Here is a 99410-nt window from a genome sequence, read left to right on the forward strand (position 1 = left end):
CGGGAACCGTGCCCGGGCAGTTCCTGGCCACCGGAGTGCGCGGTGTCCTGGTGCGGCGCCGGCGTGGTCTCGGGAGTGCCGCGGACCGGGCTCGGGACCGGGGTGTCCGCAGGGGAGCCGGGGTGGACCGGGCTCGGCAGCTCCTTGCCCCAGGACGTCGGTGTCGGGAGGGAGCTGAGCAGTTCGTTGTTGTGGAGGACGTGGCCGCGCAGGTCGGCGGCGAGGTCGTTGAACCCGGTGCCGCTCCACTCCCTGGTGAAGGTGCGCTCGCCGCCGGTGATGGTGACGGAGACGGCGTTGTCGTCCACCTTGTGGGTGACGGTGACGGTCATCTCGTCCGCGTAGCCGGGCCGGCCCACGGTGAACGTCTTCACGTTCGGGCCGTCATCGCCCTCCCGTACGATCGCGTCGCCGAGGCCCTCCCAGCGGCGCATCGCGTCCTGCCCGAAGGCGCGGCCGAAGTCCTCGAACGCCTCGCCCGAGGGCAGCCCGGACCACTTCTCGTTGATCAGGTTGTCGAGCTGGCCCTCCGGGATCTGCTCGGCACGCACCGGCACGATCGTGATGCCGTCCTCGACCCGGGCGGGGCCGGTCCGCACCAGCCGGGTCGGCGAGAGGGTGACCTCGCGCTGATCCTGGTTGAGGGCGATGGCGTCGTCGGCGGACTTCTCGTACCCCGGCGGATAGGCCATGGAGAACTTGCCGTGGTCGGCCGGAACGTCGATCTCGAAGACGACCCGGTTGCTGTTGACGCCGTTCTTCGCCCATTCCGCCTGGAAGGTGAAGTCGTTGGAGGTCGAGGCGGGCAGCCGCTCCACGAACACGTCGGCCTGGGCGGCCCGCGGGTCCATGGACACGCCCCGCCACACCGTCATGCGCTGGTTGGGACCCTCGAACATCAGCTCGCCGGCGACCTTGTTGAACTGCTTGACCTTGCCGGCCAGGCCGCCTTCCAGGGCGCTCGGGTTGACGAAGCCGCCGTAGCCCTTCTTCGAGGTGAAGGCGCCGCCGATGACGCCCTGCATGAACAGCTTGACGTCGTTGTCGGCAGCGGCCCTGGCCATGTGGCCGCGGGTCGCGCGGGCGGCGGAGTCCCAGCTGTCCGCGGCCGGCCCGGTGAGGCCTTCGGGGCGCGGGGGCAGCGGGACGTCCGGGGCGGAGTGCAGCAGTTCGCCGGTGGACCGGCTGTACACGTGGCTGCCGGTGGCGGAGGCGACGACGATCTCGTCCTCACCGCCCAGTTTCGCCGGCCAGGTTCCGGCGCCGTCGGACACCGAGTCCACGGACTTGCCCGCGACCTTGACGCTCACCCCGCCGAACGGGCCGTCGCCGAACCGCACAGTCTCCTCGGCGAGGCGAAGGCCGCCGAGCCGCTTGAAGGTCCAGCTGTGCACCACGGCCCCGCCGGCGACGTCCAGCTGCCGTACGACGAAGCCCGTGCCCAGCTTCTCCACGGTGAACAGGCCCGACTCTACGGCGCCGCCGTGGAGTTCGGGGGTCCCACCGCGCGGCGCCTTGACCGCGAGCTCGTGGTTGCCCGGGACCTTGACGACGTTCGGCTCCTTGAGCAGGTCGTCGAAGGCGGCGGTGGTGTCGGCGGTGTGCGCGCCCGGTGCGGGAGAAGAATGACCCGGCAGCGGGGTGTGGGTCCCGGGCGGGGTGGGCGCGATGTGGGCCGGCAGGGTCTCGGGGACGTGTGCCGAGGTGCCGTTCGCCGATCCGGCCAGGCCCTTGTCGGCGTCCGTGTGGGCGGGCGTGCCGGCGAAGGCGGGACTGTCGGTGGGCCGGGCGCTGCGGCCGGTGTCGACGAGGTCGAGGGCGGCGCTGTTGCCGTGCCCGCCCGGGTGTCCGGAGCCGCCGGGGGAGAGGGGCGCCGGGTCGTGCGGGGCACCGTTGCCGGTGAACCGGTCGGGGGTGCCGGCGTTCCCTGGGCCGGTCGTGAGCCGGTCCGGAGTCGTGACGGTCGCCGGGTTCGTGGTGAGCCGCTCCGGGCCGGCCGGGGGCGTGGTCGGCGAGTTGGGCAGCAGCTGCTGCGGGCTGCCGGGGTGCGGGGAGCCGGGGCTCTGGACCAGTTCGTCCAGGTGCAGTCGGGTCTGGTTGGCCGACAGGGCGCTGGTGGTGCGGTCCGCCAGCGCGTTGCCGGTACCGGGGGCCACCGCGGTGTTCGGCGTGCCGTGGCGGCTGCCCGCGAGCAGGTCGAAGGCCGAGTTCCCGGTTTCGAGGTTGCCGGGTCCGCCGTGCCCGAGCCCGGCCGGGGACGGGTGGGTCACGGTGGCGGGGCCGGTGAGCAGGCTGTTGGGGGCGGTCACGTCGTGCGGGGCGCCGGGCGTCGGGGCCGAGTTCGGCGCGGTGTGCGACACGCTGGTGCCGGGGGTGCCGGTCAGGGTCGTGTGGGCGGTGCCGACGCCGGGTGTGCCGGGCGCGTGGACGGTACCGACGCCGGGGTTGCCGGTGAGCGCGGAGTGCAGGGTGCCCGCGGACGGGTTCGCGGTGGACAGATCGCCGAGGGTGGCGGTGACCGGCGGCGGGGTGGCGTGGGTGCCGGTGAGGACGGTCGTACCCGGTGCGTGGGTGGCGTTGTGCGCGCCGCCCGGCAGCAGTACGTCGGCGCTGGACGTCAGGTTCGCCGGCGTCGCGTGCAGCCCGGTGAGCGTGGTGTGGGCACCGCCGGTGACGCCCGTGACCGGGGTGTTGGTGAGTCCCTGCGTGGCGCCGGGGACGCCGGCCGACGCGGGCACGTGCAGGCCGGAGGCGGTGGTGACGGTTGGTGTGACGGCGCTCACACCGACCTCCGAACGGCCGCCCAGCGCACCGAAGTTCTCCACGTGGACGTTGCCGAGCTGCACATGGGGCATGTCGACCAGGGCGTCCACCGTACGTGCCGCGTGCACACCGAAGTTGCCGCGGTGGGCGATGGCCCCCACGTCCCCCAGGTTCAGGGACGGCGGCCGCAGGGTGGAGGTGACGTCCAGATGGGTGCTGGGCAGGTTGAGGTCGAGGTTGCGGATGCTGCTCTGACCCGGACCCGCCCCGAAACGTACTTCGTTGAGCTGGATGCGCGGCATGTCGACCAGGGCGTCGACGGTACGCGGGTCGACCGGGACCGAGCTGACCGTGCGGCCGATGCTGCTGGTGATCGGGGCGCCGAAGACGTGCTGGCCGAGCACGCCGCGGTCGAAGAGGCTGATCCGCAGGGCGCGCGCGAAGCCGTACTCGCCGATCTCGGCCGCGTCCACCGGCAGGAAGATCCGCAGCCACTTGGTGCCGCCGAACTCCTGACCCACCCAGGTCTTGGTGGCCTGCCAGCCCTTGGAGAAGGTCGCGGGCAGCCCGCGTACGAACCCGGGGATCCCCTTGATGCCCTGCACGATCGTCAGGCCGGCCGAGTTGACCCCACGGCCGATGACACCGGGCAGGTTGTGGATGCCGTCCAGCACCCACAGGCCGCCCTTGTAGACCCAGGTGCTGCCCAGCTTGACCAGGTCCCTGAGGCCGAGCAGCAGGGTGGTGGGACGGAAGCCGTTGGTGAACAGGTTCCGCAGGGCCTGGAACGTGCCGCGGGCGATGTTGGCGAAGCCCTTGGCGAAGGCGGTCGTACCGACGCCCTTGATGATCTGGAAGATCGGCAGCGCCTTGGTGGTGGGCGCCAGGATGCCGAGCCCGGCGAGGAAGAGGTCCAGGAAGCTGGCGTCACCGTTGGCGAAGTCGACGATCGTCTTGATGAAGAGCGTCAGGTTCACGCCGAGGGCGAGCAGCGCGATCGGGCCGCCGAAGATCAGCGCGGGCACGATCAGGATGATCGCCAGCCACTGGAACGCCTCCCAGAACAGCTGGCACTTGGAGATCGGCAGCTGGATGTTGGAGACGCCGGAGATGCTGCCCGCCGCCGCCGAGGCGCCCTCGCCGTGCTCGGTGCCGGCCTGCCGGGCCGTGGAGGCGTAGGTCTCGCGGTCCGGGTCGTCCTCGGACAGGCCACGGCCCGAGTTGAGGGCGCCGTCCGCGCGTGACTGGAGGTCGACGAGCTTGTCCGCCCAGGTGGTGAGTGCCGTCGCCGCGCTCTCGAAGGACTGCGCCACGTCCTCGATGTGCCCGCGCAGCCGGTCGTTGACCTTGGCGCGCAGGGCGTTGGCGGCCTCACCGACGAAGACGCTGTCGCCGGCGGTGTTCATGACCGCGTCGATGGCCGTGCTGATGCGGCGGGCCTCCGAGCCCAGGTTGTTCAGCTCGGTGGACAGCGTCCGGATCTGGTCGGGGTCACCGGGTGTGGGGTCGCTGTCGAGCCCGATCGCGTTCCAGTCGGTCGGGCGTGGCATACGGGTTCCTCCCGGAAGCTGCGGGGCTCGGGGCGGTCACTCCCCAACTGACCACGCCACAGCACCCGCCGTGGTTCACGTGATCTGGGTTACACCCGCCGTCGGCGGTGAACCGGCGGGACGCGTGCGGCGTGGTCCAACTGACCGGAGTCTCGACTGGGAGGCCCTCGCATGGCCGATAGCCTGAAAATCGAATACAACGTCCTCAACGACGCCAAACGGGACCTGGAGAGCCTGGCCGGAGACATCGGCCCGCTGCTCGACAACAGTCTCTTCTCCCAGGTGGGGCAGCGGGACTACGACGGGTACACCTCCAGCGACGCCTTCACCATCCTCGGGGACCAGACCCTCGCCGACGCCGTCGCGGGCTTCTACGACAACGCCAGCAGCACCATGAGCCACGCGGACAAGGGCCTCAAGGAGCTGGCCGGCGCCTTCGGGTCGGTGGGCGAGGCGTTCCTGTCCTTCGACTCGGAACTGGCCCAGGGCATGGGCATCACCGGCAGCAACCTGGGTCTGCAGAACTACTTCCGGGACAAGGACCTGTGGGACTACAAGCAGTCCCACCTCGACCAGTGCGTGCCCGGCCCGGACGGCACGATGCCGGACTTCTGCTCCGCCACCGACCCGGGCGACCCGCCGCTGGACCAGACGATCAACACCGAGCGGGGCAGCGTCCACACGCACCTCACGCTCGACGACCAGCATCATGTGATCAAGGAGGAGTCCACCGTCACCTACGACGGCAAGACGTACACCTCGGTCACCAACTACTCGAGCGACGGCAACCACTACACCACGGACACCTCCTACCCGGACGGCTCCACCGTCCACTCGGAGACCAACCTCAACTCCGACGGCAGCGGCACGATGGTCACCACCGGCAGTGACGGCGACCGCACGGAGTACACCCGTGGGCCCAAGGACGCCAACGGCAACCAGCCGGACTGGCAGCAGGTCGGCGGCAACACGGACGACGACGGCGGTTCGGGCGGCGGCGGTTCCGGCGGTGGCGGCTCGGGCCACGGCTCGGGCGGCGGCACCCGGCCCGTCATGTAGCCCGACCACCCCCCTCAGAGAACGACCCCTTCGAGAGCGACAGGAACGAAATGGCCAGCTACAACGGCATCAACCTCGACTACCACAAGATCGAGGAGGTCGTGAGCCTGCTGCACGACGCCCACGAGAACCTCCTGCCGGTCCTCAGCAACCTGCGCAACCGGGTCAACACCCTGGTCGACGACGGCATGGTGTTCCAGCAGTCCAGCGAGGTCATCCGGACGACCTACAACAACTTCGACACCAGCCTGCTGGCCGCCGTGAAGGGCATCAACGACTTCTCGGAGATGTTCAACGGGATCAAGGAGAACGCGATCCAGTTCGACCAGGGCATCAGCAGCAGCCTGCAGAACAACTCGTAGCTCCCGCACGGAGACGTACGCAGAGGGCCTCCCCGGAATCTCCGGGGAGGCCCTCTGCCTGTGCTCGCCGGTGCCGGTCAGGTGCGCAGCGGCGTCAGCGGCACCTGGACGGCCAGCAGGGTGCCGCCGGGGCCGGCCGTCCAGGCCCGTCCCGGATGCGTGGCCGCCCGCACCACGCTGGGCAGCAGGCGCAGCCCGACCAGGTCACCCTCGGACAGGTTCTTCGGCGCGAGCAGCAGACCGCTGCGGGCCCGCCGGGCGGCCAGCGTCCAGCCGCTCATGCCGCTCTGGAAGCCCTCCGCCGAGGCCGCGTAGACCAGGCCGAGACCCTGGTCGCGGCCGGAGACGGCGAGGTCCTTGAGGAGCTTGTCGGCCGCCGAGTTGGTGAGCAGGTCGGCGTCGTCGATCATCACCACCTTCGGTCCGGGCAGCGCGTCCAGCGCCGCCCGCACGGTGTCGGCCGAGGGGTCGCTCTCGGTGAGCACCGTGGCGGTGGCATGCCGGTCCAGGGCGCGCAGCGGCGACTCACGCGGGGTGAGCACCACCAGCGAGGTGCCGCCGGCCAGCAGCGACACGGCGATCGACGCGAGGGTGTTGCTGCGCCCGGACCCGGCCGGGCCGAACACCCCGAACGCCGAGGCGGTGCCGGCCAGGTCCGTGCCGACCGCGCCGCCGTCGTCGCCGCCGACGCCGAGCAGACCCCACAGCGGCCGCCGCCGGTCCGCCTGCACCTTCTTGTAGGCCTCGGCGAACTCCACCGAGCGCGGCAGCACGGCCACCTGGAACGGCCGCCGCGCCTCGGGCACCTGGGCGTCCCGCTTGCGGGCGTTCTCGCCGATCGAGCGCAGCGCCTCCGCCTGCTCCGTGCCGCCGCCGGTGGCCAGCAGCGCCACCTGGGTCTCGGTGCCGCTGAGGACGTGCCAGCCACGGCCGGGCGGGATGTCGGCCGGGATCTTGTTCGGCATCATGCCGACGGCCTGGTAGTCGCTGCGGTCGCCCTGGCGGAGCAGCAGCTTGTGGTCGTTGTGCGCGGCCATCCGCCCGCCCAGCAGCGAACGTTCCGAGGTGGCGACGACGTGGATACCGGCGGCGGCACCCTCGCGCATCAGCCGGACCACCTCCTGGAGCAGCTGACCGTGGTCGTGCTCGTCGAGGAGGATCTGCAGGGAGTCCCAGCCGTCGATCAACAGCATGATGTGGGCCGGCCGTTCGGCCTTCGGCAGCAGCCGGCGCAGCTCCGCGATACCGGTCGCGCTGTGCGTCTGGGCCAGGTCCTGCCGTTCGGTCAGTTCCCGGTTCAGCCGGCGCAGCATCCGGCCGAGGCGCTCCAGGTCGTGCCGGGAGACCACCCCGCCGCAGTGCGGGAGCGCGCCGACCGCGGTGAGGCCGCCGCCGCCCGCGTCGATGCCGTACAGGTGCACGTCGGCGCTGCTCGCCACCCGGGCCGCCGAACCGGCGATGGTGCGCAGCACCTGGGTACGTCCGGAGCGCGGCGCGCCGATGATGTACAGGTGCCCGAAGGTGGTGAGGTCGGCGACGGCGACCCGGCGCTGCTGGAGCTGCGGGACGTCCTCCAGGGCGTAGGGGACGACCAGGCGGCCGTCGCGGGTGGCGCCGAGCTCGTCCAGGTCGTCCAGGACCAGCTGGCGCTGGAGCGGCGGGAGCCAGGGGCTGGGCTGCTGGGTGAAGTCGTCGAGCAGGTCGGCCGCGGAGCGGACCTCCTCGACGAGGACCTGGAGGTCGGTCGGCGCCGGGCCCTGCGGGGCCGAGGCCGACACCGTCCGGGTCTCCGCGGGGAGTCCGGCGGGCCGGCCGAGGGCGTCCCAGCCGATGTCCAGCGACCGCACGGGCTTGCGCGGACCGGCCTCCGCCTCGGTGGCCGCCGCGGCCGCGTTCTCCCGGGGGCGTTCGGCACCCACCCAGGCGGTCTGGAACGGATCCGCCTGCCGCGGTCCGCGCCGCACCAGGGCCCGGCCGGGCGTCGCCGAGGAGATGTCGACGGCGTCCTTGACGTCGATGATGTCCTGGCTCTCGGTCTGGTCGGTGACCCGCAGCGCGATCCGCAGGTTGGTGTTGGCGCGGATGTCGCCGGTGACCACACCGGCCGGACGCTGCGTGGCCAGGATCAGGTGGATGCCGAGCGAGCGGCCCCGCTGGGCGATGCTGATCAGGCCGGGGACGAAGTCGGGGACCTCGCGGACCAGGGTGGCGAACTCGTCGATGACCAGCAGCAGCCGGGGCAGCGGCGCCAGCGAGGGATCGGCGGCCCGCTTGGCCCGGTACTCCGGGTGGTCCTTGGCGTCGGCCGCGGCCAGCACCTGCTCCCGGCGCCGGAGTTCGGCGGCCAGCGACTCCAGGGCACGCTCCACGAGGTGCGCGTCGAGGTCGGTGACCATGCCGAGGGTGTGCGGCAGGTTGGCGCACTCCTTGAAGGCGCTGCCGCCCTTGTAGTCGACCAGCACGAAGGTGAGTTCGTCGGGCCGGTTGGCGGCGGCCAGCGAGGCCACGAACGTCTGCAGCAGCTCCGACTTGCCGGAACCGGTCGTACCGGCGACCAGGCCGTGCGGACCGTCCTGCACGAGGTCCAGGGAGAGCGGCCCGTCGAAGCCGGTGCCGATGAGGAACGAGGTGCTCGCGGGCTGGCGCTGCCAGCGCTCCAGCAGACCCTCGGCGTTGGGCGGTTCCTGGTCCAGCAGATCCAGGAGGCGGACCCGCTGGGGGAGTCCGGCGTCGTGCTCGGGGCTGACGTCCCGGATCGGGGCCAGCGACCGGGCCAGCTGCTCGCACCACTCGGGGGAGACCCGGTCGGCACGGACGGCGGGCAGGTCGGGCGCGCCGGGACGCTTCACGGTCAGCCGGCCGTCGGCGGCGAGCACCACACCGGTGCTCTCCTCGGGCAGCAGCCGCTCCTGCTCGTCCAGGCAGACGCTGAAGATCCGCACCCGCGGGCCCTCGGTGAGCACCTGGACCATGCCGGGCACGTCCCGCAGCCGCCGGGCGCCGTCCGCGATCACCAGCACGTCGGGGTCGGTGAAGACCACGTCACGGTCGTTGCCGGCCTGCCGGCGGCGTGCCTGCACCTGCGAGACCAGCTCGCTCATCCGGGCCGCGGTGGACTCGGGGTCGTTGCCGATCAGTACCATCGGGCCGCCGGCCGTGCCGGGCTTGAGATGCGGCAGCCAGCGCGTCCACGCCCAGTCCGTCACCCGGTCCGGCTCGGTCAGGATGACGATCCGCAGGTCGCGCGGGCTGTGCAGCACACCCGCCTGCGCCACCAGCCAGCGGGCCAGCGGCTGCACCTCGGCCGCCGGACCGGCGACGCCGACCACACCGTGCGCGGTGATGTCCACGCCGATCGGCGTGTCGGGGATGTTCCAGCGGATCGAGCGGTGGTTCTCGTCCCGTGCCGGGTCCTCCAGCTCCCGTACCGACGGCTGGTCGACCGTGCCCAGGCGCAGCACCAGGTGGTCGGGGTCGCGGCGGCGCCGCTCCCACAGCCGGCCGCCCGGGCCGGTCGCGATGAGGGCGACGGCCGCCGGGTCCGGACCGGTCTTGTCACGGACCCGCCGCTCGCCGACGACCGCGTCCCGGACCTGCCTCTCCATGACGTCACGGCGCTGTTCGTAGGCCCGCTCGGACTCCAGGAACTGCTTGCGGGCCGCACGCCGGCCGGTCGCCCAGTTCGACAGCATCATCATCGGGCTGAGGAACAGGAACACCAGGAAGTAGTACGACTTGAAGATGCTGACCATGAACAGGCCGAGGACGATCGGGGAGATCATCATCACGGTCGGGAACGGCCGTTTCTGCGGCGGTGACGGCGGCTGCGGCAGCCGGACCCGCTCGGCGTCCAGGTGCGGGGCGATCCGGGGTGGCCGGTTGTAGTCCACGCCGTACCCGTCGGCGGACGGGGTCACGGCCGCGTCCGCCTCGACAGGCGCGCTCATCCGCAGCAGCACCGGACCGACCGTCAGATCCTCACCGGCCGGCCAGGGCACCGGGCCCGGCCCCGCCGCGCGCTCCCGCGGCGGCTGGGGGCGCGGCCTGCGCAGCTGGGTGATGGCGTCGTCGGGCGGCGGCGAGGCGAGCCGGGCCCGGACGGTCGCCTCGGGCTCGTCGTCGATGCGGAGCCAGGCGGCCGAGCCGTCCGCGCCGACCGTCACCCACAGCCCGCGCTCGGGCACCCCGGTGCCGGCGTCGAGGCGCAGGGCGCACAGCGGGTCGGTGCCGATCTCGTGGCTGCCGGGCCCGAGCCGCCAGGTGCGCCCCGCTCCCGGCCCGGAGACGATGTGCACCTCGGCGAGGACACCGTCCTGTTCGCCGTCGTCGTGCACCCGGACCAGGTCGGCCGGGCGGGCCGGGCCGCCGAGCCCGAGCAGCCCGCCGTCGCGGATGCCGCTGCCGGAGACCCGGGCGGCGGGGTCGAGCCGGTGGCCGTCGGCGTAGAGGTTGCGGGCCTGCGGGGCGCCGGCCGTGGCCCAGTCGGCGCCGCCGGCGGCGGCCTCGTCCTGGGTCAGGGCGGCGGCGAGATCGCCGACGGTCGCGTTCGAGGGCAGCCGGACCTGGTGGTCGCGGCGCTGTCCGTCCGTGGCGTCCACGGTGGTGATGGTGAGGTTCACGGCTCCCAGCCGGGCGGTCGTTCGTGCGGAATCAGGGGACGGGTACGGCGGTTACGGCGCCGGTGGCGAGCTCGCGGAGACACCGGCCGCACCGGAGGTGCTCGGTTCCGCGAAGTCGTCGTCGCTCTCGGCCGCCGGGGCCGGAACGGGCACCGGCGCGGGCTCGGGTCCGGCGACCGGCCGGGTGGCCGAGACGCCGGTGGGCTCGGCCACCGGCAGCGCGCCGGCGTCGAGGCCGGGCTCGTCCGGCAGCAGGTCGGGGTCGGGGTCGGAGGAGGCGTCGTGCGGCCGCACGACCTCGTCGCCCGGGCGGTCGGGGCACGGCGGCAGCGCGGTCAGGGTCCGGGCCACCGCCCGGGACAGCGGCAGTACGTCGACCCGGGCGGCGGCGGGCGCACCGTGCACCGTGAGGGTCGAGTCGGGCGCGATCTCCAGCAGCCGGGTCCGGCCCCGGGCCACCCCGAGGCTCAGCAGCCGCACACCGGAGGGCAGCGGCCGCTCCAGCGGGTCGGCGCACACCGCCACCTCGATGCCGGGCTGTCCGACGGTCGCGGTGGCCGTCGCCCCCGGATGCCGGGGGTGCACCCCGCCGGCGATGGCGACCCGGCCGTCGGGCAGCCGGGCGTCCGCCTGGGCGGCGAGCGCCTGGAGCACGGCGCGTGCGGTACGGGCGGCGCGCGGCGGCCCGTACACGGACAGCGCGGGCGGTCCGGAGCGCACGTCGAGGAGGACCGCGTGCCCCATGTCGTGCCCCACGCACACCAGCAGCGGTGCGGCCGGGGCGTCGGCGTCGTCCGTCAGATCGCTGCGGTCGATCCACCACAGCCGCGGGTCGCTCTCGTCGGCCGCCCACGGCTCCGGCGGCTCGCGCAGCGCGTCGCCGTCCGCCGCGACCAGCACGGCCATCCACTCGGGCCCGGCCAGCACGCCGTAGGGACGGACCCCGGGGCGGACGCCCGCGGCCATGGCCGCGGCCCGCTCGGCGTCGGCCCACACGGCCGGCTCGCGCAGCAGCCGGACCAGCAGCCGCAGCCCGCGCCGGTAGCGCAGTTCGGTGCGGACCGGACCGGTGAACGCCCGCACGGTGAGGGCGGTCTCCCGCCGGAGGCGGCGCCACAGGGCCTTCCAGCCGCCGCCGCGCCGCACCAGCCAGCTGGTGACGGCGAGGACGAGGACCAGCAGGCCGACCAGGCCGAGCAGGGTGGTGATGGTGTCGGAGGTCATCGCGTCTCTCTCCGGAGTTTCTCTGCTCCGGCCGGGTGGCAGCCGTGGGATTCGAGGGTGGTGCGCAGGGCGCGGACGCCGTGGTGGGTACGGGATTTGACCGTGCCCGGCGGCAGCCCGAGCTGGCGGGCCACGTCGTCGCCTGCCTGGCCCAGCAGATGGACCCGGGCGACGGCCTCGCGGTGGGCGGGGTTGAGGGTGCGCAGCGCGGAGACCAGCATCCGGCGGTCACCGACCTGTTCGGCGTGGTCCGGCACGTGCGCGGGTACGGCGCTGCCGAAGTCCGTCGCGAAGATCCCCACCGGCACGGTCCGGTCCCGGCGCCGGGCGTCGACCACGAGATTGCGGGCGACCCGGAACAGCCACATGCGGATGGGCCGGTCGCGCCAGTCCAGCTGGCCGGCCGACTGCCAGGCCCGCAACAGGGTTTCCTGGACGACGTCCTCCGCGCCGTGGGGGTCGCGCCCCATCATGCCGGTCACGTAGCGGCGCAGGCTGTCGCGCTCCGCGAGCAGGAGGCCGAGTGTCCGGTCCGCGCCGTCGGCGCGGTCATGGTCGATGAGGCTCAATGCCTCCGCCTTCCGGTGTCGGGTGTTGCTGTTGTGCTGTCGTGCGGTGTTGCTCTGTGTCACTGTGAAACGCCTCAGGCACGAACGCTAGCGCGAAAAACTGAACTTCCCGAAGCCACCATTGCTGCGAACTTCAACAACTTGGTCACAGGCAATCGGGTATAGGTGGACGGAAGGTGTCGTTCGGCAGGATCTTCGTGGGCGGGCGTCCGGAGCTGGGCCCCGCCTTGGTTACTGTTCCGGTGTCCCGCTCGTTCCGGGCGTTCCGAGAACTTCACGAGACCTTCAGGAGACGACGTGCCGCCCCTTCGCAAACCCCGGCCCTCGGCGGAACGGCCCGGCAGTCCGGCGGGACGTTTCAGTGACACCTTCGCCCATCGCCCCGCCATGCCCCGCCGCGGGCTGGTGCCGGGGGTACGGGTGTGGGCCACCGTCGGCGCGGCGGCCGGACTGACCGTCGTCGCGGCCCTGGCCGTACCGCTGCTCAGCCGCGTCGACCTCTTCCCGGACCCGGACACCACACCGGCCGCGGCGGTGGCGCCGGGGGAGCCGACAACGCTGTCCGGCACGTCGGAGTCGCCGTCCCCGTCCTCGTCGTCGACGCCGTCCCCCAACCCCTCCCACAAGCCCGCCAGGACGGATCCGGGCGCCGGCTCCGGGTCCGGCGGCGGCACGGGTGCCGGCACCGGCTCGACCGGGCAGCAGTCCGGCGGCGGATCCGTCGGCTCCGGCTCGGACCCGAACCCCGGCACGACCTCGGGGTCCACCTCGTCCGGTTCGAAGCCGGGCGGCACCAAGTCGTCGTCCTCGGGCGGGAAGACCTCCTCCGGCGGCTCCTCCTCCGGCGGGGGCACCAAGACGACCACCGTCCCCGGGGTGGCGCTGATCGGCAACGCGTCCGGCCGCTGTGTGGATGTCACCAACGCGGGCGGGGACGGCACCCGGCTGGAGATCCTGGACTGCTCGGGAGCGGCCAAGCAGAAGTGGGTCTTCCAGTCGGACGGCACCATCCGCTCGCTCAACCTGTGCATGGACCTGGCCTGGGGCAACACCTCGAACGGCACCGCCATCCAGGTCGCCAAGTGCAGCGGGAACCGCGCCCAGCTGTTCTACCTCAGCACGGCCGGGGACCTGGTCAGCTCCCTGGCCGACAAGTGCGTGGACGTCGTCGACAAGGGCACGGGCAACGGAACCAAGCTCCAGCTGTGGACCTGCGCCGGCACTTCCAACCAGAAGTGGCACAAGGGCTGAGCCGCCCGTCCCCTCATCCGTCGGCCGCGCCCGGTCACGCTCTGCGCCGGACTGGGCGGTGCCGTCCTGAGTGCCGACGCCGTCGCCCGACGGCGGCCTCGCCGGGCGTCACCGGTCGCTACCGCTGAGCACGCACCGCTCCGCGGCGGGCACCCAGTACCAGTCCGAGGGTGCCAACCGTGGACGGTGACGCCGAGCCGCGCAGCACGTCCGTGCCGGGCGCGAGGACGGCGTCGGCGGTGAGCAGTTCGATCTCGATCAGCGTGCCGACGAGCGGGCGGTGGGCGGCCGGGATCAGTTCGAGCAGTTCCCGGGCCGACCGCAGGTCGGCCCGGGCGGTCTCGACCTCGTGTGCCACGAGCGAGCGCAGACCGGGCGAGGCCTGGCCCGCCGCGAGGTCCTCGGCCGTGACGGAGAAACGCTTCAGGGTCTCCTCCGGGATGCCCGGTCGGCCCTCCCGCAGGTCCTCGGCGAGGTCGTTGACGAAGTCCAGCCGCTGGCTGCCGTCGATGAGCCTGCGGCAGCCGGCCAGGAACCGTCCGCCGGGATCGGTCTCGGGGCCCAGCAGCGCGCCTATCAGCAGGAAGGCCGGCATCGAGTAGGCGTCGAGATAGTCCTGGTAGTCGGCCTCGGCCGCGAAACCGGTGAACTCCAGCTCGGTGGCGGCGGTGTCGAGATAGGCCGCCACGACCTGCCGGTGCCGGGGGTGGGCGGTGACCGTGTGCAGGAGGGCACGGACCAGGGGATCGTCACTGGTCCCCGTCTCCAGCCCCGCACGCACCCGCCGCTCCCAGTCGGCCCAGGCCCGCGCCCGGCCCGCCTCGGGACCGCTGTCCAGCAGGTCGTCCCCGTGGTGCATCACGGCCGTCGCGGCCACCACATGGGGCTGCACGGCGGGCGGAAGCAGCATCCTGCAGGCCAGGTAGGCGCTCCGGCGGTACCGGCGGACCGTACGCCGTTGGGCGCTGTAGTCGCGCCGCAGCTCGGGATCCCGGATCCCGGCCGCGGTCAGGCTCTGATTCCACGCGCTCACGAGAAGATCGTAGAGGCAGCCGCGGAGAGCGGAGCCCGACCGTGCGTCGGCGCTCAGGAAAGGGACGTGAGGAAGTCGACGAGCGCCGCGTTCACCTCGTGGGGGCGCTCCTGCTGGGTCCAGTGGCCGCAGCCCGCCAGTTCGACGGGCTCACGCACCAGGCTGGGCATCAGGGCGGGGAGCCGCTCGATGAGTTCGGGCGTGCCGGGGAAGGCCGGGACCACGTCACGGTCGCCGTAGACGTACAGCGCGGGCGAGGTGACCCTGGCACCCTGCCAGGGCGCCGTCAGTTCCCAGTTGCGGTCGAGGTTGCGGTACCAGTTGAGCGCCCCGGTGAAACCCTGGGAGAAGCTCTCGGTGAGGGCGTCCAGGTCCTGCTCGGTGAACCACTCGGGCAGCCGCTCGGGATCCGGCATGTCGGCGAGCCAGCCGCGCCCGGGGTCCACCAGGGGCTGCCCGGCCGAACCGCCGTCACCGGAGGCCGAGAAGAAGAACTTCCGCAGCGTGGTGCGCGTGTCGCGGGCGAACTCGGCGTCCGCGACACCCGGCCGGTTGAAGTAGTTCCAGTAGAAGCGGCCGCCGAACATCTCGTCCATGGCCCGCAGCGGCGGCCTGGTCCCCCGGAACGGCGGCGGCACGCTCAGCCCGGCCACCCCGCGCACCAGATCCGGGCGGAACAGCGCGGTGTGCCAGGCCACCGGCGCACCCCAGTCGTGCCCGACGACGAACGCCTGCCGCGCACCCAACTCCCCGATCAGTCCGACGACATCGCCGACCAGGTGGAAGATGCTGTACGCGTCGACGTCCTCGGGGTGGTCGCTGCTCCCGTACCCCCGCTGGTCCGGGGCGACCACGTGGAAGCCGGCCGCGGCCAGCGGGCCGAACTGGTGCTGCCAGGAGTGCCATGACTCGGGGAAGCCGTGCAGCAGCACGACCAGCGGGCCGGAACCCTCTTCGGCGATGTGCAGCCGGATTCCGTTCACGTCGATCATTCGATGCTGGACCATGCGCACGAGCGTACGCGCAGCGATCTTCGGCCACCGTGATCCGGTTCGGTGATCCGGTGGCCGGCGGGCGTTCAGGTCGCTCTGCCGGGGGCCATGGCGGTGGTGTCGAAGGCGTGTGTGATCTCCGGTTCGGTGCCGGGCAGCAGCAGGGACCGGGCCCTCGTCTCGAAACGGCGGTCGGTCTCGGTCAGCCGGGTGTGGTGCTGGGCGAGGTGCTCCGCCCAGGAGCCGATGAGGTAGTTCTCGATGAAGCGGCCGGCTGCGTTGCCGTCCTCGTAGAGGCCCCAGGTGAGTGCCCCGGTGCGGCGCCGGGAGCGGGCCACGTCCGCCATGGCCGCGGTGAAGGCGGCGCGGTCGGCGGGGGCGACGTGGTAGACCACGGAGACGAGGACCGGTCCGTCGGCCGGGCCGGGCTCGTGGACCAGGGGTGGGACGGGCCAGTGGTCGGACGGGGTCGGGTCGATGCGGGCGGCGTCGTACAGCGGCCACAGCCGGACGCTCGCCGCGGCGAGCAGCAGCAGCGCCGCCGCGATCAGCAGGGCGGTGGTCAGCCCGAGCCACTGGGCGAGCGCGCCCCACAGCGGTGCGGCCAGCGCCTGCCCGCCCTGGAAGACCAGGAGGTAGACGGCCAGGCCCCGGGCCCGCACCCAGCCGGGCAGCCGGGTCTGGGTGGCGGCGTTGAGAGTGGACAGGACCCCGATCCAGGCCAGCCCGGCGGGCAGCAGGGCGAGCGCCACGACCCAGCTGACGTGGACGGTGGCCAGGACGGCCAGCACCACCGCGAACGCGGCGGCTCCGGCGGCGAGCGTGCCGTTGGCACCGAGCAGCCTGCGCATCCGGGGCAGCAGGAAGGCCCCGCTGACCGCGCCCACGCCCACGGCGGCCAGGAGCAGGCCGTAACCGCCGGAGCCCAGGCCGAGTGAGTCGCCGGCGACCAGCGGCAGCAGCGACCACACGGCGGCCGCGCCGGGGATGAACAGGGCGGTGCGCAGCAGGACACGACGGATGCCGGGAGCGTTCCACACGTAACGGCGGGCCGCGTACAGGGCGGTGAGGAACCGTTCGCGTTCGGCGGGCGGGACAGGCTTGGCCGGCGGCCGTTTCCACAGCAGCAGGACGATCACGATGCCGAGGAACGAGACCGCGTTGAAGGCGAATGTCCAGCCCGCGCCCGCCGCCGCGACCAGCACACCGCCGACGGCCGGCCCGATGGCCCGGGCCAGGTTCATGTTGACCGCGCCCAGCGCGGACGCCTCCGCCAGCTGGCCGCGCGCGACCAGTTCCGGCTGGATCGCCTGCCAGGCCGGCCCCATCAGGGCGGTGCCACAGCCGAGCAGGAACGTCAGGGCGAGCAGCGGTCCGGGGGACAGCGTGCCGGCGAAGGCCAGCACGGCGAGGACGGTGGCCACCGCGCACATCGCCAGCTGGGCGACCACCAGCAGCCGGCGCCGGTCGAAGCGGTCGGCGAGCACCCCGGAGGGCAGCGCCAGCAGGACGACCGGCAGGCTGGAGGCGGTCTGGACGAGGGTGACCAGGGTGGCCCCGTGACCGAGGAGCAGCCACTGGGCGCCCACGGTCTGCATCCAGGTGCCCACGTTCGACACGAACTGCGCGACCCACAGGGCCCGGAAGACCGGCAGGGCCAGGGGAGCCCAGGACGACTCCGACCCGGAGGAACCGCCGCCGGGGCGGGGTTTCGTGCTCACTGCCATGTCACCGCTCCGCGAGAGTTGGTCCCGGTCGCCCGGCCCACGCGCGCCGCCACCGGACCGGAACGGCGTAAGCCTGTCAGAAGCCGCTCCGCGGATCATCCGTCGGATGACCGGGAACTCACCAGGCCGTCGCACGGCATCGGCATGACGCATGAATTGACCTCGACCGATCGTTGCGGAAGATTGACGTTCATGGAGCTGCGGCATCTGAGGTACTTCCTGGCGGTGGCCGAGACCCACAACTTCACCCAGGCCGCGGCGCGTTGTTACGTGGCGCAGTCGGCGCTGAGCCAGCAGGTCGCCCGGTTGGAGAAGGACGTCGGCGCCCCGCTGTTCAGCCGCACGAGCCGGTCGGTACGGCTGACCGCCGCCGGCGAACTGCTGGAGCCGCTGGCCCGGCGCATCCTCGCCGACGTCGACAACGCCCAGGCGGCCCTCGACGCGCTGGCGGGGCTGCGCCGGGGCCGGCTGCGGCTCGGCCTGGTGCAGACGATGGCCGTTCCCTTCGACATGGTGGAGGTACTGGCCGACTACCGGGTCCGCCATCCGGGCGTGGACCTGCGTGTGTCCAACGCGCCCAGCTCCCGGATGGCCGATGCCGTCCTGGCCGGCACCCTCGACCTCGCGGTGGTCGGACTCGACGCGCGGCAGGCGCCGCAGGGGCTGGACCACCGGACGCTGGGCAGCGCCCCGCTGGTCGTCGTCGTACCGCGCGAGCACGCACTCGCGGACCGGGACGCCGTCGATCTCGCCGAGCTGCCGGACAGCCACCCGCTGATCCAGTTCAGCCGGGGCAGCGGCCTGCGCCGCCAGGTCGAGGCGGCCTTCACACGGGCGGGAGCCGAAGCGGGCCTGCACTTCGAGGTGGGCCAGATCCGCGACATGATCCGGCTGGCCGCGCGCGGAGTGGGCGTCACGGTCGTGCCCCGGTCCGCGGTCGTCGGTCCCGGTTCCGTGGTGGGCTTCGACACCGCCGATGACCTGCCCCACGGCGCGCGGATGCTCCGCCTGACCGATGCCGAGGCCGTGCACCACATCTGTGTCGTGTACGACGGCACGCGCCTGGCACCGGCAGCCGAGGCCTTTCTCGACGTCCTCGACCGTCATGGCGGCGATCGATCGGCCTGAGCGATCGCTGCGCCCGGATCCATATGTTGGACAGGGGAGCCGGGGCGGCCGGAAGCTGGAATGGAGGCGGCGCACGAGGTGCGGTCTCCTTCCAGTCCCGAAGGGGCAGCCATGTCGATCAGGAATGCCGTCCACCCCGTGTTCCGCGAAGCTCGGGCGACCGTGCTGCCCAACCCGGCGGACCGCCATGGCCCCCTGCCTCCGCTGATGCTCGCCCTGACGGTCGTCACCGGCCTCGTGGACTCCTTCAGCTACCTGGTGCTCGGCCATGTCTTCGTCGCCAACATGACCGGCAACGTGGTCTTCGCCGGGTTCGCGATCGCGGGCGCCGCGGGCTTCTCTCTGGCCGCCTCGCTGGCAGCGCTGGCCGCCTTCGGCGTGGGCGCCCTGCTGGGCGGCCGGATCGCGCGCCGGGCCCGCGCCCACCGCGGCCGCGTCCTGCATCTGACGCTCGTCGTGGAGACGGTCCTGTTCCTGGCGGCCTACGTCCTCGCCCGGTACGGCGCTCCCCTGGACGACACCGCGACCCGCTACCAGCTGATCGGGCTGCTCGGCCTCGCGATGGGCATCCAGAACGCCACCGCCCGCGCTCTGGCCGTACCCGACCTCACCACCACCGTCCTGACCCTGACCATCACCGGCATGGCCTCCGACAGCAGGGCCGCGGGAGGCAGCGGGGGCAGGACCGGCCGGCGTGCCCTCGCGGTGCTGGCGATGTTCGGCGGCGCCCTCGTCGGCGCCTTCGCGGTCCGCCACGGCAGCCCCGCCCTGCCGCTGCTGCTCGCCACCGTGCTCCTCGCGGGCAGCGCGCTCGACGCGTTCGCCCTGACCCGCTCGGACGCCCGCTGGACCGCCCCGCTGTGACCTGCGCCGCCGACGGCAGCCCCCGTCCCGGCCGTGCGGGAAGCGTCCGGCCGGCCGTCGGCCGGGGACCCGGTGCGCTCGTGGGGCATCCGCCGTCCCGCGGTGGGTACCCGGAGCCGATGTACATGACTCATGAACGACTGGCCGCCGCCGGTTCGGCGGCGGGGATGATCGTGATCGTCGTCTGCGGTCTGCTCGTCGCGGCCGCGCTGGTGGGGGCGGTCCGGCTCGGTATCGGGGTACGGCGGCGGGAGTCCGCGCCGCCCCGGCGCTCCGACCACCCCACCCTGCCGCGCACCGGACCGGTGCGCGAGGAGCGCGAGATGCGCGAGCCGAACGAGGTGCCGCAGGCCGGGAGCGACGGTGACCGTCTCACCCCCCACCAGCTCGGCAACGCGCCCAGCAAGCCCAGTGAGGACCAGTCCCGCCGCCGCTGGTAGCCCTTCGTCCGCGGCTGCTTCCGGACGGCCGACGACCCCGGTCCCGGGACCGGGGTCGTACGACTGCGCTCGGGGGTCTCGGCCGAATCCTCAGAGAGGTGAGCCGGGATCGCCGGGGCGGATGCGGCCGCGCCAGGCACCGCTCTCGCCGCCGTGCTGCTCGATGTAGTCCTTGAAGCGCCCGAGGTCCCCGTCGACGCGGCGGTCGATCAGCCCGAGCGCGTCGGCACCCTTCTCCGCCATACCGCTCGGCTCGATGTCCATCGTGAGCTCGACCCGGGTGTGCGTCTCGTCCAGCGGCTCGAAGCGGACCGATCCACGCTGCCGGGTGTCGCCCTCGATCGCCCGCCAGGTGATCCGGTCGTCCGGCAGCTGGTCGACGATCTCGGTGTCGAACTCGCGCCGCACCCCGCCGATCCTGGTGGTCCAGTGGGTGTGCCGGTCGTCGAGCTGCCTGACCTCCTCGACCCCCTCCATGAAGTTCGGGAAGTCCTCGAACTGGGTCCACTGGTTGTAGGCCGTGTGGACCGGGACGGCGACGTCGACGGCTTTCCTGACCGTGCTCATCTGTTCCTCCTCGTCGGACGGCTCATCACCGGGATGCTGTCGGGGTCCCGACTCGCGCTCCCGTGGCCGCCGGGTACCCGGTCCCACCGGGCACACCCGTCTTCGCGGGCCTGGGCTCGGCCCGGTGGCGGTCCGGTGGCGTGCCGGACCCCGCCTCCCCGTGACGGGCCTCTGTGAAAGTCGTCGTCTCCGGCGCGTCCGGCATGGTCGGACAAGGCGGCCTGCGCCGTCGCGGACCGGCGGACCGGTCTGGACGCCTGCTTCTACTGCCTCGGTGTCTCCTGCGCGGGCATGAGCGAGGCCGACTGCACCCGCGTCACCGACGACTTCACCCTCGCGGCCGCCCGCGCGCCGGTCGCCGCCGGCCCCGGACCGACCTTGACCTGTGTCTCGGGCGAGGGCACCGACAGCACCGAACCGGGCCCACCATGTGGGCACGGGCGAAGGGACGCACCGAGAACGCGCTGCCGGCGATGGAGATGAACGCGTACATGTTCCGCCGGGCTGCGTCCAGCCCCGCCACGGAGCGGTCTCCCGGACCCGCTCGTACCGCGTCATGCACTCCCTCACGTCCTGGCTCCGCCCGCCGCTGCACCGCCTCGTACCCGCCCATACGACGGCCACCGGCCACCTCGCCCGCGCCGGCGTGGCCGAAAAGCCGGATCCTGTCCAGCCAGCACGTCGACCGCCTGGGCGCCTGACGGTCACCGGCCCGGCGGGAGCCGACGAGCCGGTGGAACCAAGGGGCCGTAAACCCGGTGGACGGACCGGGCTCCGGTGCGTAGCGTCCGTGGGGCCGTGACGTCGTGCGAGGAGGTGAGACCCATGAACGCTGTAGCAGAGTGGGTGCTCCCCCTCCCCGTCACGGTCGGGCGATCGACGTAGGTGTCGCCGGGAGCGCCTGTACGAGAAGGCCCTTCCGAAAGGCAACCACCCATGCAGTCTCTCCGTTTCACCGCCGGGACGACGTCGGAGGGCGTCGTCGAACGCGACTTCACCCTGGGCGAGATCCCCGGGGTGCTCTGGTCACCCGAGTCCGGCCCCGGTCGCGCACCCCTGGTGCTGATGGGCCACGGCGGCGGCACCCACAAGAAGTGGCCCGCGATGACGGGCCGGGCCCGCCTCCTGGTGACCGGCTGCGGCTTCCACGTCGCCTGTATCGACTCACCCGGTCACGGTGACCGGCCGCGCACCGCCCACGACGAGCGGGAGATCGCCGAGTTGTACCGGGCGAGGGCGGCGGGCGAGCCGGAGGGTCCCGTCGTCGTCCGCTACAACGCCCACCTCGCCGAACGCGCCGTGCCCGAGTGGCAGGCGACCCTCGACGCCCTCCAGGAGCTTGCGGAGATCGGCGCCGGGGGACCGGTCGGCTACTACGGCCTGAACATGGGCACCGCGATCGGGGTGCCGTTGACGGCGGCCGAACCCAGGATCACCGCCGCGGTCTTCGGCCTGCACTGGCCCGACGCCCTGGCCGAACCGGCCCGGCGGATCACCGTCCCGGTCGAGTTCGCGCTCCAGTGGGACGACGAGCACATCCCGCGTGCGGCCGGGCTGGCGCTGTTCGACGCCTTCGCCTCGAAGGAGAAGACGTTGCACGTCAACACGGGCCGGCACAAGGAACTGCCCAGGTTCGAGGCCGACAGCGCGGTCCGATTCTTCGCGCGGCATCTGCTCCCGGCCCCCGTGCCGCCGGCCCTGACCTGACGGACCGCCGGTGCCCGGCCGTCCCTGCCGTACCCGTGACCACCGGTCGGCCGCACGGCCCGGGCGCCGGCACCGCCTGCCCCGAAACCCTTTCTTCACGCCTTGACTTAACCTCAGGGACATTGCTTGGATCTCAACTCGGCGTCTTCTGTGGTCCGTTGGTGACGCAGCGGTCACGCGCCTGCGGTTCGGCACGGCAACACCCCCCGACCCACCAGAGTCCAGGAGCAGCTGTGAGACGTACGCTCACCACGATCGCCGCCGTGGCTGTCATGACACTGCCACTCATCGGTGCTGGCCCGACCGCGCGGGCCGGGCACGGCCAGGTCGTGACCGGTACCTACGCCTCCGACGGCGTGCGGGCCTGGCGCCCGCTGCCCGTCGTCAGGACGGGCACGGACACCGGCGGTCCCGTCGACGCCACCGTGGTCGCCGACCCCAGCGCGCTGCGGCAGGAGTACACGGGCATCGGCTTCTCCCTGGACGAGACGAGCGTCTCCAACCTGTGGAAGCTCACCCCCGGCGAACGTGCCAGAGCCGTCCGGCTCCTTGTCGACCCCGAGCACGGCGCCGGACTCGACCGTTTCCGGCTGACCATCGGCAGCCCCGACCTCATCGAGCACCTGCCGTTCTGGTCGGAGGACGACCTGCCCGCCGGAGTCACCGAGGACTTCGGCCTGAAGCACTTCTCCATCCGGCGCGACCTCGACCTGCACATCGTCGACACCATCAAGCTCATCCAGCGCTACAACCCCCGTGCCACGTTCTTCGCGTCGGCGTGGAGCGCGCCGGCCTGGATGAAGACGAACAACCGGTTCCTCGGCGAGGTCGCCCTCAAGCCGGGGAGCAGCACGGACTACTACCAGGCCGGCAAGTTGCGGGACGACTGCATCGAGGTGTTCGCCCGGTACTACGTCAAGTTCGTTCAGGCGTACGCCCGTCAGGGCATCCGCGTCGACGCGCTGACCCTGCTGAACGAGCCCGGCATGGACGTCGTCTACCCGGCGATGGACATCAGCGTCGCGCAGCAGCAGAAGCTCGCACTGGCGATCAAGCGTGAGCTCCGCGACGCCCGTCTGGGCACCCGGCTCTATGTGCACGACTTCAACTTCTGGGACTGGCGCGACCCCAACAGCACGGCGACGAAGAACTACCACCGCATCTTCGACGACGCACCGGACGGCTCGGTGACCGGCGCCCAGGTCCGCAGGGCGGCGGACGCCATCGCCTTCCACCCCTACTGGGGCGACCCGACCGTCATGCGCGACGCCTACGAGCAGACCGGGAAGCCGGTCCAGCTCACCGAGACGAGCGACCTGTCGCCCTCGACCGTCCTCGACGACTTCCGCCTCGACGCCGGTTCCTACATCCTGTGGGCCCAGACCACCGACCAGGACGGCGGCACCCTGCACTGGACGCCGTCGCGGGACAACGACATCGACTGGGACCAGGTCGCGGCCACCACCAAGTGGCCCGACCGGCTGGTGACGGTGAACACCGCCACCAAGCGGTTCACCGTCCGCGACGAGCTCTACCGGCTGGGCCAGTTCGCGAAGTACCTGGCACCCGGAGACGTACGCCTGGAGTCCAGCGCGGCCGCCGACGGCGTCAGCAACGTGGTCTACCGGACCCGCGACGGCGGCTACGTGGCGGTCCTCGGCAACGGCGCCGGGTCCGACCGCCGGGTCCGGGTGGCCGTCGGCGACCAGACGTTCGTCGTGACCGTACCTGCGGGCTCCTTCGCCACCTACCGGTGGCAGGGCAAGGCCCGCACGGACTCCCGCGACCACGCCCCGGTGCTCGCGCCCGCCGCCGACGTGGTCGCCGACCAGTACGGCACCGCCCAGGTGCCGCTGAAGGCCACCGACCGGGACGGCGACCGGCTCTCCTACTACGCGACCGAACTGCCCGACGGCGTCACCCTCGACCCCGGAACCGGCCTGGTCACCATCCGTCCGACGGCCACCGGTGAGCGGGACCTGACCTTCTACGTCACCGACGGCCGGGCGCACGACCAGGTGACCTTCCACCTGACCGTCCGCCCGCACGCGGCCCCCGTGGGCGAGCCGATCGAGGCCGAGGGCTACACGGACCAGCACGGCTGGCCCGCCGACGGCGCCAACTTCATCGAGAGCAACCCGGCCGCCAGCGGCGGCAGGAACGTGGGCTGGACCGCCGCCGGCAACTGGCTGACGTACCGCGTCGAGGTGGCGCGGGCCGGTTCGTACGATCTCGAACTGCGCGTCGCCAACGGCACGGGCACCAGCGCCGCGAACGCCGTGTCCTTCCGCGACGACAACGGCACCACCCTGGCGACGGCGTCCGTGCCGCCCACGGGCGGCTGGGCGAGCTACCGGTCGGTGCACGTACCCGTCGCCCTCCGGGCCGGGGAGCAGACGGTCACCGTGTACTGCGAGACCGGCGGCTTCAACCTCGACTACCTGCGCCTGAGCGCCTCCTGACGGCGCTCACGACAGCCCCGTCCCCGGCGCCGGGCCGGCCGTGTGCCCCCGGCCCGGGGTACGGCCGACCCCACGCCGCGGCCACCGGCCCGCCGGATGGCCGCGACCGGTCCCGCCCACGAAGCTGACAGGAGTCGCCGAACAACCACAGCCCCGGAGGGCCGCCTTGCTCACTCGCCGCGCCGCTGTCCTGTCGGCCGTCGCCGCCGTCCCCCCGTCCGCCGTCGGCACGCGCGCGGCGTCCTCGGCGACGCCACGCAGAGCCGTGCCGGCCCGGCTGGGACTGCCCGCGCCCAGTGGTCCGCACCCGGTGGGGACGGTCTCCCTGCACCTCGTCGACACCTCACGTGCCGATCCCTGGGTCACCACCCGGCCGTACCGGGAACTGATGATGGGCATCCGCTACCCGGCACGTGCCGTCCGTGGGCACCCGAGGGCGCCGCAGATGCTCCCCGGGGAGGCCGCGGGGTTCGCCGCCGTCAACAACCTCGCCCAGGTGCCCGGCGACAAGGTCGACCGGGCCGCCACCCGCACCCATGCGCACGGGGGCGCCCCGGCCGTCCAGTTCCCCGGCGGCCGGGTCGAACGCACCGTGCTGCGGGCCGAGTTCGACAAGGCGTACCCGGACCCGGTCCGCATCAGGGCCCTGCTCAGGAAGACGACGGCCGTCCGGGTCGCCGACACCCGTTTCCTGTTCGACGCGCTCCCCGAGGAAGCGCGCAGCCTGCCGGACCGGCACCGGCTCGGCACCGGCTCGGCATGTTCGGCCACTCGGCCGGCTGAGTACCGCGTGCCGTCCGCCCGGACCGATGACTCACCGCACTCCTCGCACTGCTCTCGGTCCCGGGCGGCGGGGGGCCCGGGGGCCCGGGGCGCACGGTCCGGGCGGACGATCCGCCTCCGGGGGTTGCAGCGCCTGCGGGACCGGCGTCCACTGGAAGTGTCCGATGGTGAAACACGAGCGCCTAGGGCTGCGGCATGGACCGGGGGCCCCGTCTGGACCTGTTTCTCCTGGCCAGAGCCTCGGTCTGTGCGGTCCGTCGTCGTGTCCCGGCGTTCGACGCGGAGGTGAACCAGGTGAAAGCCGTTGTGTACGAGAAGCCCTTCAGCGTCGCTGTCAGGGACGTCGACGATCCACGCATCGAGCATCCGAACGACGTGCTGGTACGTGTCACGTCGACCGCCATCTGCGGGTCCGACCTGCACATGTACGAGGGCCGTACGGCCGCTGAGTCGGGCATCGTCTTCGGACACGAGAACCTCGGCATAGTCGAGGAGATCGGCAGCGGCGTGACCTCGTTGTCCCAGGGCGACCGAGTGGTCATGCCGTTCAACGTCGCCTGCGGATTCTGCAAGAACTGCCTGGCCGGCAAGACCGGCTTCTGCCTCACGGTCAATCCGGGCTTCGCCGGCGGAGCCTACGGCTATGTGGCCATGGGCCCCTACGAGGGCGGGCAGGCGGAGCTGCTGCGGGTGCCGTTCGCCGACTTCAACTGTCTGAAGCTGCCGCCGGGCGAGGAGTTCGAGACCGACTTCGTCCTGCTCGCCGACATCTTCCCGACCGGCTACCACGGCTGTGAGCTGGCCAAGGTGATCCCCGGCGAGAGCGTGGCCGTCTTCGGTGCCGGCCCGGTCGGCCTCATGGCCGCGTACTCCGCGCTGCTGCGCGGCGCCGCCAAGGTGTTCTCGGTCGACCGGGTGCCCGAGCGGCTCGCCAAGGCCGAGGAGATCGGGGCGATACCGATCGACTTCTCCAAGGGCGACCCGGTCGAGCAGATCAAGGAACAGACCGGAGGTGAGGGCACCGACAAGGGCGTCGACGCCGTCGGCTACCAGGCCCAGTCGCCCGACGCCAGCCACGAGGAACCCGCCGTCGTCCTCAACACCCTCGTCGAGACGGTACGGCCGACCGGCATGCTCGGCATACCGGGCCTGTACGTCCCGTCCGACCCGGGCGGACCCGACGAGCACGCCAGGCACGGCCAGCTGCTGGTCTCCATCGGCAGGATGTTCGAAAAGGGCCAGCAGATGGGCACCGGGCAGTGCAACGTCAAGCAGTACAACCGCCAGCTGCGCGACCTGATCATCGCGGGGCGGGCCAAGCCCAGCTTCGTGGTCTCCCACGAACTGCCGCTGGAGGACGCCCCGGGCGCGTACCAGAAGTTCGACCAGCGGATCGAGGGCTACACCAAGGTGGTCCTGCATCCCGGTCACGCCCTCGCGGCGTAGCACCGCCCCGCGGGGGTTCCCGGCGGGACAGGACCCACTCCCAGGCGCGGCGGGCCGGCTCCCGTGACCGGCCCGCCGCGCACCACGCCGCGTCGGCCCGGTGGCCGGGACGACGCGGTGTCCCGCATCCTCCACGGCCGTCATGCAGTGCCGACGCGTCGGCCGTGGTGGTGCCCGAGGTGATCGGCACCGACGGCGATGTGGCCGTGACCCGGGCGGGCGGCCTCGGCGAAGCGCGCAACACGGTGTGCCGGGCCCGCCTCACCCGAAGCCGAAGCCGAAGCCGAACCCGGACACGGTCACGGGCACCGGAACGTGAACGGGAAAGGGCCGCCGGGCCACATCGGCCCGGCGGCCCGCACCGTCGCGGCGCCGCTAGCCGCGGCGCCCGGCGGCCTGGTACTCGTCGTCCTCCGCCGCGGGAGAGGAGCCGGTGTCCGATCCCGGCTCCGCCCGGTCGGCGTGGCCCGGCCACCAGGCGGCGTGACCGATGAGCGCGGTGAGGCTCGGGGTGAAGAACATCGCCATGACGAACGCGGCGACCGCGATACCGAAGGAGACCGCGAAGCCCATCTCGGTGAGCAGCGCGTTGCCCGCCAGCATCATCGTGGCGAAGGTCGCCGCCAGGATGAAGCCCGCCGCGGCCACCGTCGGCCCGGCGTGCCGCAGCGCCATCCCGGCCGCCTCGCGCGGCTCACGGCCCTCACGTGCCTCCTCGCGGAGCCGGGCGATCATGAGGATGTTGTAGTCCGTGCCGATGGCGACCACGAAGAGATACATGATCACCGGGAGCATGAACATCAGCCCGGGCTTGTTCTGTGCCTCCTGGAAGATCCAGACCGTGGCACCGAGCGTGGCACCGAAGCCCAGCCCCACCGAGGCGATCAGGTACCAGGGTGCGACCACACTGCGCAGCAGCAGCCCCAGGATCACCATGATCAGCAGGGCGGCGACGGGGAACACCGTCCGGTAGTCGTGGTTGACCGCGGAGTCGATGTCCTTGTAGATCGAGGACATGCCGCCCACGACCGCCTCGGTGCCCTCGGGGGCGCCGGCGTGCGCGACGTCCCGGACCCGGCCCACGGCCTCGATCGCCTTGTCCGTGGACGCCTCGTACTTGAGCGTGACGGTGAAGTCCGCGGTGGTGCCGGCCTTGTTCACCTGACTCATCCGGGCGTTCGCGACCCCGTCCACGGCCCCGAGCCTGGCCGCGTAGGCGTCGAACGCGGACGTGTCCAGCGGCTTGCCGTCGGTGCTGGAGAGGTAGACGTCGGTGGGCGCGGCGGCACCCGCCGAGTACGCCGTCTGCATCTGGTCCTGGACGACCATGGACTCCTTGGTCTTGGGCATCGAGCCCGACGCCAGGTCGAACGTGGCCTTGAAGTTGAGCATGCCGAGCGAGAGCACGACCAGGACGAGTCCGGAGACCGCCGCGGTCAGCGCCGGACGGCGCTGCACACCCCGGCCCAGCGCCGCGAAGCGCGCGTTGGACGGCTCCTGCTGCCAGGACTTCGAGGGCCAGAACACCTTCGGGCCGATCAGCGAGACCACGGCCGGGATCAGGGTCAGCCCCGCGATCAGGGTGACCGTGACCGAGATGGCCAGTGCCGGGCCCATCTGCTTCAGGAAGCCCAGCGTGGACAGCACCAGCGCGAGGAAGGCGATGATCACCGCGCCGGCGGCCGAGGCGATGGCCTCGCCGACCCGGTCGACCGCGTTGATCATGGCCTGCTTCGGCTCGTCACCCGCGCGCAGGCGTTCGCGGTAACGGAACATCAGGAACAGGAAGTAGTCCGTGCCCACGCCGAAGAGCACGACGATCAGGATCGAGGACACCGAACTGTTGGCCTGCAGACCGAACAGCTTGGTGGCGTACGCGATCAGCCCGTTGGCGATGGCCGAGACCACACCGATCAGCAGCAGGGGCAGGAACGCCAGGATCGGCGCCCGGAAGATGATCAGCAGGGTGACCAGGATGATCACGAAGGTGCCGATGCCGATCAGCGCCTCACCGCGCTTGGACGAGTCCTGCTGGTCCAGGGCCTGGGCCGCCGAGCCGCCGAGCTTGACCTCCAGGTCCGTGCCCTTGGCCAGTTGCTTGACGTCGTCGCGCAACACCTTGGCCGCGTCGGCCTGGACGGGCTGGCCCGCCTTCTTGCTGTCCATCTGCACCAGGGTCAGGGTGTACCTGCCGTCCTTGGACGGCTGGCCGGGGACGACCTTCTGTACCTGATCGATGTGCTTGTCGCCCAGTTCGGTGGTGATCCGGGCGACGTCCTTCAGGTCGGCGTCGCTGAGCTTGCCACCGTCGGTGCGCTGGTACAGCGCGATCGCGGACGGTGTGAAGGCGCTGGGAAACGCCTTCTGCTGGAGATCGGCCGCCTTGATCGACTCGTAACTCTTGGGCAGGAAACTGCTCTCGTCGCTGTTGGAGGGCAGGCTCGGGGCGGTGGCGACGATCGCCACCGCCGCGATCAGCCATGCCACGATCGTCCAGACAGGATGCCGGACGACGGCAGTGCCAATACGTCGGAACATGCGGAAGGTCCTCCTGAGTAGGAAGATCACCGCAGCCCGGGGAGCGGACCCTGGCATCGGCGACCCCGACCGGCCCGTGTCCAACGGACCGGTCGCATAGTTGTCTTGCGTTCATATGGTAGAGATCACGGGTGGAGATCGGTCCAGTGGGTTTCCGGCAGCGCCTCGGCCGGCTCGCGCCCGGCCCCGTCATCTGTACGGCAGGCACCCGGTCGGCGACCATCTGGGAAATGACCGCCGCCCCCTCGCCCGCCCGGAGGGCCGAACCATGTCAACCATCAGCCAGTGGCGGCTGCGGGCCGCGTTCGCGCAGCGGCTGTCCGAGATGTACGGCCGGGAAGTGCCCGCGTACACCACGCTGGTGGACGTCTCGCGCCAGGTCAACGAGGATGTGCTGCGGGCCCGCGGCGCCGACGCCGAACGCCTCGGATCCATCGGCCGGGTGACCGCCGAGCGGCACGGAGCGATCCGCGTCGGCACCCCGCGCGAACTGCGCGAGGTCGCCCGGGTCTTCGGCGCCCTCGGTATGCACCCGGTCGGCATCTACGACCTGCGGGAGGCTGCCGCCAGCGCCGTCCCCGTCGTCTCCACCGCCTTCCGGCCGGTCGACGGCGCGGAACTCGCCCGCAACCCCTTCCGCGTGTTCACCTCCATGCTCACCGTCGCCGATCCGCGCTTCTTCGGCCCCGACCTGCGCGCCCGCCTGGAGACATTCCTGGCCGGCCGGGAACTCTTCCCCCCGGAACTGCTCACGCTGGCCGACCGCGCCGCGGCCGCGCGTGAACTCCCGGCCGACGACGCCGAGCGCTTCCTCACGCTGGCCGTACGGGTCTTCGAGCTGTCGCGGGAACCGGTGGACCGGGCCTGGTACCGGACCCTGGAACGGGTCTCCGCCGTCGCCGCCGACATCGGCGGGGTCCGCGGCACGCACATCAACCACCTCACCCCGCGCGTCCTGGACATCGACGAGCTGTACCGCCGCATGACGGACCGCGGTGTCGAGATGATCGACACCATCCAGGGACCGCCGGCCTGGAAGGGCCCCGACGTCCTGCTCCGCCAGACCTCCTTCCGGGCCCTGGCCGAGTCCCGCCCGATGCGCACCGCGGACGGCAGCGTCGTCAGCGGTTCCCTGCGGGTGCGCTTCGGCGAGGTCGAGGCCCGCGGCATCGCCCTCACCCGTGCCGGACGGGCCCACTACGACGACCTGCTCGGCCGTGTCGACGAGCAGGCGTCCCGGAACCCCGCGGCGGCACGCGGTGACCTCGCCCGCGCCGTCTGGGAGCGGGACATGCCCGGCAGCGAGGAGGAACTCGCGGCGCGCGGCCTGGCGTACTTCACCTACCGGCTCGCCGACGGACGGCCCCGGGACGGCGCTGCGCCGCCCCCCGGCGTCGCCGAACTGGTGCGGCAGGGCTGGGTGCGGGCCGAGCCCGTCGTCTACGAGGACTTCCTGCCCCGCTCCGCCGCCGGCATCTTCCAGTCCAACCTCACCGGCGAGGGCACCCGGGACAACAGCCGGCAGGGCACCTCCTACGACGCCGACTGGCTCTCCGGCGCCCTCGGCCGCGAGGTCCTGGACCCCTTCGCCCTCTACGAGCAGCAGCAGAACGGCTCCCTCGCCCAGGTGGCCCGTGCCCTGGGTCTCCCCGGCACCCTCCGCTGACCCCTCACCCCTGGAGGTCCCACGATGACCAGCACCGAGCTGCCCACCACGGACGACCTGCGCGACCGCGTCCGGGCCTGCCTGCGGACCATCGGCGTGCGGATCGTGGAGGGCGACGGCCTCCCGGCCCGCACCCCCGTCACCGGCGAGCACCTCTTCGGGCTGCCGGCCGCGACCGGCGACGACGTCGAGGAGGCCCTCGTGGCCGCCCGTACCGCCTTCCTCACCTGGCGTACCACCCCGGCCCCGCGCCGCGGTGAACTCGTGCGCAGACTGGGGGAGTTGCTGCGTGAGCACCAGAGCGACCTGGCCGATCTCGTCACCGTCGAGGCGGGCAAGATCCGCTCCGAGGCGCTCGGCGAGGTCCAGGAGATGATCGACATCTGCGACTTCGCGGTGGGTCTGTCCCGGCAGCTGTACGGCCGGACGATCGCCTCCGAACGCCCCGGCCACCGGCTGGCGGAGACCTGGCACCCGCTCGGTGTGGTCGGCGTCATCTCGGCCTTCAACTTCCCCGTCGCCGTGTGGTCCTGGAACACCGCCGTCGCACTGGTCTGCGGCGACACGGTGGTCTGGAAGCCCTCGGAGCTCACCCCGCTGACCGCCCTGGCCTGCCACCACCTGCTCGCCCGGGCCGCCGAGGAGACCGGCGCACCCCGTGACGTGCACCGTCTGCTGCTGGGCGGCCGCACGGTAGGCGAGCGGCTCGTCGACGACCCGCGGGTGGCGCTCGTCAGCGCCACCGGCTCCACCCGCATGGGCCGCGCGGTCGGCCCGCGCGTCGCCGCCCGGTTCGGCCGCAGCCTGCTGGAGCTCGGCGGCAACAACGCCGCGATCGTCACCCCCTCCGCCGACCTGGACCTGGCCGTGCGGAGCATCGTCTTCGCCGCGGCGGGCACGGCGGGCCAGCGGTGCACCACGCTGCGCCGCCTCATCGTGCACCGGGACGTCGCCGACGCCCTCGTGGAGCGCCTGACCGCCGTCTACGGCAGGCTGCCCGTCGGCAGTCCCTTCGACGAGACGACGCTGGTCGGCCCGCTCATCTCCACGGCCGCCCTGGACGCCATGCACGACGCCCTCACCCGCGTCCAGGCGCAGGGCGGCAAGATCCTGGCCGGCGGAAACCGGCGGCTGGCGGAGGCGGCGCCCGCGGCCGCCTACACCGAGCCCGTCCTGGTGCGTGTCGACGACCAGAGCGACGTGGTGCGGGAGGAGACCTTCGCGCCGATCCTGTACGTGCTCACCTACGCCACCCTCGACGAGGCGATCGCGCTGCACAACGACGTCCCGCAGGGGCTGTCGTCCAGCATCTTCACGAGGGACCAGCGGGAGGCCGAGATCTTCCTGTCCGCGGCCGGTTCCGACTGCGGTGTCGCCAATGTCAACATCGGCACCTCCGGAGCGGAGATCGGGGGTGCCTTCGGCGGCGAGAAGGACACCGGCGGCGGCCGCGAGTCGGGTTCGGACGCCTGGAAGGCGTACATGCGCGCGGCCACCAACACGGTCAACTACTCCGGCGAACTCACCCTGGCCCAGGGTGTCAGCTTCCTGTGACCCGTCACGGGGGCGGGTCCGCGGGCCCCTCGGCGTCCGGCTCGTCGGGGCCGGCGTCCGCGGTCCCGGCCGCTTCCGACGGCAGCAGGAAGGCGGTGAGCGCGGCCGTGTCGTCCTGCAACTGGTCGCCGCTGTAGGTCTGCAGATCCTGGTGGAGCCGTGCCAGCAGCTCCGGGGGCGGCATCGGGCCCCAGGAGCGCAGCCGCTGCAGCAGCGGGTAGAAGGAGCCCTCCGGGTCGCGGGTCTCGGTGACGCCGTCCGTGTAGAGCAGCAGCTGGTCGCCGGGGCCGAAGGGGTAGGTGTCGACGCGGTAGGGGTCTCCGACGAGCATCCCGAGGTTCAGGGGCGGCCCCGACCGCCCCCGGTCCAGCTCACTCACCTCGCCGGGGCGGATGAGCAACGGCGGCGGATGACCGCAGTTCAGGACGCGGACCACTCCCTCGTCCTCGCGGATCTCGGCGAAGACGGCGGTGACGAACCGCTCGCCCGTCTCGCTGCCGCCCAGCTGGTGGGCCCGGCGCGTCATGCTGATGTCCACCCGCTCCACCAGGGCGTTGAGTTCGGGTTCGTCGTGCGCGGCCTCCCGGAACGCGCCCAGCATCGCCGCCGCGGTCTCCACCGCGAGCAGGCCCTTGCCCCGTACGTCGCCGATGAGCAGCCGTGCCCCGTACGCGGTCGGTACGGCCTCGTAGAGGTCGCCGCCGATCCGCGCCTCCGCGGCGGCGGACAGGTAGAAGCTCTCGAGGAGCAGGTTCCCGATCCGGTGCGGGACGGGTCTGAGCAGGACGCGCTGGGCGATCTCGGCCACGAACCGGACGTCGGCCAGGGTGCGTTCCCGGCGGATCCGGTGTGCGGCGAGGATCGTGCCCAGGGCACCGACCAGCGCCGTGCACACGTAGGCGGCGACATAGTGCCGTTCCCAGATGTAGCCGACATCGCGTCCCGCGCAGCAGGGGGTTCCGGCCAGTAAAAGTTCGAGGCCGATGCCGAAGACGGTGGCGCCGACGACCACGAGGGGCGGGTGCGCGAAGGCGGTCACCAGTGGGAGGGCGATCAGCACGAAGCTGACCGGCCACTGCACGGGGGTGACCGGTTCGAGCAGCAGCACACCGATGACGTACAGGAGCGGAAGCCAGCGCATCCACGCGGGGGGCGCGGGCAGTGCTGACTGGCGACCGTCGTGCCTCACCCGTGACTCCTGGCATACGAATCTCGACAAGACGGCCAGCCTGGCGTGCGGTCTCCCGCCGCGCCGGTGATTGCTCCGGTCAGCGGCATGTTCGGGTACCGCCGACGGCATTCGCACGATATTTCGAAACATTCGATAACCCGAGCATCTGAATCCGATCTTGGATTGGCTGATTCTCGACAGGACTGATCGGTAAAGCGAGTTGCAGTCATGCGACGTGCCGAGATAGCCGAAAAGGCTCAGCGAAGCTTTCGAAAGAATTACCGAAACTGTTGACAGATGGCATGCACAGACCAACACTCCACCAAGCCGGACCCGCAACGGCCGAACAAGAACAAGGAGGCACCGCATGAACCCGCTCGACCGCGCACTGAGCCGCCGGAGCGCCGGCGCCCTGCTGCTGGGCGCCGGCGCAGCCCTGGCGCTGCCCGGCACCGCCCGCGCCGCCACCGTCGTCACCACGAACCAGACCGGCACGGACAACGGGTACTACTACTCCTTCTGGACCGACGCGCAGGGCACCGTCTCCATGACCCTGGGCTCGGGCGGCAACTACAGCACCAGCTGGCGCAACACCGGCAACTTCGTCTGCGGCAAGGGCTGGAGCACCGGCGCCCGCCGCAACGTGACCTACTCGGGCAGTTTCAGTCCGTCCGGCAACGGCTACCTGTCCCTCTACGGCTGGACGTCCAACCCGCTCGTCGAGTACTACATCGTCGACAACTGGGGCACCTACCGGCCCACCGGCACGTACAAGGGCAGCGTCTCCAGCGACGGCGGCACCTACGACGTCTACCTGACGACGCGGTACAACGCGCCGTCCGTCGAGGGAACCAAGACCTTCAACCAGTACTGGAGCGTGCGCCAGTCGAAGCGCACCGGCGGGACCATCACCACCGGCAACCACTTCGACGCCTGGGCCAGGGCCGGGATGCCCCTCGGCGGCTTCGGCTACTACCAGATCCTCGCGACCGAGGGGTACCAGAGCAGCGGCAGCTCCACGATCACGGTGGCCTGATGGGTACCGTACCGCCGCGTTCGGCACGCCCCCTGCCGGTGCTCGCCGCGGCCCTCGCGCTGGCCGCCGCGGGCACGCTCACCGTCGGCGCCGGCCCGGCCCGCTCCGCGGCCTGTGCCGGCTACGTCGGCCTCACCTTCGACGACGGCCCGTCCGCCGCCCACACCCCGGGACTGCTCAGTGCCCTCCGGGCGAACGGGCTGCGGGCCACCCTCTTCAACGAGGGCCAGTACGCGGCCGCCTACCCGGCCCAGGTGAGGGCCGAGGTGAACGCGGGCATGTGGGTCGGCAACCACAGCTACACCCACCCGCACCTGACCCAGCAGAGCCAGGCGCAGACCGACTCGGAGATCTCCCGCACCCAGACGGCCGTCGCCGCCGCCGGTGGCGGTACTCCGGTGCTCTTCCGGCCGCCGTACGGCGAGACCGACGCGACCGTGCGCACGGTCGAGGCCAAGTACGGGCTGACCGAGATCATCTGGGACGTCGACTCGCAGGACTGGAACGGCGCGAGCACCGACGCGATCGTGCAGGCCGTCTCCCGGCTCACCGGCGGCCAGATCATCCTCATGCACGAATGGCCGGCCAACACGCTCAACGCGATCCCGCGCATCGCACAGACCCTGGCGGCCAAGGGTCTGTGCTCCGGACGCATCTCCCCGCAGACCGGCCGCGCGGCCGCTCCCTGAGAACAGCGGCACGAGTGGCGCGGCGGTGAGTCAACCGCCGCGCCACCATCACGAGTTCGGATGAACGGGGACCCTCCGCGCGGGCCCCGCCAGTAGGTTCGTCGGCGTGGACTACTACGACCTGGGCAGTCACCGCAGGCCCGTGACGACGTCGTCCCCCGAGGCGCAGACGTGGTTCGACCGGGGGCTCATCTGGACCTACGCCTTCCACCACGAGGAGGCCGTCCGCTGTTTCGAGGCCGCCGGCGCGGCGGATCCCGGATGCGCCATGGCCGACTGGGGCGTCGCCTACGCCCTCGGCCCCAACTACAACAAGCCCTGGGAGTTCTTCGACCAGGAGGACCTGGCGCACACGGTGGAGCGCACGCACGCCGCCGTGGAGCGCGCCCACGCCAAGGCCGCCCACGCGACCCCCGTGGAGCGCGCCCTCGTCGAGGCGCTGCGCGCCCGCTACCCGCAGGCCGCGGCCCCGGACACGGAAGCGTGCTCGGTGTGGAACACCGCCTACGCCGACAGCATGCGCCAGGTGTACGAACAGGCGCCCGACGACCTCGACGTCGCCACCCTGTACGCCGACGCGCTGATGAACCTCACCCCCTGGCAGCTCTGGGACATCCGCAGCGGCCGGCCGGCCGAGGCCGCCCGCACCGCGGAGGCCAGGGCCGTGCTGGAGCGCGCCCTCGGCACCGAGGCGGGCACCCGCCACCCCGGCCTGCTGCACCTCTACATCCACCTGATGGAGATGTCACCGACGCCCGAGGCCGCCCTGCCCGTCGCCGGCCTGCTGCGCGGCCTCGTCCCCGACGCAGGGCACCTCCAGCACATGCCCTCGCACCTGGAAGTCCTCTGCGGCGACTACCGGCGCGTGCTCTCCGACAACGCCGCGGCCGTCGCCGCCGACGAGAAGTACCACGCCCGCGCGGGCGCGATGAACTTCTACACCCTCTACCGCTGCCACAACCTCCACTTCCGGATCTACGGCGCGATGTTCCTGGGCCGCCTCCAGGACGCCCTCACCACGGCCGAACGGCTCGAAGCCGCCGTACCGGAAGAACTGCTGCGGGTGACGAGCCCGCCGATGGCCGACTGGCTGGAGGGCTTCCTGGCGATGCGGGTGCACGTCCTGATCCGGTTCGGCCGCTGGGACGACATCCTGCGTCTGCCGCTGCCCGCCGACCCCCGGCTGTACTGCGTGACCACCGCGATGCTGCACTACGCGCGCGGGGTCGCCCACTCCGCCACCGGCCGGACCGCCGAGGCCGAGGCGGACCGCGCCCGCTTCCGGGAGGCGGCCGCCGCCGTACCGGCGACCCGCATGCTGTTCAACAACACCTGCACCGACATCCTGGCCATCGCCGGCGCCATGCTCGACGGCGAACTCGCCTACCGCAAGGGGGACTTCGACACCGCCTTCGCCGAACTGCGCCGGTCGACCGACCTGGACGACAACCTCCCCTACGACGAGCCCTGGGGCTGGATGCAGCCCGCCCGGCACGCCCACGGCGCACTGCTCCTGGAACGCGGCCGGGTGGCGGAGGCCGAGGCCGTCTACCGGGCCGACCTCGGCCTGGACGACACCCTGCCCCGGCCGTTGCAGCACCCGGGCAACGTCTGGGCCCTGCACGGCTACCACGAGTGCCTGCGCCGGCTCGGCAAGGACGGCGAGGCACGGATCGTGGCCCAGCAGCTGAAGCTGGCCGCGGCGACGGCGGACGTACCGATCAGCGCGTCCTGCTTCTGCCGTACGGACTGCTGCGCGCCGTAGCGGGCCCCGGGCCGTCCGTGCCCCCTCAGAGGGTCCGCGCGACCAGCAGGGCCACGTCGTCGTGGTCGTCTGGGTGGCGCAGGCCGTGCAGGAGCAGGTCGCAGGTCTCCTCCAGCGGGCGGTGCGGTTCGTCCAGGAAACCGAGCAGGACGCCGAGGCGGTCGTCGATCGAGTGGCGTCGGGTCTCGACGAGCCCGTCGGTGTACAGGACGAGGAGGTCGCCCGCGGCGAGGTCGACGGTGCTGGTCTCGAAGGGGATGCCGCCCACGCCGAGCGGCGCGCCCGGCGGCAGCCTCAGCAGGTCCGGTGGCCGCCCGGAGTGCACGAACGCGGGCGGCATGTGGCCCGCGTTGGCGATCTCGCAGGTCCGCAGGTGCGGGTCGTACACCGCGTACAGACACGTGACGATGTAGTGCTCCAGGTCGCAGGTGATCTTGTCCAGGTGCTGGAGCACCGAGGCCGGCGGCAGTTCCAGGTCCGCGTAGGCACAGGTGGCGGTACGCAGCCGGCCCATGGTGGCGGCCGCGTCGATGCCGTTGCCCATGACGTCGCCGACGACCAGCGCGGTCCGGTCCTGCGACAGCGGGATCACGTCGTACCAGTCGCCGCCCACCTCGCTGGTCGCCTGGGCGGGCTGGTACCGGGAGGCCAGTTCGAGGCCCGTGTGGTGCGGCGGGTGGTCCGGGAGCAGGCTGCGCTGCAGGGTGAGGGCGGTGTTGCGGACGCTCTGGAACCAGCGGGCGTTGTCGATGGCCACGGCGGCCCGCCCGGCCAGCTCGGTGGCGAGCACGACGTCGTCCTCGTCGAAGGGCACCGGATTGCGGGTGCGCTTGAGGTCCAGGGCCCCGAGCACCTCCCCGTGCGCGATCAGCGGCACCGCGAGGTAGGAGTGCACGCCGGCCTGGGCCAGCAGTTCGCCCGCCTCGGCGTTGCGCGCGATACGCGGGAGGTCCTTGGTGCCGACCTTCGGGACCAGCACCGGCCGCCCGGTGTGCACACACAGCGTGACCAGCCGGTCGCCCTCGTAGGACGTGAGGTCGCCCGGCGGGTCCGCGGCCCGCAGCGCCACCGTGGGGTGATCCGCCTTCAGGGCCAGCGCACGGAACAGCTCCGGACCGTTCTCCGGCCGGCGGGAGCGTCGCAGGGCCAGCGCCGAGTCCAGCACGTCGACGGCGACCACGTCCGCGAGGACCGGCGTCGCGATCTCCGCCAGCTCGTGCGCCGTGCGCTCCACCTCCAGCGAGGTGCCCACCCGGGCCGAGGCGTCCGCGATCAGGGCGAGCCGTCGCCGGGCCCGGTCGGCCTCGGCGGCCGCCCGGTGCCGCTCGGTGACGTCGACGACCGAGGTCGCCGCGCCCAGGACGCGGCCGCCGGGATCCTCCAGCCGGTAGAACGACAGCGACCAGGCGTGCTCGTGGTCGGGATCGGTGGGCGGACGGCCGACGTGGTACTGGTCGAGGAGCGGGGTGCCGGTGGTGAGCACCTGGCGCAGGGCCGATTCGACGCTGTCGATGTCGGGCAGCGCCAGGGTCTCCCGCAGCGGGCGGCCGATGTGCTCCCCGGCGGGGACGCCGTCGATCCGCTCCAGCGCCGGGTTCACCAGCAGATAGCGCAGGTCCGGGTCGAGGAGGGCGAGCCCGATCGGGGACTGGTTGATCAGCCGCTCGCACAGCGCCAGGTCGGTCTCCACCCGCTGGAGCAGGGAGTGGTCGGCCACGATGCCCAGCGCGTACACGTCGCCGAGATCGTCCAGCAGCCGCATGGTGCGGAACTCCATCAGCCGGCTGCCCCCGTCCTTGCGCCGGACGGGGAAGGCGCCGGCCCAGCTGGTGCCGGTCTCCAGCACCTCCATGAACATGTTCACCGCGGCCTTCAGATGCTCCGGGTGCATGAGCAGTCGCGCAGCGTTCTGCCGCAGGGCCTCCTCGGCCGTGTAGCCGAAGAGCTCCTCGGCCTGCGGGGTCCAGAACACGATCCGGCCCTGCGAGTCCAGCGCCACCGCGGCCACGCTCAGCACGTCGAGCAGACCGGTCGGACGCGTTGTGCCGGGGCCGTACTCCTCCCCGCTGGGGTCCGGGCCACCGGACCGCAGGAATCCCACAGCCATGCCTCCACCACCTCCACCGGCCGGCGGGCCGACAGCGCTGCCACGGCACTTCCATGCTGCCCCGGGCCGCCCGCGCGTGCCGACCCGGGCCGAGTACCCCGTCCGCGCGAGGTTCCCCGGAGCGGGAGCCGTCCGGTGCCCGCGCGGGCACGAAGGTGCCGACCGGACTCCGCCGGCGGGCTGTGCGCATCCGGTGGACAAGCAGGAACATTGGGGTACGTAGAGGATGTAGCCAATGGATTTTCCGCGAGAAGAATTCGACGCGCCGCCCGCCACGGGCCGGCGCGACCTCCTCGACGCCTCCAGCGACGCGGCGGCGGTGCTGTCGTCCGGGGGTGTCGTGCTCGCCTGGACCCGGGGCGCCCAGGACCTGCTCGGGCATCCGGCCGCCGAGGTGGTCGGCCGTTCCGCCGCCCCGCTGCTCGCCATGCGCGCCGACCCGGCGCGGGCCGCCGGCGTCGCCGAGCGCTGCCGTTCCGGCATGGGATGGAGCGGACTCATCCCGGTACGGCACCGCGACGGCCACACCCTCGACGTGGACCTGCGGGTCTCCGCCGCCTTCGACTTCGACGGACATGAGTGCTTCCTCCTGTCCGCCCGTGAACGACGGCCGCAGTGGACGATGGAGCAGTCCGTCCTCGACGGGTTCCTGACCCGCTCGCCGATCGGCATGGCGGTGATGGGACCGGAGCTGCGCTACGTGTGGCTCAACGACACCCTGGAACGCTTCGGCGGAGTACCCCGGGAGCAGCGCCTGGGCCGGCGGCTGAGCGAACTGCTCCCCGGGCTGGAGGCGACCGCCATCGAGGGCCTGATGCGCAAGGTGCTCGCCACCCGGCAGCCGGTCACCGACTACGAGTACCTCGGCTGGAGCTGGGCCGATCCGCACCGCCAGCGCGCCTACTCGACCTCGTTCTTCCCGCTCGTCGACGCCGACGACTCGGTGACCGGCGTCTGCTACATGGTCGCCGACGTCACCGAGCGGTGGAACGCCCGCCAGCGGCTGTCGATGGTCAACGAGGCCGCCACCAGGATCGGGACCACCCTCGACGTGCTGCGCACCGCGCAGGAACTCGTCGACTTCGCCGTCCCCCGCCTGGCCGACTTCGTCGTCGTCGACCTCCTGGAGCCGGTCCTGAGCGCCGAGGGCCACGGCACCTGGCTGAGCGACACCGGCCCGGCACCCGACGGGCCGCTGATGCGCCGGGCCGCGCTGCGGACCGTCCGCGAGGGCAGCCCGGAGGTGGTGGCACGCGTGGGCGACCCGGTGGAGTTCCTGCCTCCGGGGCACGGCATCGACCTGCTCGTCACCGGCGACCCGGTCCTCATCCCGGAGCTCGACCCGGACGACCCCCAGTGGTCCGCCGAGCAGCCCGAACGGGTGGCGACCATGAGGGAGTTCGGACTGCACTCCCTCATCTCGGTGCCGATGCGGGCCCGCCGGAACGCCCTGGGCCTCACCACGTTCGCCCGCTCGCTCAACCCGGTCTCCTTCCAGCCCGACGACGTCCTGCTCGCCGAGGAACTGGTCGCGCGCGCCGCCGTCTGCGTGGACAACGCCCGCCGCTACACGCGGGAGCACACGGCGGCCGTCACCCTCCAGCGCAGCCTGCTGCCCCAGGCCCTGACGGGCGGTACGGCCCTGGAGGTGGCGTCCTCCTACCTGCCGGCCGACGCGACGGACGGCGTCGGCGGTGACTGGTTCGACGTCATCCCGCTGTCCGGCGCCCGGGTCGGCCTGGTCGTCGGCGACGTGGTCGGCCACGGTCTCGCCGCGGCGGCGAGCATGGGCCGGCTGCGCACCGCCGTCCAGACCCTCGCCGACATGGAGCTGCCCCCCGACGAACTCCTCGCCCACCTCGACGACCTGGTGCTGCGGCTGGGGGAGGAGGAGAGCGGGAGCACGGCCTCCCAGGGCAACACGGCCACCTTCGTCGGAGCGACCTGTCTGTACGCCGTCTACGATCCGGTGACCCGGCGGTGCGTCATGGCCCGGGCCGGACACCCGCCGCCGGTCGTCGTGGCACCCGACGGGCGGGCCTGGTTCGCCGAGATGCCCGCCGGACCGCCGCTCGGACTCGGCGGCATGGCCTTCGAGGCCACCGAGATCGAACTCGCCGAGAACAGCCTCCTCGGCCTCTACACCGACGGCCTCATCGAAGGCGCGGACCAGGACGTCGAACGCGGCATGGCCAGGCTCCGCGCGGCGCTGGCCGCCCCGGACGCCGACCTCGCCACCCTGTGCACGGCCACCGTGCAGCAGTTGGTCCCCGGTCCCCAGCCCGACGACATCGCCCTGCTCCTGACCCGCACCCACGCCCTGGGCCCCGACCACGTCGCCGGCTGGGAGGTGCCCGTGGACCCGGCCGCCGTCGCCGACATCCGGGCCCGGGCGGCCCGCCAGGTGGTGGCGTGGGGCTTCGACGAGCTGGCGGTGACCACCGAACTCATCGTCAGCGAACTGGTCACCAACGCCATCCGCTACGCCGAGCCGCCCATCCGGCTGAAGCTCCTGCGGGACTCCTGGCTGACCTGCGAGGTCGCCGACGCCAGCAGCACCGCCCCTCGCCTGCGGCACGCCCGCAGCATGGACGAGGGGGGCCGCGGCCTCTTCCTGGTGGCCCAGCTGGCCCACCGCTGGGGGGCCCGCTACACCGGCGAAGGCAAGATCATCTGGGCCGAGCAGGAGATCCCGCCGGGCTAGGAGGTCGGCCCGTGCCGCTGGTCACTTGCCGGACGGGTCCTCGCCGGGCGCGACGAGTTCCAGGACCGCCATCATGCCCATGTCCTCGTGGTTGAGGATGTGGCAGTGCAGCACGGTCCTTCCGGTGAAGTCGGAGTAGCGGATGCGGATGACCGCCTTGCCGCGCACCGGCACGTCGATGGTGTCGTACCAGGCGTGGGCGGGGTCCTGCGGCTTGCCGTCGACGCTCATCAGCTGGAAGCCGTTGGTGTGGATGTGGAAGGAGTGGGTCTCGTCCGTGTCGTTGCGGACGGTCCACTCGTCGACCGTGTCGAGCGTGCCGGTGAAGTCGACCCGGTGCGGGTCGTACTTACGGCCGTTGATGTAGAACTCCGTGCCCGCCTTGTTCTCCGTGAAGACGACGGTCTTGCGGGCCGTGATCGTCGCGTGGCTCAGGTCCTCGTGCGGGGCGATGCCGGTGGGGAGGGCGGCACGGCGTACGGGCGTGCCGCCGGTGACGACGGTGGCGAGGTCGGTCCGGGGGAACTTGTTCCCGGCCGGGCCGGTGTCGTACGCGAGGGTCTCCAGCGCTGCCGTGCCGGGCCTGCCGCCCTGGACGAGGACGTCGAAGCGGGCCCCGGCCGCGATCACCAGGGAGTCCTGGTCGTACGCCGTGCGGACGGGGATGCCGTCCTGGGCGATCACCCGGAAGCGGGAGCCGGGGAGATGGAGCTTGTAGTAGATGTTGGCCCCGATGTTGGCGAGCCGCCAGAGCTGGGTCTCGCCCGGCCGGATGCCGATCACCGGGTTCTGCTGGCCGTTGACGGTCCGGTTCGTGGGCGCCCCGATGCTGAGCGGGTGCGTCCTGACCGCGTCGCCCGCGACCTGGAAGTCCTTGAGCGCGATCGTGTGCTCGGTGATGCCGCGCAGGGCCGGGGGCAGGTGCTGCCGGAGGCCCTCGACGACGATGACCCCCGACTCGCCGCCGGCGACCTGCGGCGCGGACGTCATGTCCGCGTGCGAGTGGTACCAGAACGTGCCGGTCGGATGGTTGAACGGCAGCCGGTACGAGTAGTGGTACGACTGGTTGTACCTGATGGCGACGAAGACGTCGTCCGAGGGGGAGCGCGGCGAGACGTGCAGGCCGTGCGTGTGCACGTTGGTGTCGTCGGCGGTGCGGTTGGCCAGGGTCAGGTCGATGCGGTCGCCGGGCCGCACGCGCAGGGTGGGGGGCATGAACGCGCCGTTGTAGACGGTGGCGTACAGGCGACGGTCACCGACTCGCACCTTGCGGCGCTCCACCACGACGGTGGCCTTCAGGACGCCGTCGCGGCTGACCAGCTCCGGCGGGTCCTGCAGCCGCGGACCGTCCGCGGTGGGGTGGCCGGCGTGCGGCGCGGGCCGTCGGGCGGAGGGGGAGTCTCCCGTCGCGGTCCGGTCCCCGCAGCCGGCCAGCCAGCCGGTGGTGAGGAGCAGGCCGGCGATCGGCCAGGTCAGCGTGGCACGGATGCGGGACGGGGTCACATCTCTCCCAGGGAAGCCGGGCGACCGGGCGGCGGTTCCACGCCCGGAGGGTCGACGTCACGACGGTCCGGCCGACGGTCCGCCAGCCGGAATGTAAGAGGGAGCCACCCCCTCGCTCGACGTGCCACGCTCACGAAGCGGCGGCAACCACCGGAGCCGCCAGGGCTTTCACACGGATGGCGGCCGGGCGGCCGTCCGGGGACGGGACGCCTGTCCCGGGCCCTGTCGAATGCGCACGTTTGGCCGTACGCTGTCAATTGCGAAGGATTCGGCAGCAATTGGGGGAGCCGCCATGTCCGGAGACGCGTACGGCCCGTTTGAGGGGCCGCCGAACCAGGAGCCGCCGCGTCAGGGGCCGCCTCGTCAGGCGCCTTCCGGCCACGGCTTTTTGATGCCGGGTCCGCTCGTGCCGCCGATGCCGTCGAGCCCGCCGCCCGCGCCGCCGGACGGCCTGCGCGCCGCGGCCGTGGCCCTGCTCAACCTGACCGGGCTCGGCCTCGGCTATCTCCTGCTCCGGCGATGGCTCCTGCTCGCCGGATCCCTGGCGGCGACCGCCGTGCTGCTGCTCGTCGCGCTGCCCGCGGACGCCGACGGCGTGCCCGGATCCGGGCTGGTCGTCTACGCCGTGGTCCTGCTGCTCGCGGCCGTCCACGGAGCGTTCGTCGGCCTGCGCACCCGGCTGTCGTGGCCGGGGCGGCGACCCGTCGCTCTCGTGCTCGGCGTCGTGCTCCTCGCCGTCCCGGTGGGCGGCGCCCTCTGGTACGACAGCGCCCGGAAGGAAGCCGTCGAACGCGCGCTCCTCGACCGTCTCGACGGCGCCGACAAACGCGTCGACGCGGCCGGGCAGAAGGACTTCGCCACCGCCAGGTCCGACTACCGGGACGCCCTGGCCGTCTACCGCGACCTCGCGGTCCACCACTCCGGCTCCCGGGCCGCCGCCCAGGTCCCCGACCGTATGAGGACGTACTACACGACGGTCGCGGCGGCCTACGGCCACCGGGACTACTGCACGGCCGTCGAACCGCTGAAGTACCTGCGGACGGTGCCCAACTCCATGCCCAGGGACCAGCTCGGCACGCTCACGCACTGGCCCGACGACCGGCTGGCCACCTCGCTGTACGAGTGCGGAGCCGACGGCCTCACCGGCGCCGGCGGCGACTGGGTCCCGCAGTTCGGCTACCTCCTGGACACCTTCCCCGACTCCGATCAGGCCGCCAAGGTCGTCCCCGCCGTCGACGCGGCCGAGAAGACGGCGGCGAAGGCCGTCGCGGGGAAGGATCCCTGCGGTGCCGTCGAGCGGCTGCGCACGCTGAACACCCAGATCGTCCAGCTGTCGAACGGTTCCGCCGTCCAGGCCGACGGCCTGGTCAAGGTCGCCGGCCGGGCCGACCACAGCGGTGACTCGGGGGAGTATGCCTGCGGCGTCAGGCAGTACGAGGACGGCGACTTCGCCAAGGCGCAGGAGACCATGCGGCAGTTCGTCACCGACAGCCCGCACGACAAGAACCGCGACCGTGCGCGCAAGATCGCCATCGGAGCCGAGGTCGCCCAGACCCTTCCCGCCGCCGGCAAGAAGCTGCCCACCACGGCATCCGGCGGCGGCATCTCGGTGACCGTCAGGAACGACAGCCCCGACGAGATCACCGTCCTCTACACCGGCCCGGTCACCGGCAGCTTCACCCTCGGGCCGTGCGGAAGCTGCGAGGCGTACTCGTTCGCCAGCTCGCTGCTCCCCGGCTGGGAGCCGTGCGGCGACAGCGGCAAGCACTACCCGCAGCACACCATCAGCCTTCCGCCGGGCACCACGTACTTCGTGCACAGGCCGAAGAACGACAGCACGGCCACCCCCGGCTCCGACACCGCCAAACTGCGCTACGGCTACCTCTACACGGAGTGCGCGTACACGACGCAGTCGCTGGGGTCGACCTACTAGGCGGGCGGCCGCGGCGCGCGGCGGGGCAGGTGTCAGCGGCGTTCACCTCAGGTTGCAGGTCCAAGGGCGCGGGCGGCCGACGGGATCGACCTGACCGGGTCCGCGCTGTCGGACCGGCGGTAGGGCCGCGGTGCGCCAGTCGGTCGGGAGCCGACGGGCCACCGGTGGCCGCCCCCGCACGTCGCCCTGTCACTCCACTGCTTCGAAGTGCCCTGTGGCCATGTCCTCTCCCGCCTCGTCCCCGTCCGCGCCGCCCGACACGGGCACCCGGCACATCACGGCCACCGTCCTGCCGGCCTGTCCGGGAGTGTTCGTCTCCTACCAACCGGCCGTCGGTGTCTCCGTCGTGCTTCCGGTCACGCAACAGGCGCTCGACGCCTCCACCGCCGGGCTCGAGCGGATCACCGACGCGCTCATCCCGCCGACCGCGGCACTGCTGCCGACTGCGGCATGGTGGGTGACCTGTACGGCCGCCCTGGGTCCGGGACTCACCCTCGGCCCGGTGGTCGACGGCGTGAGGGCGGCAGCGACGGCTGGTCGTCGGCCCGGGCCGTGATCGCCTTCGTGGTGGCCGCCGGCGGCGCGGTCGGCTTCGTGTCCGTCGAACTCCGTTCCCCTGCCCGACGCCGGACATGGGCCTGTTCACGTCGCCGGCGTTCTCGGGGGCGGCGCTCGTCATGGCCGTCACCCTGTTCGCCCAGGTCGGCCTGGTCTTCGCGCTGAGCGAGTACTTCGGGCTCGTGCACCACGCCTCGACGCCGGACATCGGCATCCGCCTCATCGCCATCAACGGCTTCACGGTGGTGCTCGGCCCGCCGGCGGGACGGCTGATGAACCGGGTCACGCCCGGCCTGCTCCTGGTCACCGGTCTGGTGATCGGCGGGGTCGGCGCCCTCGTCATGAACGTCTTCCAGGCCGACACCGGCACCGGTGAGGCCGCGCTGGTCATCGCGGTGCTCGGCATCGGCATCACGCTCGCGATGGCGCTGATCACCACCATCGCCATGAACGCCCTGCCGCACCGGCTCGGAGGCACCGCTTGCACCTGGACACGCCCGAGAGCACCGGACGGGCCCAGGCCGCCTACGGGGCGAGCTTCACCGACGCCCTGCACACCCGCGCCCTGGTCGGCGGGATCGGCATACTGGTGGCCGCCGTCGTCGCCGTCACCCTGATGGCATCCGCCCGGACCGCGCCGCGCAGGCCGTGGCGGAGGCGACGGCACATCCCGCCGGGCCGCGAGCTGACGTCGACCGCGAAGCGGCCGGCCGGCCGTCCGTCACGGACCGGCCCGCCGGCCGCTTCGCCGGGCCCGCTAGCGTGCCAGCAGTTCGAGGGTGTCGATCACCCGGTTCGAGAAACCCCACTCGTTGTCGTACCAGGCGACCACCTTGACATGGCGGCCGTCGACGCGGGTGAGGGCCGAGTCGAAGATCGCCGACGCCGGGTTGCCCGTGATGTCCGAGGAGACCAGCGGGTCGTCCGAGTACTCCAGGACGCCGGCGAGCGGTCCCTGCGCGGCGGAACGGTACGCCGCCAGCACGTCGTCGCGCGTCACGTCACGGGCGACCGTCGTGTTGAGCTCGACGATCGAGCCCACCGGCACCGGCACCCGGATCGAGTCACCGGACAGCCGGCCGTCGAGGTTCGGCAGCACCAGGCCGATCGCCTTGGCGGCCCCGGTCGTGGTCGGCACGATGTTGACACCGGCGGCACGGGCCCGACGGGGGTCGCGGTGCGGACCGTCCTGCAGGTTCTGCTCCTGCGTGTAGGCGTGCACCGTGGTCATGAACCCGTGCTCGATACCGGCGAGTTCGTCCAGGACGGCGGCCAGCGGCGCGAGCGCGTTGGTCGTGCACGAGGCGTTGGAGACGACCGTGTGCGTGTCCGGGTCGTAGGCGTCGGTGTTCACGCCGTACGCGAGTGTGACGTCCGCACCGTCCGAGGGCGCGCTGACCAGGACCTTGCGGGCGCCGGCGTCGAGGTGGGCGCGAGCCGCCTTGGCCGACGTGAAGCGGCCGGTCGACTCCAGCACGATGTCCACGCCGAGCTCCGCCCACGGCAGCTGCGCCGGTTCCCGCTCGGCGAGCACCTTGATACGACGGCCGTCCACGACGAGGACGTCCCCGTCCACGGACACCGGGCGCCCCAGACGCCCTGCCGTCGAGTCGAAGGCCAGCAGCCGTGCGAGAGCGGTCGGCTCCGTGAGGTCGTTGACGGCAACGATCTCCAGGTCGCTTTTCCGCTCCAGCAGGGCACGCAGCACGTTGCGTCCGATGCGGCCGAATCCGTTGATGGCGATACGAGTCATGAGAGGCGTCCCTTCCTTCGTTACGCCACCAGGTTCGCGGGCCGCGGCCGGACCCGACAGCGGCGACAACGCCACGGTTCACAAGGATCCCGCCAGGGACTCGTGGCGGGTCGGACGCTACTCGCCCTTGGTGAAGGTGCGCCGGTAGTCGCTCGGGGTCGTACCGAGAATGCGCTGGAAGTGCAGCCGCAGATTCGCCCCGGTGCCGAGACCGGCGTCGCCGGCGATCTGCTCCACGCTCCGCTCCGAGCGCTCCAGCAGTTCCCGGGCCAGGTCGATCCGGGCGCGCATCACCCACTGCATCGGGGTGTACCCGGTGTCCGCCACGAAGCGCCGCGAGAACGTGCGCGCCGAGACCCCGGCGTGCCGGGCGAGTGCGTCCAGGGTGAGCGGCTCCGCCAGCCGGTGCAGTGCCCACTCGCGGGTCGCGGCGAACCGCTCGCCGAGCGGCTCGGGCACGCTGCGCGGCACGTACTGCGCCTGGCCGCCGCTGCGGTAGGGGGCCGCGACCAGTCGCCGGGCCGCGTGGTTGGACGCGGCCACGCCGAGGTCGCCGCGCAGGATGTGCAGGCACAGGTCGATGCCCGAGGCGGCACCGGCCGACGTCAGCACGCTGCCCTCGTCGACGAAGAGCACGTTCTCGTCGACCCGGACCAGCGGGTGCTTCTCGGCGAGCGAGCGGGTGTAGTGCCAGTGCGTCGTGGCACGCCGGCCGTCGAGCAGCCCGGTCGCGGCGAGCGCGAAGGCCCCCGTCGAGATGGCGGCCACCCGCGCACCGCGCCGGTGTGCCGCGAGCAACGCGTCGACGACCGCCCGCGGCGGGTCGTTACGGTCCGGGAACCGGTAGCCGGGCACGAACACGATCTCCGCCCACTCCAGGGCGTCGAGACCGTGCGCGACGTGGTACGACAGCCCGTCGCCGCCGGTGACCAGACCGGGCGCCGCCCCGCACACCCGCACTTGGTAGGGCATGCTCGCGCGGGTCGTGAACACCTGCGCGGGGATACCGACGTCGAGGGGCTTCGCGCCCTCCAGGACCAGGACGGCGACACGGTGCAGACGGGTGGGAGACACGTCGGACAGGGTACGAGTGGCTCACCTGGCCGGCCACGACCGAGGACGACAACACCCCCCGGCGGTCCGCCGCTCACCGGCGGCTTCCTGCGCCCTGGCGCCCGGACTCGGCGAGGTCTCCGCGCCGCGGCCTGTCCGTCCTGGCGGCCCGCCGCCGAGGTGAACCCCAGCCAGGTGTGCGGTTGCCGGCCCGACACCAGCCCACCTTCGGCGCGTTGCGCCGCTCCCGGCCGTCCCGTCCGGTGCCGTTGCTGATCCAGATGGCGGGAGTGCGGGAGTCCAGGGCGCCGCCCGGCTTGCGCGGCCGTGAACCGATGGTCATGAAGCAGTGATTGCGCTCCAGGACGTCAGGCTGTTGCAGCACCCAGTGGATGCCCTCGCCGAGCGGCATCGGGGTGCGGCCCTCGGCGGTCCGCGCGGGCAGCGCATCGTCCGGGCTCCGGTGCGCCGTCCGGCCGCCCCGGTCGGGACCCGCGAGGACGTGGAGCGGGGCGTCCGGCAGGGTGATCGTGCCGAGCGGGGCGAAGAGGTCGACGTCGGTCATGTCGCCGACCACGAACCCCGGCCTGCCGCCGAGCCGCAGCAGCGGCGCGAGCGCGGAGGCGGGGGCGAGCTCCGGGTGTACGGCGAGCAGGGCACCCTGCCCGGCAGGGGTCGCGGCGGCACGGACCTCGGCCGCGGACAGCCCGGCGATCTCGTGCACCCCCGCCGCGACGAGCCGGTCGGCCTGTGCGGCGAGGGACGGGAGCACGGGGAGGACGGTGGAGGCGACGGACGCGGATTCGGGCACGATGCTCCGGGGGTCGGGGACGAAACCGGCGTCGGACCAACGGGGCGGCGCACCGGAACGTCCCCGCGCGTCACGGCAGATGCCGCAGATACGTCAGACCGGGATGGCCCGACAGCCGGGTCTCCCCGGTGACGGTGAAGCCGGCCCGGGCCAGTACGGCTCGGGACGCCTGGTTGTCGAGCCTGGCCGCGGCCCGCAGGAAGGTCAGTCCGTATCCGGTGGCGGCGAGAGCGCAGATCTCCCGCACGGCCGAGGTGGCCAGCCCCCGGCCCGCGGCCCGCTCCGCGATCCGGTAACCGAGGTCGGCGCCGCCGTCCGCGACGTCCACCAGGTTGACCCGCCCCAGCACCTCGCCCGCGTCGCCGACCACCACATGGAAGTAGCAGACCCCGGCGTCCTGTTCGGCCAGCAGGGCACGGTGCCGCTCCTCGAAGCGGGCGAAGTACTCGTCACCGCGGTCGGGGATGGTGGCCGCGAAGTAGGCGCGGTTCTCCTTCTCGAAGGCGAGGACCGCCGGGGCGTGGTCCGGACGGAGCAGCTGCAGCTCGGGCATGCCGAGGACAGTAGGCACCCCATCCGTCCGGCCGCCAGCGCATTACGCCTCGCGCAGGTCCTTGACCCGGCGCAGTTTGCCGAGCGAACGCTCCAGGGTCTCCGGGTCGACGACGGCCACCTCCACCGTCACCCCGACACCGTCCTTGATGCCCTGCGCGATCGTCCTCGCGGCGGCCTCACGGTCGGCGGGACCGGCGTCGGGCCGGGCCTCCACACGGACCGTCATGTGGTCCATCCGGCCCCGCCGGCTGAGCTGGATCTGGAAGTGCGGAGCCACGCCGGGCGTACGCAGCACGATCTCCTCCACCTGGCTGGGGAAGACGTTGACCCCGCGCAGGATGATCATGTCGTCGCAGCGGCCGGTGATCTTCTCGATGCGGCGCAGGCCGGGACGGGCGGTGCCGGGCAGCAGCCGCGTCAGGTCCCGGGTGCGGTAACGGACGATGGGCAGCGCCTCCTTCGTGAGCGAGGTGAAGACCAGCTCACCGCTGTCGCCCTCGGCCATGACCTCGTCGGTCAGCGGGTCCACCACCTCGGGGAGGAAGTGGTCCTCCCAGACGTGCAGTCCGTCCTTGGTGTCCACGCACTCCTGCGCGACACCGGGGCCGATGACCTCGGACAGCCCGTATATGTCGACCGCGTGGATGTCCAGGCGCTCCTCGATCTCGCGGCGCATCTCCTCGGTCCAGGGCTCGGCGCCGAAGATGCCGACCTGGAGGGAGGTGGAACGGGGATCGACGCCCTGACGCTCGAACTCGTCGAGCAGGGTCAGCATGTAGGAGGGCGTGACCATGATGATCTCGGGGCGGAAGTCCTGGATGATCTGCACCTGACGCGCGGTCATGCCGCCGGAGGCGGGGATGACCGTGCAGCCGGCGCGTTCCGCGCCGTAGTGGGCGCCCAGACCGCCGGTGAACAGGCCGTAGCCGTAGGAGATGTGCACCTTGTGCCCGGGCCGGCCGCCGGCGGCACGGATGGAGCGGGCGACGACGTCCGCCCACATGGACAGGTCGTTGTCGGTGTAGCCGACCACGGTCGGGCGGCCGGTGGTGCCGCTGGAGGCGTGTACGCGGCGCACTTCGGACATCGGGACGGCGAACATCCCGAAGGGGTAGGTGTCGCGCAGGTCCGCCTTGGTCGTGAAGGGGAAACGGGCGAGGTCCGCGAGGGTACGGCAGTCCTCGGGCCGCACGCCGGCCGCGTCGAACTTCTTGCGGTACAGCTCCACGTTGCCGTACGCGTGCCGCAGTGTCGCGCGCAGCCGGGTGAGCTGGAGTGCCGTCAGCTCCTCGCGGGACATCCGCTCGGCGTCGTCCAGGAGCGCTTCGGGAAGCGGCTCCCCCCGGCGGGTGGCCCGTGGCCCGGGCGCGATCACTTCACTGCTCATCACGGCTCCTCAATCTGCGTGCGGAGGCTGCGGCCGCGGAACTCCGCGATCACATCGTCTCCGCGCACCACGCTCACGTCGTAGACACCGCTGCGGCCGAACCGGACGCGCTCGCGTGCCGTGGCCACCAGCACGTCGCCCTCGTAGGCGGGCGCGACGAAGTCGATGTCGGCGCCGGCGGCGACGGTCACGGGACCGTGACTGTTGCAGGCACAGGCGAACGCCGTGTCCGCGAGGAGGAAGAGAAAGCCGCCGTGGGCGATCCGATGCCCGTTGACCTGGGCGGAGGTCACGGTCATCCGCAGCACGGCGGTCCCCTCACCGTGCTCGACCAGCTCGATGCCGAGCCCTCGTGACGCCTCGTCCGCGGCGAACATCGTCTCGACGGGGCCAGGCGTCGTATCCGGTACCCGGGTCGTCATTTCCACCACCTTGTGGACCGACCGAACATTCGGTTAGCGTGCGGTGTGGTCAAGTAATCCAGCAAGCCCTCCCCATGTCAAGAGGTCCCCACCGCAGCCGAGGAGGCCGCCCGATGCCGGACGTCTACCTGATCGACGGGGCCCGCACCCCGCAGGGCCGCTACGGCGGCGCCCTGGCCGCGGTACGCCCCGACGACCTCGCGGCACTCGTCGTCGGCGAGGCCGTCCGGCGCGCCGCGGTGCCCGGCGAGGCCGTGGACGAGGTCGTCCTCGGGGCCGCCAACCAGGCGGGCGAGGACAACCGGGACGTGGCCCGGATGGCGGTGCTGCTGGCCGGCCTGCCGCACACCGTGCCCGGCTACACCGTCAACCGCCTGTGCGCCTCGGGTCTGACGGCCGTGGCCTCGGCGGCCCAGGCGATCCGCGCCGGTGAGGCCGGCCTCGTGGTCGCCGGGGGAGTGGAGTCCATGACCAGGGCGCCCTGGGTGACGGAGAAGCCCGGCACCCCGTGGGCCAAGCCGGGCCAGGTGTACGACACGGCCCTGGGCTGGCGGTTCACCAACCCGCGCTTCACCGACGCCGACCGCGCCGTCCCGGCGGACGCCGGACCCGAGGCGGTCAAGGTCACGCTGTCCATGGGCGAGACCGCCGAGGAAGTCGCGGCCCTGGACGGCATCACCCGCGCGGAGTCCGACGCCTTCGCCCTGCGCAGCCATCGGCGGGCCGTGGCCGCCCAGGAGGCCGGCCGCTTCGACCGCGAGATCGTCCCGGTCCCCGTGCTTGACGGCGAGGTGACCCGGGACGAGGGCCCACGCCCCGGCACCACGCTGGAGAAACTGGGCTCCCTGCGGACCGTCTTCCGTGCGGACGGCGTCGTCACCGCGGGCTCCTCCTCCCCGCTGTCCGACGGTGCCGCGGCCCTCGTGGTCGCGGGTGCCGAGGCGGTGCGGCGCCACGGCCTCACCCCGAGGGCCCGGATCGTCGCCTCGGCCTCCGCCGGGGTGCAGCCCAACCTCATGGGTCTGGGCCCGGTCCCCGCCGCCGAGAAGGCGCTGGCCCGGGCCGGCTGGGGGATCGGCGACCTGGACGCGGTGGAACTCAACGAGGCCTTCGCCGTACAGGCCCTGGCCGTCACCCGCCGTCTCAAGCTCGACGAGGACAGGGTCAACGCCGACGGCGGCGCCATCGCCCTCGGGCATCCGCTCGGCTGCTCCGGCGCCCGCATCCTGCTCACCCTCCTCGGCCGTCTCGAACGTGAGAACGGCCGCCGCGGCCTGGCCACGCTCTGCGTGGGAGTCGGCCAGGGTGTCGCACTGCTGGTGGAGCGGGTGTGACCACTCCCCGGTCGCGGGGCACGCCGCCGGTGCGGGAGCCGGCCGACCCGGTCGGCGTCGCCCCGTACCGCCCCGTGCCCCGCGGCGCCCGGGCCGCGCCCGCCGCGGGCCCGGTCATCGACGTCGTCCCCGCCGGGGAACCGCCGGCCGGTGCCCGCGCCCTGCCCGACCGCGTGGCACGGTCCCCGGTCACGGCCCCACGCCCGGCGATACCGGTCGTGGACCCGCCGGGGCCGCGTCCGGTCGACGACGGCCCGGCGCGGGCCGCGCGGTACGAGAACGCGGCGAACCCGGACCGCGGGACACGTCGCCCGGAGAACCCGGAGAACCCGGACCGCGGGACACGTCGCCCGGAGAACTTGGACCGCGGGACACGTCGCCCGGAGAACCCGGAGAACCCGGACCGCGGGACACGTCGCCCGGAGAACCCGGAGAAGAGGAGCCACGCATGACATCGGCACCCGGCACCGTCGCCGTCATCGGCGGCGGCCGGATGGGCGCGGGGATCGCCCAGTCCTTCGCCACCGCCGGTTCCACCGTGACCGTGGTGGAGAGCGGAGCGGAGGCCGCCGCCGCGGCGCTGGAGCGGATCGGCGGCAGCCTGCTGCGGGCCGAGGAGCGCGGTCACCTGAACGAGCCCGCGGAGCGGGTGGCCGGCCGGGTGAGCGTCGTGCCCGCGGTGGACGCCCTGCCGACGGGGGCCGAACTGGTCGTGGAGGCCGTACCCGAGGACGCGGCGCTCAAGGCCCGTCTGCTGCGGGCCGCGGAGGAGGCCGTGGGTGACACCGCCGTGCTGGCCACCAACACCAGCTCGCTGTCGGTCACCGGCCTCGCCGCCGTCCTCAGGCGCCCGGACCGGTTCCTCGGGATGCACTTCTTCAACCCGGTGCCGGCTTCCGCGCTGGTCGAGATCGTGATCGCCCCCGACACCGCCGAGCGCACCGTGCGGGCCGCGCTGGAGTGGACCAGGGCGCTCGGCAAGCAGGACGTCGTCGTCAAGGACTCGCCCGGCTTCGCCAGCAGCAGGCTCGGCCTGGCCCTGGGGCTGGAGGCGATCCGCATGGTCGAGGAGGGCGTCGCCGCGCCCGAGGCCATCGACGACGCGATGCGGCTCGGCTACAGGCACCCCATGGGGCCGCTGCGGCTGACCGATCTGGTCGGGCTGGACGTCCGGCTCGCCATCGCCGAGCACCTGCACGCCACCCTCGGTGACCGCTTCGCACCGCCGCGGCTGCTGCGCGAGAAGGTGGTCCGCGGCGAACTCGGACAGAAGACGGGCCAGGGCTTCTACAGCTGGTGACCTTCGGGTGGCCGTGCGCGGGCGGCTTCCGATTGCCGGGTACCGGTGCGGCTCTTGCCAGATCCGGGAGGGCATACCTTATGATGAACCGAACGAATGGTCGGTAGGGAGTGGGTGGAGATGACTGAAGCGGCCGGAAGGGACGCCGAGCACGACCTGGAGTCCCTTTTCGAGACGACGATCTCGCGTGACCAGCGCATCGAACCGCGCGACTGGATGCCGGAGGGCTACCGCAGGACCCTGGTCCGGCAGATCGCCCAGCACGCGCACTCGGAGATCATCGGCATGCAGCCGGAAGGCGAGTGGATCACCAGGGCGCCCTCGCTGCGCCGCAAGGCGATCCTGTTCGCCAAGGTCCAGGACGAGGCCGGCCACGGCCTGTACCTCTACTCGGCCGCCGAGACCCTGGGCGTCGACCGGGCGGACCTCACCCAGCGACTCCTCGAAGGCCGCCAGAAGTACTCGTCGATCTTCAACTACCCCACGCCGAGCTTCGCGGACGTCGGGGTCATCGGCTGGTTCGTGGACGGCGCGGCCATCTGCAACCAGGTCCCCCTGTGCCGCAGCTCGTACGGGCCCTACGCCCGCGCGATGGTGCGGATCTGCAAGGAGGAGTCCTTCCACCAACGGCAGGGCTACGAACTGCTGATGACGATGATGCGCGGCACCGACGCCCAGCGGGAGATGGTGCAGGACGCGGTGAACCGCTGGTGGTGGCCGTCCCTGATGATGTTCGGACCGCCCGACGACGACTCGCCCAACTCCGCGCAGTCGATGGCCTGGAAGATCAAGCGGCACAGCAACGACGAACTGCGCCGGCGGTTCGTCGACATGACCGTGCCCCAGGCGGCCCGGCTGGGCGTGACCCTGCCCGACCCCGAACTGCGCTGGAACGAGGAGCTGGGCCGCCACGATTTCGGCACCCCCGACTTCTCCGAACTCAAGGAAGTCATCAGCGGCAACGGCCCCTGCAACGCGGAGCGGATGCAGCGCAGGCGCGACGCCCACGAGGAGGGCGCCTGGGTGCGTGCGGCCGCCGGCGCGCACGCCGCCAAGCAGGCGGCCCGGGCACGTAAGGAGACCGTCGCATGAGCGACTCGGAGAACTGGCCCCTGTACGAGGTGTTCGTCCGCGGCAAGCGCGGGCTCAACCACGTCCACGTCGGCTCACTGCACGCGGCGGACGACGAGATGGCCCTCACCCACGCCCGCGACCTCTACACCCGGCGCAACGAGGGCGTCAGCATCTGGGCCGTGCGCTCGGACCACATCGCCGCCTCCACCCGGGACGAGAAGGACCCCTTCTTCGCCCCCAGCGCCGACAAGGTCTACCGGCACCCGACCTTCTACGACATCCCCGACGATGTCCCGCACATCTAGGAGCCGGTGATGAGCGACGACCACGTCTACCTTTCGCTGGCCGAGGGCCACGACGACGGCGACGCCCGCTGGGCCTTCGGCACCGGCTTCGAGGACCCGCTGCACGGCGTCGACACCGCCGTGCCCGAGGGTGCCGACGCCGCCGCCCTGGCCGCCCTGTGCCTGGCACTCGGCGACGACGCCCTGGTCCTGGCCCAGCGGCTCGCCGAATGGGTCACCCGGGCCCCCGAGCTGGAGGAGGAGGTCGCGCTGGCCAACATCGGGCTCGACCTGCTGGGCCAGGCACGGCTGCTGTACGCGCGCTGCGGCCAGACGGACGGCACCGGCCGCACCGAGGACGCCTACGCCTACTTCCGCGACGCCGGTGACTTCCGCAACGTACGCCTCACCGAACTCCCCAACGGCGACTTCGCCTTCTCCGTGCTGCGGCTGCTGGTGTTCGCCTGCTGGCGCCTCGCCCACTTCACCGAACTGGCCGCCGCCCCCGACCCGGTGCTCTCGGCGATCGCCGCCAAGGGCGTGAAGGAGCTGACCTACCACCGGCAGTACGCCGCCGAATGGGTGGTACGCCTGGGCGACGGCACGGAAGAGTCCCACAGGCGGATGCTGACGGCCCTGGAGTCACAGGCCCCCTACTGGGAGGAACTGTTCGCCGCCGAGGACACGCGCGACGCGGTCCTCGCCGACCTCCGGCAGGTCCTGGACGCGGCCGGACTGCCCATGCCGCGCACCGCACCCCTGCCCGGCCACGGCCGGCACGGCGGACACACCGAACACCTCGCCCCGCTCCTGGCCGAGCTGCAGAGCGTGGCCCGCGCCCACCCGGAGGCGACATGGTGACCGTCCTGCCCGACGTCCGGCGGGCCCGGCACCTCGCCGAACAGGTCCCCGACCCCGAACTCCCCATGCTCACCCTGGCCGACCTCGGGGTGCTGCGGAGCGTGACGATCGCGGCCGACGGCACGGTGGTCGCCGGTCTCACGCCCACCTACTCGGGGTGTCCCGCCATGGCCGAGATGCGGGCCGGGGTCGCCGCCCGTCTGCGCGAGGCCGGCTTCGACCGCGTCGAGATCCGTACGGTCCTCGACCCACCGTGGACGAGCGACTGGATCACCCCCGAGGGGCGACGCAAGCTCGCCGCGCACGGCATCGCACCCCCCACGACGGCGCCCCGGCACCCGGCCGGTCCCGTCCCGCTGAACCTGTCACCGACCCGGCGCACGGTCGCCTGCCCGCGCTGCGGATCGGCCGACACCGAGGAGACCTCGCGCTTCGCGGCCACCTCCTGCAAGGCGCTGTGGCGGTGCCTGGCCTGCCGCGAGCCGTTCGAGTACGTCAAGGAGATCTGATGGCAGAGCTGATGGCACCGGCCGCCGGTGCCCCCGCGACGACTGTCCGCCGGCGCCGCCCAGCCTTCCATCCCCTGCGCGTCGCCGGCGTCCAGCGCCTGTGCGAGGACGCCGTGGCGGTCACCTTCGACGTCCCCGCCGCCCTGGCGGAGGAGTTCGCCTTCGGCCCGGGCCAGTCGCTCACCCTGCGGCGTGAGATCGACGGGCGCGACGAGCGGCGCTCCTACTCGATCTGCTCACCGGCCGGTGCAGCGCCCCGCATCGGCGTCCGGGAGGTGCCCGGCGGGCTCTTCTCCTCCTGGCTGGTCCACGAGGTGCGGCCCGGCGACACCGTCCAGGTGATGACCCCGACCGGAGCCTTCACCCCCGACCTCACGGTGCCCGGCCACCATGTGCTGATCGCCGCGGGCTCCGGCATCACCCCCATGATGTCCATCGCCGAATCCGTCCTGGCGGCCGACGACCGCTCCCGGGTCACGCTGTTCTACGGCAACCGGCGCACCGACACCGTGATGTTCGCGGACGAACTGGCCGACCTCAAGGACGAGTTCCGCACCCGCTTCCACCTCGCCCACGTGCTGTCCCGCGAGCCCCGCGAAGCCGAACTGCTCTCCGGCCGCCTCGACGGCGACCGTCTCGCCGCCCTCGTCGCGGGACTCGTCGACGTCCCCGGCGCCGACCACTGGTGGCTGTGCGGCCCGCACGGCATGGTGCTCGACGCCCGCCGGGTGCTGGCCGGACTGGGTGTCCCCGACGGGCGGATCCACCAGGAGCTCTTCTTCGCCGACGAGCCGGTCGAACCCGTCCGCCACGAGGAGGTGGCGACGACGGGCCCGGCCAGCGAGGTCACCGTCACCCTCGACGGCCGCTCCACCACCGCCCGACTGCCGCGCGGCACCGCAATCCTCGACTCGGCCGCCCGTATCCGCCCGGACCTTCCCTTCGCCTGCAAGGGCGGCGTCTGCGGCACCTGCCGGGCACGGATCACGGACGGCGAGGCCGACATGCGCCGCAACTACGCCCTGGAACCGGCCGAGGTGGAGGCCGGCTACGTCCTCACCTGCCAGACGTATCCGGTCTCCGAGAAGCTGACGGTCGACTACGACAGCTGAGAGGGTGGCGGCCCCCGGCGGCCCGGGCCGAGCGGGCTGCCCGGGTCCCGGCCGCGAGCGGGACGCTCCGGGGACAGTGTCCGGCGGCGGCCCGCTCGACCGGGCCGGCCACCGGGTCCGGCCACGAGACGTACCCGGACGTGCTGCCGGGAACCCCGGCGACCGTCGAGCCCGCCCGCTCCGACGTCGCCCGCTGCGCCGGGGGCGGGATCACACGGTCGTCGGCGGCGACCAGGTACCAGCTCGTCCTACGCCGCCAGGCCGGCTCCGACACCGCGCCGTTGGGGGCGTCGACGCCCCACGGAACCTGCGAGTGGGCCATGAACGCCGCCATCTGGGCGGGCACGTCGGCGGCGAAGGAGTCCGCGGACTTCTCCCGGTCCGGGAACAGGAAGCCGTCCCCGGGCGGCAGGATGGGCGGCACCGGGGCGTCGGGCGGCGGGTCCGCGATGGATGGGTGTGCTCACCGACGCCCTGGCCGGGCGCGAACGCGGCGACGTGCACCAGCGCCGCGACCTTGAGGTGACCGCCCGCCTGGGAGCTCACGGCACCGCCGCAGGAGTGCACACGAAGCCTCCGTGGGCGAGGACGACGTTCCGTGATTCCGGGCTCATGGCTTCTCCCCTCGGCGTGTCCGGCCTCACGGCCACGCGAAGCAGGCCAGAGGGCCGCCGCCGGGACCGAATCCGCCCATTGACGTAGTTCGTGGGGGAGAACCGCACCCGTGTCCGTGCCCTTGCGGCTTCACCCGGATGTTGCCACGCTGGTCGTTCACGTTGCCTGCTCCAGCTCTCGGCGCGGCGTTCGCGAGTTCGCCGGCCCGACCAGTTCCGGCCCGACCGTTCGTGCGCGCTGCTCTCCGCCCCGGCGCCGACGCGCGTGCACCGCGCCCGCACCGCAGTGACCGGCCGGACTGCCGCCGCCTCATCTGGGGAGCACACCATGGACACGAACGAGGAGGCCGCCCGCGGCCTGACCGACATCCAGGACTTCCTCTACCAGCAGGCGCATCTTCGGGCGGCCCGGCGGCGGGTCGCGGACTTCACCGCGAGGGAACCGGGACTGACGCAGAGCCAGAGGGCGGACATCGAACGCTGGTATCTCGCGGAACAGACGTATGTGGCCCGCATGGTCACGGAGCACATCGCGGCGAGCATCGACGTGGTGGAACAGCGGCATCGCGCCCGCTTCGGACACTGGCTGCGCGGGACCCTGACCGCGATGATCCTGATCACCGTGGTGATGGCGCTGTGCGTCACCGCGGTGCTGGCCGGCGCGTCGTAGCCCGGGACGCGGCCCCCGTCCGCCGTCGCACGGGGGCCACGTCGGTCCAGGGCTACCGCTGCCGCGTGAGCCAGTCGGTGAACCTGACCTCGCCAAGGCTCGCGTCCGGACCGGGCAGCAGCGTGTCCTCCCGCAGCTCGGCACCCCAGTAGCGCGCCTGCGGGTCCGTGACGACCTTGCGGGGGTCGTGCGCCGCGTCCAGCGCGATCCGGATGAACTCCTCCAGCTGGAAGGCCTCGGGACCGCCGACCTCCACCACGCCGTCGACCGGCGCGCCGACCGCGGCGCGGGCCACGGCGGCGGCCACGTCGTCGGAGACCAGGGGCTGGATCTTGGCGTCCGGCAGGCGCACGGTGTCGCCCTCGGTGACCCCGTCGGCCAGCCCCTTCGCGAACTCGAAGAACTGGGTCGCGTGGACGATCGAGTACGGGATGCCGGACGCCTTGATCAGGTCCTCCTGGGCCTTCTTGGCCCGGAAGTATCCGCTCTCCTGGAGCCGGTCGGTGCCCACCACGGACAGTGCGACATGGTGCCGCACGCCGGCGTCGGCCTCGGCCCGCAGGAGGTTGGCCGTGGAGGTGCGGAAGAAGTCCAGGACGGCACGGTCCTCGAACGAGGGGGAGTTGGACACGTCGACCACGACCGAGGCGCCCTGGAGGACCTCGGCCAGACCCTCGCCGGTGAGGGTGTTGACGCCGGTGCTGGGCGCGGCCGCGACCGCCTCGTGCCCCTGCTCACCGAGCCTGGCGACCAGCTTCGAGCCGATGAGCCCGGTGCCACCGATCACGACGACCTTCATGACGGAATCCTCTCGGAGATGTTCTGGTGTCTTGCACCAGAACAGACCGGGCACGTCCTCAGCCTGTGACAGCCGGTCCGGGAGACCGTCCGGGTTCCCGTTCCCACCGCCGCGCATCGATGTCCTCCCGAGTTGGATCGTCATGCTTCAAGCTGGCATCGCGCAGAACGGTACGGACTGGTACGAACCATTACGGAATGGTGCGGATCGGTCACGCCGTGCCGGGGTCCACCGCGTGCCCGGCCATCAGGGGTGAAGGCCGATGCCGGGGGACGACGAATCCATGGAGGTGCCAGACCATGTCGGACAGGAACACGGCGCAGGGGCCAGGCGGGCAGCCCCGTGCGGAGGGGTGGAGGACGGCGGTGACGGTGCTGCAGGAGGCCGCACCGATCACTGTCCCCGAGGGGGCCTCGGCGATGACCATCCAGGTCGAGTGGGAGCCGGGCGATCCGGGAACCCCGCCGCACCGCCACTCGGGGCCGGCGTTCGGGTACGTCCTCGAGGGCGCCGTCCGCTTCGAGCTGGAGGGCGAGCCCGAGCGGGTGGTCGAGGCCGGCGGGACGTTCTGGGAGCCCGGTGGTGACGTGATCCACTACCAGGACGGCAACGCCCTCACCGACGCGCGGACCCGGTTCGTGGTGACCATGATGTGCGCGCCGGGCCGGCCGATGCTGGAACTGGTCGACGAGAGCGAACTCGCCGAGCGGGTCCACCTGAGGGCGCCCCGCCCCACCGCGGGCTGACGGTCCGGCGAAGCAGGGCGACGAGCTGGTCCTTGGAGATCGCCGGAGCGGGCCGCGATGTGTGACAGGACATCGTGCGTGACGTGGGTCTCACCCGGTTGCTCCGGTGTGCGGGACCGGTCAAGACCAGGGCAGCCGCCGGTAAAGGCGAGGGCACGGGCCGGTCTGCGCGGCCTGATGCCTGACCGGTGCTGGCCGTGTGGCCATGTGGTGTTCATGTGCGGGCAGTTGGGCTGGGCAAGGGTGCGGTCGTTGTCAGCTCAGCTGTTCGCCGGGAGGGCGTCATGACCACACAGGCAGACTCGACACAGGACAGATCGGCGCAGGGCTCGGAGGGGTTCAGCCGTCGTCACGCGCTGGGCCTGCTGGGGAGCGCGGGGGCGGGCGTCGCCGCCACCGGGCTGCTCGGCACGGGTACCGCGCAGGCCGCGCCGGACACCGCTCCGGCCTTCCGTCTCACCGCGGACGCCTCCGGCGCGCCCCCCGTCCAGGGCCTGCACCTGACCTTCGGGGCCGACCCGCGCACCCAGATGACGGTGTCCTGGATCACGGACCGGCCGGTGAGCAAGCCCGTCGTGCGCTACGGCACCCTGGAGCACGGCCTCGGATCCAGCAAGAAGGCCCGGACCGTCAGCTACGTGGACGGCACCTCGAACCGCACCGTCTACGTCCACCACGCCCCGCTGAAGGGGCTCACCCCCGACACGGACTACCTCTACCTCGCCACGCACGAGGGGGCGGCCCCCGACAGCGGTACGTTCCGTACGGCCCCGCAGGGACGCCGGCCGGTCACCTTCACCAGCTTCGGTGACCAGTCCGCCCCGCAGGTCACCTGGGCGGCCGACGGCACCGTCGCCCTGGACGCCAACTCCACGCCCGCGACGAAGGACATCGTCACCGGAATCGAGCAGGTCGCCCCGCTGTTCCACCTCCTCAACGGCGACCTCTGCTACGCCAACCTCGATGTCGACCGGGTGCGGACGTGGAACAACTTCTTCACCAACAACACCCGTTCGGCGCGCTTCCGCCCCTGGATGCCGGCGGCCGGCAACCATGAGATCGAGAAGGCCAACGGCCCGCTCGGACTCGGCGCCTACCAGACCTACTTCTCCCTCCCCTCCACCGAGACGGACGCCGAACTGGCCGGCCTGTGGTACGCGTTCACGGCCGGCTCGGTGCGGGTGATCGTGCTGCAGAACGACGACAACTGCCTCCAGGACGGCGGTGACGTCTACATCAGCGGCTACTCGGGCGGCCGCCAGCTCGCCTTCCTGGAGCGGGAGCTGAAGGCGGCCCGCTCCTCGACGGACGTCGACTGGGTGGTCGTGGCCATGCACCAGGTCATGGTCAGCTCCTCGGACGCCAACGGCGCGGATCTCGGCCTGCGCGAGAAGTACGGCCCGCTGTTCGACCGCTACGGCGTCGACCTGGTGCTCTGCGGTCACGAGCACAACTACGAGCGCTCGCTGGCCGTGCGGGGTGTGGTGGCCGGCAGTGAGACCCTCACCCCGAATCCGGTCTCCAGGGCCACCGACGACATCGACGCCGACCTCGGCACCGTGCACATGATCCTCGGCGGCGGGGGTGTCTCGGGCACCACGAACGAGAAGTTCTTCACGGACGGCACCGGCAAGGTGATCACCGCGGTGTCGGCCACCGCCGGCTCCAACGGCAAGCGCACCTCCACCTACGTGAAGGAGCAGGCCGTCTGGGTGGGCGTCCGGGACGTCGAGCACCCCTACGGCTTCGCCGCCTTCACCGTCGATCCGGGCCGGCACCCCGGTGACACCACCCGGATGCACGTCACCTACTACAACGTCGACAAGCCCCACGGCGGACTGTCCGTCTTCGAGAACTTCACTCTGCACCGCAAGCGGTCCGACGGCCGCGGCCGCTGATCCCGGGCGGGCCGGGCGGCATCCGTCCGGCCCGCTGCACGGCTTCGACCCCCCGTCCGCAATGGCCGAAAACCGACGAACTCCCGTCAGATCGGCAGGGATTATACCGAAGCGCGCACTGGAAATACTTGGTTAAGCAAGTATATGCTCCCCGGTGGGGCGGTCGGCGGACAGACGCGTGACCGGTGTCCCGGTTCAACAACATGACGAGCTTGTGGAAGGAAGTGCCGTGGCACCGGTGCTGGTCGGACTAGAAGGTCTGCTGGCGGGGGAGCGCATCCCGGTCCTGGACACCCGCGTCACCTTCGGACGCAACTCGGAGAACACCGTCGTCATCTCCAGCCTCAGCGTCTCCCGCTTCCACGCGGAGATCGTCTTCGACGAGGACAAGGGTTACGTCCTGCGTGACCTGGAGAGCAGCAACGGCACCCTGGTCAACGGGGAGGAAGTGGAGTCCCGGCTGCTGCAGCCCGGTGACGAGATCTCCCTGGGTGACCAGGAGTTCCGCTTCGAGGTCGCGGACGCCATGGAGACGCTGATGGCGCTCTCCCTGCCGCGCTCCGTGACGCACGGCGCCAAGGAGAGCGAAAGCGGGCCCGTCCTGCGGGTCACGGTGGCCGGCGGCGGCCCGGTCGGCCTGTCCTTCGCCCTGCTCCTGGAGCACTTCCTCGGACCCCAGGCGCAGATCACGGTCTACGACGGCAGGTGGCGCAAGCAGGGCCGCGCCATCGTCTGGAAGAGCCCGGAGGAGGGCAACGTCCGGCGGCTGCAGGTGGTGACCGTGCAGAGCCGCCAGTACCTCGCCTGGCCCGAGGAGGTCCGGGAGCGGCTCTTCGACCCCGAGCACTACACCGAGATGTGGCCCTCCGGCCCGGACTCGGTCGGCGACAACCACCCGCGCAACATGCGCATCGCCTACATCGAGGACCGCCTGCTGGAGCTGGCGAACGAGAAGCGGGACCGGATCCGGCTCATACCCGCCCGGTTCGACGCGGAGGAGCAGCAGGAGGCTCTCGCCACCCAGCACGTGCTCGCGATCTGCGACGGCGGCCGCTCGCGCACCCGGGAGCGCTTCGCCGCCCGCTTCGGCAAGGCCGACGAGTCGATCTACTCCCTCGACGGGCGCCACCTCCAGGACGTCGTCCTCGGCCTGCGCGTCAAGTCCGGCCTGACCGACCCCATGGCGGTGCTGCTGACCGTCGCCCAGAACCGCTTCCTGCTCAACTCGCTGCGTGGCGAGGGCTTCCTCAACATGCGCCTGACCGACACCGAGGCCGCGGAGGTCATCGGCCTGGACCCGGTCCGCCGCGTCTTCGAGGAGTGCATCGCCTCCCGGCCGTGCCTGATGGACCGCGACCAGTACGGCGACTTCCAGTGCGCGACCCACGGCACGCTGTTCCTGCCCGCCCTGGTCAAGGGCTCGCCGCTGTGGCGCCGGGTTCGCGAGGGGCTGCTGCTGTTCGGCGTCGAGTCCGACGACCTGTCGGCGGTCACCAGCTTCCGCCTCGACATGGTGCAACGCCCGCGTTTCTCCGCCGAGTTGCTGCCACCGACCGCCAACTCGCCGGGCACCTACGGCTTCCTCCTCGGCGACGCCGCCAACGCCATCCACTTCTGGCCGGGCCGCGGCCTGAACAGCGGCCTGGCGTCCGCTGTCTCGCTGGCCCGGTCCCTGAACGGGGCGTGGAACGGACGGCCGTTCCGGGACGCGGACTTCCTGCGGCACGAGGCGGCCATGTCGATGCTCCAGTACCGGCACAAGAGCCGGGCCTGGAAGGCGATGGTCACCACCGACGACCAGGGTGTGACCTGGGCCATCAAGGACATCATCGGCCACGGCATCGACGGGATCCCCGACGAGCCCGACCGCGAGGCGGACACCAAGACGCTGCTGGAGCGCATGCAGGCCATCCGCGCGCGGCTGGCCCTGCGGCTGGAGGGAATGCCGGACGACGAGGCGATCCTGGAGCGCCTGCGCACCCTGCAGCCCGCCACCCTGCGGATGCTCGTCCTCAGCGGCGCCTGGGACACGCTGACCATGGGCGGTGAAGAGGTCGACATCGACATCTTCTACGGCGAGGACTCCTCCGCGGCGGCCGCGGCGGTCGGCGCGCTCGAGCCGGCGGCCAAGCCGTAGGACGGACCGTCCGCCGGGCACCCGCCGCCGCTCACCGCGGCGGCGGGCGTGCCGGAGGTCAGGTGCGGGGGCGGTGGCCCTTCTCCTGGTGCGGGTAGCTCTGGTCGGCCTGCGGGAGCGTGGGCTTGGGGAGCGTGGCGACCTCCTCCTTGGCCTTCTCCAGCTGCTCGGCCGTGTCGTGCGGCAGGCGCGGCGGGCGCGGACGGCCCTCACGGAACCGGAAGGCGCTGGTGAGGTCGCCGAAGGTCTGGCGGCGCCAGTCGGTGACGTTCGGCTCCTCGACGCCGGTGAAGCGTTCGAGGAACTGCAGCGCGGAGGTGTGGTCGAAGGCCTCGGTGGCGACCCAGCCGCCCACCGTCCACGGCGAGACGATGATGGCGGGGACCCGGAAGCCGCCGCCGATCGGCAGGCCCTGGATGAACTCGTCCTTGGTGCCCGCCGGCGGGGTCGGCGGCGCCACGTGGTCGAACAGGCCGTCGTTCTCGTCGTAGTTGAGGATGAACGCGGTCTTGCGCCACACCTTGGGGTTCGACGCGATCGCCTCGATCTTGGAGGCCACATAGTCGGCGCCCGCGGCCGGCAGGTAGTTCGGGTGCTCCGACTGGTAGCTGGTGGGGCAGATCCAGGACACGGTCGGCAGACGGTCGTTGCGGGCGTCGTCCTCGAAGGTGCCCTGCGGCTGCGGGCGTACGCCCCGTTCGTACAGGTCGGAGCCGGGCTGCGCGTTCTTGAACGACGCGAACTGCTCGAGCATGTTGGTGCCGTAGTCGTCCTCCTCCTGGTACACCTTCCAGCTGACGCCGGCGGCCTGGAGGCGCTCGGCGTAGGTGGTCCAGCGGTAGGGAGTCGGTGCGACGTTGCTGATGATCGGGCCGCCCAGGGTGCCGCCGGGGTCGATGGACCCGGTCATCCACATCAGCCGGTTCGGCCAGGTGGGGCCGAAGACGGAGCAGAAGTAGTTGTCGCAGATGGTGAAGGTCTCCGCGAGGGCGAACTGGAAGGGGATGTCCTTGCGGGTGTAGTAGCCCATCACATACGGGCCGTTCACGCCGTCGGCCTTGCGGTGGGCGGGCAGCCACTGGTCCATCTTGCCGTTGTTCCAGGCCTGGTGCTGTACGGACCAGGCGTGGCTGGTGGAGGGGATGGCCTGGGCACTGGAGGTGTGCGTGTCGAGGTGGAAGGGCAGCAGGTAGCCCTTGGGGTTGACGGCGTCGGGCTGGTAGAAGACGGACTGCCCGTTGTCCAGCTTCAGCGCGTGCGGGTCGGCGAAGCCGCGGACGCCGGAGAGAGTGCCGAAGTAGTGGTCGAAGGACCGGTTCTCCTGCATCAGCATGACGACGTGTTCGATGTCGCGCAGCGAGCTGTTCCTCGGCGGTCCGGCGGCGACGGCCTGCTGGACGCTGGGCGGCAGCAGGGAGAGGGCCGCGGCGCCGCCGAGCGCGCCGGCGGCGGAGCCCAGGAGTCTGCGACGGGTCAACTCGGCCATGGATGCTCCTTTTCTCAAGTTCTCGGGGGCGAGAACCTTTGCGGGAGTGACGGCGGGCCCGGCCGCGAGGACGGGCCGCCGTTCACTGTGGGCCCCGGGAGGTGGGGGGCATCAGGGGCGGCTGATGAACTCCGGGCCAACGCACGGAAGGAGTTGGCCAGGTGTTTGCCTCCGACACCCGCTCTTCGCGCGGGTGTCGCCGAGCGTTGAAGAACGTCGGCTGTTGCGCGAGTCGTCTCACCGGCCCGGTGCGAGGACGTAGGTGTTGAGGGTGCCGACGGTCGTGAGCGGCGCGGGCGAGCCGGTGTCGTATCGGTCCACGGCGACGTAGTTGGGCTTCTTGCGGGCGGCCGGAGCCCAGAAGTTCTGGGCCCGGTTGAGGAGCTTGCCGTTGTCGGTGGCGGCGGTGGAGCCGATCGGGTAGTCCCGGAAGTGGTTCATGACGAAGAGCGGGTGGAAGGCCGCCGAGTCGGTGGTGAGGGGTCTGTCGGTGCCCCAGCGGCTGTAGCAGGACCAGTCGGAGCCGCCTATGCCGCCGCCCATGGACCAGTAGTTCTCCACGGTCCATTCGCGCTGGTACATCACGCCGAAGGTGTCACGGGTGGCCCAGCCGCTCGCGGTGTCGCTCGCCCGGGTCCGGTCGCTGAAGATCAGCAGCTGTCTGCCGCGGGCGGCCAGGTCGGCCATCGTGGGCCAGCCCCTGGCCGCGACACCCTCCTGGTCCGGCCGGTACAGCACGTCGGAGAGGCCGTTGACCGAGGCCAGGGAGGACTTCAGCACGTCGGAGGAGGCGTAGTCCTCCAGGAAGACCGTGGCGAACCGGCCGGGGTCGGCCTTGAGGAAGTCGACGATGCGCTGGAGGTCGGTGGCGAGCGGGACGGGGCTGCTGACGCCGTCACAGCTGTTGTGACAGAGCACGGCCCGGCCGGAGACCGTGTAGTCGTCGAGCATGAAGCCGCGGACGCCGTCGGACAGCTGCCGGCTGATGCCGTAGTTCTGGTTGGGGAACAGGCTGACCGGGAACGAGGCGAAGTTCCCGTCGGAGCCGTTGGCGAAGGCGTTGTGCGCGGTCAGGAAGGTGACCTGGTCCAGGGTGCGGGTGTCGGCGGAGGGCATCGCCGTGGTGGCGTAGGAGGTCGGGGTGAGGTACCAGCGGGCCGGGTCGCCCGCGGGGCCGAGCTGTACGGCGCCGGAGGCGGAGCCGGTGAGGTACTGCGAGGTTCCGGGGACGGCGACGGTCCAGGTGCTGTCGGCGCCGGCCGTGAGGGTCCAGGTGGTGCCGTCCGCGCCGCAGGCCGCGGTCACCGCGGCGGTGGCGCTGCGTCCCAGGCAGGTACCGGACTCGTCGGAGTTCCGGAGCTGGTAGCCGCCGGCGGCCGCGACGGCTGTCCACTGCTGGTGGTCTTCGTTGCCCTTGGGGTTGTGGGCCGCCACGGTGCCACCGCTGTCGGCGGCGTTCAGGCCGGTGACGACGTTCTGCAGGTAGACCGGTGCGGCGGGGACGGCCGCCGAAGCGGTCCCCGGCAGCAGGGCGGGCACCGGCAGGGCGAGGAGGGCGGAACAGCACAGGACGCGCAGGGGGCGCAGTCGCACGGGATTTCCCTTCACTCCGACACGGGATACCAACGCTGTCAGAGGCATGAGATACCGGGTGGGACGTGTGCCGCGCCAGTGCGACGGACCGAATTCCCGCCGCTGTGACGCAATGTGAGGAACCGTCAGATGAATTTCGGCCGTGCGTAGTCGTGGAACCGCGCGTCCGCCGGCGCGGACTCGAACGGGTGCTCCACGCGGGCCTCACCCGCGAAGCACCGCGCGGCGTGCCCTGGCATCCGGGGCCCGCAGGTCCCGTGGCCCATGAGGTCCGCGCGGATCGGCGCGGCCCGCGCCGCGGCCGGTGGGCTCTCCCGGCAGGGCCTCTGCAACGTCCTGGACGATCTGGCCGAGGCGGAGCTCGTCCGCTGCATCGAGCCCGCCGGTTCACCCGTCCGGTACGAGCTGCGGGTCGGCGACAACCACCATCACCTCGTCCGCCGCCGCTGCGGTCTGATCGAGGACGTCGACTGCAGCGTCGGCGCGGCGCCCTGTCTGACGCCCGGAAAGGATCTGGATAAGGATCTGGGCTTCGCCGTCGACGAGGCCGAGATCACCTGTGGGGCCTGTGCGCGGAGTGCCGGCGGGCCACCGGCGCCTGACCCCGTTCAGCGTGCGCGGGGGAGCTGTGCCACATGGTGGCGCGGGACCGCGCGGACCGTGTCCGCATCCAGCCGGTCCGGGTGGAGTGCCGCACTGAGGGCGAGGCCGTCGAGGACGGCGGCGAGGTGTTCCGTCGCCACCGGGTCGTCCACGCCCAGGCGGCGCAGCAGCCGGCCGTCGATGTCCCGCAGTCGTCGTGGAGTTCGACGGCGATCGGGCCCGGCGTGGGGTGTGATCGCGGCCACCGAGAACTCCAGCCGGACCACCGCCTCGTCGGCGCGTGCCGGGGCGAGGGGCAGGAACTCGCCGGCGATCTCCTCCACGAAACGGCGCGGATCGCGGTCGTGGCTCTGTTTCTCCAGCCGTGCCGGCACCCGTGCCGCCACGCGGTGCGCCGTCTCTCGCGCCGCGGCGCCGAGCAGATCGGCGTGAGAGAAGCCATGGAACCGTCCCGCACCCGCCGCACCGGACGCCTGACGCGTCTGATCCGGCTCGCCCTCGACCCCGGCATCGTCTCCCTCGCCTGCTACGGCTGCGTCCTCGCCGGACTGGACACCCTGCCCGCCCTGCCCGCCGCGTCGGAGGTGGCCGCTGTCTGGGTCGGCGCCACCGCGCTGCACGACCGCCGGGGCGACGCCCCGGCCGTCGCCGTGCTGCTGATGCAAGGCCTCTCGGCGGCCTCCGCCGCGCTCACCGCCGAACCGCGCGTGCTGCTCCGGCGGGACCCGCTGGTGAGCGGCCTCGCGGTCCTGGTGTTCCTGAAGCCGGATGCGCGGCACACCGGCCACCGGCCACCTGGCCGGCCGGCTGCGCGGGCGCCCATCCGCTGAGGCCCGGCTGCGTCGCGCACACCATACCCAGACCCTGGTCCTGGGCGCCGGGCTGACCGCCGAGGCGCTGGCGCGTGTCCTGCTGGTGTTCGTGCTGCCGGTGTCCACCGCCGCCGCTGGAGTACGTGTGCTCGCACCGCTCGTCGCCTGGGCCGCGCTCGGGCGCCGCCGGATCCTGGCCGACGCGACACCGGGCGGCCCGGCCCGGCCGGGCGCGGTCGCACCCGCCCCCGGAGAGGCGTGCTGTGGCTCCGGCCGGGTCGGCAGTGACGCAGGTCACCCCGGAGTCCCGGCCGATCGAGGAATGCGCATCCGGTCCAGCTCGCTGCAACGTTCACGGGGGTGTGCTGGGCAAGGGCGCTCGGCGCGACCGGTCCCGGAGAACGAAGACATCTCCCGGACCCGTCCCGCTCCCCGTCCCCGGACCGCCGTCCCCGAAAGGTTCGCTCACCCACCATGCCTTTGGCCCTGCTTGCCCTTGCCGTCGTCACGTTCGGTATCGGCACCACCGAGTTCGCCACCATGGGCCTGCTGCCCCAGATCGCCGACGGGGTCGGTGTCTTGGTTCCGCACGCCGGCAACCTCGTCTCCGCCTACGCCCTGGGCGTCGTCGTCGGCGCGCCCGTGCTGACCGGCATCGGAGCGCGGATTCCCCACAAGCGGCTGCTGCTCCTGCTGACCGGGCTGTTCGTGGTGGGCAACACGGCGTCCGCGCTCGCCCCGAACTTCGGCCTGCTCTTCGCCGCGCGCTTCCTGGCCGGACTGCCGCACGGCGCGCTGTTCGGCGTGGGCGCCGTCGTCGCCTCCCGGCTGGTGGCTCCCGAGCGTGCGGCACGCGCCGTCTCCAGCGTCTTCCTCGGACTCACCGTCGCGAACATCGTCGGCGTCCCCGCCGGTACCGCCCTCGGCCAGCACCTGGGCTGGCGGTACGCCTACTGCGCGGTCGCCGTCATCGGTCTGGTGGCGCTCGCCGCGCTCGCTCTCCTCGTGCCCCACCAGCCGCGCGGCCCGCAGGCGGGGGTCCGGCGGGAACTGCGGGCGATGGGCAACCGGCAGGTCTTCATCGGCCTCGGCACCGCCGTCGTCGGGTTCGGCGGCTTCTTCGCCGTCTACAGCTACCTCGTCCCCATGCTGACGCACCTGACCGGGATCTCCGACGCCTCGACCACCTGGGTCCTCGCCCTGTACGGCGTCGGCATGACCCTCGGCACCCTGGCCGCGGGTCCCCTCACCGACCGGGCCCTGCGCCCGACGCTGTACGCCGGGATCATCCTGCTGGCGGCCGCGCTGGTGACGTTCTACTTCACCGTGCACAGCACGGTCCCGGCCCTGGTGACGGTCACCTTCATCGGCGCGATGGGCGCGCTGATCACCACGCCCGTCCAGATGCTGCTGATGATCAACGCGAAGGACGCCCCGACGATGGCGGCCGCCTCCAACCACTCCGCCTTCAACCTGGCCAACGCGGCCGGCGCCTGGCTCGGCGGCGTGGTCATCTCGGCGGGCTGGGGCTGGGCGGCCCCCAACCTGGTCGGCGCGGCCCTGGCGATGGCAGGCCTGGCGCTGGCCGTCACCGGCGGTGTCCTGGACCGCGGCAACCGCCCCTCGAAGGTGATCACCTCGCAGGAGGGACACGCTTCGGCGGCCGTGGGCGAGGACGCCGGGGACCGCGCCGTCGAGGACCACCGCCCGGCCGGCTGAGCGGTGCCGGGCCGGCCGAACCGCCGGATCAGGCCGGGGTGTCGCGCAGTTCCACGAGGGTGGACGCCGTCAGCCGCAGGGGCGCGTCGGCCGGGTCGACGAGTACGACCGTGCAGGTCGCGGCGTGGGCGAGCGCGGTGGTGAGACTGCCGTCGGTGAACTGGGCGAGCGGACCGCGCGGCGAACGTCCGACGGCGACCGCACGGGCGTGGACGTCGGCGGCGTGGCGGGCCAGCACCCGCCCCGCCGCGGCGTGATCGCCGACGCTGTCCAGGACCTGCCCGGTGGCGGGGAACCCCTGCGCGGCCAGCCGGTCCAGATGGGCGGTCACGGCCGCCCGGGCCTCCTCGGCGGTCTCGGTGTCCGCGGCCTGCTCCTCGACGACGGCGGTCCGCTGGACGTGCACCACCTCCAGCGGGCTGCCGGTGTCCCGGGCCAGCCGGGCGGCCGCGTCGACGATGGCCGCGGCCCGCTCGTGGTTGCCGACGGCCACGACGACCGGTCCGGTGCCGTCCGCGGCCCGGCGCCCGACGGGCGTCAGGGCCGGGGCGACCGGCTCCCCGCCGCCGAGGCGGGACTCGGCCTCGCTCAGCAGCCGGTGTCCGCTGGCCAGGACCGGAATGGCCAGCAGGAAGGTGCCGGCGCCCAGGTAGAACGGCACGCTCAGATCGGTGGCGTCGGCGAGCTTGCCGGCCACGTACGGGGCCAGGCCGCCGCCGATGAACCGCAGGAACCCGTAGGCGGAGGAGGCCACCGGTCGTTCCACCGGGGAGACCACCATCACCGCCTGTGTGGTCAGGGTGTTGTTGATGCCGATGAAGATCCCGGACGCAATGACGGCGACGATCACGACCGTCGGCGTGTCGACCCCGGAGGCGATGACGGCCATCACCGCGCCGAGGCCGACGAGGTTGGCGTACAGCACGGGCGCGGTGCCGAAGCGGGCCTGCAGGCGCGGCGCGAAGAAGACGCTGAAGGCGGCGACCAGCAGACCCCAGCCGGTGAAGACGAGTCCCAGCTGATGGGCGTCCAGCTCCATCGGGTAGGGCGCGTAGCCGAGCATCGTGAAGAAGCCCCAGTTGTAGAGCAGGGCCATGATGCCCATGGTGAGCAGACCGCGGTGACGCAGTGCCGCGATCGGTGCCAGGGGCGAGGTGCGGCGTTCCGGCTTGGGCGGCGCCGGCACGAAGGCCAGCGTGGCGACGAGCGCGATCGCCATCAGGACGGCCACCCCGAAGAAGGGACCCCGCCAGCTGATGGCGCCCAGCTCGCCGCCGAGCAGGGGGCCGACGGCTATGCCGAGGCCCAGGGCGGTCTCGTAGAGGATGATCGCGCCGCCGAAGCCGCCGCTCGCCGAGGCGACGATGACGGCCAGCGAGGTGGCGATGAACAGGGCGTTGCCCAGCCCCCACCCGGCGCGGAAGCCGACGATGCCGTTGATCGAGCCGGACGTGCCGGCGAGCGCGGCGAACACCACGATGATCGCCAGCCCGGTGACCAGGGTGCGTTTGGCCCCGATCCTGCTGGACACCCAGCCGACGATCAGCATCGCGACCGCGGTCACGATCAGATAGCTGCTGAACAGCAGCGAGACCTGACTGGGGGAGGCGTGCAGACTCGTGGCCAGGGCGGGCAGGATCGGGTCCACCAGACCGATGCCCATGAACGAGATCACACAGGCGAACGCCACGGCCCACACGGCCTTCGGTTGCCTGAACGGGCTCGCGGTCCTCGGGTGCGAAGCACTCATCAACGGTCCTCTCTCCGGATGCGGACGGACGGGACAGCCTGGGGGAGGCGTCGGGGGGTTCAGCCGCGGGCCCGGCGCTCCTCGATCGCCCGGGCCAGGGCGGGCAGGGCGAGGCGGACGGCCCGCTGCTCGGGCTCGGTCAGCTCCCCGATCAACTCCCGCAGCGCGTCGGCGCGTTCGGCGCGCCGCTGCCGGAAGACGTCGAGGCCGGCAGGGGTGATCTCCACGAGGACGCCACGGCCGTCGGTGGCGTCGGCGCTGCGCGTCACCAGCCCCGCGCGCTCCAGCCGGCCCACGAGCTGGGTCATCCCCGGCTGTGAGACGCCTTCCGCGCGGGCCAGTTCGGTCAGCCGCAGCGGACCCTCGCGGCCGAGCCGGGCCAGCGCGGAGGAGGCGGCGGTGCTCAGCCCGCCGGCCGTGGCGCTGTGCCGCACATGGCGCACCAGCTGTTCCACGGCGATCATCAACTGCTCCGGCGACCCCGCGACGCTCTCCATAACGGCATTATGCATCTAGGTGTAGTGTGAAATAAAGGCTGTGGGGCGGGGGACTCCCGCCGGACGCCGGGGCTGCCGTCCGGCCCGTCACAGGTCCACGCGCACGCCCCAGCCCTGTTCGAGTGCCACCTCGTAGGCCACCCGGACCGCCGCGACGTCGAGAGCCGCGTGGCCCGTGGACTTGAAGACGGTGAGCGCGTCGGTGTCACCGTCCCGGCCGGGACGGGTGCCGTCCAGGACGGACCCGAGGAGGGTCAACGCCCGTCCGGGGGCGAGGTCCTGGAATTCATGGGCGCCCGCCGGCGGGGGCGAGCCGGCCGCGCCGGTCCACTCGGCGAACAGGATCGCGTCCCGCACGGTCCCCGCGTCCAGTTCGGGTCCCCGGGAGCCGCCGACGGACGAGACATGGGTGCCGGGAGCGAGCCACTCGCGGCGGATGACGGGTGCGGTGGCGCCGGTGCAGCAGAACACCACGTCGGCCGCGCGCACCGCGTCCTCGACACCGCGGGCGACCCGGGCGCCGGGAAACAGCGCGGCCGCCGCGCGGGCCCGCAGCGGGTCACGGCCGGCCACCGTCACCCGGGCCCCCGGCAGCACCGCCGCGAGCAACGCCAGCTGGGCGCGTGCCTGCGCGCCGGTCCCGACCACGGCCACCCGGCCGAGGCCGGGCCGTACCGCCAGTGCGAGTGCGCCGCGGGTGGCGACCGCCGCGGTGCGGACCTCGGTCAGCGGCTCGCCGTCCACGAGCGCCAGCGCCCGTCCGTCGTGCTCGTCGAACAGCGCCACCAGACCCCGGTGGAAGCTGCGTCCGGGGTGGCCGGGATCGGCGGTCACGGTCACCAGCTTCGCGGCCGCCCCGAGCCCCGGGACCCAACCGGGCATCGCGCCCAGCAGGCCGGTCGGGGTCAGCGCGGCGATCCGCGGCGGGACGGAGACCTCCTCGTGGGCGACGGAGACCAGGGCCCGGCCCACCGCGTCCAGGACGGCGTCCGGGCGCAGCGCGGCGGCCGTCTGGCGGCGGTCCAGAACCAGCATGCCGCTCACCGGCCCGCCTCCGGCGCCCCGGCGGTCAGGGCCGTCACCAACTCGTCGGTGGCCGCGCGCAGCTCCCGCTCCACAAAGGCGAGTCCCGGCCCGTCGAACTCGGCGTCCGGCCCTACGACCGTCACCGCGCAGACCGGCGCGCCGGGGTCGGCCACCACCGCCCGGCTGACCGAGGCGACCAGCTTGTCGTTACGGCCGCGCTCCACGGCCGCACCGGTCCGCTCCACCTCGGCCAACTCCCTTGCCACGTCGGCGGCGTTCTCGGCGAGTCCGGCCAGCCACCTCCTCCTCGCGTCCGGTTCCAGCGCGGCGACCAGGGCCAGCGGCCCGGCGAACCGCCGGAGCGGCAGCAACTCGCCCCGCAAGTGGCTGATCATGGCAAGCCGCTCGGGCCTGACCACGTCGATCACCCGGGCGCCGCCCTCCTCCAGCACCTGGAGGTTGACCATCATCGAGGTCGCGGCGGACAGCCGTTCCAGTACCGGACGGGCCAGCGCGGTCAGCGAGTTGCCCGCGGCCGAGGCGGACATCCGGAGCACGGCGGCACCAGGCAGATAACGGTCACCGGCCCGCAGTACCCAGCCCCGCCGGACCAGGTCCAGCAGGATCCGGTAGGCGGTGGCGCGGTGCAGGCCCACCTCGGCGGCCAGATCGGTCAGCCGCACCGGGTGCGGTGCGCGGGAAACGGCCTCGACCAGGTCGAGCGCCTTGTCCACGGCGGACCTGGACGGTGCCGCGGCATGGGGTGCGACGGGCATGACGGCGGTTCTTCCCTCTCGTCCACGGTGCGGCCACGGGCCGGGGCGTCCGGGCGGTGACCTGTCCGGTCCGGGTCCTTGCGGTGATCCGCCGGTCACGGAGTACAGTACCTTGCGTTTTCATCACACGATACAGCTGTTACGTAGAGCGTAACAGCACACGATCTCGCGGACCGAAGGTGACCATGACCGACCTGCCCCCGGGTGCTCCGACCCCCTGGGCCGCACCACCCGCCGGAACCGTCACGGTCTACCGCGGCGCCACCCTCTTCGACGGCACCGGCGCCCGGCCCCGCCCGGACACCACGATCGTCACGGACGGCGCCCGGATCCACACCGTCACCGGGGACGGCGACCCGCTGCCCCCGGTCGCGGCCGGCGCACCCCGAGTCGACCTCGCCGGGCGGTTCGTGGTCCCCGGCCTGATCGACACCCACCAGCACCTGGCCACCCCGCCGGACCGGCCCGTGGCCGAGGCGGTGCTCCGGCGCCTGGTGCACAGCGGGGTCACCGCCGTCCGCGACATGGCCGACGACCTGCGGCAGATCGGCGACCTCGCCCGGGCCACCCTGGTCGGCGAGATCCCCGGCCCCGACATCCGCTACGCGGCGCTCATGGCCGGGCCCTCCTTCTTCGACGACCCGCGCACCCACGAGGTCTGCCGGGGGGCCGTGCCCGGCGCCGTCCCCTGGATGCAGGCCGTCACCCCCGGCACCGACCTCACGATCGCCGTCGCGCTGGCCCGTGGCACCCACGCCGCCGCGATCAAGGTCTACGCCGACCTGGACGCCGCGACCGTCGCCGCCGTCACCGCCGAGGCGCACCGGCAGGGCATCGCCGTCTGGGCGCACGCCGCCGTTTTCCCGGCCGGGCCCGGCGACGTCGTCGGCGCGGGCGTGGACAGCGTCTCCCACGTCACCCTGCTCCCCTTCGAGGACCCCACCGAGCCGCTGAGCAGCTACCGGACCAAACCCCCGGTGGACCACGACCGTTTCGCCGCGGGCGACGACGCGAAGCTGGACGCCCTCTTCGCCGAGATGCGCCGCCGCGGGACCGTTCTCGACGCCACCGCGTCCATGTGGACCAGCGACGAACTCCGGGGAGACACCGCCGAGTCCGCCGAACGCGCCCGCCGTAACGCCGAGTTGGCAGCCGCGGTCACAGCACAGGCGCACCGCGCCGGAGTCGGCGTGTGCACCGGCACGGATGTCGAGACCGACCCCGCCGACCCGTTCCCCGCGCTTTACGGCGAACTCGCCTTCCTCGTCGACCGATGCGGCATCCCCGCCGCCGACGTCCTGCGCTCGGCGACCCTGGTCGGCGCCAGGGCCGCCGGCACCGAGGCGGACATGGGCAGTGTCGAAGCCGGCAAGCTCGCCAACTTCGCGGTCCTGGACGAGGACCCGCTCCGGGACATCGCCAACCTGCGCACCCTCACCCTCACCGTGAAACGCGGCCGCCGCTTCGACCGCGCCGACTTCGAGAAGGACGCCCGGTGACCGCCCTCGCCCACCCGATGATCGTCAACGCGCTGGGACAGCTCGACAACCCCAACACTCCCGCCGCCCGGGCCGCCGCCACGCAGCTCAACCCCGACAGCGGTCAACTCGCCGTCGACGCCCGGGCGATCGCCGAGGCCAGGGCCTCCGGCCTGACCGCCGTCAACATCACCCTCGGCTACACCATGGGCGACCTGCCGCCGTACGAGCACACACTCGACGAGATAGCGGTCTGGGACGCGATCCTCGACGCCCACCCGGCCGACCTGCTCAAGGTCCGTACGGCCGCCGACATCCGACGCGCCCACCGTGAGCGGCGGATCGGCGTCATCTACGGCTTCCAGAACGCCGTCGCCGTCGGCGAGGACCCCGCCCTCGTGGACAGCCGTGTCGCGGGCTTCGCGGAGGCCGGTGTGCGGATCGTCCAGCTCACCTACAACCAGGCCAACCACCTCGGTGACGGATCCATGGCCGCCGCCAACCGGGGCCTGACCCCGTTCGGCCGCCGGGTGGTCGACGCCCTCAACGACCACCACCTGATGGTCGACCTCTCGCACAGCGGGGAGAACACCTGCCTGGACGCGGCCCGGTACTCCCGGCAGCCGGTGTCGGTCAACCACACCGGCTGCCGTGCCCTGGCCGACCTGCCGCGCAACAAGACGGACGAGGAACTCCGCCTGGTCGCCGACCGGGGCGGGTTCGTCGGGATCTACTTCATGCCCTTCCTCAACCCGACCGGGCACGCCACCGCCGCCGACGTCGTGGACCACATCGTGCACGCCGTCGACGTCTGCGGCGAGGACCACGTCGGCATCGGCACCGACGGCAGCGTCACCGCCGTGGACGACCTCGACGCCTACCGCGCGGCTCTCGCCGAACACGTCGCCGCCCGCCGGGCGGCCGGCGTCGGCGCGGCCGGCGAGCGGGCGGACACCTACCCCTTCGTCGTGGACCTGCGCGGCGTCGAGCAGTTCCGCGACCTGATCCGCCTCCTGGAGAAGCGCGGCTACCGCTCCGGACGCATCGAGAAGATCCTCGGCCGCAACTTCCTCGACTACGCCGACCGTGTCTGGACGGCCTGAGGACCGGCCGCTCGGCGGAGCCGGGGGGCGGCCCGACCGACGCCGGCTGCGTCACCGCTCCCGCTCCGGGCGACGGCGGCGGCCCACGCCTTCGGGTGGCCGTCGGCCGGCGCGTTCCCCGACGTCTTCCGGCGGCCCGCCGGTCACACCCCGGGGTCCTGTCCGGCGCGTGACGGCCACGGTGACCCGCGCGGTGGCGGCGGGCCGCTCCGGCCGTCACCGGCGAGGGACCGGCGGCCGGCTCCGGTACGGGCGTTCACCCGCGGGCCGGCTCCACCTCCCGTGCCTGCCGTGCCTCCCGCGACGAGCGGGCCGCGGGGGTGGCGAACACGGCGGCCACCACCAGGGCGAGCACCAGGATCAGCGCGTGCCGCAGCCCGAAGCGCTCACCGAGGTAGCCGAGGGAGGGCGGCCCCACCAGGAAGGCGACATAGCCGACGGTCGCGGCGAGCGCGACGCGGGCGGCGGAGCCGGTACCGGAGTCGCCCGCCGCGGAGAGCGCGACGGGGAACCCGAGCGACGCCCCGAGACCCCACAGGACAGCGGCGGCAGCCGCCACGGCCTGGTTGTCGACGAAGATCACCAGGGCCAGTCCCGCGGCCCCCACGAGCGCGCTCCCGCACAGTGCCGCCGCCCGTCCGAACCGGTCGACGAAGCGTCCGCCGACGAAGCGTCCGAGGGTCATCGCGGCCGCGAACACGGCGTACACCGCCGAGCCGAGTGCGGCGTCGAAACCGTGACCGTCCACCATGACCAGCGGCAGCCAGTCGTTCGCGGTGCCCTCGGCCATGGCCAGGGCCAGGATCACGCAGCCGATGAGCAGCAGCGCGGGGTCCTTCCACACCGCGGCGGCCCGTGCCGTGCCCCGCTCGCGGGGCTCGGCAGCCGTCCGCCGGCCCACCTCGGCGGGGACGCTCCGGATGACCAGGGCGAGTGCCGCCAGGACCACGGCCGCGACCGTGACGAGGTGGACGAGCACCGGGAAGCCGACCGCCGTCAGACACATGCCGGCGACCGCGCCGACGACGGTACCGAGGCTGAAGAAGCCGTGCATGGCGGGCATCGTGGAGCGGCCGAGCAGCCGCTCCACCTCCGCGCCCTCCACGTTGAGGGCCACCTCGCCGCCGCCCATACCGAGACCGAACAGTCCGAGGCCCAGGGCGACACCGAGGTCCGCTCCGGCGCCGGCTCCGACGCCGATCAGGGCGGCACCCGCGGCGATGGCCGCCGTGCCGGCGAGTACGACGAGCCGGGCACCCCAGCGGGCGACCAGCGCGCCCGAGCACAGGATGCCCGCCATGGAGCCGACCGAGAGCCCGGACAGGATCAGCCCCATCTGCGCGGTGGAGGCACCGAGCAGGTCCCGCACGTCCGGGGTGCGGGTGACCCAGGAGGAGATGGTCAGGCCGGGTGCGAAGAACAGGACGAAGACGGCGGTACGACGCCGGGCGGGGTCGGCGGTCATGGGTGGTGGCTCCAGATGTGCCCGATGGGTCCCTGCATGAGTCTGTACGAATGTACACACTGCGCTGTACGACCGTACACACTCGGGGCCGGTCGGCCCGTGGCAGATTGAGGGCGTGACCGGCACACGACGCGAGATCCCGAACGACCCCGGACGCAAGGAGCGCATTCTGGATGCGGCCCTCGACGTGATCGCCGAGGGCGGGGTGCACACGACCACCCATCGCAAGATCGCGGCGCGGGCGCAGGTCCCGCTCGGCTCGCTGACCTACTACTTCGACGGCATGGCGGACCTGCTGGCACAGGCCTTCGCCCGCCTGTCCGACACCATGTCCCAGCTCTACCGGCGGAGTCTGCAGTCGGCCGCCTCCAGGGCCGACGCCGAGGCGGCCGTCGTCGAGCTGATCTGCGGACCGGCGTACGCCACGGAACGCGACATGACGCTCATCTTCGAGATGTACGCGTACGCCAACCACAACGAGGCGGTGTCCGCGACCACCCGGACCTGGCTCGAACGCAGCCGGGACAGCCTCGCCCTGCACTTCACGCCCGGCGTGTCCCGGGCGCTCGACGCGCTCATCGAGGGCTGGCCGATGCACCGCGCCTTCGACGAGGCACCCCTGGACCGGCGCCTGGTCGCCGAGACCGTGCACGCGATCGTCACCGCCGCCCCGAGGCTCACCGCCGGCGGCGCCTGAACCGGGCCCCCACCCCACGGCCTCTCAGTGGACGACGTCGGCCAGGTGAGGGACGACGCGGGTCAGCCGGACCACGCCCCACGCGATCAGCCCGGCGCCGAGCAGCTCGGGCAGCAGCCACCAGCCGGTGCGCACCGACTCGCCGAACAGGGCGACGCCCAGGAGCAGGCTCACCGCCGCGTCGCCGATCGTCAGCGCGGGCTGGGAGGCGACGAGCGGACCGGCCTGCAGCGCGTTCTCCAGGAGCAGCAGTGCCGCGATGCCGGCGAGCGCGAAGCCGTAGGTCTGCCAGGTGGTGAGGAAGGCCCGCAGGCCCGAGTCGGCGAGCCGGCCGGTGGCCGACTTCATCAGCGCCGCCGTCAGCGCGTTGCCGACCGCCGCACCCGACGCCAGGGCCGCCGCCCGGAACAGCGGCGACGACGAGGACCGTTCGAGGACCACGGCGCCGACGATGACGCCCACGGTGAGCGCCAGGGCCGGGATCCAGCGCTGCATGGACGCCTGCTCCCGGCCGCCGGACGGGGCCGCCGCGCCGAGCAGGAGCGCCAGGCCGGCCACCACCACCGCGACCGCCCACCAGCCCTGCGGGTTCGGCCGCCGGTGCAGCAACGGCACCGCGATCAGCAGGGCGAACGGCAGCTCCAGCATGAACAGCGGCTGGACCAGCGCCATCGGTCCGTTCACCAGCGCCAGCGCCTGGAACACCGCCGCCCCCGTGACACCGGCGATGCCGACGGCCCAGGCGGGTCGCCGTGTCAGGGCGAGCAGCAGGCGCACCCCGCCCCTGCCGGGGAGGGCCGATGCCGCCTTGCGCTGGAAGGCCGTGCCCGTCGCATTGCTGACGGCACCCAGGACGGCGAAGAGCACGGCGAGCACCATCATGTTTCCAGCATGCCGTGAGCGGGCGCCGCGCTCTCTTCGAGTCCGTCACCACAGCCGCCCGCGGTCGCCCCAGTCTCCCGCATGCCGGTAGCCGGATTCCGCGGACCAAAACGCCGGGACCGCGCGTCCCCGGGCTCCTCCGGTCAGGCCACCTGGCCACCGTGCAGTGCGCGGTAGGCGCCGCCCCGGCGCAGCAGTTCCTCGTGGGTGCCGATCTCGCGGATGCGGCCGTCGTCCATCACCACGATGCGGTCGGCACCGCGCACGGTGGACAGCCGGTGGGCCACCACGAAGGTGGTACGGCCGCGCAGCAGACGGGTCAGGGCCTGCTGCACCAGCGCCTCCGAGCGGGTGTCCAGCGCCGAGGTGGCCTCGTCCAGCACCAGGACCCGCGGATCGCGGATCAAGGCCCGGGCGATGGCCAGGCGTTGGCGCTGCCCACCGGAGAGCCGGGCGCCGCGCTCGCCGACCACGGTGTCCAGACCCAGCGGGAGCTCGTCCACGAACTCCAGCGCGTTGGCGTCGCGCAGCGCCGCGCGAACCGCCCCTTCGTCGGCCTCGTCCTCCATGCCGTAGGCGACGTTCTCCCGGACCGTGCCGTCGAAGAGGATCGACTCCTGCGGGACGACCGAGACGAACCGCCGGTAGGTGCGCAGATCCAGGCCGCTCATGTCGGTGCCGTCCAGGAGCAGCCGGCCGGCGGTGGGCCGGATGAACCCTATGACGAGGTTGAGCACGGTGGACTTGCCGGCGCCCGAGGCGCCCACCAGGGCGACGGTCTCGCCCGGCACCACGTCGAGGGTGAAGTCCGCGACGGCCTCGCGGCCGGAGTCCTCGTAGCCGAAGCCGACCCGGTCGAACACGACGGCGCCGCGGACGGCGGTGACCTCCGCCCGGCCCTCGTTGTCCTCCAGTTCGGGCGCCTGCAGCACCTCGCCGACCGAACGCACCGACTCCAGTCCCTTGGTGACGACCGGGGCCAGACTCGTGAGCGTCGTCGTGGAGTTGGTGAGGGTGGTCAGAAAGGCGCTGAGCATGACGACGTCACCGGCGGAGACACCCCACACGCCGTAGTACGACACCAGCGCGGCGGCGGCGAGCACCGCGACGCCGATCACGTTGAGGATCACCCAGGCCAGCGAACCGAACCGGCCGTTGACCAGGTCCAGACGCATCCCGGAGGTGAGCAGCCTGCTGAGCGTGCCGTCCATGCGGCGCAGCGCCTTGCCCTCCAGGCCGTGGGCGCGGGTGACCGGGATGAGCCGCGTCATCTCGGTCACCCGGGAGGACAGCGTCTCCACCTCGTGCCGGAAGTGCTCGTTGTGTGCCCGCAGCCGCGACCGGAGCCGGGCCACGAGCACCGTCGCGCCCGGCACCACGACGAGGAAGACGGGCAGGAACTCCGGTGTGCGGACGCCGATGATCACCAGCCCGCCGGTCAGCACGGTCAGCGCGCCCAGACCCTGTTCGGCGGTCTGCTGGACCATCTGCTCGACGGTCTCGACGTCCCGTACGACCTTGGCCTGGAGGACACCGGCACTGACCCGGGAGTGGTAGCCGATGGACAGCTGCTGCATGCGGGTGCACAGCGCGGAGCGCAGCGTGGTGCCCATACGGCGGACGCTGCCGTAGAGGAGCCGCACGTACAGCACGTGCAGCGGGTAGTTGACCAGCAGGATCGCCATGATGGTCCCGACGGCCGTCCAGAGCCGGGAGATCTCCCGGTGCTGCACGACCGTGTCGACGACCGACGCGGTGATCAGCGGCAGGAGCCAGACGGGGCTGTGCTTGACGGTGAACACGAGGACCGCAGCCGTCAGGCTGCGGCGGTCGGCGCGCAACAGGTACAGCAGGGTGCGGACGGGATGTTCGCCCCGGTAGCGGTGGTCGAGCGGGCGTTCCGACGTCGACGCCATCGGCGATGGTCCTCCCTGCGCTTCCGGCTCTCGGCAACCGCTTTCCGCCGGTCACCGTACACCCGGCACCCGCCGGCCACACAGATACGGTCGACCGACCGATGCGGGTGGGGGCCGAGTGGGAGAAGGTGGGGGAGAGGGGCGGACCGAACGGCGCGCGCCCTGTCGTTGTCGCGATCCACTCCGTCGTCCGGAAAAGAGGCAGCCATGACGGGATCAGAGGCCGAGGCCGAGCAGCGGATACTCGGCCGCATCACGGAAATGATCAGCCAGGAGAGGGACCTGCGTGAGCGCCTCGCGCAGGAGGAGACCGACGGGACGATCGAGCACGCCCGCCTGGCACACCTGGAGACCGAACTCGACCAGTGCTGGGACCTGCTCCGGCAGCGCCGGGCCAGGGTCGCGGCGGGACAGGACCCGACGGAGGCGACTGTCCGTCCGGCGTCCGAGGTGGAGGGCTATCTGTCCTGAGGGCCGCCGCGCCCGGGCCGGGGCCCGAGGAGACGGCCGCACGCGGCACCGTCTGGCGGGCCGTGCGGACGGTGCCCCGCGCGACGGGGTGCCGTCCGCACGGCGGAACGGACGTGGCCGGAACCGGGCCGGACCGGGGCTGGACTCCGCGTTCACCAGCACCGATCGTGGCGGTATGAACGATCACCCCACAGCACCGGTCGGCCCCGCGGAGGCCGCCGAGGTACGCCGGTTCCAGGAGCGGCTCGGGCTGCCCGGACTGGTCGACGTCCACACGCACTTCATGCCCGAGCGGGTTCTGCACAAGGTCTGGAACTACTTCGACACCAACGGGCCCCTGCTCGGGGGACTGGAGTGGCCGATCACCTACCGGCAGGAGGAGGCGGAACGCACCGCCCTGCTCCGGGAGTTCGGCGTCCGGGCCTTCACCGCGATGCTCTACCCGCACAAGCCCGGCATGGCGGCGTGGCTGAACGCGTGGGCGGCGGACTTCGCCCGGCGTACCCCGGACTGCCTGCACACCGCGACCCTGTACCCCGAATTGGGCGTGGAGACCTACGTCCGCGAGGCCGTCGAAGGGGGCGCCCGGGTCTTCAAGGCGCACGTACAGGTGGGGGCGTACGACCCGGCCGACGAACTCCTGCGGCGGACCTGGGGACTGCTGGCCGACGCCGGGATTCCCGTGGTGATCCACTGCGGTTCCGGTCCCGCGCCCGGCAAGCACACCGGCCCCGACGCGATCGCGCGGGTGCTGGCGCGGCACCCGAGGCTGCGGCTGATCGTGGCGCACATGGGGATGCCCGAGTACGCGGACTTCCTCGGCCTCGCCGAGCGGTACGAGGAGGTGCGGCTGGACACGACGATGGCGTTCACCGACTTCACCGAGGAGTTCATGCCGTTCCCGCACGGCGACCTGCCCCGGGTCGCGGACCTGGGCGACCGGATCCTGCTCGGCTCCGACTTCCCCAACATCCCCTATCCGTACCAGCACCAGCTGCACGCGCTGGAGCGTCTGGACCTCGGCCGGGAGTGGCTGCGGGCGGTGTGCCACGACAACGCGGCCCGGTTGTTCGGACTGTGACCGGCCCACGGGCACCGCACCCGGTCAGGCCTGCGGAGGCAGGGGGCGCGGGGGCTGCGACGATGGCGACGCCCGCCTCCTGCCTCCCGGAGAGGGAGATCGGCTCCGTCGGGGTGACCGGCCCGCCGCTGTGGTCGGTCAGGGCGACGGGCTGCCGATGACCCTCCCGCCCGGCGGGCACGAAGTCGGGTGACGGTCTCGCGGCTCAGCAGGACGACACGGTCGTCGTGCGAGGGATCGGGCGGGAGCGCGGCGAGGAACTCCCCTCACGGCGTGGGGATGTTCGCCGAGATCGGCGGCGAGGGTCTTGCGGTGGGCCGGCAGGGAGACGAGGAGCCGCTCTCCGGCCCGGTCGTACCGGGCCGGGAGATCGTCGGGCAGCAGGTGGAACACGCCGGTCTCGCCTTCGTGCACCCGGCTCAACAGCACACAGACCATGCGCTCGGACGGGTCGGCGGACATCTGGTCGACGTCCGGGACCACGTGCCGAATCCGGGTCGTGCGAGGGAATCGCGCTGATCCACATGCGGGCGGAGCCGTCCAGGGCGGGCCTTGGAACACACGGCTCCGCCCATGCCGCCGGCCGACCGGCGGTTGCGCCGAACGCCGAAGTCGCCCGTTTGGGGGACACCCGGATGCGAAACGTACACGTTTGCGTACGGTCGGTTACAAGGCCGGGACGTGCCGGCCTGCCAAGCCGGGAGGTTCGTCATGCGTCGCATCGGCTCGACACTCGCCACCCTCGCCGCCGCCGGAGTACTCGCACTCGCCGTTCCTGGCTCCGCCTTCGGCGCGAACGGGTTCCTCGCGATCGACGGAGTCCATCACGACAACCCGAGGGGCTGCTTCGAGATAACTCATCTCTCGACCGTCCTCAACTTCACGGACACACCCGCCTTCGTCCACAACGTCCCGGGCTGCGCGGACGGGCCCATCCAGATCATTCCTCCGGGGCTGGCGGTTCAGGTGCCCGGCACGCACAGCATCTTCATGGGCTGACCGGTCGCAGGTCTTCCGTCCTGCCTGTCGGCGGAGCCCGTGAACCGGGTTGATCGAGACGGGGGAGCGAGACGGGCCCGTCGGGCGGCCGTAGTCAGTGCTCTCGCCCGGTCTCCGGCCGTGAGCCTGATCGGTGAGTACCTGCGCGTCACCGCTGGGGTGATCCGCGATCCCGGCTGGGCCCTGCAGTTCTCGGCCCCGATGGCTACTGTCCGCACTGGATCTCGTGCGTGGAGTGACGGGCTGCGTAGGGTCGAAGTGACGCCAAAGTCCCTGTCCCCGGAGGATTCGTGGCAAGCTTCCGTACCCGTCTGACCCTGGTCGGCTCCGCCGCCGCTCTCGCCGCCGGCGCCCTCGCCCCCGCACGAGTCGTCGGCGCGCAACCGGCCGCCGCGGCGGGCTTTTAGTGGGTTGCCCTGGGCGATTACTGCACCGCCGGGGTCATCCCGGCCGCAGGTGACACCTTCGAAGTCCCCCGCGACGGCTGCGAGCGCACCGACCAGTCCTGCCGACGGCCAGGATGCTGGCGTGCGGGCCCTTCTCATGGAGATGGGCGAACATCTGGTCGTACTCGCGGCCGGCCTTGACCAGCCTGCCCGGGACGCCGGCGGCGATGTCGTCCTTGCACGGGGTGCCGACGCCTCCGCCGCCCGGGTCCAGTTGGAGACACTTCAACAGGATGTCGGCGAGCCGAGGGTGTTTACCCCTGAGGACACCTCCAAGTGCCGCTGCAACGACATCCACCGGTTCCTCTCGATCACCCCCGGTGACCTGAACTGGCTGCGCGACGACGTCCTGGAGCCCCTGAACAGGACCATCGAGAAGTCGGCCGGCGCCCAGGACGCCGCCGGCTTCGTCAACCTCTACGACTCCTCCGGGACCGCCATCGCCCCGAACAGGCCCGCGCGTTCCCACCGTCGGGCGAACCGCCGGGGCTAGGGCAGTTCGACGCTGATGAGGCCGCGCAGCAGCTTGCGCAGGTGGTCCGGCATGTCGATGGCGTCCGGGCTGAGCAGCCACTGGATCTGCAGGCCGTCGATGAACGCGATCAGGTCCGCAGCCAGCCCCGACGCGTCCACGTGCGGGCGCAGCAGACCGCGTCGCACCAGGTCGTCGACGGCCAACTGCATCTGCCGGCGGGTGCGTTCGTAGCGTGCGACGAAATACGGACGCGCCGGGTGGTCCGCCGCGGTCGCCTCGCTGGACAGCACGGCGAACAGGCTCACGATCAGCGGGTTGGCCTGGTTGTGCGCGAGCAGCCGGATCATGCTGGCGAAGTACTCCAGGCCGTCGCGGTTGACCGCGCCCGACCCGAAGAAGTGCGCGCCGTCCTGGCGTTCGCGTTCCTCCAGGACCGCTTCGAGCAGCGACTCCTTCGTCGGGAAGTGGTGGAGCAGCCCGGCGCGCGACACGTCGCAGGCCGCGGCGAGCTGGACCATGCTCGCGTTGCGGTAGCCGACCTGCCCGAACGCGGTGAACGCGGCCTCGATGATCTGGGCGCGCCGGCGCTCCCCCTTGGGGTAGTTCCGTGGGGCCGTCCCCTGCCGAGCGGTCGCCTTTGCCATACGGAAATGTTAGACGCCCTCTAGAAACCAGCACCCCTGTCGGTATTCTGTTGTGCGGCCGTCCGCCCCGAGAGGAGTCCAACATGTCGACACCACGGTTGTCGGTGCAGCTCTACTCCGTCCGCCACGCTCTGGAAGCCGACGAAGACGCGACCCTTGGCCGCCTCGCCGCCCTGGGCCTGAGGAACGTCGAGGCCTTCGGCTTCGTGCAGCGCGCCGGTGAACTGGCCGACGCACTCGCCCGGCACGGCCTGTCCGCCCCGACCGGACACGCCGGCTTCCTCTCCCCGGAACGCGCCACCGCCGAGGGGGCACCCGCACCCACCCTCGACGAGACCTTCCGGGCCGCCCGGCGACTGGGCGTGGAGATTCTCTTCGACCCGTTCGTCGCCGCCGACCGGTGGGCCGACGAGACGGAGATCGCCCGTACCGCCGGGCTGCTGAACGAGGCCGCGAAACGCGCCGCCGACCACGGGCTGCGCGTCGGCTACCACAACCACTCGCAGGAGTTCGTCCACACCGTCGCCGGCGTCAACGCCTTCGACCGCTTCGCCGACCTGCTGGCGCCGGAAGTCGCCCTGGAGATAGACCTGTTCTGGGCCTCGGCCGGCGGCTACGACGTCGTGTCGCTGCTGAACCGGCTGGGCTCCCGGGTGCGCGCCCTGCACGTGAAGGACGGCCCGGTCATCGAGGACCCGTTCACCTCCGGCGCCCCCTTCGACGCGGCCGACACCCGCCAGGTCCCGGCAGGCCGGGGAGAGATACCGCTCGACGCCTCGCTGGCCGCCGCCCCGGACGCCGAGTACGCGATCATCGAGTTCGACCACTACGACGGTGACATCTTCGAAGGCGTCGCGGCGGGCGTCGCCTACCTCAACGGGAAGGGCATCGCCTGATGGCCGCACAGCACCCGGTCGGCGTCGGCCTCATCGGCGCCGGCAACATCAGCGACCAGTACCTGACCAACCTCACCCAGTTCCCCGACCTTCGCGTCGCCGTCGTGGGCGACCTCGACACCGGGCGCGCCGAGACCCAGGCCCGCAAGTACGGGATCGAGGAGTGGGGCACCGCCGCGGACGTCCTCGCCCACCGGGACGTCGACATCGTCGTCAACCTCACCGTCCCCGCCGTCCACGCCGAGGTCAGCTCGGCGATCGTCGCCGCGGGCAAGCACGTCTGGTCCGAGAAGCCCATCGCCGTCGACCGGGGCGACGCGCGCGCCCTGCTCGACCGGGCGGAGGCGGCCGGGCTGCGGGTCGGAGTCGCCCCCGACACCGTGCTCGGCCCCGGACTCCAGACCGCCCTGCGGGCCGTCACCCGCGGGGACATCGGCACCCCGCTGTCCGCCCAGACCGTCATGCAGTACGCGGGACCCGACCTGTGGCACCCCGACCCCGAGTTCCTGTTCGCCAAGGGCGCCGGGCCCCTCTTCGACATGGGGCCCTACTACATCACCGCCCTGGTCTGCCTGTTCGGCTCGGTCGGCCGGGTCGCCGCGGTCGGCTCCACCGCCCGGACGGTGCGCACGGTCCGGAGCGGCCACCGGATGGGCACCGAGTTCGCCGTCGCCGTCCCCACCCATGTGTCCGCGCTCGCCCAGTTCGAGAACGGCGGCGTCGGCCAGAGCGTGTTCAGTTTCGACTCCCCGCTCACTCGCACCGGGTTCGTCGAGATCACCGGCACCGAGGGCACACTGGTGCTGCCCGACCCCAACACCTTCGCGGGCGAGGTGCGGATCACCCGGGTCCAGCAACGCGGCAAGGATCCCGTATGGGAGACGGTCACGCCGGTCGGCATCGAGGCCGGACGCGGACTGGGCGTTCTGGACATGGCCCGAGCCATCCGCGGGCAGGCCCCGCACATCGCCTCCGGCGACCTCGGCTACCACGTCCTGGACACCATGATCTCCATCGACGAGTCCGTCACCTCCGGCGAGACGGTCCAGGTCGCCAGCTCGGCCGGTGAGATACCGCTCGTCCCCGAGGACCGGGACCCCTACGGAGCCACCCTGTGAAGCGGCCTCCGCGTGCCGGGTTCATCGGCGGCGGCTTCATGGCCGCCGTGCACACCCGGGCCAGCCGGGCCGCCCGCGGCCACCTGACCGCTCTGGCGAGCTCGACCCCCGAACGCGCCCAGCGGGCCGCCGAGACCCTCGGTGTCGAACGCTCCGCGCCGGACGTCCGCAGCCTCGTGGCCGCCGGTGACCTCGACGTCGTCCATGTGTGCAGCCCCAACCGCCTGCACACCGAACACACCCTGGCGGCGCTGGCCGCGGGTGCGCACGTCATCTGCGAGAAGCCCCTGGCCACCACCGTGGCGGACGCCGAACGGCTGGTCCGGGCCGCGCGGGAGGCCGACCGGGTGGCGGCGGTCCCCTTCGTCTACCGCTACCACCCGATGGCCCGCCAGGCCCGCGCCCTCGTGGCGGACGGACAGCTCGGCACCGTTCTCACCCTGGACGCCGGCTACCTCCAGGACTGGCTCCTCGACCCGGAGGACACCAACTGGCGGGCCCACCCGGAGGCGGGCGGCGCCTCCCGTGCCTTCGCCGACATCGGCTCCCACCTCTGCGACCTCGTCGAGTTCGTCTCCGGACAGCGCATCCACCGGCTGGCCGCCCGCACCCGCACCGTCTTCCCCGAGCGCGGCGGCATCCGCGTCACCAACGAGGACACGGCCGCCCTCCTCGTCGAACTCGGCAACGGGGCACTGGGCACCCTGCTCGTCAGCCAGCTCGCCCCCGGCCGCAAGAACAGCCTCACCCTGGAACTCCACGGCACCCGGCGGAGCGTGCGCTTCGATCAGGAACGCCCCGAAGAACTGTGGATCGGCGCACGGGACGGATCGCGGCTGGTGCTGCGCGACCCGGACACCGCCGCCCCCGACTCGGCCCGAGTGTCGGTACTGCCCCCCGGCCACGCCCTCGGATACCAGGACGCCTTCACGGCGTTCGTCACCGACGTCTACGACGCCGTACAGGGCGCGAACCCCGAGGGCATGCCGACGTTCGCCGACGGACTGCGCGCGGCACGGCTCACCGAGGCCGTGCTGGCCTCCGCCGCCGGCCGCGGCACCTGGATCGAGACCGCACCCGCGACGGAGGACCGCACATGACCGCAGCCACCCACCCCGTCACCCTGTTCACCGGTCAGTGGGCCGACCTCCCCTTCGAGGAGGTCGCCCGCCTCGCCGCCGAGTGGGGCTACGACGGCCTGGAGATCGCCGCTTCGGGCGACCACCTCGACCTCAGGCGCGCCGACGAGGACGATACCTACGCGGCATCCCGCCTGGAGATCCTGGACCGGCACGGGCTCACGGTCCACGCCATCTCCAACCACCTGGCGGGACAGGCCGTCTGCGACGCGCCCATCGACTTCCGCCACCGGGCGATCCTGCGCCCGTACGTGTGGGGCGACGGAGACGCCGAAGGAGTACGGCAGCGGGCCGCCGAGGACATGAAGCGCGCCGCGCGGGTCGCCCGCAAGCTGGGCGTGAACACCGTCGTCGGTTTCACCGGCTCCGCCATCTGGCCCTACGTCGCCATGTTCCCGCCGGTGCCGGCCGCCGTCATCGAGGCCGGGTACGAGGACTTCGCCACCCGCTGGAACCCGATCCTCGACGTGTTCGACGCGGAGGGAGTGCGCTTCGCCCACGAGGTGCACCCCGGCGAGATCGCGTACGACTACTGGACCAGCGTCCGGACGCTGGAGGCGATCGGTCACCGTGAGGCCTTCGGCTTCAACTGGGACCCCAGCCACATGATGTGGCAGAACATCGACCCGGTCGGGTTCATCACCGACTTCAAGGACCGCATCTACCACGTCGACTGCAAGGACACCCGGCTGCGCCCGCGCAACGGCCGGGCCGGCGTCCTCGGCTCCCACCAGGCGTGGGGCGATCCGCGCCGGGGCTGGGACTTCGTCTCCACCGGTCACGGCGACGTCCCCTGGGAGGACGCCTTCCGCGCCCTGGAGTCCATCGGCTACGACGGACCCATCTCCGTCGAATGGGAGGACGCGGGCATGGACCGCCTGCACGGGGCCGCGGAGGCGGTGACCTTCGTCCGCTCGCTGCTGTGGCCCGTGCCGAAGGCGTCCTTCGACGCCGCCTTCAGCAACCAGTAGCCACCGGGTCAGGACGGTTCGGAGCGCACGATCACCACCGGGCAGGGGGCGTACTGGGACACGTGCTGGCTGACGGAGCCGAGCAGGGCGCGGGCGAACCCGCCGCGCCCCCTGCTGCCGACGACCAGCGCCTCGGCGCCCTGCGCGGCTCGCAGCAGGACGTCCGCGGCGTTGCCGTGCACCAGGTGCGCGGCGACCTGACCGGCGGAGTCCGGGCCCAGCACTCCGGTCAGCTCCTGCCGCATCCGCTGCCGGGCCTCGTCCGCGTCGAAGTCCATGTCCACGGCGGGCCCGGACCAGTTCTGCAGCCCCGGCAGCTCCCAGGCGGCGATCGCCTCCACGGCGCCGCCGACGAGACCGGCGTAGCGCACGGCCCAGCGCAGGGCGGCGTACGAGGCCGGTGAACCGTCGACGCCCACGACGATCCTCGCCACGGCGGCCTCCCCGTCCATGTGTCCCACCTCTCCGCCGGCTTCGTGCCACCGGCCGTGTGCCTCCACGCTGCGGGAGGCGCAGGTCTCCCGCCAGACATGCACCGCCAGGCGCATGACCCGCGACCGCGCGCGCCGGAGTCCGGGGGCACGGTCGTCTATCCGGCCGCTCTCCCGTCGGCCGGAGGCGGCTGCCATTCGAGGAGCACGATCGTCGCGTCGTCCTTCAGCCGGCTGGTCTCCGCGTCGAGGATCGAGTGGATCAGCCGCCGCAGGGTCTCCGGAGCCAGCTCCCCGGCGGCGGTGGCCCGGATGACGTAGTCGGCGAACCGCCTGAGCCCGAACAACTCCCCGTCCGGCATGCGGGCCTCGGTGACTCCGTCGGTGTAGAGCAGGACCCGGTCGCCGGGCCGCAGCGCCGCCTCGTGGATCCGGCGCTCGCGGCCGGCCAGCAGATGCGGCAGCCCCAGCGGAGGATCCGGATCACGTGCCAGGGCGTCGGGCAGCAGTTGCTGGTCGCGGATGAGGAGCGGGGAGGGGTGCCCGCAGTTGCACCACCGCAGCACGCCCGTGTCGAGGTCGAGCTGGGTCAGGACGGCTGTGGAGAACTGGTCCGGCAGCCATTCGGCGAGCGCCTCGTCGACGGTCCGCACCTGCTCCGGCAGGTCGGCGCCGACCCGGCGGGCGTTGCGGCAGGCCGCCAGCGAGAGGGCACTGGTGAGTCCGGAGGCGAGGTTGTGCCCCATGGAGTCGAGGACGCTCGCATGCAGCGTCGCATCGGTCAGCGCGTGGTCGAAGGCGTCGCCGCCGATCTCGTAGGCGGGTTCGAGGACGGCCGTGGAGACGACGCGGGCGTCCCCGATGGTCCGCGGTGGCAGGAACGCGCGGAGCAGTTCGGACGGCAGCCGCATCCGTTCGGTGCGGGTGCGCCGGACGAAGGAGTCCGTGTAGGCGCGCCGGGAGGTGACCATCATCGCCACCAGGGTGGCCAGTGCCCTGCCGCGGGTCAGCGCGGCGGCGGAGAGGGCGGGCGTGTGCACGGCCAGGACGCCCAGCCGCTCGGCGCCGTCGATGAGCGGGAACCAGGCGGTCATCATGCCGCTCCCGGACGGCTCGACCCGCATCGACTGCGTACGGTACGTCCATCCCGCCAGCGAGTCGTCGATGGGCAGGACCGGGGCCACGTCCGTGAGCGGGACCAGATGCCGCTGCTGGAGATCGGCGAGGTAGGCGACCGCGTGATGGAGCCCGAGAGCCCTGGCGCAGCGGGACAGGGCGGGGGCGAGGTCCTCGGTCTTGCTGACGGCGTCGGCCAGGAACTCCTGCAGCGCGTCGTCACCGGAATCCGACGTCACCACGTGCCCTCGCCTCCTTGTGTTCTCGGAGCGGCGCCCGCGGGCCTCGGGGACCAGCAGTCTCACATCCGGTGACGGCGCCCGCATTCCGTGCGGCGCCGGCCGGTGACGAGGGCGGTGGGAGGCGGTCCGGCCCTGGCAGCGGCCTCTTCCCCCAGTGGCATGGGTGACACCCTGCGACGGGAGTCCGCCACGGCCGGGAAGAGGCCCCTGACCTGCGCCCGCGGTCGGCTCAGCTCAGACTGAACTTCTGCGCGGCGGAGCCGTTGCAGTCCCAGATCTGCAGGCGGGTGCCGTTGGCGGTGGCGCCGCTGGGGGAGTCGAGGCAGCGTCCGGACTGGGGGTTGAGGAGGGAGCCGTCGGCCTGCTGGACCCATTTCTGGCCGCCGACCCCGTTGCAGTCCCACAGCTCCAGCCCGGCGCCGTTCGCCGTGCCGTTGTTCTCGATGTCCAGGCACCGCCCCAGTGTCTTCAGCGAGTTGTCGGAGCCGTGGTACCAGTGCTGGTCCACCGCGTACGACTGGCAGTCCCACAGCTGTACGGCGGCCCCGTCGGCGCCGGTGTCGTCGGCGGTGACGTCGACGCACTTACCGCCCGGCCCCTTGACCGGGCCGCCGCCGTTCACCGCGAACTTCTGCGCACCGGAGCCGTTGCAGTCCCAGATCTGCAGGCGGGTGCCGTTGGCGGTGGCGCCGCTGGGGGAGTCGAGGCAGCGTCCGGACTGGGGGTTGAGGAGGGAGCCGTCGGCCTGCTGGACCCATTTCTGGCCGCCGACCCCGTTGCAGTCCCACAGCTCCAGCCTGGCGCCGTTCGCCGTGCCGTTGTTCTCGACGTCCAGGCACCGCCCGAGCGTGGACAGCGAATCGTCCGGGTTGTGCGTCCAGTGCTGGTCCTCGGCGTACGTCTGGCAGTCCCACAGCTGTACGGCGGCCCCGTTGGCGCCGGTGTCGTCGGCGGCCACGTCCACGCACTTGCCGCCGGGGCCGGTGACGGTCCCCTGCGGACCGTTCGGCACGTCCGTCTGTCCGCCGTAGCCGACGGAGACGATGTTCGCCTGGACGGCGTTCTCGGCGGCGTCGGTGGGATAGCCGGAGACCATGACGCCCTCGAAGAAGGTGCCCCGGTTCCAGTTGCTGTTGTCGCCGCCGATGCCCAGGATGATCCCGCCCTCCTGGTGCATGGGCTGGTAGCCGCCGCGGGTGGGCAACGCGCCGTCCCACCAGGTGGTGAGCGCGCCGGTCTGCGAGTTGCCGCCCTTGAGCGCGTACCGGGTCTGTCCGTTGTTCTTCAGGACCGCGGTGACGAAGGTGCTCCTGTTGCCCTGGTTGGCGGTGTTGGAGCCGTTGTCCCCCTGGAACATGCCGTTCTCCAGGTCGGCCTCGACCCAGGGGCCGGTCCCGGTGCACGGGGCGAAGTAGCAGGTGGTGGCGATCGACACCGCGTCCATGTGCCCGTTGCCGGTGTCGGCCGGGGTGCTCTCCGCGTTGCCGTAGTCGAAGCAGCAGGCGGAACCGACATGGGTGCCGCTGGCCACCATGTAGGCGCCCTCCGGCCGGCCGTCCACCGCGACCCCGGAGGCGACCCCGGTGTAGCGGTAGCCGACGCCCGGGGAGATCCAGACGCCGTAGACCTTGTGGCCGCCCGCGGTGACGGCGATCTCCGAGGCGTCGGCGCCCCGGTCGTCGCCCATGCCGGCGGTACCGGCCGGACCCGGCTTCAGGTCGTTGTGCCGGCCGCTCTGGTCGTAGATCTTCGTGATCCGGCAGCCCCCGCTGTTCGCGCAGAAGGCGTCCTGGGCCGCCGCGTCGGCGTACCCGCCCGGCGCCAGCAGCCCGATGTCGGCGGTGGCGCCGTCCGGGACACGGGTCACCTGGTACAGCGGGCCGGCGTAGGAGGAGAGCAGGGCGCGGGTGACGCTGTGCGCGGCCACGCACGGGGTGCCGGCCGCGGCGTAGATGTCACAGGGCAGCGAGCCCGCGGCCTGCGACACGGCCGGCAGCCCGACCAGCAGCCCGAGAGCGAGCCCGAGGGAGGCCAGCACGGCGAGGGCCCGCGCCCGCCATGTCCGCGGCCCGGTCGGTAAGTTTGGTGAGTTCATGACATTCCAGACGGACAGGGCACCACGCATGGCACGTCCCTTCGAGACCGGAGTGGGGTCGGCACGGCCCGGAACCTACGACCCCTGTTCGGCCGCGTCAATATTTGTCTCCTTTTTGGTTCAGACCAAGTTCGGAAGCGTGGACTGCTGTCGGGGTGTGGGGAATCCCCTTCGGTGGACATTGCGGGAGCACACTTCGCACATGTCAACCAGACGTTCGGGGGCAGCCGGTTCTCGTGCGGGAAGTTCGCAACCCGTCACGGAATTCGCTCCAGTGAAACATCCGGTCAAACATCCGGGAGGCAGCGTGGCCGGAGTCGTGACCGACGGGCCCTCCGAACTGCACCTGCCCCATGCCTCCGTCCGGCCTGCGGTGGTCATTCATATCCGTTGGTGCGGTTCGGGTGTTCACGACGGCGCCACGGGCCAAGCGGATCGCTCGGCCCGTGGCGCGGGTTGGTGTTCCGGGTGGGTCCGTTCCCTCGGACGGGATCAGGCCTTGTGCTGCAGGGAACTCCGGGCGGGGTTGCCCTGTTCGGCGGCCTTGGGGTCCTTCTCGTCGGCCTTGGCCCGTACGCCGTCGGCGATGCGCTTGCCGATCGTCTCGTCGATGTTCGACCAGTACGTGAAGGCACGCTGCAGGACCGGTTCGCTCACGCCGTTGAGGAGGTGCCCGACGACGTTGTCGACCAGGCGGTCCCGGGCGGCGTCGTCCAGTACTTCCCGGACCATCGTGCCGGGCTGCCCCCAGTCGTCGTCCTCGGGGTGGGAGACGTAGGCGGCGCGGGTGATCTCACCGTCCGCCGTCCAGGTGGGCGGCGGGCCGAACCGGGCGGGGTCGGCCTTGGGACCGCCCTTGGAGTTCGGGGCGTACACCGGATCGGACGTCTTCCGGTAGGCCATCGCCCCGTCCTTGGAGTACGTGTGGACGTCGACGACGGGCGCGTTCACCGGAAGCTGCTGGTAGTTGGCGCCGATCCGGTGCCGGTGGGCGTCCGCGTAGGAGAACAGCCGCGCCAGCAGCATGCGGTCCGGGCTGGGCCCGATGCCGGGGACGAAGTTGTTCGGCTGGAAGGCCGCCTGCTCGATCTCGGCGTGGTTGTCGGTCGGATTGCGGTCCAGCGTCATCCGGCCGACCGGGACCAGCGGGTAGTCGCTGTGCGGCCACACCTTGGTGAGGTCGAACGGGTTGAACCGGTAGCCCGCGGCGTCCGCGTACGGCATGAGCTGCACGTACAGGGTCCAGCTCGGGAACTCGCCGTCCCGGATGTGCTCGAAGAGGTCGCGTGTGTGGTAGTCGGTGTCGACGGCTGCCATCTGGTCGGCCTCGTGCTGGGTGAAGAACTCGATCCCCTGGTCGGTCTTGAAGTGGTACTTCACCCAGAACCGCTCACCCTTGGCGTTGATCCACATGTAGGTGTGGGAGGTGTAGCCGTTCATGTGGCGCCAGCTCCGCGGGATGCCCCGGTCGCCCATCAGCCAGGTGACCTGGTGGGCGGATTCCGGAGAGAGCGTCCAGAAGTCCCACTGCATGTCGTGGTCGCGCAGGTTGCTGTCCGCCCGGCGCTTCTGGGACCGGATGAAGTGCTGGAACTTCATCGGGTCCTTGATGAAGAACACCGGCGTGTTGTTGCCGACCATGTCGTAGTTGCCCTCGCTGGTGTAGAACTTCACCGCGAAGCCGCGAGGGTCGCGCCAGGTGTCGGGGCTGCCCCGCTCACCGGCGACCGTCGAGAATCGTATGACCAGGTCGGTGCGGGTGCCGGGCTGGAAGAGGCCGGCCATGGTGAAGGCGCTGACATCCTCGGTCACCTCGAAGTGACCGAACGCGCCGCTCCCCTTGGCGTGCGGTTGGCGCTCGGGAATGCGCTCCCGGTTGAACTGCGCCATCTGCTCGATCAGATAGGCGTCCTGCAGCAGGACCGGTCCTCCGGGCCCCACGGTGAGCGAGTGCTCGTCACTCTCGACGGGGGCACCGGAGTCGGTGGTGGTGAGGGGTGGTATCTCCGTCATGACTCTGCCTTTCTCCGTACAAAGCAGTGACGTGCCGGTCCCCGCGCTGTGCCGGGACCGGCCGTCCCACCCGTGGCCGCGCCCGGGAGGGTGCCGTACGGATGTGCTCGCGTCCTTCGCTTCCGGAGTCTTCGTACTCCTCCTGCGCGGGTGACCCTGCGTGTGCCGGGCAAACACCGTGCGCCCGGCGCCCGAGGATTCGGGACGGCGCTCTACGGCCGGGCTGTCCGGCATCCAGCCTGGTCCCAGCGGGCCGGTGCCGCCACTCGGGACGCGGCCCGACCGGCTGCACGGGCCCCGCGCGTCCGCGGGCGGGCGGCTCAGGACACCGGCCGGGCTCCGGCGAACATGGCGATGAGGCCGTGCGGCGCGTCGTCGCCGAACATCAGTTCGTGCAGCTGGGTGGCGTCGGCGGCCTCCTCGGCGCCGCGGGAGAACATGGCCGGTTCGTACGCGGCGAGCGCGGCCTCGGGGTCGCCGGGGTGCGCGGCCAGGGCCCTGCCGAGTTCGGCGCCGTCGTGCATGGCGAGGTTGGCGCCCTCGCCGTTGGGGATCATGAGGTGGGCGGCGTCGCCGAGCAGTGTCACTCCCGGCACCCGCTCCCAGCGGTGCCCGGCGGGCAGGGTGTGCAGGGGGCGCAGGACCGGCGCGGTGTCGCCGTCGGTGATCAGCGCGGTGAGTTCCGGCGCCCAGCCCTCGAACTCCGCCGCGATCCGGGCGGCCGCCCCCGAGGCGTCGGTGAAGTCGATTCCGGCGAACCACTCCTGGGTCCTGCGGAGTGCCACATAGGTGTGCAGGGTCCCGCCGTTCTCCCGGTGGGCCTGGATGCCCTTCCCGGGCGCGAGCGCGAACATGCCGCCGCCGCCGACCGCCTCGGCGGTGGCCGGGTGCCGGGTGTCGGCGTCGAAGAGGCAGGTCTCGACGAACGACGTGCCGGTGTAGGCGGGCACCGCGTCGGACAGCAGCGGCCGGACCCGTGACCACGCGCCGTCCGCGCCGACCAGCAGGTCCGTGGTGACGGAGCCGCCGTCGGCGAAGGTCACCTCGTGGCGCCCGTCGCCGAGGGCCCGGACACCGCCGGCCCGGTGGCCCCAGCGGACGGTGCCGGCGGGGAGCGATTCGAGCAGGATCCGCCGCAGCTCCCCGCGCAGCACCTCGGGGCGGCCGCCGGTGCCGTCGTCGGGTTCGTCGTACAGGACCGTGCCGTCCGGGGCGAGGGCCCGGGTCGCCTGCGCGCCCTCCAGGACGAGAGCGCGGAACTCCTCGGTCAGCCCCGCGGCGGCAAGGGCCGGCTGGCCGTTGTGCTCATGGATGTCGAGCAGCCCGCCCTGGGTCCGTGCCGCCGCGGACGCCTCCGCCTCGTAGACGGTGGCCGGGATTCCGTGCGTGTGCAGGACCCGGGCGAGCGTGAGGCCGCCGAGTCCGGCGCCGATGATCGTGGCGTGAGTGCGCATGGCGGCTCTCCTCCGTCGTTCCTTCGTCCCTCTGGTGCGCCGTTCCATGATGGAACGCTGCTCCATGCTGGAACGGTGCTCCAGATGTGTCAAGATGAGCCATGGCAACGCGGACACGCCGGTCACAGCGGCGCACGGATGCGCTCTCCCGGGAGCGCATCGTCGAGGCGGCCGTCGAACTGCTCGATGCGGCCGGTGCCGGCGGGCTGACCTTCAGGGCGCTCACCGAACGCCTCGCCACCGGCCCCGGAGCGGTCTACTGGCACGTGGCGAACAAGGAGGAGCTGCTGGCCGCCGCCACCGAGGGTGTCGTGGCCTCGGCCCTCGCGGCCGGCCCCGACGACCCCGAGGGATCGCCCGAGGACGGGATCCGTGCCGTCGCGCTGGGACTGTCCGGGGCGATGGAGGAACATCCCTGGCTGGCCACCCAGCTCGCCGTGCAGCTCTCCCGCAGCCCCTGGGGGACGGTGACGGCGCGGATCTTCGAAAGCATCGGCCGCCAGGTCCGCGCGCTCGGCGTGCCCGAGAGCAGCTGGTTCACGGCGACCTCGGCGCTGCTGCACTACATCCTCGGCGCCGCCGGCCAGAACGCCGTGAACGCCGCGGCCCCCGGCCCCGACACGGACCGCGCGGAGTTCCTCGGCGCGGTCGCGACGGCGTGGAAGGAGCTCGACCCCGACGACTACCCGTTCACCCGGGCCGTCGCCGACCAGATGCGCGGGCACGACGACCGCGAGCAGTTCCTCGCCGGGATCGACTTCGTCCTGACCGGCATCGCCGCGATCCACCCGCCGGCCTGAGCCGTTCGGGGAACAGGGCCGGGGGGGGCGCCCGCCCCCCCTCGGGGAGCGGGCGCCCGGCCGCAGCGGCGGGCCCCGGGTGCCAGGCCCCCCGCGACCCCGCGGTGCACGCGCGCACCGACACCGG

78 protein-coding genes and 4 pseudogenes are annotated in these 99410 nt (G+C 72.4%); 47 read left to right on the top strand and 35 right to left on the bottom strand.

The window, feature by feature from the left end; genetic code table 11:
- Window positions 1-4313 (bottom strand): annotated as a pseudogene (locus ACFXI4_RS31385) (hypothetical protein); the annotation flags it as partial.
- Window positions 4314-4484: 171 nt separating this feature from the next.
- Between ACFXI4_RS31385 and ACFXI4_RS31390 the strand changes: the two are divergent.
- Together ACFXI4_RS31390 and ACFXI4_RS31395 are read left to right on the top strand one after the other, a co-directional pair.
- Window positions 4485-5372, top strand: a complete 888-nt coding sequence (locus tag ACFXI4_RS31390; RefSeq protein WP_362720557.1) for a hypothetical protein — start codon at window positions 4485-4487, stop codon at window positions 5370-5372.
- 50 nt (window positions 5373-5422) lie between these two features.
- Complete coding sequence (locus ACFXI4_RS31395) at window positions 5423-5734, top strand: hypothetical protein (RefSeq protein WP_046730425.1); 312 nt, start codon at window positions 5423-5425, stop codon at window positions 5732-5734.
- Window positions 5735-5811: 77 nt separating this feature from the next.
- Here ACFXI4_RS31395 and ACFXI4_RS31400 read toward each other — a convergent pair whose 3' ends face one another.
- Genes ACFXI4_RS31400 through ACFXI4_RS31410 form a run of 3 tightly spaced genes read right to left on the bottom strand, consistent with a single transcriptional unit; the run spans window position 5812 to window position 12209 of the window.
- Entirely contained in the window at window positions 5812-10353 is a 4542-nt protein-coding gene (locus tag ACFXI4_RS31400; RefSeq protein WP_384997257.1) for an FtsK/SpoIIIE domain-containing protein, read from the bottom strand.
- Window positions 10354-10404: 51 nt separating this feature from the next.
- Window positions 10405-11577 (bottom strand): hypothetical protein, encoded by a 1173-nt coding sequence (locus tag ACFXI4_RS31405; protein WP_384997259.1) that lies wholly within the window; start codon window positions 11575-11577, stop codon window positions 10405-10407.
- Window positions 11574-12209, bottom strand: coding sequence for a sigma-70 family RNA polymerase sigma factor (locus ACFXI4_RS31410; RefSeq protein WP_384997261.1), 636 nt, complete (start codon window positions 12207-12209; stop codon window positions 11574-11576). Before ACFXI4_RS31410 ends, ACFXI4_RS31405 begins: the two co-directional genes overlap by 4 nt.
- Window positions 12210-12533: 324 nt before the next feature.
- Between ACFXI4_RS31410 and ACFXI4_RS31415 the strand changes: the two genes are divergently transcribed.
- Window positions 12534-13397, top strand: coding sequence for a ricin-type beta-trefoil lectin domain protein (locus ACFXI4_RS31415; RefSeq protein ID WP_384997263.1), 864 nt, complete (start codon window positions 12534-12536; stop codon window positions 13395-13397).
- Between the two features lie 118 nt (window positions 13398-13515).
- Here the strand turns inward: ACFXI4_RS31415 and ACFXI4_RS31420 are convergent, their stop codons facing one another.
- The 3 genes from ACFXI4_RS31420 to ACFXI4_RS31430 all read right to left on the bottom strand — a co-directional run bounded on the left by ACFXI4_RS31420 (window position 13516) and on the right by ACFXI4_RS31430 (window position 17149).
- The gene (locus ACFXI4_RS31420) at window positions 13516-14430 is read right to left on the bottom strand and encodes a phytoene/squalene synthase family protein (protein ID WP_384997265.1); all 915 of its coding nucleotides are present in this window, start codon (window positions 14428-14430) and stop codon (window positions 13516-13518) included.
- A gap of 53 nt (window positions 14431-14483) precedes the next feature.
- Window positions 14484-15437 (bottom strand): alpha/beta fold hydrolase, encoded by a 954-nt coding sequence (locus tag ACFXI4_RS31425; protein WP_384997267.1) that lies wholly within the window; start codon window positions 15435-15437, stop codon window positions 14484-14486.
- A 71-nt stretch (window positions 15438-15508) separates the two neighbouring features.
- On the bottom strand, window positions 15509-17149 hold the full coding sequence (locus tag ACFXI4_RS31430; RefSeq protein ID WP_384997269.1) for an MFS transporter: 1641 nt from the start codon (window positions 17147-17149) through the stop codon (window positions 15509-15511).
- Between the two features lie 192 nt (window positions 17150-17341).
- On the opposite strand from ACFXI4_RS31430, the gene ACFXI4_RS31435 reads away from it, so the two are divergent.
- From ACFXI4_RS31435 to ACFXI4_RS31445, 3 genes are all read left to right on the top strand, one after another.
- Window positions 17342-18277 (top strand): LysR family transcriptional regulator, encoded by a 936-nt coding sequence (locus ACFXI4_RS31435; RefSeq protein WP_384997271.1) that lies wholly within the window; start codon window positions 17342-17344, stop codon window positions 18275-18277.
- Between the two features lie 111 nt (window positions 18278-18388).
- A complete protein-coding gene (locus ACFXI4_RS31440; protein WP_384997273.1) occupies window positions 18389-19141 on the top strand; it encodes a YoaK family protein in 753 nt (250 codons plus the stop codon).
- A gap of 125 nt (window positions 19142-19266) precedes the next feature.
- Window positions 19267-19581: a DUF6479 family protein gene (locus ACFXI4_RS31445; RefSeq protein WP_384997275.1), complete on the top strand. Its 315-nt coding sequence runs from the start codon at window positions 19267-19269 to the stop codon at window positions 19579-19581.
- A gap of 90 nt (window positions 19582-19671) precedes the next feature.
- On the opposite strand, the gene ACFXI4_RS31450 is transcribed toward ACFXI4_RS31445, so the two are convergent.
- Window positions 19672-20148, bottom strand: coding sequence for an SRPBCC family protein (locus ACFXI4_RS31450; RefSeq protein ID WP_384997277.1), 477 nt, complete (start codon window positions 20146-20148; stop codon window positions 19672-19674).
- Between the two features lie 936 nt (window positions 20149-21084).
- Here ACFXI4_RS31450 and ACFXI4_RS31455 point away from each other — a divergent pair.
- The 4 genes from ACFXI4_RS31455 (at window position 21085) to ACFXI4_RS31470 (ending at window position 26546) form a co-directional block, all read left to right on the top strand.
- Entirely contained in the window at window positions 21085-21855 is a 771-nt protein-coding gene (locus ACFXI4_RS31455) for an alpha/beta hydrolase (RefSeq protein WP_384997279.1), read from the top strand.
- A gap of 233 nt (window positions 21856-22088) precedes the next feature.
- On the top strand, window positions 22089-24317 hold the full coding sequence (locus tag ACFXI4_RS31460; RefSeq protein ID WP_384997281.1) for a carbohydrate-binding protein: 2229 nt from the start codon (window positions 22089-22091) through the stop codon (window positions 24315-24317).
- A 166-nt stretch (window positions 24318-24483) separates the two neighbouring features.
- Entirely contained in the window at window positions 24484-25389 is a 906-nt protein-coding gene (locus tag ACFXI4_RS31465) for a hypothetical protein (protein WP_384997283.1), read from the top strand.
- Window positions 25390-25394: 5 nt separating this feature from the next.
- Window positions 25395-26546 (top strand): glutathione-independent formaldehyde dehydrogenase, encoded by a 1152-nt coding sequence (locus tag ACFXI4_RS31470; RefSeq protein ID WP_384997285.1) that lies wholly within the window; start codon window positions 25395-25397, stop codon window positions 26544-26546.
- A gap of 375 nt (window positions 26547-26921) precedes the next feature.
- Here ACFXI4_RS31470 and ACFXI4_RS31475 read toward each other — a convergent pair whose 3' ends face one another.
- Entirely contained in the window at window positions 26922-29084 is a 2163-nt protein-coding gene (locus ACFXI4_RS31475; protein ID WP_384997287.1) for an MMPL family transporter, read from the bottom strand.
- A gap of 268 nt (window positions 29085-29352) precedes the next feature.
- Here ACFXI4_RS31475 and ACFXI4_RS31480 point away from each other — a divergent pair, with 268 nt between their 5' ends.
- Window positions 29353-30750 (top strand): 2-oxoadipate dioxygenase/decarboxylase family protein, encoded by a 1398-nt coding sequence (locus ACFXI4_RS31480; RefSeq protein WP_384997289.1) that lies wholly within the window; start codon window positions 29353-29355, stop codon window positions 30748-30750.
- 24 nt (window positions 30751-30774) lie between these two features.
- On the top strand, window positions 30775-32304 hold the full coding sequence (locus ACFXI4_RS31485) for an aldehyde dehydrogenase family protein (RefSeq protein ID WP_384997291.1): 1530 nt from the start codon (window positions 30775-30777) through the stop codon (window positions 32302-32304).
- A gap of 4 nt (window positions 32305-32308) precedes the next feature.
- Here the strand turns inward: ACFXI4_RS31485 and ACFXI4_RS31490 are convergent, their stop codons facing one another.
- Window positions 32309-33493, bottom strand: coding sequence for a PP2C family protein-serine/threonine phosphatase (locus ACFXI4_RS31490; RefSeq protein WP_384997293.1), 1185 nt, complete (start codon window positions 33491-33493; stop codon window positions 32309-32311).
- A gap of 349 nt (window positions 33494-33842) precedes the next feature.
- Here ACFXI4_RS31490 and ACFXI4_RS31495 point away from each other — a divergent pair, with 349 nt between their 5' ends.
- From ACFXI4_RS31495 to ACFXI4_RS31505, 3 genes and pseudogenes are all read left to right on the top strand, one after another.
- Window positions 33843-34511, top strand: a complete 669-nt coding sequence (locus tag ACFXI4_RS31495) for a glycoside hydrolase family 11 protein (RefSeq protein ID WP_384997294.1) — start codon at window positions 33843-33845, stop codon at window positions 34509-34511.
- Window positions 34511-35197: pseudogene (locus ACFXI4_RS31500) on the top strand (polysaccharide deacetylase family protein); the annotation flags it as partial. The gene ACFXI4_RS31495 and the pseudogene ACFXI4_RS31500, both read left to right, overlap by 1 nt.
- A gap of 109 nt (window positions 35198-35306) precedes the next feature.
- Window positions 35307-36965 carry a hypothetical protein gene (locus ACFXI4_RS31505; RefSeq protein ID WP_384997296.1) on the top strand — a complete coding sequence of 553 codons (1659 nt, stop codon included), beginning with the start codon at window positions 35307-35309 and terminating at the stop codon, window positions 36963-36965.
- A 25-nt stretch (window positions 36966-36990) separates the two neighbouring features.
- On the opposite strand, the gene ACFXI4_RS31510 is transcribed toward ACFXI4_RS31505, so the two are convergent.
- The gene (locus tag ACFXI4_RS31510) at window positions 36991-39072 is read right to left on the bottom strand and encodes a SpoIIE family protein phosphatase (protein ID WP_384997298.1); all 2082 of its coding nucleotides are present in this window, start codon (window positions 39070-39072) and stop codon (window positions 36991-36993) included.
- Between the two features lie 235 nt (window positions 39073-39307).
- Here ACFXI4_RS31510 and ACFXI4_RS31515 point away from each other — a divergent pair, with 235 nt between their 5' ends.
- Complete coding sequence (locus ACFXI4_RS31515) at window positions 39308-41776, top strand: SpoIIE family protein phosphatase (RefSeq protein WP_384997300.1); 2469 nt, start codon at window positions 39308-39310, stop codon at window positions 41774-41776.
- 21 nt (window positions 41777-41797) lie between these two features.
- On the opposite strand, the gene ACFXI4_RS31520 is transcribed toward ACFXI4_RS31515, so the two are convergent.
- Window positions 41798-43279 (bottom strand): multicopper oxidase family protein, encoded by a 1482-nt coding sequence (locus ACFXI4_RS31520; RefSeq protein ID WP_384997302.1) that lies wholly within the window; start codon window positions 43277-43279, stop codon window positions 41798-41800.
- Window positions 43280-43670: 391 nt separating this feature from the next.
- On the opposite strand from ACFXI4_RS31520, the gene ACFXI4_RS31525 reads away from it, so the two are divergent.
- The 3 genes from ACFXI4_RS31525 (at window position 43671) to ACFXI4_RS31535 (ending at window position 46387) form a co-directional block, all read left to right on the top strand.
- On the top strand, window positions 43671-45212 hold the full coding sequence (locus ACFXI4_RS31525) for a hypothetical protein (RefSeq protein WP_384997304.1): 1542 nt from the start codon (window positions 43671-43673) through the stop codon (window positions 45210-45212).
- A gap of 220 nt (window positions 45213-45432) precedes the next feature.
- Entirely contained in the window at window positions 45433-45768 is a 336-nt protein-coding gene (locus ACFXI4_RS31530) for a hypothetical protein (protein WP_384997306.1), read from the top strand.
- Between the two features lie 76 nt (window positions 45769-45844).
- Window positions 45845-46387, top strand: coding sequence for a hypothetical protein (locus tag ACFXI4_RS31535; protein WP_384997308.1), 543 nt, complete (start codon window positions 45845-45847; stop codon window positions 46385-46387).
- 140 nt (window positions 46388-46527) lie between these two features.
- On the opposite strand, the gene gap is transcribed toward ACFXI4_RS31535, so the two are convergent.
- The 6 genes and pseudogenes from gap to paaI form a co-directional block, all read right to left on the bottom strand.
- Window positions 46528-47523, bottom strand: coding sequence for a type I glyceraldehyde-3-phosphate dehydrogenase (gene gap, locus ACFXI4_RS31540; RefSeq protein ID WP_384997310.1), 996 nt, complete (start codon window positions 47521-47523; stop codon window positions 46528-46530).
- Between the two features lie 117 nt (window positions 47524-47640).
- Entirely contained in the window at window positions 47641-48597 is a 957-nt protein-coding gene (locus ACFXI4_RS31545; RefSeq protein WP_384997312.1) for a GlxA family transcriptional regulator, read from the bottom strand.
- Between the two features lie 140 nt (window positions 48598-48737).
- Window positions 48738-49387 (bottom strand): annotated as a pseudogene (locus ACFXI4_RS31550) (DUF5701 family protein); the annotation flags it as partial.
- Window positions 49388-49457: 70 nt separating this feature from the next.
- On the bottom strand, window positions 49458-49940 hold the full coding sequence (locus ACFXI4_RS31555; RefSeq protein WP_362728375.1) for a GNAT family N-acetyltransferase: 483 nt from the start codon (window positions 49938-49940) through the stop codon (window positions 49458-49460).
- Window positions 49941-49982: 42 nt separating this feature from the next.
- Window positions 49983-51329, bottom strand: coding sequence for a phenylacetate--CoA ligase PaaK (gene paaK, locus ACFXI4_RS31560; RefSeq protein ID WP_384997314.1), 1347 nt, complete (start codon window positions 51327-51329; stop codon window positions 49983-49985).
- Window positions 51329-51751, bottom strand: coding sequence for a hydroxyphenylacetyl-CoA thioesterase PaaI (gene paaI / locus ACFXI4_RS31565; protein ID WP_384997317.1), 423 nt, complete (start codon window positions 51749-51751; stop codon window positions 51329-51331). The genes paaK and paaI overlap by 1 nt, the downstream gene beginning before the upstream one ends.
- A gap of 113 nt (window positions 51752-51864) precedes the next feature.
- Here paaI and ACFXI4_RS31570 point away from each other — a divergent pair, with 113 nt between their 5' ends.
- From ACFXI4_RS31570 to ACFXI4_RS31610, 9 genes are all read left to right on the top strand, one after another.
- Window positions 51865-53085 carry a thiolase family protein gene (locus ACFXI4_RS31570; protein WP_384997319.1) on the top strand — a complete coding sequence of 407 codons (1221 nt, stop codon included), beginning with the start codon at window positions 51865-51867 and terminating at the stop codon, window positions 53083-53085.
- The gene (locus ACFXI4_RS31575; protein WP_384997321.1) at window positions 53082-53537 is read left to right on the top strand and encodes a hypothetical protein; all 456 of its coding nucleotides are present in this window, start codon (window positions 53082-53084) and stop codon (window positions 53535-53537) included. Before ACFXI4_RS31570 ends, ACFXI4_RS31575 begins: the two co-directional genes overlap by 4 nt.
- Window positions 53534-54385, top strand: coding sequence for a 3-hydroxyacyl-CoA dehydrogenase family protein (locus tag ACFXI4_RS31580; protein ID WP_384997323.1), 852 nt, complete (start codon window positions 53534-53536; stop codon window positions 54383-54385). Before ACFXI4_RS31575 ends, ACFXI4_RS31580 begins: the two co-directional genes overlap by 4 nt.
- A 120-nt stretch (window positions 54386-54505) precedes the next feature.
- Window positions 54506-55477 (top strand): 1,2-phenylacetyl-CoA epoxidase subunit PaaA, encoded by a 972-nt coding sequence (gene paaA / locus ACFXI4_RS31585; RefSeq protein ID WP_362720306.1) that lies wholly within the window; start codon window positions 54506-54508, stop codon window positions 55475-55477.
- The gene (gene paaB / locus ACFXI4_RS31590; protein ID WP_362720303.1) at window positions 55474-55764 is read left to right on the top strand and encodes a 1,2-phenylacetyl-CoA epoxidase subunit PaaB; all 291 of its coding nucleotides are present in this window, start codon (window positions 55474-55476) and stop codon (window positions 55762-55764) included. Before paaA ends, paaB begins: the two co-directional genes overlap by 4 nt.
- A gap of 9 nt (window positions 55765-55773) precedes the next feature.
- Window positions 55774-56604, top strand: coding sequence for a 1,2-phenylacetyl-CoA epoxidase subunit PaaC (paaC, locus tag ACFXI4_RS31595; protein ID WP_384997326.1), 831 nt, complete (start codon window positions 55774-55776; stop codon window positions 56602-56604).
- A complete protein-coding gene (gene paaD, locus ACFXI4_RS31600; RefSeq protein WP_384997328.1) occupies window positions 56598-57113 on the top strand; it encodes a 1,2-phenylacetyl-CoA epoxidase subunit PaaD in 516 nt (171 codons plus the stop codon). The genes paaC and paaD overlap by 7 nt, the downstream gene beginning before the upstream one ends.
- Window positions 57114-57124: 11 nt before the next feature.
- Complete coding sequence (gene paaE / locus ACFXI4_RS31605; protein ID WP_384997434.1) at window positions 57125-58225, top strand: 1,2-phenylacetyl-CoA epoxidase subunit PaaE; 1101 nt, start codon at window positions 57125-57127, stop codon at window positions 58223-58225.
- A gap of 942 nt (window positions 58226-59167) precedes the next feature.
- The gene (locus ACFXI4_RS31610; RefSeq protein ID WP_362724695.1) at window positions 59168-59509 is read left to right on the top strand and encodes a hypothetical protein; all 342 of its coding nucleotides are present in this window, start codon (window positions 59168-59170) and stop codon (window positions 59507-59509) included.
- Between the two features lie 52 nt (window positions 59510-59561).
- Here the strand turns inward: ACFXI4_RS31610 and ACFXI4_RS31615 are convergent, their stop codons facing one another.
- Entirely contained in the window at window positions 59562-60308 is a 747-nt protein-coding gene (locus ACFXI4_RS31615) for an SDR family oxidoreductase (protein WP_384997330.1), read from the bottom strand.
- 299 nt (window positions 60309-60607) lie between these two features.
- On the opposite strand from ACFXI4_RS31615, the gene ACFXI4_RS31620 reads away from it, so the two are divergent.
- The 3 genes from ACFXI4_RS31620 (at window position 60608) to ACFXI4_RS31630 (ending at window position 65089) form a co-directional block, all read left to right on the top strand.
- Window positions 60608-61054 (top strand): cupin domain-containing protein, encoded by a 447-nt coding sequence (locus ACFXI4_RS31620; RefSeq protein ID WP_384997332.1) that lies wholly within the window; start codon window positions 60608-60610, stop codon window positions 61052-61054.
- A 284-nt stretch (window positions 61055-61338) separates the two neighbouring features.
- A complete protein-coding gene (locus ACFXI4_RS31625) occupies window positions 61339-62952 on the top strand; it encodes a purple acid phosphatase family protein (RefSeq protein WP_384997334.1) in 1614 nt (537 codons plus the stop codon).
- A gap of 229 nt (window positions 62953-63181) precedes the next feature.
- Complete coding sequence (locus tag ACFXI4_RS31630; RefSeq protein ID WP_384997336.1) at window positions 63182-65089, top strand: FHA domain-containing protein; 1908 nt, start codon at window positions 63182-63184, stop codon at window positions 65087-65089.
- A gap of 58 nt (window positions 65090-65147) precedes the next feature.
- Here ACFXI4_RS31630 and ACFXI4_RS31635 read toward each other — a convergent pair whose 3' ends face one another.
- Window positions 65148-66575, bottom strand: coding sequence for an alkaline phosphatase family protein (locus tag ACFXI4_RS31635; RefSeq protein WP_362728945.1), 1428 nt, complete (start codon window positions 66573-66575; stop codon window positions 65148-65150).
- 237 nt (window positions 66576-66812) lie between these two features.
- The gene (locus tag ACFXI4_RS31640; RefSeq protein WP_384997339.1) at window positions 66813-68216 is read right to left on the bottom strand and encodes an RICIN domain-containing protein; all 1404 of its coding nucleotides are present in this window, start codon (window positions 68214-68216) and stop codon (window positions 66813-66815) included.
- 216 nt (window positions 68217-68432) lie between these two features.
- Between ACFXI4_RS31640 and ACFXI4_RS31645 the strand changes: the two are divergent.
- Window positions 68433-68579, top strand: a pseudogene (locus ACFXI4_RS31645) (transcriptional repressor); the annotation flags it as partial.
- A gap of 197 nt (window positions 68580-68776) precedes the next feature.
- Here ACFXI4_RS31645 and ACFXI4_RS31650 read toward each other — a convergent pair.
- A complete protein-coding gene (locus ACFXI4_RS31650; protein ID WP_384997341.1) occupies window positions 68777-69157 on the bottom strand; it encodes a TetR family transcriptional regulator C-terminal domain-containing protein in 381 nt (126 codons plus the stop codon).
- A gap of 54 nt (window positions 69158-69211) precedes the next feature.
- Here ACFXI4_RS31650 and ACFXI4_RS31655 point away from each other — a divergent pair, with 54 nt between their 5' ends.
- Together ACFXI4_RS31655 and ACFXI4_RS31660 are read left to right on the top strand one after the other, a co-directional pair.
- Window positions 69212-69601: a hypothetical protein gene (locus tag ACFXI4_RS31655; protein WP_384997343.1), complete on the top strand. Its 390-nt coding sequence runs from the start codon at window positions 69212-69214 to the stop codon at window positions 69599-69601.
- Between the two features lie 456 nt (window positions 69602-70057).
- Window positions 70058-71302 (top strand): MFS transporter, encoded by a 1245-nt coding sequence (locus ACFXI4_RS31660; RefSeq protein WP_384997345.1) that lies wholly within the window; start codon window positions 70058-70060, stop codon window positions 71300-71302.
- A gap of 28 nt (window positions 71303-71330) precedes the next feature.
- Here the strand turns inward: ACFXI4_RS31660 and ACFXI4_RS31665 are convergent, their stop codons facing one another.
- From ACFXI4_RS31665 to ACFXI4_RS31680, 4 genes are all read right to left on the bottom strand, one after another.
- The gene (locus tag ACFXI4_RS31665; protein ID WP_384997347.1) at window positions 71331-73052 is read right to left on the bottom strand and encodes an MFS transporter; all 1722 of its coding nucleotides are present in this window, start codon (window positions 73050-73052) and stop codon (window positions 71331-71333) included.
- Window positions 73053-73111: 59 nt separating this feature from the next.
- Window positions 73112-73564: a MarR family winged helix-turn-helix transcriptional regulator gene (locus ACFXI4_RS31670; RefSeq protein ID WP_384997349.1), complete on the bottom strand. Its 453-nt coding sequence runs from the start codon at window positions 73562-73564 to the stop codon at window positions 73112-73114.
- Window positions 73565-73636: 72 nt separating this feature from the next.
- Window positions 73637-74584 (bottom strand): ornithine cyclodeaminase family protein, encoded by a 948-nt coding sequence (locus ACFXI4_RS31675; RefSeq protein WP_384997351.1) that lies wholly within the window; start codon window positions 74582-74584, stop codon window positions 73637-73639.
- A 5-nt stretch (window positions 74585-74589) separates the two neighbouring features.
- Window positions 74590-75351 carry an IclR family transcriptional regulator gene (locus tag ACFXI4_RS31680; RefSeq protein ID WP_384997353.1) on the bottom strand — a complete coding sequence of 254 codons (762 nt, stop codon included), beginning with the start codon at window positions 75349-75351 and terminating at the stop codon, window positions 74590-74592.
- 185 nt (window positions 75352-75536) lie between these two features.
- Between ACFXI4_RS31680 and ACFXI4_RS31685 the strand changes: the two genes are divergently transcribed.
- The gene (locus ACFXI4_RS31685) at window positions 75537-76850 is read left to right on the top strand and encodes an amidohydrolase family protein (RefSeq protein ID WP_384997355.1); all 1314 of its coding nucleotides are present in this window, start codon (window positions 75537-75539) and stop codon (window positions 76848-76850) included.
- Window positions 76847-77932 (top strand): dipeptidase, encoded by a 1086-nt coding sequence (locus ACFXI4_RS31690; RefSeq protein WP_384997357.1) that lies wholly within the window; start codon window positions 76847-76849, stop codon window positions 77930-77932. Before ACFXI4_RS31685 ends, ACFXI4_RS31690 begins: the two co-directional genes overlap by 4 nt.
- A 256-nt stretch (window positions 77933-78188) precedes the next feature.
- On the opposite strand, the gene ACFXI4_RS31695 is transcribed toward ACFXI4_RS31690, so the two are convergent.
- Window positions 78189-79397, bottom strand: coding sequence for an MFS transporter (locus tag ACFXI4_RS31695; RefSeq protein WP_384997359.1), 1209 nt, complete (start codon window positions 79395-79397; stop codon window positions 78189-78191).
- A 115-nt stretch (window positions 79398-79512) separates the two neighbouring features.
- Between ACFXI4_RS31695 and ACFXI4_RS31700 the strand changes: the two genes are divergently transcribed.
- Window positions 79513-80094 carry a TetR/AcrR family transcriptional regulator gene (locus ACFXI4_RS31700; protein WP_384997361.1) on the top strand — a complete coding sequence of 194 codons (582 nt, stop codon included), beginning with the start codon at window positions 79513-79515 and terminating at the stop codon, window positions 80092-80094.
- 24 nt (window positions 80095-80118) lie between these two features.
- On the opposite strand, the gene ACFXI4_RS31705 is transcribed toward ACFXI4_RS31700, so the two are convergent.
- Both ACFXI4_RS31705 and ACFXI4_RS31710 read right to left on the bottom strand, forming a co-directional pair.
- Window positions 80119-80976, bottom strand: coding sequence for a DMT family transporter (locus ACFXI4_RS31705; protein ID WP_384997363.1), 858 nt, complete (start codon window positions 80974-80976; stop codon window positions 80119-80121).
- A 143-nt stretch (window positions 80977-81119) separates the two neighbouring features.
- Window positions 81120-82892, bottom strand: a complete 1773-nt coding sequence (locus tag ACFXI4_RS31710; protein WP_384997365.1) for an ABC transporter ATP-binding protein — start codon at window positions 82890-82892, stop codon at window positions 81120-81122.
- Between the two features lie 207 nt (window positions 82893-83099).
- Between ACFXI4_RS31710 and ACFXI4_RS31715 the strand changes: the two genes are divergently transcribed.
- The 5 genes from ACFXI4_RS31715 (at window position 83100) to ACFXI4_RS31735 (ending at window position 86382) form a co-directional block, all read left to right on the top strand.
- A complete protein-coding gene (locus tag ACFXI4_RS31715) occupies window positions 83100-83363 on the top strand; it encodes a DUF2630 family protein (protein WP_362715166.1) in 264 nt (87 codons plus the stop codon).
- A 175-nt stretch (window positions 83364-83538) separates the two neighbouring features.
- Entirely contained in the window at window positions 83539-84444 is a 906-nt protein-coding gene (locus ACFXI4_RS31720; protein ID WP_384997368.1) for an amidohydrolase family protein, read from the top strand.
- A 273-nt stretch (window positions 84445-84717) separates the two neighbouring features.
- Complete coding sequence (locus ACFXI4_RS31725) at window positions 84718-84963, top strand: hypothetical protein (protein ID WP_384997370.1); 246 nt, start codon at window positions 84718-84720, stop codon at window positions 84961-84963.
- A 192-nt stretch (window positions 84964-85155) separates the two neighbouring features.
- A complete protein-coding gene (locus ACFXI4_RS31730) occupies window positions 85156-85443 on the top strand; it encodes a hypothetical protein (protein ID WP_384997372.1) in 288 nt (95 codons plus the stop codon).
- 528 nt (window positions 85444-85971) lie between these two features.
- Window positions 85972-86382 carry a hypothetical protein gene (locus tag ACFXI4_RS31735; RefSeq protein WP_384997374.1) on the top strand — a complete coding sequence of 137 codons (411 nt, stop codon included), beginning with the start codon at window positions 85972-85974 and terminating at the stop codon, window positions 86380-86382.
- On the opposite strand, the gene ACFXI4_RS31740 is transcribed toward ACFXI4_RS31735, so the two are convergent.
- Window positions 86379-87008 (bottom strand): TetR/AcrR family transcriptional regulator, encoded by a 630-nt coding sequence (locus ACFXI4_RS31740; protein ID WP_384997376.1) that lies wholly within the window; start codon window positions 87006-87008, stop codon window positions 86379-86381. The two genes, ACFXI4_RS31735 and ACFXI4_RS31740, sit on opposite strands and share 4 nt — an antisense overlap.
- An 83-nt stretch (window positions 87009-87091) precedes the next feature.
- Here ACFXI4_RS31740 and ACFXI4_RS31745 point away from each other — a divergent pair, with 83 nt between their 5' ends.
- The 4 genes from ACFXI4_RS31745 to ACFXI4_RS31760 are packed head-to-tail and all read left to right on the top strand — an operon-like array spanning window position 87092 to window position 91132.
- Window positions 87092-87904 carry a sugar phosphate isomerase/epimerase family protein gene (locus ACFXI4_RS31745; RefSeq protein WP_384997378.1) on the top strand — a complete coding sequence of 271 codons (813 nt, stop codon included), beginning with the start codon at window positions 87092-87094 and terminating at the stop codon, window positions 87902-87904.
- Entirely contained in the window at window positions 87904-89022 is a 1119-nt protein-coding gene (locus ACFXI4_RS31750) for a Gfo/Idh/MocA family oxidoreductase (protein WP_362715148.1), read from the top strand. Before ACFXI4_RS31745 ends, ACFXI4_RS31750 begins: the two co-directional genes overlap by 1 nt.
- Window positions 89019-90122 carry a Gfo/Idh/MocA family protein gene (locus ACFXI4_RS31755; protein WP_384997380.1) on the top strand — a complete coding sequence of 368 codons (1104 nt, stop codon included), beginning with the start codon at window positions 89019-89021 and terminating at the stop codon, window positions 90120-90122. Before ACFXI4_RS31750 ends, ACFXI4_RS31755 begins: the two co-directional genes overlap by 4 nt.
- Window positions 90119-91132: a sugar phosphate isomerase/epimerase family protein gene (locus ACFXI4_RS31760; protein WP_384997382.1), complete on the top strand. Its 1014-nt coding sequence runs from the start codon at window positions 90119-90121 to the stop codon at window positions 91130-91132. The genes ACFXI4_RS31755 and ACFXI4_RS31760 overlap by 4 nt, the downstream gene beginning before the upstream one ends.
- Window positions 91133-91140: 8 nt before the next feature.
- Here ACFXI4_RS31760 and ACFXI4_RS31765 read toward each other — a convergent pair whose 3' ends face one another.
- From ACFXI4_RS31765 to ACFXI4_RS31785, 5 genes are all read right to left on the bottom strand, one after another.
- On the bottom strand, window positions 91141-91584 hold the full coding sequence (locus tag ACFXI4_RS31765) for a universal stress protein (protein ID WP_384997384.1): 444 nt from the start codon (window positions 91582-91584) through the stop codon (window positions 91141-91143).
- A 137-nt stretch (window positions 91585-91721) separates the two neighbouring features.
- The gene (locus ACFXI4_RS31770; RefSeq protein WP_384997386.1) at window positions 91722-92921 is read right to left on the bottom strand and encodes a PP2C family protein-serine/threonine phosphatase; all 1200 of its coding nucleotides are present in this window, start codon (window positions 92919-92921) and stop codon (window positions 91722-91724) included.
- Between the two features lie 229 nt (window positions 92922-93150).
- Window positions 93151-95016: an arabinofuranosidase catalytic domain-containing protein gene (locus ACFXI4_RS31775; RefSeq protein WP_384997388.1), complete on the bottom strand. Its 1866-nt coding sequence runs from the start codon at window positions 95014-95016 to the stop codon at window positions 93151-93153.
- 492 nt (window positions 95017-95508) lie between these two features.
- Window positions 95509-97029, bottom strand: coding sequence for a catalase (locus ACFXI4_RS31780; RefSeq protein ID WP_384997390.1), 1521 nt, complete (start codon window positions 97027-97029; stop codon window positions 95509-95511).
- Window positions 97030-97349: 320 nt separating this feature from the next.
- Window positions 97350-98483: an FAD-dependent oxidoreductase gene (locus tag ACFXI4_RS31785; RefSeq protein ID WP_384997392.1), complete on the bottom strand. Its 1134-nt coding sequence runs from the start codon at window positions 98481-98483 to the stop codon at window positions 97350-97352.
- Window positions 98484-98584: 101 nt separating this feature from the next.
- Between ACFXI4_RS31785 and ACFXI4_RS31790 the strand changes: the two genes are divergently transcribed.
- A complete protein-coding gene (locus ACFXI4_RS31790; protein WP_384997394.1) occupies window positions 98585-99283 on the top strand; it encodes a TetR/AcrR family transcriptional regulator in 699 nt (232 codons plus the stop codon).
- Window positions 99284-99410 lie beyond the last annotated feature (127 nt).

This window comes from Streptomyces sp. NPDC059224 (assembly GCF_042754285.1).
Classification (GTDB): domain Bacteria; phylum Actinomycetota; class Actinomycetes; order Streptomycetales; family Streptomycetaceae; genus Streptomyces.

Excerpts from the sequence above, each read along its gene's own strand:
- ACFXI4_RS31775 (WP_384997388.1), bottom strand. The coding sequence starts at position 95,016 with ATGAACTCACCAAACTTACCGACCGGGCCGCGGACATGGCGGGCGCGG.
- paaD (WP_384997328.1), top strand. The coding sequence starts at position 56,598 with ATGGTGACCGTCCTGCCCGACGTCCGGCGGGCCCGGCACCTCGCCGAA.
- ACFXI4_RS31750 (WP_362715148.1), top strand. The coding sequence starts at position 87,904 with ATGGCCGCACAGCACCCGGTCGGCGTCGGCCTCATCGGCGCCGGCAAC.
- ACFXI4_RS31705 (WP_384997363.1), bottom strand. The coding sequence starts at position 80,976 with ATGATGGTGCTCGCCGTGCTCTTCGCCGTCCTGGGTGCCGTCAGCAAT.
- ACFXI4_RS31555 (WP_362728375.1), bottom strand. The coding sequence starts at position 49,940 with ATGCCCGAGCTGCAGCTGCTCCGTCCGGACCACGCCCCGGCGGTCCTC.
- ACFXI4_RS31675 (WP_384997351.1), bottom strand. The coding sequence starts at position 74,584 with ATGCTGGTTCTGGACCGCCGCCAGACGGCCGCCGCGCTGCGCCCGGAC.
- ACFXI4_RS31415 (WP_384997263.1), top strand. The coding sequence starts at position 12,534 with ATGCCCCGCCGCGGGCTGGTGCCGGGGGTACGGGTGTGGGCCACCGTC.
- ACFXI4_RS31510 (WP_384997298.1), bottom strand. The coding sequence starts at position 39,072 with ATGGCTGTGGGATTCCTGCGGTCCGGTGGCCCGGACCCCAGCGGGGAG.
- ACFXI4_RS31535 (WP_384997308.1), top strand. The coding sequence starts at position 45,845 with ATGGGCCTGTTCACGTCGCCGGCGTTCTCGGGGGCGGCGCTCGTCATG.
- paaK (WP_384997314.1), bottom strand. The coding sequence starts at position 51,329 with ATGAGCAGTGAAGTGATCGCGCCCGGGCCACGGGCCACCCGCCGGGGG.
- ACFXI4_RS31745 (WP_384997378.1), top strand. The coding sequence starts at position 87,092 with ATGTCGACACCACGGTTGTCGGTGCAGCTCTACTCCGTCCGCCACGCT.
- paaB (WP_362720303.1), top strand. The coding sequence starts at position 55,474 with ATGAGCGACTCGGAGAACTGGCCCCTGTACGAGGTGTTCGTCCGCGGC.
- ACFXI4_RS31685 (WP_384997355.1), top strand. The coding sequence starts at position 75,537 with ATGACCGACCTGCCCCCGGGTGCTCCGACCCCCTGGGCCGCACCACCC.
- ACFXI4_RS31625 (WP_384997334.1), top strand. The coding sequence starts at position 61,339 with ATGACCACACAGGCAGACTCGACACAGGACAGATCGGCGCAGGGCTCG.
- gap (WP_384997310.1), bottom strand. The coding sequence starts at position 47,523 with ATGACTCGTATCGCCATCAACGGATTCGGCCGCATCGGACGCAACGTG.
- ACFXI4_RS31450 (WP_384997277.1), bottom strand. The coding sequence starts at position 20,148 with ATGAGCACGGTCAGGAAAGCCGTCGACGTCGCCGTCCCGGTCCACACG.
- ACFXI4_RS31780 (WP_384997390.1), bottom strand. The coding sequence starts at position 97,029 with ATGACGGAGATACCACCCCTCACCACCACCGACTCCGGTGCCCCCGTC.
- ACFXI4_RS31765 (WP_384997384.1), bottom strand. The coding sequence starts at position 91,584 with ATGGACGGGGAGGCCGCCGTGGCGAGGATCGTCGTGGGCGTCGACGGT.
- ACFXI4_RS31615 (WP_384997330.1), bottom strand. The coding sequence starts at position 60,308 with ATGAAGGTCGTCGTGATCGGTGGCACCGGGCTCATCGGCTCGAAGCTG.
- paaE (WP_384997434.1), top strand. The coding sequence starts at position 57,125 with ATGGCACCGGCCGCCGGTGCCCCCGCGACGACTGTCCGCCGGCGCCGC.
- ACFXI4_RS31485 (WP_384997291.1), top strand. The coding sequence starts at position 30,775 with ATGACCAGCACCGAGCTGCCCACCACGGACGACCTGCGCGACCGCGTC.
- ACFXI4_RS31475 (WP_384997287.1), bottom strand. The coding sequence starts at position 29,084 with ATGTTCCGACGTATTGGCACTGCCGTCGTCCGGCATCCTGTCTGGACG.
- ACFXI4_RS31390 (WP_362720557.1), top strand. The coding sequence starts at position 4,485 with ATGGCCGATAGCCTGAAAATCGAATACAACGTCCTCAACGACGCCAAA.
- ACFXI4_RS31670 (WP_384997349.1), bottom strand. The coding sequence starts at position 73,564 with ATGCATAATGCCGTTATGGAGAGCGTCGCGGGGTCGCCGGAGCAGTTG.
- ACFXI4_RS31620 (WP_384997332.1), top strand. The coding sequence starts at position 60,608 with ATGTCGGACAGGAACACGGCGCAGGGGCCAGGCGGGCAGCCCCGTGCG.
- ACFXI4_RS31715 (WP_362715166.1), top strand. The coding sequence starts at position 83,100 with ATGACGGGATCAGAGGCCGAGGCCGAGCAGCGGATACTCGGCCGCATC.
- ACFXI4_RS31425 (WP_384997267.1), bottom strand. The coding sequence starts at position 15,437 with ATGGTCCAGCATCGAATGATCGACGTGAACGGAATCCGGCTGCACATC.
- ACFXI4_RS31445 (WP_384997275.1), top strand. The coding sequence starts at position 19,267 with ATGACTCATGAACGACTGGCCGCCGCCGGTTCGGCGGCGGGGATGATC.
- ACFXI4_RS31695 (WP_384997359.1), bottom strand. The coding sequence starts at position 79,397 with ATGACCGCCGACCCCGCCCGGCGTCGTACCGCCGTCTTCGTCCTGTTC.
- ACFXI4_RS31435 (WP_384997271.1), top strand. The coding sequence starts at position 17,342 with ATGGAGCTGCGGCATCTGAGGTACTTCCTGGCGGTGGCCGAGACCCAC.
- ACFXI4_RS31790 (WP_384997394.1), top strand. The coding sequence starts at position 98,585 with ATGGCAACGCGGACACGCCGGTCACAGCGGCGCACGGATGCGCTCTCC.
- ACFXI4_RS31530 (WP_384997306.1), top strand. The coding sequence starts at position 45,433 with ATGTCCTCTCCCGCCTCGTCCCCGTCCGCGCCGCCCGACACGGGCACC.
- paaC (WP_384997326.1), top strand. The coding sequence starts at position 55,774 with ATGAGCGACGACCACGTCTACCTTTCGCTGGCCGAGGGCCACGACGAC.
- ACFXI4_RS31665 (WP_384997347.1), bottom strand. The coding sequence starts at position 73,052 with ATGAGTGCTTCGCACCCGAGGACCGCGAGCCCGTTCAGGCAACCGAAG.
- ACFXI4_RS31580 (WP_384997323.1), top strand. The coding sequence starts at position 53,534 with ATGACATCGGCACCCGGCACCGTCGCCGTCATCGGCGGCGGCCGGATG.
- ACFXI4_RS31430 (WP_384997269.1), bottom strand. The coding sequence starts at position 17,149 with ATGGCAGTGAGCACGAAACCCCGCCCCGGCGGCGGTTCCTCCGGGTCG.
- ACFXI4_RS31405 (WP_384997259.1), bottom strand. The coding sequence starts at position 11,577 with ATGACCTCCGACACCATCACCACCCTGCTCGGCCTGGTCGGCCTGCTG.
- ACFXI4_RS31525 (WP_384997304.1), top strand. The coding sequence starts at position 43,671 with ATGCCGGGTCCGCTCGTGCCGCCGATGCCGTCGAGCCCGCCGCCCGCG.
- ACFXI4_RS31680 (WP_384997353.1), bottom strand. The coding sequence starts at position 75,351 with ATGCCCGTCGCACCCCATGCCGCGGCACCGTCCAGGTCCGCCGTGGAC.
- ACFXI4_RS31515 (WP_384997300.1), top strand. The coding sequence starts at position 39,308 with ATGGATTTTCCGCGAGAAGAATTCGACGCGCCGCCCGCCACGGGCCGG.
- ACFXI4_RS31785 (WP_384997392.1), bottom strand. The coding sequence starts at position 98,483 with ATGCGCACTCACGCCACGATCATCGGCGCCGGACTCGGCGGCCTCACG.
- ACFXI4_RS31640 (WP_384997339.1), bottom strand. The coding sequence starts at position 68,216 with ATGCCTCTGACAGCGTTGGTATCCCGTGTCGGAGTGAAGGGAAATCCC.
- ACFXI4_RS31495 (WP_384997294.1), top strand. The coding sequence starts at position 33,843 with ATGAACCCGCTCGACCGCGCACTGAGCCGCCGGAGCGCCGGCGCCCTG.
- ACFXI4_RS31710 (WP_384997365.1), bottom strand. The coding sequence starts at position 82,892 with ATGGCGTCGACGTCGGAACGCCCGCTCGACCACCGCTACCGGGGCGAA.
- ACFXI4_RS31570 (WP_384997319.1), top strand. The coding sequence starts at position 51,865 with ATGCCGGACGTCTACCTGATCGACGGGGCCCGCACCCCGCAGGGCCGC.
- paaI (WP_384997317.1), bottom strand. The coding sequence starts at position 51,751 with ATGACGACCCGGGTACCGGATACGACGCCTGGCCCCGTCGAGACGATG.
- ACFXI4_RS31655 (WP_384997343.1), top strand. The coding sequence starts at position 69,212 with ATGGAACCGTCCCGCACCCGCCGCACCGGACGCCTGACGCGTCTGATC.
- ACFXI4_RS31610 (WP_362724695.1), top strand. The coding sequence starts at position 59,168 with ATGGACACGAACGAGGAGGCCGCCCGCGGCCTGACCGACATCCAGGAC.
- ACFXI4_RS31760 (WP_384997382.1), top strand. The coding sequence starts at position 90,119 with ATGACCGCAGCCACCCACCCCGTCACCCTGTTCACCGGTCAGTGGGCC.
- ACFXI4_RS31660 (WP_384997345.1), top strand. The coding sequence starts at position 70,058 with ATGCCTTTGGCCCTGCTTGCCCTTGCCGTCGTCACGTTCGGTATCGGC.
- ACFXI4_RS31395 (WP_046730425.1), top strand. The coding sequence starts at position 5,423 with ATGGCCAGCTACAACGGCATCAACCTCGACTACCACAAGATCGAGGAG.
- ACFXI4_RS31480 (WP_384997289.1), top strand. The coding sequence starts at position 29,353 with ATGTCAACCATCAGCCAGTGGCGGCTGCGGGCCGCGTTCGCGCAGCGG.
- ACFXI4_RS31635 (WP_362728945.1), bottom strand. The coding sequence starts at position 66,575 with ATGGCCGAGTTGACCCGTCGCAGACTCCTGGGCTCCGCCGCCGGCGCG.
- paaA (WP_362720306.1), top strand. The coding sequence starts at position 54,506 with ATGACTGAAGCGGCCGGAAGGGACGCCGAGCACGACCTGGAGTCCCTT.
- ACFXI4_RS31740 (WP_384997376.1), bottom strand. The coding sequence starts at position 87,008 with ATGGCAAAGGCGACCGCTCGGCAGGGGACGGCCCCACGGAACTACCCC.
- ACFXI4_RS31440 (WP_384997273.1), top strand. The coding sequence starts at position 18,389 with ATGTCGATCAGGAATGCCGTCCACCCCGTGTTCCGCGAAGCTCGGGCG.
- ACFXI4_RS31730 (WP_384997372.1), top strand. The coding sequence starts at position 85,156 with ATGCGTCGCATCGGCTCGACACTCGCCACCCTCGCCGCCGCCGGAGTA.
- ACFXI4_RS31455 (WP_384997279.1), top strand. The coding sequence starts at position 21,085 with ATGCAGTCTCTCCGTTTCACCGCCGGGACGACGTCGGAGGGCGTCGTC.
- ACFXI4_RS31720 (WP_384997368.1), top strand. The coding sequence starts at position 83,539 with ATGAACGATCACCCCACAGCACCGGTCGGCCCCGCGGAGGCCGCCGAG.